Below are 115,343 nucleotides of genomic sequence, written 5' to 3' on the forward strand. Positions count from 1 at the left end.
TGATTTCACGAAAGGGATGCAAAAAGAAGTTGTCGATAAAATTGCCAAGGATAGTTCCAATAAATAAATTTTTTCACAAGTTATTTTGATTCAAGAAAGGATTGCGCAGTTATGATGACTTCTACGGAAACGATGTCAAGTACAGGCAAGGTAATCAAGAAAAAGAAATGGCTGCCTTGGATGTTCTTGGCACCACACTTAACGATTTTTACAATTTTTTTCTTACTACCTGTCATTTTTGGTTTGTATATTTCTTTAACAGACTGGGACTTATTCAACTCGCCGACATTTGTTGGCTTAGCTAATTATCAAGATCTTTTGTTTAATGAACAGTCTACTTTTTATGAACAATTGCGGATTGGGTTAAAAAATACATTTTTATTTGTTCTGTTTTCAGTGCCGAGCTGTATTATCGTTCCGTTGATTTTAGCAGCAGCATTAAATACGAAACCAAAATTAGCAAAACTATTTCAATCACTGTTTTATTTACCATCACTCTTTGCCATTTCTGCCGTAGTAATCATTTGGACGCTAATTTTTAATGTCAACTATGGTCCAATCAACACGATTTTACAATCTGACATTCCTTGGACTGGGACACAGCCCTATGCCTGGATTGCGTTAGTGGTTGTAACAGTTTGGTGGACAATTGGTGGAAATATGATTATCTATCAAGCAGCATTAAATGGCATTTCAAAAGATTTTTACGAGGCAGCCGATATTGATGGCGCTACGACGTTACAAAAATTTTTTAAAATTACTTTGCCAGCAATCAGAGGACAGATTTTATATACCGTAGTAATGACAACGATTGCACAGTTTAATGTTTACGGACAACCGCTAATGTTGACAGGTGGTGGACCAAACAACTCAACGCGAGTCTTATTGATGTATATCCAACAAAATGCGTTTGGTTCAGGACAATCAATTGCCGGAATGGCATCTGCGATGGCAGTCATTTTAGGTCTCTGTATCATGGTCGTTTCTGCGATTCAATTTAAGTTTTTACGAAAAGAGTAGGGGGAGACAAGATGAAGAAAAAGTCAATGTCTAAACTAATGGCATTTTGCTTTTTGCTTGTGATGGGAATTGTTTGGATGATTCCATTACTGTATGGTGTGTTGACATCATTTAAATCTGAGATGGAGCTGATGACAGCGGGGTTTAAGTTATTACCAATTGAATGGGTCTTAACGAACTACACAGAACTTTTAGTGAATAATTCAAGTACACCGTTAGTTAAATGGTTCTTTAATTCGTTATTCATCTCTGTTTCTCATACTCTTTTGGTGTTAGTTGTCGTCTCATTTTCGGCGTTTGCTTATAGCCGTTTAAGTTTTAGAGGTAAAAATGGACTCTTTTCCTTTTTGCTAGCAACGATGATGTTTCCGAGTGTAGTGAATTTGATTCCACTTTATAAAATCGTTGATATTTTAGGTTGGGTCAATACGCCATTGGCAATGATTGTCCCAGGAGCAGCTGGTGTATTCAACATTTTCTTAGTTAAGCAGTTTATGGATAATATTCCAAAAGACTTTGATGAAGCCGCACAGATTGATGGTGCGAGCGAATGGACGATTTTCCGTAGAATTATTTTACCTTTGATTAAACCAGTGTTATTAGTAGTAGCGTTATTTGCCTTTACGGGTTCTTGGAATGATTTCTTGTGGCCATCCATCGTATTTAATGATATTGAAAAAATGCCGATCACTTCAGGGTTACAACTTTTACAAGGCATGTACCAAGCGCAACCAACCTTGTTGATGGCGGGCGCTTTGGTGGCGATTATTCCGACTTTTATTTTGTACCTATTTGCTCAAAAATATTTTTTACAGTCGATGTCTTTATCTGCTGGTGTGAAAGGATAAGAGAAAATGGAACGAAAAAGAGAACGACAATTGATTCGAATGATGGGAATCTGGCAAATCCTTGATGGGGTAGTAACAATCGGAATTTATGGCTTGTACCAGCAACAAATCTTTTCTGGTATGGTCGAAAGTCATTTAGCACAATTGAAGGCAATTGATGCATTATTTGGGAATGTTTTCTTATTTGTCTGTACGTTTGGCACGTTATTGATTGGTTTAGGATTAGCAAATTTAGTCATTAGCCAACGATATGTAAAAGACAATCAGGTGAATATAAAAATAGGTGTGTACTTATTAGTTCAAGGCTTATTCTCTTATTTGATTCTGGACATCATTAGTTTGGCGTTAGGAATGACAGCAGGAATTATTTTACTTGCTAGAAATAAGGGAATTAAATTGAACGTTCAAAAATCTTAGTTGGGAGTTAAAAATATGATGCGTGAAGAGTATCCTCGTCCGCAATTTGTCCGTGAACACTTTGTCAATTTGAACGGAGTCTGGTCATTTGCTTTTGATGATGAAAACATTGGAATAAAAGAAAGGTGGTATTGTACACCTGAAAAACTTGATCAAACAATTGAAGTACCATTTGTTTATCAATCAGAGTTAAGTGGGATCAACCAACGTCAAATTCATGATGTTGTCTGGTACCAGCGAACATTTTCTTGGGAAAAACGGGAACAAAAAAGATGTTTCTTACATTTTGGTGCAGTGGATTATCGAGCGGATATTTATGTTAACGGTTGTTATGTTGGAAATCATCTTGGTGGGCAAACGTCATTTTCATTTGATATTACTGACTTTTTAATAACAGGAGAACAAAGTTTAGTTGTCCGTGCTTGGGACCCGCACGACGATGAAACGATTCCAAGAGGAAAACAATTTTGGGAAGCAGAGTCAAGAGGCATTTGGTATACGAATAGCACAGGGATCTGGCAAACCGTTTGGTTGGAAGAGGTGTCAGAAGAACATCTCGAAAAGATCGAATTAACACCAGACATTGACCAAGGAAATGTCTGTCTTGCGCTCACCGTACCAGCTGCGGCTGTTGGCCGAACGTTGCGCTATCAAATTTCGTTTAAAGATATCGTAATTTGTGAAGATCAGCTAACCATTTTTTCAACTTTCACCAAACGTTGGATTGATATTTATAATCAAAAAATTTTCCGTACCAACTTTCATGACCATGGGTGGACTTGGTCGCCTGAAAACCCAAATCTGTTTGATATTCGTTTTGAATTAGTTGATGGGAAAGAAGTGTTGGATCAAGTAACTAGTTATTTTGGGATGCGTAAAATTCATGTTGAAAACGGAATGATTTTCTTAAATAATCAACCCTATTATCAAAAGTTAGTATTAGACCAAGGCTATTGGCCTACGGGATTACTGACAGCTCCCGATGATAAAGCATTGATCAAGGATATTGAGTTAGCGAAGGAAATGGGATTTAACGGTTGTCGAAAACATCAGAAAGTGGAAGACCCACGATTTTTATATTGGGCAGACCAGCTAGGTTTTCTCGTTTGGGGAGAATGTGCATCCGCGCCTATTTATACGTCAGACGCGGCTTCTAGGCTGACCAAAGAATGGGTCGAGATTATTGAACGTGATTATAATCATCCGTCCATCGTAACGTGGGTTCCGCTAAATGAAAGCTGGGGGATTCCGGAAATCCATTTGAATACGCAACAACAAAGTTTTTCTAAAAGCATCTACAACTTTTTGCATGCGTTAGATACAACTCGTTTGGTTATTTCTAACGATGGTTGGGAAATGACTGAAACAGATATTTGCGCGATTCACAATTATAATCATGGTGAGGAAACTGAAACTGAAAAATACAATCATTTTAAACGAAGTTTAGCAAGCGTTGATGGATTGATCAACCATCCACCAGGGAAATGGGCAATTTTTGCTCAAGGATTTACCTATCAGAATCAACCGATTTTGTTGACTGAATTTGGGGGTATCGGCTATCAGGTGCAAGGTCAAAAAGGATGGGGTTATACTTCCGTAAATGACGGCACACAATTTCTTGCGGATTATAGTCGGATTATGCGAGCAGTTTATGAATCTAAAGCATTATGGGGTTATTGTTATACGCAGTTAACAGATGTAGAACAAGAAATTAATGGCTTGCTTACTTATGATCGACAAGCAAAAGTTTCTTTAAAGAAAATTAAGGAAATTAACGATCAATATCATCCAGAACGCATTTCTATTAAAAATCAATGGAGAAACGAGGCAGAATATGAATAACCTTCGACGAGAACACCCACGCCCACAATTCATTCGAAAAAATTGGACTTTGCTTGACGGAACTTGGGCATTTCAATTTGATGATGACAATCAAGGAATCCAACACCAATGGTACAAAGGAATTCCCAATACCGTTCCGATTACTGTACCTTTCACTTATGAAACAGAATTGAGTGGTATCAATGATCCTGCCCATCATTCTGTTGTATGGTATGAGAAGACAATTGATTTAGAGGAGCAAAAAAAGTACACCTTATTATTTGAAGGCGTTGATTATTTTAGCCAAATCTGGTTGAATGGCAAACAAATTGGCTCACATCAGGGAGCTTACGAACGTTTCGAATTTGATTTAACGGAAGCGCTACCCGGTAAAAATCATTTGGTGATTCGTGTAGAAGATTCGCTTGCGGAGGACCAACCACGAGGAAAGCAGCGATGGTTAACGGATAATTTTGGTTGCTGGTATGTTCAAACAACGGGGATTTGGAAATCGGTTTGGTTGGAAGAACAGCAGTCAGAAATCCGATTGGCGTCAGTTAAAATGACGCCAGATTTAGCCAACGATCAGATTGTTTTTGAGCCACTTGTTAAAGAAGGGGCGACTTATCCAAAAAGAAGTTATTTATTTGAAGCGGAAGTCTCATTTGCTGAACAATTAATTAGTTCACATCGAGGATTACTAACTCATTCACTCACCCCAATTTCATTGCAAACAAAAGTCAAAGAGGACGGTTGCTGGGGAACGAAAGTCTGGTCGCCAGAAACGCCGCATTTATATGATGTCACTTTCCGTCTTTTCACTGAAGAAGGTGACTTATTAGATGAAGTATCCAGTTATTTCGGCATGCGTGATATTTCTATCAAGAAGGGACAAGTTTTATTGAACCATCATCAACTCTATCAGCGATTGATTTTGGATCAGGGTTATTGGAAAGAATCAGGAATCACACCGCCTTCGCTTGAAGCGCTGGAAGTAGATCTTGATCGGATTATAGAAATGGGTTACAACGGGTTAAGAAAACATCAAAAGATCGAAGATGAACGGTTTTTATATCTATGTGATGAAAAAGGTTTGTTGGTATGGTCTGAGATGGCATCAACTTATTTGTTTAACGATCAAGCAATGGAACGTTTTGTTGATGAGTGGCAAGCAATTATCCGCCAAAATTACAATCATCCATCAATCATTACTTGGGTACCATTTAATGAATCTTGGGGAATCAAAGGAATTGAACACGATCAACGACAACAACACTTCACTGAAAGTATCTACTATTTAACGAAATCTTTTGATAAACAACGACCAGTAATTACAAATGATGGTTGGGTCCATACCATTTCTGATATTTTGACATTACATGATTATGAAGAATATGGTGAACGTTTCACAGCACGGTATGAAAATAAGAAAGATTTTGTAACTAATGAACATCAGTTTAATCAAGATTTTTATGCTTTCGCTGATGGGTATCAGTACCAAAATCAACCAATCATTATTTCTGAATTTGGTGGGATTGCTTTCACAACAGAAAAGGCAGAAGACTGGGGTTATGGGAATCAAGTGAGGAATGAGGAACAATTTATGACACGTTTTGATGCCATCCATCAAGCGATTCAGGAGTTACCATTTATTACGGGGTACTGTTATACACAATTGACAGATGTTGAGCAAGAGGTAAACGGACTGTTAACTACGGATCGAAAACCAAAAGTTGATTTAGCTAAAGTGAAAGAAATCAATACAAGAAGAGTGAAGTAAGTCAAAAATAATTGCGAATTAAAGTTGGGTTTAGTCACGGATGAAAGTGATGCCCAACTTTTTTATTGTTTAAAAGTTTGTGCACAAATGTGCAAGCGTATTCATTGTTTTGTATAGAAACTTATGGGAGAATAACTTGGGAAAAAAGGAGGGTCTAAAATGAAAGATGCGATCTATCTATCTCAAGCATTGAAAGAGAAGCAATTCAGCCAACAAGAGTTTCTTGAAGAAACAGCGAAAAAAGCAAAAAAACTGAATCCCGAATTAAATGCTTTTGTGACATTTGCTACTACTGATTTGCCTCAAAAAAAGACTGATTCATTATTAGCGGGAGTTCCTTTTCCGTTGAAGATGCTAGGGCAAGAGAAAAAAGGTTGGTTGGCGACATCTGGTTCTGTTTTGTTCCAAGATCATCATGCTTCGATGAATTCAAACTATGTTCGACAAATTGAATCGCTTGGCTTGTTGCCGTTTGGACAAACGAATTCACCCGAATTCGGCTTTAAAAACATCACAGATCCTGTACTTCATGGTCCAGCAAGAAATCCATGGAATGTTGCTCATTCACCCGGTGGTTCAAGTGGTGGCGCAGCAGCGGCTGTAGCAGCCGGCATTGTGCCTATGGCGGGAGCAAGTGACGGTGGTGGTTCTGTTCGAATTCCGGCTTCCTTTTGTGGTCTGATTGGGCTAAAACCTTCAAGAGGAACGATGCCTGTGGGACCTTATGCATGGCGTGGTTGGCAAGGAGCAGCAATTGATTTTGGGTTAACGATTTCTATGCGGGATACGGAAGCATTATTTTATGGTTTACGTGGGACTGCTTCAGGTGCGCCTTATCAAGCATCACCAGCAGAATGGCAAACACATCCAGAGAAAAAAACGTTGCGTGTAGCGGTTTGTTCTGCCTCACCGATTGGTTCAACAATTAGTGAAGAAGCAAAACAAGCGATAAAACATGCGGTAGATTTTTTAGTTGAGCAAGGACATGACGTAGTAGAAGTTACTTATCCATTGGATGGTCGTCACTTGATTAATTCTTATTATCAAATGAATGCTGCTGAAACGGCAGCGATGATTACTTCGATTGAGGGAAGTCTTAAACGGTCGGTCAGACAAGAAGAATTAGAACCGATTTCATGGACGTTACTAGAATATGGGAAAAAAATCGCTGCTGCTACTTATATTGAATCCTTGCATGTTTGGGATCGTGCAGCGGTAACAATGGAAGAATTATTCCAAGAGTATGATCTGTTTCTTTCACCAACGACTGCGTTCTCAGCTCCAGAAATAGCAAAAGATTTACAAAGTGATCTGATTCGCGAGAAGATGAGTCAAGTTTCTGAACTGTCGGAAAAACAAGCATTTGATGTTGTTACGGAAATGTTTGAGGAAAGTTTGCAGATTACTCCTTATACTCAGTTAGCCAATCTAACTGGACAACCAGGTATCAGTTTGCCAACACATCTAACTGCTGAAGGGTTGCCATTAGGAATTCAGTTTATGGCGGCTAGAGGTCGCGAAGATCTTTTATTTACTATAGGAAAGTTATTTGAAGAAAATCAAAAATTTTATTTACCGAAAAATGTTCAATAGTGTGTGATTCGTAGGAGGAAAAAATGAAAAAGTCAGTTTTTGCAATTATTTTAGTCAGTGGTTTATTCGCCTTAGCAGCTTGCGGCCAAGGAAGTTCTAAAACGTCAGAAGATAATAGTTTAAAGCAAGTGGAAGATAAGAAAGAAATGGTTGTTGCGACTTCAGGAACACTGTTCCCAGCATCTTATTATAACGATGATAATCAATTAGTTGGTTATGATGTTGACGTAGCAAAAGAAGTAGCGAAGCGTTTGGGTGTTGATATCTCGTTTAAAGAGTACAATGTTGATGGCCAAATTACTGCTGTATCTAAGCAAGCAGTTGACTTTGCAGCAAATGATTTTGGGATTACAAAAGAACGGGAGAAAAAATTCTCTTTATCTGATCCAATCAAATATTCTTTTGACAGTATGATCGTGCGTCAAAAAGATGATTCTGGGATTGCTTCTTTAGAAGATTTGAAAGGAAAGAAAGCTGCCGGTGAACCTAACACAAGTTATATGAAATTAGCAGAAAAATATGGTGCAGAATTAGTTACTTATGATAACGCGACGAATGATCAATATCTAACAGATGTTGCTAATGGACGAACAGATGTGATCTTAAATGATTATTACTTACAAAAGATGTCTGTAGCTGCGTTACCAGATATTCCAGTTAAAATTTTGGAAAACGTTTATTTCAATGCAAATAGTAGTGGCTTTTTGTTTAAAAAAGGGCATGATGCTTTAGAAGGAAAAGTGAACGAAACACTTAAGCAAATGAAAGAAGACGGGACATTGAAAACAATTTCTGAAGGTTATTTCCAAACCGATGTTTCAGTGAAACCAAAAGAAGAAATTGCTGAGACGGTGAGTGAATAATGTATTTTCCCGCAATTGATTTTCTTCTAATGTGGCAGTCTATCCCCTTTGTTTTACAAGGGCTGACTTATACGTTAGGAATCGGGGTCCTTTCTTTCTTATTAGGCAATGTTATTGGGATTTTATTAACAATACTCGGGTTAGTTCGCTGGCGACCTATTCGTTGGTTCGTCCGGTTTTATCTCTCTTTTTTTCGGGGAGTTCCTGCATTAGTATTACTTTTTTTACTGTATTTTGGCTTACCGTATCAACTGAGTGCCGTGACAGCATCGATTATTTGTTTTACGATTACAAGTAGTGCTTTTCTCGGTGAGATTTATCGTGGATCGTTAGCTGGTGTGCCTCAAGGACAATGGGATGCTGGCTTGGCTGGTGGTTTTTCTTTTTTGGGTGTTTTGCGTTATATTGTGTTGCCGCAAGCTTTTCGCATCTCGATTCCTGCACTAAGTAACGTAGCGATGGATTTGGTGAAAGGGACTTCTTTGGCAGCAACGATTACCGTTCCAGAAATTTTTCAAAAAGCAAAAATCATTGGTGGGCGGACATTTGACTATTTTTCGTTGTATATTTTAGTCGCTTTGGTTTATTGGCTGATTTGTATTGGAATTGAGAAAGTCCAACAACTATTAGAAAAGCATTATGCCAATCGTTTGATCCAATGAACATGAATAAATAATAACTGAAGTTGGGATAGAAAATGATCCTAGCTTCTTTTTTTATAAAAAATTGCTATTTCATTCTTCCTGTTAGATAATTTTCTTGAGAAGAAGTTATTTTTCGCACAATCTTCCTGCAAGAATGAGAAAAAAAGAGTCTTTTTCGAATAAGTTTTTGTCATGATGTGTTTCGTGCTACAATTTTTGTGCAAATAATTGAATGAACTGGGGGATAAACGTGAAGAAAAGAGGATTTACTTTGTTAGGGCTTGGCTTGCTTTTCGCAATTGGTATACAGACAGGACATGCGCAGACAGAAGAAGTAGCAACAACTAGTACAGGTAGCATTCCAATGTATCGCCTTTTCAATAAATATAGTGGTGAGCATTTATACACACGTAGTACGGGGGAAAGAGATAATTTGAAACGTGTTGGTTGGAATTACGAAGGTGTGGCATGGGAAGCCCCAACCAGTGGATCGCCCGTATATCGTTTATACAATCGCTATAATGGTGAACATTTTTATACGATCGATGCAGGAGAAAGAGATAAGATTTCCCATACTGGCTGGACCTATGAAGGGATCGCTTTTTATTCTTACAGTGGTGCTAATGGTGTACCAGTTACACGTTTATATAGTAAAAAAGTGAATTGGCATCATTATACGCTAGACAACAATGAAAAAAATATCATCAGCAAACAAGGGTGGAAAATCGAAGGTGTTGGCTGGTATGCAATGCCGAATAGCGCCCAAACCCCAAGCGAAGAAAAACTATTGAATGTGCCTGTTGTTTGGCAAGGAAATACGATGTTGTGTGAAGGTGCGTCATTACTACAAGGGTTACGTTATAAAGGAGTTACGAATCAAGACTTATTGACTTTCGTTAACTCGATGCCACGTGCAAATGATAATAATCCATATCATGGATATTCTGGTGAATGGCGTCATAATGTTTCTGGTACTTATCAAGGAATGATGGCTGATCCGGTCGTCCAATGGGCGAAAAAAGTAGGTGGAAATACAGCAAATATTTCCGGAAAAGGAACGGCTGGAATTAAGAATGAGATTCGTAAAGGAAATCCAGTTGTTACTTGGATCACGTATAATTATGCTTCGCCGCAATTCAAACAAATGCCTTGGGGACGCGCCGTTTGGAATGGACATGTGGTATTAGTCGATGGGTTCAAAAATGGTGCATATCATGTTGTCGATCCTGTCTTTGGTGCAAAATGGATTAATGCGAGTACTTATGAGAATGCGTTTAATGTAACTGGTATGGCAGTAGCAGTTCGTTAATCAAATATGTTGAGAAAAGTTCGTTGGAGTGTGGCACTAGCTGTTGCACTCCTTTTTTGATTTACTGTTAAGTAGAGAAATAACTAGCCTTTTTGATTATCGTTGTGTAAAATAAACAAGATGATTAGGCGAAAATACGTTCGTGTCGGAGGCGAGAAGATGAAAACATCCTTAACAATTGATATGGAGGAGTCACTTTACTACTATTGTCTTGAACAAGGTGGGATTGTGGTAGAAGAGGTGACGATGCCAGAAGAACAAGGAATTGTGGATACGTTATGTTGTCTAACAAAAACTGATGGAACGCGTGAATGGCGTTGTTATGAATTAAAAGTAACAAAAGCAGACTTTCGTTCAGCGGCGAAGCTCTCATTTGTTGGACACTATAATTATTTTGTGTTGCCTCAGGAACTCTACGAAATTGTTCAGTCAGAGATTCCGGCTGAAATTGGTGTTTTTGTTTACCGACCTTATGTCTCGGCAGAAGAAATGCCTGCACCAGGAACGTTTGCAATTGCCAAAAAAGCAACAAAAAAAGAACTGTCAGTACCGGAAACAGCATTGACCAACCGTTTTATGGCTTCACTATTTAGAGAAGTTCGAAAAGCGAAACAAATGGAACGAGGGGTTAGATATTTTCCGACTGAACAATTATATAAAGAATTAAAAAGACGTTCAGATGAACAAAGTCCATTTTCGACTGAACGTTATTATGAACGTTTCATGGAAGATTTAAATAATCAAGCGGTAGAAGAATTACAAGAAGAGGTTCTTGCCTTGCAACAAGATTATGAATACCTACGCCACCAACAACAAATTCGACGTTTACCAACTGAGCCATTGGAGTGATCTTATGTATTATCCTTATTTACGTGGAAAACAATTTGATTTGTTAGCCTTAAAAGAAGCGATTAATCGTAATGTTTTATCAACTAAAGTTCAGCCAATCATTGAACCAGTACGAGATTCTGCGACACTAAAAAATGTTGTTGAACTTTTCCAGAAGAAAAAACAACCGTTAATCGTGATTGATAATCCACAGGTAGGTCAATTTAAATTATTTCAAGAACATCTACACCCGTGGACTGAAACGCAGAAGAGTTCCATTCGGCATGGGCTGATTTTGACACCACAAAATTTCCAAGAGATTGTGAACAATCCTCCTGAATGGCTGATTTTTGATGGACAGTACTATTTAAGAGAATCAGCAAGCTGGAAAAAATTGGCAAATAATGAAACAAAATTCGTTATTCCTGATAAGAGTCGCTTGCGAATTTGGCTACCAGAAAATAAAATCATTTTACGGGATTCGTTTCAAACAAAAAAATATGTCGAAAACTATGCTGAAAAGCCAGATGATTTTTTTAGTGACGATTACTTATTTCATCAAGAAGACGGCTATGTTGGTTTTGCTGATTTTACGATTGAAGGTAGTCGTTATTTTGATAAAGGGTATCCTAGTCGTGCGTTAGGCATTCATTTAACCTACGTTGATGCTTACGGGAATATCCGGGTGAAACATTTCATTTCTGATAGTAATGAGTCTGCAAAAGATCAAGCAGTCAAATTCTTCGAAGCAGCGACAAAAATGAAAAATTGGGTTTGGCGCAATCAAAACCAACTGCTGATTACTTCAGGAATGATCGAGCTTTTGTTATTAGAAAAAAAGCAAAAATTTCCGGGCTTAGGGGTATTAAAAAAATGGTCCTTACTGCATCACTTAGAGCTAATGAGTCAGTTGGTGGAGCATCCAACAAACTGGCTGAAAGAAGTGACACAGACCAATCGCTTACAAGAACTAGACCAATAAAAGGGAACCTACAGGAGGCAATGAAGATGTACCTTAGAAAAACAAGACCTGAAGACATCGAAAAAGTGATGGAAATCATTCAGGCGGCAACGCAATTTTTAGCAACACAAGGATTGCCACAATGGCAAAATGGGCAAGGCCCAACCAAAGAAATCATTTTAATGGATAGTGAAAAAGAGGAAAGCTTTGTTTTGATTGATGAGGAACAGATCGTTGGCACAGCAGCTTTAGTTTCAGGTGTTGATCCTGTTTATACAGCGATTGATGGTTCGTGGGAAGAAGTCACATCAAGTTATTTATCGATTCATCGAGTTGCAATTGATCCAACAGTTCGAGGAAAAGGCTTGGGGAAAAATTTACTGAAACATTTAGTAACAATTGCGGCAATCCAAGGAGTCAAAGATATCCGAATTGACACGTATCCGACCAATGAACCAATGAAAAAAACAATTTTAGCAGCAGGCTTCAATTATCGAGGAATGATTGAATTTCCATTTGAACATGGGGAAAGACTGGCTTATCAGTTGGTGATTTAGTAGGAAATCATTGGTGAATAAAAGTAAATCGTATTTTCTCCTTTGAATACAAGCAAAAAGAAATCAGATTGTGTGTCTGATTTCTTTTTGTTTAGCAAATAACCAAAGTATAATTGGAAACATTTATCTTGAAGTGTTTTCCTGTAAAACTTTTACGAGTTGCCGCTGGGCTGACTCGAAAGTTGTGTCATTTGAAATAATTGCAAGGGTGGGAATACTGGTTAGGCGCTGTAGTTCTTCTTGGTCACGTTCAAAAAGCGCTAGTCGTTTTGAACGCTCAGCTTGAGAATCCCCTCGATCTTCTAAACGTTTTTGCAAAGTTTCTTTTGAAATCGAGATGAAGATGGGGCGAATGCGCTCTCCAAAAATTTCATGAAGTCGCCAAAAACCAGAAGCTGTTAGTACAGCGTAACAATCAGCTTTTTTTAGTCGATTTTCGATTTCTAGTTTACTAGAGCCATAGTAATTTCCTGCGTATTCGTCCCATTCAGCAAATGCACCATCTGAAATCATTTCTTGAAATCTTTTTTTAGAGATAAAGTAGTAATCTTTTTCGTTCTGTTCACTAGGACGCTTTGAGCGACTAGTGTGTGTGATGATTTTTTGATCTGGACGAAAAACGGAAGCAGCTAACGAAGTTTTCCCTGAACCTGATGGACCAATAATTACATAACAATGGGTCATAGTGTACCTCCTTATTAGTTAATAATATAACCCAATGACGCTTAAAATGAAAAGAAGAGACTGGGGAAAGTTTTCTCTCAGTCTCTTTCTTTTTAGTTAATCTAATTGCATGATGAGCTAAACAGAATGGTTTTAACCTCTTGTGTTTGGCTAATTTAAACTAATAAACCTGTAACGATAGCGCTAAGGAAGCTGACTAAGGTTGCAGTCAGCAAGATTTTCAAGCCATGTTTTGCGACCAAATTTCCTTTTTCTTCATTCAATCCTTTCATTGCACCAGAAATAATTCCGATAGAAGAGAAGTTTGCAAATGAAACTAAGAAAACAGATAAGATGGCTGTCGTTCTTTCTGTGAAATGGAAGTTTCCAGTTGAAAGTTCAGTCATCGCGACAAACTCATTGGTAACTAATTTGGTTGCCATGATACTCCCAGCATCAACTGCTTCATTCCAAGGAATACCACTGATAAAAGCAAGTGGGGCAAAGATGTATCCAAGGATTTCTTGGAAAGTAATGCCAAATAATCCGTTGAAGATAGCATTGATCATTGCAATCAATGCAACAAAACCAATCAGCATCGCTGCAACAGTCACTGCAACATGAAATCCATCTAAAATATATTCACCAAGCATTTGGAAAAATGTTTGATTTTTGTCTTCTTCAATAATCAACTCGTCTTCTTTTTGATCGAGTTCATAAGGATTGACGATCGAAGCCATAATGAAACCACCAAGTAAATTTAAAACAAGTGCAGTAATCACATATTTAGAATCAATCAACGCCATATAAGAACCGACGATTGACATTGAAACTGTTGACATCGCGGAAACGCTCATTGTGAACAAACGTTTTTCAGACAGAAAAGGTAGTTCTTTTTTAATGGAAATAAACACTTCTGATTGTCCTAAAATAGCAGAGGCAACCCCGTTATATGATTCCAATTTCCCCATACCATTGATTTTGCTTAAACCAAGACCAACTGCTTTCATAAATAAAGGCAAGATTTTGATATAACGTAAAATCCCAATAATTGCTGAAATAAAGACGATTGGCATCAAAACATTTAAGAAGAAAGGGAAGCTTCCTTTATTTGCGACACCAGCAAAAACAAAGTTGACGCCTTCGCCTGCAAAGGCTAGTAAATGGTCGAACAATTTAGCTGAAACAGAAACAACTGCATGACCTGCAGAGGTTCGCAAAAGCACAAAACCAAAAACTAATTGAAGCACAAACATAACAAGTAGTGGCTTCCATTTGATTGCTTTTTTATTACTGCTAATGAAAAAAGCAACTGCTAAAACTAGTATTAAACCGATAATTCCTAACAAATAACTCAAAAAATCACTCCTAACAAAATTCCGTCTAATTTTACCTGTTTTCATAACGAAATACTAACCTTTCAATTAAACTTTCATTGTTTTTTTAGAGTGAAGCGGATACAACATAAAAACCATTTGATTCTAAAAAAAAGTTTTAAAATGATGAGTGTTTTCGAGCATAAAAAAACCATATCGAACAAGAAAGTTCAATATGGTTTTGACAAGTTTCGTTCAAAACTTGATTATTGATAATACAGGTTTTCAGATGGATAAACTGGAGCACAGGTTAAATCGATTCCTAGTTGCTTCAATGTTTGTTCATCATTTTTATTCATCATAACAGTTGAATGCGCTTGGGCACCATCTAATTCACCGAGTTTTTCATAAGCAACTTGGGCAATTGGATTCGTTACTGCGCTAATGGATAAAGCAATCAAGACTTCGTTGATCGTTAATTTATCAATTGAAGAATGCAAAGCTTGTGATTTCATTCCTTGGATTGTTTCTAAAATCAATGGTGAAAGTAAAGGAATATCATCAGCGATATGAGCAAGATGCTTCACGGCATTCAAAATGACAGCTGAGGAAGCATCCATCAATTGACCCGTACGTCCAGTAATAATGACATTGTCTGGAAGTTCAATTGCAATGACAGCAGTTGGATCTTTTGAAGGGTTTTGAATTGTCTTAGCATAATCATGAGCTGGAGTAACTACTTTACGGTCTTCAGGTCGTAAACCAACTTCTTCCATGATTAATTTGATGCGGTTGACTGCTTCTTCGTCAATTTGCCCTTTTTTAAAGTCACATTTTGTTTGGAAATAGCGACGAATGATTTCTTGTTTAGATGCTTCTTGAACAACTTCATCATCCGTGATACCAAAACCAACACGATTCACACCCATATCAGTAGGTGACAAGTAAACAGATTCTTTACCTGTGATTTTTTCAATAATACGTTTGATGACAGGGAAGGTTTCAACATCACGATTATAGTTTACGGCTACTTTATTGTAAGCATCGAAATGGAAGGAATCGATCATATTGACATCTTTTAAGTCAACAGTCGCAGCTTCATAAGCAATGTTCAACGGATGTTTTAGCGGTACATTCCAAACTGGGAAAGTTTCAAATTTTGAATAACCAGCGGCATGTCCTTGTTGACTTTCATGATAAAGTTGGTTCAAACAAGTCGCTAATTTTCCGCTACCGGGACCAGGTGCTGTTACAACAACGATTGGTTTTGTCGTTTCAATATAAGCATTCTTGCCAAATCCATCTTCAGAAACAATCTTATCCACGTTAACAGGGTAATCTTCAATTTCTGAATGCGTGTAGACTTTAATGTCACGACGTTCAAGTTTATTGATGAAAACTTTCGTTGCTGGTTGACCATTGTAGCGAGTGATAACGACACTGTTGATCATTAGACCATAGCCACGTAGCTCGTCAATCAAACGTAAGATATCCATATCATAAGTGATTCCGTAATCGCCACGGATTTTATTACGTTCAATGTCGCCAGCATAGACACAAATCAAAATTTCTGCTTGATCTTTCAATTTTTGTAGCAATTTGATTTTAGCATCCTCTTCAAAACCAGGTAATACACGTTTTGCATGCTTGTCGTCAACTAATTTCCCACCAAATTCTAAATATAATTTGTCATAGTGATTTACTCGTTCCAAAATATAAGTAGATTGTTCTTCGATATATTTTTCTGAGTCAAAACCGATTTTTTTCACTAGATTCCCTCCTTAAGTACTAAAGCATTTTTTCATTTTTTGACGGATTCGTCAACCTTCGTGAGAAAATTCGAAGAAAAGAATGTTGTTTGTTTTGATTATGTAGTGATTTCCACTAAAAGCAATCGGTTATTACAAAAAATAATAAATGTTTCACTCAATTTTTCGATTCTATCTTGTCTATGCAGCTATTCATTGGTATGATATTTTTGATAAGGAAGGTGTCCTATGAAAAAAAGACAAAAGAAGAAAAACGCTTATAAGAATTATATCCGTTCGATTTTTACTGGTTATGAAAAAATGCTGGAAAATCCTGAATTAGGTGAGCTTAGACTTTCATACTTAAATGAAGAAACCTTACTAACTCGCGATGAACAACAACGCATTCATTTCACGACCCGCGAACTGCCTAACAAATAAAACAATCCTTGATTGATGAAAGCAGAATAGGAAGAGTTGTTGCAAGTGTGCATTTCTCTTACTCTGTTTAGAGCTGTGACATGGGTCTCTTGACTTTTGTCACAGTTTTTTTGTTTTTTTACGTTTTTGCTAAATGAATGAGTGATTCGTTTCTGTCGTGCCCCATTTTGTAACAATTTTTTGAAGAAAATGGTACTATTAAGTTATCAAATGAATGCAAGGAGGTAAAAATATGAAAGATTCTATTACAGAAGAACACCATGAACCTGAAACGGTAGATATGGATAAACATACTGATGAGTCATCTTTTGATGATATTAAACAAAAAGCAAGTACAAACTTATCTCAATTGCTGGGAGATCTACAAGCATTTGAACAAGCAGTACGTGAAGAAAACATTCCTGAAATTTATCGACTATATAATAGTCATTTAAATGATGAGCTAAAACGAAGCTCAAATGAGAACCATGAAATTGACCAATTACTTATGCGAAAAATCCAAGATCGATTCTTACAACAATTTCCTTTTATGGAACTGGTAGATGAAATGTCACCTACTTTAAGTTATTACAAAATTGGGACGTACTATCATGAGCGCCCAACGATTGCGATTGATGCCAGTTTGCCGGAAATTTTTGTTTTACCACAAATTGATGCCGAGTGGGAGCAATACTCACAAGGGGAAGTGGTAGATTACAGCCATGAATTAAATGAGTTAGATGCAAAAGTAATTACTGCGCAAACGGAAATTGAACGTCTTGATGAAGAAATCGGAACATATAACAAAAAAATTGCTGCTTTAGAAGAGTCAAAGGGGTTCTTAAACCGAAAAAAAATTGATGAAGAAATTGAAGCATTGGCAAAAGAAAAACAAGTTTATGAAAATGAAAAGCTAGGTTGGTTACCTTATATTGATGAACCAGCTAAAATTCAAAAACAAAAAGAAGCCATGATGCGACAAGCAAAAGCAGATCAACTAAAAGCGGCAATCGTTCAAAAAGAACAACGCCAAATTGCGCGTTACTTTGGTGGAAGGGAAAACTTTGGACCAGCTATCCATCAGTTTTTAATGAGCTATCTTGGTAGTGAAAACCCGGAAGCGGCAATCCTTGATGAAGGAGGTTTGGAAGAATGAGCGAGTACGAAAAAGAGGAAGCAGAAAAGGTAGTTGAACCTTCAGAAATCGAGAACGAAGAAACAACAGTTGTTCCTATGGAAGAAGTAGTAACAGATGAAACAACCGCTGAACTTTTGACAGAATCAGATGATGATGTGGAATTAGAAAGTGCAACTGAAGGAACAAAGATTCATGAAAAAGAAAAAATCGTTCCTCAAATGACAGCTGATACAACGCTTGCAAAAAAAGAACAAGAGTTAGCTGATAACCAGTCTTACCTGAGTGGAAAAGAACAAGACCACCAAGAAATCGTTCAAATGATTCATGAGGCTGAAACACAGCTTGCTGATTTAAGAATGCGTAAAGCTTTTATTGAATCTGGCTTTTCTGAGTTGCTGGGTGCGTATCAGCAATATATTTTAGCCGGTGAACCAATTTCGCCGATTGCTAAGACGAGCTTGGTTGAGTACTTTGCCTATGAATTGTTAAAACCTTTAAATGATATTGGGCTAGAATTGTCAGGAACGACCTATGATACTTGGGAAACACGTCATTTTTCAATTAATTACGCGTTGGATGATTCAGCAAACTTGATTTTCTCTTTTGCGTTGCCAACGATTGATGAACGTTATCAGGTGGATGCAATCAACCTTTTAAAAATTTCTCCAGAAACAATGACAATCGACGTGAAGGATGACCAAGTTTTAGCGCTTATTCGTTATTGGTCAGTTGAACGTGTTTTTTCAGTTGGACAAATGACGATTTTTAATCACAAATTGAATCAGTTATTGGAGCATGCTCGACAACTTGGCTTTACTGTCAACGAAACACTTTTAGATAATACAAAAGTTTTACGTTTGAATTTGCAAAGTGAATTCGAATTAACGGAACAAGTTCTAGATGATATCTTTATCGTTGCGATGAATCATCCGCAATACGATATGGAAAAACTGGGTGAAGATGCTTATGAAGTCTTGCTTGATAAGGGACAATCACTGACGGTATCTAAAGAAGGGGAGCAGACAGCGTTGTTTGTTTCTTCTGGTGAATACCATCGTTCAGTTATTGATTTCTTTATCAACTATGAATTTCTAATCCCGTTGATGGTACGAAAAGTTTGAACACTTGAACTGTAGGTTAATAATCGAACTGGCACAAACCGCAAATGCGCGGCTTGTGCCAGTTTCAAGTGTTGATTTTTAAGAGTGAAGAGGAGAAAAAATGAGTACCAGAAAACTTGCACAGCTGAGTATGCTCAGCGCTGCTTGTGTAGCAGGTAGAGTTGCTTTTCAATTTATTCCTAATTTTCAACCTATGACGGCAATTTTGTTATTTGTCGTTTTTTACTTGGGAATGATTGATGGGCTGATTGTTATGAGTCTGTCGTTAGTAATTAGCAGTTTTTATTTTGGTATGGGCCCGTGGGTGATTGGCCAATGGCTTAGCTATGGAGGAATCTTCTTGTTGTTTACTTTATGTAGACACTCGAGTTATTTCAGAACAAGTTATTGGTTGAAAGGTATTTTCTTTTTTTTAGCGGGTTTTATTTATGGAGGCCTAATGGCGATTTATGATACGGTGTTGTATCAGTTGCCACAGCCGTTGGTTTATTATATACAAGGGATTTTGTTTGATTTGTCGCATGCTATAGGAAATTTACTTTTTTATTTGATTTTCTTTCCTATTATCCAGCGATTAGTAAAACAATTTGGAGGAAAAAATGAAAAAGATTATTTATAGTTTGTTTGTAGTTATCATAGGGTTAGGAATTTTAAGTGGGTGTAGCAGTAACGTAGAAAAAACAGCTGATAGTCAATTAAGCTCCAGTGTGCAACAGCAAGAAGCAACAATCGTTCTTCAAGAAGATGGAAAAGATTTTGCTAATCAGAAGGTTACTTTTGAAACAGGAGAAAATCTTTTAGAAGTTTTGCAAAAAACTTTTAAAGTCGAGGAAGAAAAAGGGTTTATTACTGAAATCGAAGGGCGTAAACAGAATCAGGAAAAACAAAAGTATTGGTTGTTTACGATTGATGGTGAATCTGCCACTAAAGGTGCTGCTGAAATCGAACTAAAATCGGGACAAAAGATTGTCTTTAATTTAGCCAAAATTTAAGACTGGATCCAAAAAAATTGAATCCATAGAAAAGAGGAACAACAGTGGAAAATTTAAAGAAAAGTGGCATGTTTTCTGTCTTAGCAGCATTAGGTGCCAATATTTTAGTTGCAGTTAGCAAATTTATTGGTTATGCGATTAGTGGAAGTGCCGCTATGTTGAATGAAAGTATCCATAGTATCGTGGATTGTAGTAACCAAGTGCTACTATTATTTGGGAATAAACGTGCGGCAGCTGGTCAAAGTGACCTTCACCAGTTTGGCGAAGGTCGAGCAAAATATTTTTTTAGTACGATCGTTGCCATGATGCTCTTTTTTGGTGGGGGCGCGTTAGGAGTCATGGAGGCCTTTGAAAAATTGTTTCATCCTGCGCATGAAGTAGAAAATCCAATGATTATTTTAGCTATTTTGTTATTTGGGATTATTATTGAAGGAAGTTCTTTGCGGATTGCATTTAAAGAAATCAAAGAACTGAATACAGAAAATTTATCATTGTTAGCCTTTTTACGTGAAAGTCGCCATAGTGAGATTTTGATTATTTTCACAGAAGACTTTTGTGCAGTAATTGGTTTGGTGTTGGCTATGGCTGGAACAATTTTAACCATGGTGACTGGCATCGCTGCTTTTGATGCAATTAGTGGTCTATTAATTGGTTTCTTATTGATGGGTGCCGCTATTTTCCTTGCGAAAGAATTTTACAGCCTGATTATTGGTGAGAGTGTGACTGCGCATGACTTAGTGTTGATTAAAAAAGCATTTGATCGACCAGAAATAGAACGATTGATTGATATTAAAACAGTTCACATGGGGCCAACCGAAATTATGGTTGCTGCGAAAGTGGATATTCTGGATATCAAGGAAGAATTTGCTTATGCAATTGTCAATGATATTGAACGAATGATTCGGAAAAGTTTACCAGATAAAAAGATTTACATTTATATTGAAACGGATAAGTATGACCCGAATTACCATCGCGAATAAGCAAGGATGAGAAAAAATCATAAATTGAAGCTGAAATGAGAAAAATTTAATATTGTTTTTAGATAAAACGGCTACAATTTATTGAAATTATGTTACAATGAGTCCGCTGTTTATTTGTTGTAATCAAAGGAGACATTTTAATGAGTAGAAAGAAAACTGCGCCATGGCTTCAGTCTTTTCATGCAGTGATGCCGCTTTGTTTTAGCTATATCCCGGTTGGATTAGCCTGTGGTGTTCTGTTACAGAAGGTTGGATTTGATCCATTATTGACCGGTCTATTATCAATTTTGGTTTTTTCCGGCGGTGCGCAATTCTTAGTTGCCTCAATGTTAGCAACACACGCATCATTTGCAACAACCATCTTGATGGTATTTTTCTTAGAATTACGTTATACACTATTGGGCTCAAGTCTTTCAGTATTTATGAAGAAAGAAAGCCGTCCATTTTTAGCTGTCTTTTCGCAATCACTAAATGATGAAAACTATGCAGTTAATTACTTGAAATATTCTACAGATCCAACTTGGAACAAACAAAAAGCCCTGTACGTCAATTGGTTTTCTATGGCTGCTTGGGCAGGAAGCAACGTGATTGGAAATGTTTTTGGTTCAGTGATTCGAGTAGATGCTGACTTAGTTCATTTCGCGTTAACGGCAATGTTTATTTTTATGTTTATTATGCAGATGAAGAATGGTTTGCTGATTCTGACTGGTATTTTTTCGGGTGTCTTAGGGGTTGCATTTATGGTTTTGTTCCAAAATACATTTGGCTTAATCTTAGCGACTGTCATTGCTTCTTTTGCTGGATTGCTTTTAGAAAAAGCTTTCCAAAAAGAAAAAGAGAAAAAGTTACGACATCGTGCGGAGCAAGTGAACGAGCCGTTGTTTAACTTCCCAGATCAGGAGGTCCAAAACCATGAGTAAAAGTTATTTAATTTTACTAGTTGCTTGTTTATTTCTAGCAGCTTACATTCCCAGAGTAGTACCAATGCTTTACTTTACACAAAGAAAAGTTCCTGCGTGGTTTAGTGATTGGATGAAGTACGTTCCAGTAGCATTATTTTCTGCATTAGCATTCAAAGATGTTTTTATCACACACGAACATTTAGATTTTGCTTGGAATATCAAAATTTTGGCTATGGTCTTAGTTGCAGGTGTAGCATATAAGACACGTTCTATGGCGTTATCTGTAGTGACTGGTTTAGCAGCTGTTTTTTTATTATCAATGATTTAAATAACGAAGGTAAGGGGTGGGACATCAATGTGTCGAAGCCCTTTTTTTGTTGCCCAAAGGGGAGGAGTGTATGCCTAGCAATTGTTTCATCAATCGTAACATCTGAAACTATGTGCCATTTTTTTGTACTAAAGCGCAGAAAAAAACTGTAAAAATCAGATTGACAGCGCTTACTGAAAATGGTAACTTTGTTTTAGGATAGTTATTATTCAGTTAAGCTAAACCTGAACGACATTTATTTGTGGTGTCGTTTGGGTCTTTTTTTATGCGTTGGTGAGGCTGAAAGAGATGGGGGGAGACAATTGAAAATTCTGAGGATTTTGAATAACAACGTCGTGGTTGCCTTGAATGATGAAGGAAAAGAAATCGTTTTAATGGGTAATGGATTGGGATTTCAAAAAAAGCCGGGCTTTAAGGTTGATTCAGATAGTATTGAAAAGGTGTTTGAGATAAAAAATCAAAGTGAGTCATTACGAGTAGAACAAATGCTTTCGGAAATTCCCGAAGAGGTCATCATGGTTGCTTTTGATATCTTGAATTATGCAAAGAAAAAGTTGGACAAAGAATTTAATGAAACAAGCTTTATTTCTTTTGCGGATCATTTATACACGGCGATCCAACGCGAGGGCAAAGGAATCCAAATGAAGAATTTTCTATTGTGGGACATCAAGCACTTCTTCCCGGAAGAATTAGCAATTGCGCGAAGAGGTATCCAGTTTATCAATGAAAAAATGGGTATCGAGCTATCCGATGACGAATCTGGTTTCTTAACGTTACACATCGTAAATGCCGAGTTGGATATCACGAATGAGTCAGCCGTCAGCCTTACACAAATGATTGAAGAAATTCTAACGGTTATCAAATATACATTGAAGATCAACTTTGCTGAAAACGACATTTACTTTCAGCGCTTCATTACCCATCTACGATTTTTTGCGGAGAGAGTTTTGAATGCGCAAAGAAAAGAAGCAGCAGACGAACTAGTTGAAAACGAACTGTTTATCCTTGTCAGTAAAAAGTATCCTGAAGCCTTTGAGGCGACTAAGAAAGTGGTTGAATTATTAGCCACTCGTTGGAGCTATCAAGTTTCTAGAGATGAGCAGGTGTATATTACGATTCACATTGCAAGAATCATCGAAAAAACGAAATAAGAGAGTTTCTCTTAAAATAAAAATGAAAGGAGTAAAACTAGCTTACCCAGCAAAAGGAATTGGATCGTTACATTTAGTTGGCGAGACCTCTGGATTAAAAAATATACTTAATTTTGGAGGAAAAAATCATGGGAAAATATGAACAACTAGCACAAGACATTGTCAAAGAAGTTGGTGGAAAAGAAAACGTCAATTCGTTAACGAACTGTATTACGCGTTTACGCTTTAAGTTAAAGGACGAAAGTAAAGCAAATACAGATGTGTTGAAAAACATGGATGGCGTTGTAACGGTTATGCAATCAGGTGGCCAATACCAAGTAGTGATTGGCAATCATGTACCTGATGTACGTAAAGATGTGGATGCAGTGTTAGGTTTATTGGAGGAAAAAACAGATTCAGGACCAAAAGGAAACTTATTCGATCAATTTGTAGACATTATTTCAAGTATTTTCCAACCAATTCTAGCGCCATTATCTGCAGCCGGTATGTTAAAAGGGGTTGCTGCAATCTTGTCGTTTGCTTTAGGACCAGAGTTCGCTGCGACGCCAACTTATGCTGTAGTTAATGCGATGGGTGACGGCCTGTTCTTACTATTACCGATTTTTATTGGTTTTACAGCCATGAAACGTTTTGGGGGATCCCCGTTTTTAGGAATGATGATTGCAGCAAGTATGGTGTACACCGGATTTATTGATGGTTCATTGACAAGTCAATTTGCTGAAAGTGGTGGTTTGAATTTCTTTGGTATCCCATTTTCACTTCCAGCAGCTGGTTATGGTTCAAGTGTGATGCCGATTATTGCATCAACCGCTTTTGCAGCATTTCTTGAAAAACAACTACGAAAAGTCATTCCTGATGTTGTTAAGCTATTTTTAGTTCCATTTTTCACTGCATTGATTACTGTTCCATTGATGTTTATCGTTATTGGTCCAATCATGAATGCGGCTTCGGAAGCGTTGGGAAGTGGTTTGATTGCGATTCAAACATTTAACCCAATTATTTTTGGTGCGATTTTAGGTTTTACTTGGCAAGTTTTAGTAATGTTTGGTCTTCATTGGGCACTAATCCCATTTGCAATCATTGCTTTATCTCAAGGACAACCAACAGCGTTATTGACGCCAAGTGGTAGTGTTTCTTTCGCTCAAACAGGAGCAGTTTTAGCTGTCATGTTAAAAACACAAAATGCCAAATTAAAAGAATTGTCTGTTCCAGCATTTATTTCGGGAATATTTGGTGTAACAGAGCCGGCAATCTATGGGATTACTTTACCTAAAAAGAAACCATTCTGGGCCTCTTGTGTCGTTGGTGCATTTACAGGTGGAACAGCTATGGCTTTAGGCTTACAAGCGTATCAAATGGGTGGATTAGGAATTTTCCGGTACACAGGTGCTATTTCTCCTGATGGCGATATTAAATTTGCGATTTATAGCATGATCTTAGATGCAGTGGCATTAGTTGCTGGCTTTGGTTTAGCTTGGGTGATTGGTTTTAAAGATGATGAGCCAACCATCGCGATGAGTAAAGAAGAAGCAAAAGGGTCATTTACAGTACAAAAGAAAAAAGTAGCGAAACAAGAAATCTTTTCACCAATTACTGGGAATATTTTGCCGTTGAGTCAAGCAAAAGATGCTGCTTTTGCGGAAGGAATTATGGGCAAAGGCGTGGTGATTGAGCCGACTGTTGGTGAAGTTGTCGCACCTTTTGATGGAACAATCATGACTTTATTCCCAACAAATCATGCAATTGGCATCATTTCTGATGATGGCATGGAATTATTGATTCACATTGGCATTGATACGATTCAATTAGAAGGAAAACACTTTGAAGTTTTTGTAAAGCAAGGCGACACAGTAAAAAAAGGAGATAAGTTGGTTCGTTTTGATATTCAGGCGATTGAAGAAGAAGGCTATAGCACACAAGTCCCAATCATTGTGACGAATACGCCTGATTACGCGGATATTATTGTGACTGATGAAAATGAAGTGCAGCAAGGAACCTTGGTTTCTACCGCTATTCTTGCTAATTAAATCAAAAATGAAGGAGAAAGATCAATGAGTTTTCCAAAGAATTTTTTATGGGGTGGCGCGACAGCTGCCAATCAATGTGAAGGTGCTTGGAATGTTGCTGGTAAAGGAGATTCAATCAGTGATCATAATCGAGCAGGTAGTCGAACAGCAGGGACACGGCGAACATTCGACTTAGTAATCGATGAAGAGAAGTACTATTATCCAAGCCATACAGGGATTGATCACTATCACCGCTATCAAGAAGATATCGCCCTGTTTGCAGAAATGGGTTTTAAAGTATATCGTTTGTCGATTGCCTGGTCACGGATTTTTCCAAATGGTGATGAAGAAACACCTAATGAAGCAGGATTACAATTTTATGATGATTTATTTGATGAATTACACAAGTATGGGATTGAACCTTTAGTGACGATCTCTCATTTTGAATTACCGTTTCAATTAGGCAAACGCTACGATGGTTTTTTAGATCAGCGAACAATTGCATTTTATGAACGTTACGCAACGACTTTATTTGAACGCTATCAAGATAAGGTGAAGTATTGGCTGACATTTAATGAAATCAATTTTGGAACATTAGAGCATGGCAAGCAAATCAATGGTTTGTTTAATCGTGAGTATACAGAAACGGAACAATATCAAGCATTGCATAATGTCTTTCTAGCATCTGCCAGAGCAGTAGTTGCGGGGCATAAAATCAATCCAGAGTTCAAAATTGGTTGCATGTTGGCCTACATTACGATGTATCCTAAGACCTGTCGCCCAGAAGATGTGCTGAGAACACAACAGTTGAATGATCGTTTGAATTATTTCTGTGGTGATGTCCAAGTTAAAGGTACGTATCCGTATTATATGAAACGCTATTTTGAAAAAAATGATATTCAATTGGAAATAACTGAAGAAGATCAAGCATTGTTAAAAGAAGGCACTGTTGATTACTATACATTTAGTTATTATATGAGTACTTGTATTGCCGCTAACCTTGAGGACCGTGAAGATACTACGGGTGGAAACTTATTTGGTGGTGTGGCGAATGAATACTTGAAAGCCAGCGATTGGGGTTGGCAAGTTGATCCAGTTGGTTTGCGGTATACCTTAAATCAAATTTATTCTCGTTACGAAGTTCCTTTGATGGTAGTAGAAAATGGCTTGGGTGCATTCGATCAAGTAGAAGAGGATGGCACAATCAAAGATGACTATCGCATCGACTACTTTAGACAACATATCGTTGAAATGGACAAAGCAATTGACGACGGAGTAGATTTGATTGGCTATACACCTTGGGGCTGCATTGATTTGATCAGTGCAGGAACAGGTGAGATGAGTAAACGTTACGGTTTTATTTACGTTGATCGTGATGACGAAGGGCATGGTACGTTAAACCGCAGTCGTAAGAAATCATTTTATTGGTATCAAAAAGTGATTGAAACGAATGGTGAAAACTTATCTTAAAATAAAAATAACTTTCTTAAAAGAGGTTGGGTCAAAAACAATCAGCTCTGAGAAATAAGCAAGAGTATCCGGAAATAACTCACCTATTTTTGTTTTTGGAAGGGGTTAGTGTGCTTCCAAGAAAATAACTTTTGAAAACGCTATGTATTTTAAAAAAGTCTGGAGCATAATCATTTCGATTAATGTTCCAGACTTTTTTTGAAATAAACGAATCAAATGATTGGTACAAAGAGTGTTAGATAAATTCATTTTGAACAACGGTTCTCAGCCGGAATTTTGACAAGTGGAGAAAGTGTTAAGGTTCCTTTAACAAACTTGATTGTAGCTGGATGAATGATAGTATTTAACTCAGCAAACGAATGAAAGAAAGCTGATTTCGATAGATTCAACCTGAATGATTAAAATGTTATAAAAAAGAGACAACCGACCACTGGTTGTCTCCAAAGAATATTGAACTAGACAAGCAGTCTGTTTTCCGCCAACTGACTTGTCTAAATAACGAATGAAATTCGTTATGAGAAAAGTATAGCATAATAGTTGAAACAGTCTAGTTAGAAAATTACTTATTGAAAGGTTGATTGGCATTTGTGGAATCTGTGTGCTGAGTCAGGCTGATGAAATGAAAAAGCAATGCTGGGATTACTTGTTCTTGTTTTTTTGCTATAATGTAAAAGATGTTTAGAACCTAATATATAGTTGAGGAAGATTTGATGAATAAAAAATTGATGCAAGGAACATTTTGGTTAACGTTTGCCAATTTGTTGTGTAAGGTTTTAGGTGTTGTGTACTTAATTCCTTGGTTAATGATGATGGGTGATAATCAAGATGGGATGTTGGCTACAACTCTCTACAATGTCGGTTATTTGCCTTATGGATTATTCTTAATGCTTGGAACAGTTGGCTTTCCTAACGCAATCGCGAAAAAAGTTGCCATTGCAACGAAAGAAGGAGATGCACAAGAAAGTCGAGTGATTTTTCGCAGTACGATTAATATCATGTTTGCCATTGGGATTGCCTCGGCTGTTTTGATGTATTTATTTGCGCCAGCGCTGGCAGGAATCAGTCCAATTGCCAATGTGAATAATGGGATTTTAGCGATTCGTAGTTTATGTCCTTCATTGGTCGCTATTCCGGTATTAAGTGCAATGCGTGGATATTTTCAAGGGAAGAATGACTTGCGCCCTTATGGAACTTCATTGATTATCGAACAAGCAATTCGAGTTCTGGTTATTTTAGCTGGGACATATTATTTGCGTGTCCTAACGAATGGAACGATTTTAGAAGCAGTTTTAGTCAGTACCGTCGCGTCGTTTTTCGGTGGTTTAGCTGCGATTTTCCATATGTATGTAGTGGGACGGCAGAAAGATTACTTTAGATTGAAAGATTTCTTGATATCTACCCGTTATTTCAAAAAAGACAATCGTCGTGCTTCAAGCGCTATTATACGTGAAACACTTCCGTTTATCTTTGTTGGTTCAGTTATTACGATTGTACAAATGATCGACCAAGTAACGATGAAGCCGTTATTACATTTTTTCCGTCCAGCTCTCGCAGATCAACAGTTAGAGTTTTTATTTAGTCGAGCGTCAGTGAATCCGAACAAGTTGACCTTGATTTTGATTTCAATGGTTGGTACCGTAGCAATCAGTAGTTTGCCATTATTAAGCACTTTGAAAAAAGAAAACCGAAAACAAATTGAAAAAACGGTTGGAGATAGTTTTTCAATCGCGATTTTGATTTTATTGCCATCACTTGCAGGGATGTCTTTATTAGCAGGACCATTGTACACACTGTTCTTTGGTTATGATCCTGAGAGTGTGGGGTATTTCCAATTAGCGTTACTAGCTTCGCTATTCTTTTCATTATTTACAATTTTATCAACGATGTTACAGTCATTGAATCACCATTTGTTTGCTATCCGGCTAACGGTACAAGCAATTGTCTTAAAAGTTCTTTTCCAAGTCATTTTCTTAGCTTTATTTGGTGGCTATGGGATGAGTTTGTCAAATGGATTGGCATTTGGGTATGTGTTTATCCGTGGTTATTGGTACATGTGTCACGAGTATCAAATAGCACCATTATACAGAATCAAAGACTTCTTCCTTAAAACAGTTCGTTCGACAGCACTAATGTTACTTGTATGTATGATAGTGTTCTTTTTATTGCAGACGCAACTCTCATTAGAAAGCAAGACGAACGCTGTGATCTATTGTGTGTTGATTACAGGAGTCGGAGGTGTGACTTTTCTTTTCGCTCAGTTTGGTAAAAGTGGTATCCACTCACTATTGCATCGCCGGAACGCCTGAGGAAAGAGTTGCTTATTATTCTTAACTATACGCTGTCACAAAAAGCGATTTTTGTGACAGTCTTTTTTGATAGAAACGGATTTTAGATTTATCTACAAGCAAAATTATGCTATAGTTATAAGGTCTGGAAAAATTCTTTGAAACGAGGAAATAGATAAATGAAACTTGCAGTTGTTACTGATAGTACGGCTTATTTGCCGGAACGTATCAAGAACCATCCCGACTTATATGTAATTCCGATCCCAGTTATTTTAGATGGGAAGATTTATAATGAAGGTATCGATATTGAAGCTGATGAATATTATGGTCTTCTAAAAAACAGTAAAGATTTCCCTACGACATCTCAGCCGGTTGTGGGAGAAGTTTTGGCATTATATGACGAATTAAAGGCGAAAGGGTATGACACGATAATCAGTATCCACCTTTCTTCTGGCATTTCGGGTTTTGTTAATACATTGTTTGCAATGAAAGAAGATGTGAAGGGGTTAACGGTGATTCCATACGATTCGAAAATTACAAGCATGCCCATGGGACACATGGTCGAGGCTGCCTTGGATTTAAATGATCAAGGAACATCACTTGAAGAGATCCTTTCACATATTGATCATATTCGCGATAATACTTACGCTTATTTGATAGTTGATGACTTGAACAATCTAGTGCGCGGAGGTCGTTTAACAAATGGTGCAGCGTTGATTGGTGGGTTGTTAAAAATTAAACCGATCTTAACTTTTACGGATGGAAAAATCGTTTTGTTTGAAAAGATTCGTTCAAGCAAAAAAGCATTCGCCCGTGCAGAAGATATTATTGGCCAACGAAAAACTGAAATTGCAGGACCAGTTAAGTTGTATGTGATCCATGCGAATAACTTAGATGTTGCAATCAGTGAAAAAGAAAAATTACAAAAGAAATACCCCGATGCAGAAATTGAGATTGGTCACTTTGGCCCGGTAATTGGAACGCATCTTGGAGAAAAAGCAGTAGGACTTGCTATTTCAGCGCAATAATTCTTATTTTATTTATTTTGCCAGCAAACAAATTTGTTTGCTGGCTTTTTTTTGTCTATAGGCTTATAATCGTATTGGTCGTTAGTAATTTACTACGCTAGTAATTTAGTAAATTACTAACATAAATATTAAAGGAGTGTTTCTTATGGAAATCCCAACAAATTTAAAACACAAACCTGTTCTTGTCGTTGAAGATTATGATAAAGTTGATGGCCGTAATGCACTAGATACAGATGCAAAAGGCTTGTCTCTTGGTTTAGCACAATGGAATGATCGTGGAAAAGTCGATATTTCTGGAAAAGTTTGGCGTCATACAGGGGAAAAATGGTCACGTCAATCAGAAGAATTACCAATTACTCGCATTTTAGATTTAGCAATTTTAGCAGCTCAAGGAAGTTTGTATTTCCAAGATGCGTATCGTTATAAAAAATTCTATGATCCTGAAAACCCAGTGGTCGATATCATTGGTTTGCAGGGAAACCGAATGACTGTTGAAGTCGATACAAAAAATCCTAAGATTGATGAGGATATTATTCTTTACTATGATACATTACAAAAAGATGGTGAACTCATTGGTGAACGATTCCGCATCTTAAAACGTTTGCTAGAAGAATTAGGTTATTAAACTCGTCGAATCGTTAAAGGAGGTTGCATAATGGGAGAGTTCTCGCTTACGCAAGACCGAGTATTTTCACGCCTAGAAAAACAGATGATTTGGCAAAAACCAAAAAGTCACCGAACAAGTGTGGAAGAAATTCGAATTGCAACAGAAATCAATGAAAACTGGCTCGATCCTGAGATGAAAATCATGAATATCTTATTGGAAGGGGATGCCGGATCTGGGAAAACACAATTAGCTAAGGCGTTATCTGCTGATTTGCAATTACCTTATACAAAGGTGACGTGTTTTGCAGATATGGATAAATCAGATGTGTTTGGTGCGTTATTACCAGTAGTGGAATCTGTCGATGCGGATAGTCAAGAATTGTTGGAAGCCATCTCTCAAACCGAGAGTTTTGATGCTGTTTTACGTTTAGTCCAATCACATTACCAATTAGATGTACTTTCAGCACGAGAAAAACTAGCTGAATTTGTACAACAAATTGAAGCAAAATCTGAAACAACACCTATTCATTATAAATATTACCCTTCAGAAATCGTCCGTGCGATGGAAAAAGGCTATTTACTTGAAATTCAAGAGCCAACAGTGATTCGAGATGCGTCTGTCTTAGTCGCGCTAAACTCAGCCTTGGAACCAAATGGTATGTTGAACTTACCCACTGGTATCGTCCGTCGCCATCCTGACTGCGTAGTTGTGATTACGACGAACCGAAACTATCAAGGAAATCGACCACTGAATGAATCGTTGCGTGACCGAATGCAGCATGCAGAAAAAATGGATTTACCTAGTCTCGAAGTAATGGTCGAACGTGCTGTTGGGAAAACAGGAATTCAAGAATCACCTATTTTATTCAAAATGGCAGAAATTATTCGATTATTAGACGAAACAGCCAAAGCAAACGCGATCAAAGGTGTCGCAGGAATGCGTTCTTATTTTTACTGGGCGAATACGATGAAGCAAGGACAAGATTTATTACAATCTATCTACCCAAAAGTCTTATATAAACTGACAACGGATCCAGATGAACTAAAGATTTTGCTTCAAGCTTTAGAGGATACGGGGTTATTAATTGAATTGAGAGAGTTGCTTCGAGCAAAAAAGTGGGGCGAAGCTACTGATGCACCAACAGTCCGTGGACGAAAAATCAGCGGATTAGAAGCAGAAGAGCGCCAGATTGAAGAGCTTGCTCCAGAAGAATTGACTTTAGCAGAACAAGAACTATCTACACTTGAAAAAGTAGAAGAAATGGCTGATAAAGAAACTCCAGAAGAGACAAACGAATCTGAAAACCTAGATAACATTCAAGAGGAACGAAGCAATGACGTCGAAGGAAAACATCAGACAGAAAAAAGTGCGGAAGATGAGTCTGTTGAAATGTCTGCCGCTGACATGGACGCCCATGACAAAGAAATGAAAAAAGAGTTGAACAAAGAAGCGCGCCAAATCATGAAAGGCACGATGCATGAAAAAGAAGGATTGATCGTTCACCGACCGAAGTATCAAATAAACAGCGATGAAGCACGAGCAATCAGAGCCCAAGTCTTTCCAGTCGTCGATTCATTAAGTCGACAAGTATTAGAACTTTTAGATAACGAAGAAAGCACAAGTTATCAAAAAGGTAAGTACGAAGGGCAACGCTTTAATGCTAGTCGCATTGCATATGGTGATTTGCGTAATTTTGACAAAAAAAATCCGCCACATGAACAACCGTCTCTAGCCGTTGCTATTCGATTAGATGAATCAGGTTCGATGATTCGCGAAGATCGAATAGAAGCAGCAAAAAAAGCCGCGATTGCGATTGCGGAATTTGCTAAACGTGTCAATATCCCACTGATGATCAATGGTGATACAGCAGATGTTTCCGTGCGTGAAAAGACATCGATTTTTTCTTATAAAGAATTTGCTGATACTTTTCAATGGTTGGATGAGAAATTGGTGACAATGAAACCACGCCAAAATAACCGCGACGGAGCTGTTTTAAGAGTGGTTGCTGATAAGTTGAACCAACAAACGGCAACTACCAAGTTATTGTTGAATATTAGTGATGGACAGCCAAAAGCTCTTCCAGATTATACTGGAAAAAAAGCAAAGGAAGACATTCAAGAAGTCATCAAAGAATATGATCGACAAGGAATTATTTTCATTGCTGCGGCGATTGGCCAAGATAAAGAAGAAATTAAAGAAATTTACGGTGAAAGTCGTTTCCTTGATATTACAGATCTCCAAGAATTTCCTAAACAAATGATCCAGTTGATTGCTCGTTATCTATAGGAAGTTATCAATAGTTACTAAAACACTCAAAGCAATGAACGTATGTTTTTTGCTTTGAGTGTTTCTTTGAGTGTTTTTAATTCTTTTTTGTTAACGGTAACAAAGACTTATAGGAAGCAATTTCGTTTATAATTGGTGAAAAGGTAAAGGAGGACATCCGCATGACAAAAAATGTGCAATGGTGGCAACAAGAAGTAGGCTATCAAATCTATCCCGCGAGTTTTAAAGACAGCAATCAAGATGGGATTGGTGATATTAATGGAATTCGTGAAAAATTAAGTTATTTAAAAGAGTTAGGGATTGGCTTCATTTGGATCAATCCTATTTATTCTTCTCCATTTGTTGATAATGGTTATGACATCAGTGACTATCAAGAAATCTTAGCAAAATTTGGAACAATGGCAGAATTTGATTTGCTGTTGGCTGAAGCACATCAAATGGGAATCAGAGTCATTATGGACTTGGTCATCAATCATACATCCGATCAACATAAATGGTTTATTGAATCAAAAAAATCGGTAGATAATCCTTTCCGTGATTATTATTTATGGGCAGATAGCACATCAGAGTTAGCTCCAAATGAATGGCAGTCCATTTTTGGCGGTTCAGCCTGGACACATGATGAGGAGAGCGGACAATCTTATTTACACGTTTTTGCCAAGGAACAACCTGATTTGAATTGGGAAAATCCGAAAGTGAGAGAAGAACTATTTACCATGATTCGCTGGTGGCTAGAAAAAGGAATTGATGGCTTTCGATTAGATGCCATTTCACATATCAAAAAAGCAGACTATGCTGTTCCAGCAACAGCTAATCCATTTTCACCATTTCAAAATGTAACCGGAATCGGGGAGTATTTGACCGAACTAAAAACAATTTTTAACGAGTATGACATCATGACTGTTGGTGAAGCAAGTGGTGTATCTGCAACGGAAGGCCCACAATGGGTTGGTGAATCTGGGTATTTTGATATGATTTTTGAGTTCGATCATATTTCTTTGTGGAACCATGAAGAACAAGGTGCGCTGGATGTTGTCAAACTGAAACAAGCATTAAGTCAGTGGCAGAACTCTTTAGCAGGAAAAGGATGGAATGCACTTTATATGGAAAACCATGACGTACCTCGAAGCGTTTCTGCGTTTGGCAATGACCAGAATTATTGGTTGGAGTCTGCAAAAGCGTTAGGAATGATGTATTTTTTCTTACAAGGGACACCATTTATCTATCAAGGACAAGAAATTGGAATGACCAACATGGCTTTCGAATCAATCGAACAAGTAGATGCACTTGATTCAAGAAAACTTTATCAACGATTGCTTCAAGAAGGGCGCACACCGGAAGAATCATTGGCAATCATTCGTAGCACGACAAGAGATAATAGCCGGACACCAATGCAATGGACGGATGAAAAATTTGCTGGTTTCTCTTCACATGATCCTTGGTTAGTTGTTAATCCAAATAAGGAAGTTATCAACGTCGAAGCGCAAGAAAAAGAACCAAATTCACTTTTATCTTTTTATAAACAAATGATTCAATTACGAAAACAGCATACTGCATTGATTACAGGTGAATTCAAAGAATATTTACCTGAACACAAGCAGTTATTTATTTACGAACGTATAGAATCTAGTGAACAATTCCTGATTATGGTAAACTTAACGATGGAAAAGACAACTTTTGATCTAACAACTGAAAAATTAGCGGAAGACTGGTCACTGGTATTAACCAATTATTTAGATGAGCCCCAATTTGGTCTTGTTGGTGAATTTGCACCTTATGAGGCCAGAATGTATCAACGAAAGGTTCTCTAGTACACATCTGAAAAAGTGTAAGAAGAAAAGGAGCCGAAAAAAGGAAGCTGGGGAAAAAACCAGCTTCCTTTTTCTGAATAAATGGTGTTCCCAAAGCAGCTTTTTCGGTAATAAGTCCTCTTTTTATAAACAGATGGAAAGCGATTGTTAGAAAAGGTTTCTTATTACTTGAAGCTAATCACTACTTAACGTTCATTAGTATTGTATTGCGCACGTGGCCCGCCAATGTATTTAGGACGAGATCGTAGCGCAGTGACATGAGCCCCACCTAAAGTATTTGAACGGGGACGGACAGGAACTTGAACATGCTTGACGTGCATGCCAATAGACGTATCACCGATATCGATTCCCGCTTGTGCAACAATGTGTTCGACCTCGACTGGATCAGCAAATTGCTCGAAGGCGGCAACAGAACAAGCACCACCCGCATGTAAAGCTGGAACAACTGTTACAATTTCAAAATTTTTCTTTTCTGCCACGTCACGTTCCACGACAAGTGCCCGATTTAAGTGTTCACAGCCTTGGACAGCTAGCGAGATTTCCTTAGGGTCAAGGATTTCTTTTAATGTTTGGACAATCCATTGACCAACTTCAGCACTAGAGTTTTTTCCGATATGTCCACCGACAACTTCACTGGTACTACATCCTAATAAAAATAAATCACCTGCTCTTAGGTTTGCTTCATTCAAGATATCAGTAACCATTTCCGTTAATTCTTTTGCCAACATTTCTTTTGTTAATTCCATTTTATTCATCCTTCTTTCGCTATGATTAGCGTTGTTTTCCTAATTGAAATCGTTTCAAGCCAGAAACTAATGGGTAGGTGAGAGCAATTCCGAATAGATTCTGAATCATATTTCCTGGAATTGACGCGACTCCCGCTGGCCAGCCATATAAGAACCAACCGGCTAACAAATAGCCAATAATCATGACTACACTACCAGTTAATAATCCAAGAAACCAGCGAAGCGTTGTTTGTCGACCAATCAAACCCACTGTCAATCCTTGTAACCCATGAATGAGCAGAGAAAAAATCGCCCATTGTGGATAACCTGAAATCAAATCAATCAATAAACCACTGGAACCACCAACTACTAAGCCACCAATCGGCCCAAATAACGAAGCTGCTGTATAGATGCCAACTTCACACAAGGTAATAAAACCATTTGTGGCTGGAACGGGGATAAGAATCGTCAGAGAAAGCGCAACAGTTAGCGCAATCAACATAGCATAAGTGGTTATTTGTCTAATGTTCATTCCTCGTTATTCCTCCTTTAATTTTCCTCCGGACCAAACACTTCCGGAGCCATCATTCATCAAGATGCCGTGTTCAATACAATGATAAACATAATCTTTACTAGTCGCAATTGCGTCAGGTAAGGAGTTTCCTTGGCATAAATTTGCTAAAATAGCAGAAGAAAACGTACAACCCGCACCATTCACAGTTGACTTTGTTAATTTTTTACGAGTAAATAGTTGTTCTTTTTCGCCGTCAAAAAATAAATCGATAGCAAAGTCACCATGAATGCCTTGACCACCTTTAATCACAAGTTGTTTTGCTCCGAGAGCGTGGATGATTTGAGCTGCGTGGCGAAGATCATCTAGTGAGCGCAACTTATCTTGGTTTGCTAGCAAAGCCGCTTCTTTTAAATTTGGGGTAATCACAGTTGCTAAAGGAAAAAGTTCAGAAATCATTTTATCCATATAACGTTTATTTTCAGTCGTTTTGGTTTCTTTAAACGCAAGGACAGGATCTAGGACAACTGGAAGTTCTGAATTTTGTATCAAAAAATCACGTACAATCGTGATGGCTTCTTCTGAGTGAAGTAAGCCAAGCTTGATTCCATCAAGGCTCGTCATTTTTGTTAGTGAAGCTAATTGTTGTTTCAGTAGTCTCGGTGATAGATTTTCTAATTGGAATGCGCCTTGCTCATCCAAAAAGCCTACACAGGTTAAAACACTTAAGCCAAAAAGCTGGTAGTTTTCAAAAGTTTTTAAATCGGATTGAATTCCGCCACCTGCGAAAGGGTCAGACCCGCCAATTGTTAATACTCTTTTCATCTTGTTTTCCTCCATGAAAGCAAGTATAGCGAAAGTAAAATAAAATGAAAACAGCCAATTGGCAGATTTGAAACTCAGCCAATTTTGTAAAAACGGGGGAATAAAAAATACTTTTGACAACGAAGAGAACATCGTTATCAAAAGTATCAGTTTGTTTAAAAAATTTTTATTGATTTTTTAATTCTTGTTCGATTTGCAGACGTTGGACTTTCATTGTTGCAGTCCGTGGAATATCTTCAAATGCGCGAATAATTGGCGTATTCAAGCGTGGTAGTTCATGAACTTGTCTCCAATAAGTGTCCCAATCCATTTCTTTTCCAGGTGCTAAAGCAATGATTGGCTGTGGTGAATCATTTTTATCACGTACGATTACGACTTCAGCAAGGAAATCAAGAGAGTCAAGTAAGTAATCCTCGATTGCTAATGTACTATTGATTGTTTCGATCAAGTCAACTTGACGATCTTTTAAGAAAAGGTGCCCATCTGCATTCATTACACCGTAATCACCACTGTCCCACCAGTCGCCATAAACATTTTCTTGGAAACGTGCATCTTCTTTGTAGTAAGTCAATGCGCGGCCTTTTGATAAGAATTGGATATGACCATCTGTGCCAATAGGTAAGAGATTCCCCTGGTCGTCTGCGATTCGAGCCTTAGTCAAGTCACCAAGACCAACGCCCATATCACGAGCATCGTTTGTTTTTAGTGACTCCAATGTATGTGCTTTGAGAATCATTGGACCACATTCGCTTTGACCATAAACTTGTAAAAAGATAGCATCCTTGGTGTTAGATGTGTCAAGAAAAGTTGCCATCGTTTGATTATTAATTGCATCAAAAGTCGAGTGGTAGTAACGAATTCCAGCAAAAGCTTCTGGTGCCTCCTTTGCAACGAAACTCCATTGAACAAAGTTATTTGGATGCGTTTCTAGTGCAATTGGTGGATTTTCAGTTAGCATTTTAACCACATGGTCTCCCTGTGCATTAGCTAATGGCATCATTGGGAAACCCATAGCCATTAAAGAAGAAATTCCGATATTGAAACGAGAGTGGACGGGAGAAATGTGGAAAGCAACTAGTTCTTTTGCTGCAATTTTTGTAAAAATCGTTTTTTGCCATTTTGTTCGCCAGCCCATAGAGTTTGCTGAATGACAAATCAATTTTGGAATGCCTGTTGTTCCCGAAGTATGTGTCATGTAGGCAATTTGATCTTTTGGTAGTTCTTGTTGAGAAACTGGCGTTGCCGATTGGTTCAATAATTCTTTCACTGATAATTGCTTTTCTTTTGAACCATTTGAAATCCCTGCTACGCGTTCAGCAGTAACTTCGTCAAATAAGATAAAGGGATCTTCTAATCGCTCAACGAAAACTTCCATTGTCGCTGTAGGTAAGTGATAAGAAGTCATCACAGGTACAGCACCAAGATAAGAAGCAGCAACTGCCATTAAATAAGTATCGAATGCTGAACTTTTATATAGCATGATTTTGTCGCCCAGCCCAACACCCATTGCTGCTAACTGATAGGCACGTGTTAAGACGGTTTCATAGCTTTCTTTGTAAGTGCTTTTAAATCCAAGCTCAGGAAAAGCAACTAAAGGTTCGTCAATAATAATTGGAATATCTGGTGTTCTTTTTGCTGCCTCTTCGTAATTAGTAAATAAATTAAGTGGGGAATATTCGATTGTTTCCATAGGTCACACTCCATCAAATTTTTGTTAAAAGTGTTACAAATTCCGCTATAATCGTAGCACAAACGCTTTGAAAATAACAGATTATTTTGTGAATAAAAGAGCAAAGCGTTTCCTTTCTAAAAGATAATCAAAGTGAAAAAAGCTTTATTGCTGGTTGATTTCTAGACAATTTAGCTAAAATCGGTATGTTAGCTAAATTGGCGGTAGGAAAATACCAGCATTTTTTGATAGACTTCTTGAAAATTATGTTGATGAAGGTAGCGATTGCCACATAAATAGTTAACTGCGTCGAGATCATCCAAATATTGTTCAGTATAATAACGAAAAGTTTTTCGACACAACTCTGGTGAAAGATTTTGATAAACAGTTACTTTACTTAAAATTTGCCGAATCGTTCGAGGAGAAATCTGCTGGTCATGTGATGATTGAAAGACAAATTCTTCCGCAGCTAATTCATTTAGTGTGAGATACGCTGTCAGCAAACTGAATGCTTCATTGGGAAGTGGTACTTGATTCAACCGGTTTTCTTTTCGATGTAATTGGATCAGCTGTTTTTCTAGCAGGAGATCTTTCCTCTTTAATTCAACAATTTCATGAATTTTGAGTCCACAATAAAGCAATAGTGCAAGGATTGCGAGATTGCGTGGTCGGTTTTTCTTCTCAAAACTAGCTTCTCGGCTTGTGTCAAATCCTGCAGATGGTATGAATAGTGTTTCAAAATCAAGTAATAAATCCGCAGAGAGATAACGTGGTGCGGCTGAAGTGGTCTCTGGGGTGCTGGTCCCTAACAACGAAATTTCTTCTTTTAGTTTGCCATTTTGAAACAAAAACTTCAAAAAATGGTTGAGCGCGTATTGTTTCCGAGAAACACCATGATAATTATTTTTAAATGTCTGTTCGATAGGCTGTTCAGCGGCTGTCTGAAAAGAGCGTGTATGACGATATATACTAGCTAGAAAGTTCAGGTAATCTTGTTTCTCTAATTGTAAGATAAATTTATCATCCATTTCTTGATTTGGATAAGCTTCTTTTAGAAAATCGGTAAATAAATGGAAATCTTTCGCATATTCATAACGGCTACTTAAAGATAAGTGTCCCCGGTTTTCAAGCAAGAACTGTTCAAAAATTGGCGGCAACAATTGTAATCTTTGTTTCAATTTTTCTTGTACTTGTTTTCTAGTTTTACTATCCATAATTGTTCTCCTTTCAGCTTTGGATAAAGCAATCCTAAACGCAGATGAGTTATTAACGAGATCAGGCAAAACGATAGCTGATTCTTTCTCTTATCCTAAAACAAAAGTCAGGAATAGGAAAGTATTAGTACAGGAAAAACAATTCTGACTAAAATATCTAAATAAAAAATTCCGATAGAGATCAAATCAATTGATTTGATCTCTATCGGAACTCTTTTATTTTAGGGGTAATTCAACAGTGAAGATGACACCTTGTGGTTCATAATCCCTTACAGAAATTTTCCCTTTATGCTGCTCGACAATTTGCTTGGCAATTGCCAAACCCAGCCCATAGCCACCAGTTTCTTTTGAACGAGAACGATCTTCACGATAAAAACGTTCAAAGATTCGCGCTTTTTCTTCAGGGGAAATATTTGGTCCAGTATTCTTAACTTCAATTTGCCATTCTTTGTTAGTTATTTGTGATTCAATCAAGATAGAATCACTTTGGCTAGTGTATTTCAAAGCATTATCAAGTAGGATAACTAATACTTGATGGATTTTCTTTTCATCAATGAAGACAGTAGCTGTGGTCTTATTCGCAATCAAGAAATGTTTTCCATCCATTTCGGCCATTTCTTGAAATGGCTTAACTAATTGAGCGATGAACGGCTGGATATTTACAGCTGTTTTTGATAAAAGCCGTTGATTCGAATCATTTCGCGCAATCGTTAATAAATCTGTCGTCAGTCCAGTAAGTCGCCGAGTTTCTGCTAAAGCTTGAGCAATACTTTCTGATTCTTCGATAACAGTGTGATTTGGTTTTGTAAATAAATGTTCTAAGCTATTTTGGATAATAGACAAAGGTGTTCGGAATTCATGAGAAGCATTTTCGACAAATTCCTTTTGCTGTTTCCACGAAGCTAGAATAGGGCGCATACTTAAGTTAGATAGATAATAACTAATACCAATTGAAATCAGCCAGAAGACGATCATACAAATAATCATAACAGTTTGAAAGGTAGCTAGAGAATCTTTAATCTGATTTGTATTTGCTAATACTTGAATATAAGCAATTTCGCTCTGATTGGACTCAGCTTTACGTGTAATTGAACGAAAAGCCAAAGAATGATCGTTCTCTGATTCAGATAAATCGATACTTTGAATAACATCTAGATTTTTGGTATTCAATTTCAATCCTTGAATTTGATTTAAACGGCCACCAATAGCAGCTTTATTTAAAATCTCGCCAGAAGCAGACCACAAAATCACTTGGGTATTAAAACGATTGTTATCCGGATCACTTAAGGGTTGTCCGCCAGGAAAATTTTCTAAAAAGGGGTTTCCTTGTTCATAACGAGAAATTTCTAACTGAACGGCTCGCGAATTTGCATCAATTTGAGTTAGACTTAAATCAGTTTCTCTGTAGGCAGATTGGTTCAACAGTTGAAGCGTGATAAAGCCTAATAAAATAAAAATACTAGCAAAAGCAGTAACATTAGTTAAAAAGAAACGGATTTTTTGCTTGTTAGGAAATCTGTCTTTTATTTTTTTCATTTTGTTACACTTCCTGTAAAATGTAGCCAACGTTTCGGAGTGTTTTGATGTCTTTCGCAAGAGTCGTTTCACGCAGGTGTTTTCGTAAATTACTCATATAAACTTCAACGACTGTTAATGTCGTATCGGAATCAAATCCCCAAATCCGATCGAAAATCTGTTCCTTTGTTAAAATAATACCTTTGTTTTGCAAAAAGTAAGTTAAGAGTTCAAATTCTTTTCCTTGAATTGGTAAAATTTCGCCTTTAAAAGAGACCTCATTACGATTTAAATCACAAGTTACACCTTTGTATTCAAGTGAATGCTCATTAAAAAGTCCCAAAGAACGTTTCAATAACGCTTTGACACGCATAATCAACTCTTCACGATAAAATGGCTTAGTTAAATAGTCATCAGCGCCTTTTTCAAACCCTTCGATTTTATCTTCTAAACCATCTTTTGCTGTTAAAATCAAGACAGGCGTCTGGATATTTGCTTTTCTTGCTTGGGCTAAAACTTCGTATCCGTTCATTTCGGGCATCATCAGATCAAGAATAACTAAGTCATAAATACCACTTTCTAATTCAAAGAGCCCTTCACTACCATTGTAAACTTGGACGACTTCTCCAAGATCGTTAATAATCTCTTTGATGTTGTCAGATAAAACTTTTTCATCCTCAACAATGAGTAACTTTATCATTGATTCACCTCATTTTTCATTCTAATTAATTTTAACATAGTTAACCTAAAGTTAGCTTAAAGCAATTTTGTGTGTCTAATTGAGGAATTACCGACTGCAATTATTAATAATAAGTAAAAAAAAGCGTTCTTTCAGTGAAAATAAATGTAATGTTTCTGAAAATAGTTTTATAGTGTTGAAAAAGAGAGGGGATAGCTATGTTAAAGAAAAAAACAGTCTTTTTGGTGACTCGTACGCAATCACTTGGAAAACATATTACCAAACAGCTTTATCGGAACGTTCGGACAAGTGATTTGAAAAATAAGTTGAAATTTGTTTATGTAGAACTAGCCAAAAATCAAGACATGATTCATGCACTTCAAGGAGACATCGTTTTAGTCGATTATTTTTTGAATAGAGATGTACCCAAGATTGCTTCTAACTTATCACCAGATGTGTGCATTGAGTTATTGAATATCGGAAGTACTAGTACGCATTCGCCAATCATGCTCGAACGGCAACTTGAGCCTTTGCTACAGTTAAACCCTTTGGAAATTCGCGTGCATAATAATCAAGATTTCTCTTTGCTTGAATACGTGTTGCCAGCGGCAGATATCGGACTAAATCGGCTATAATGTAGAAAACAACGAGGGGACGTTTGTATGAAAGCACAACTATGTGATGCACTAGTCGTAATTGATTTACAAAACGGTGTTTGTCACGATAAAACTGAAATTTTTGGATTAGAATTGCTAACAAAACAAGTAAATGAACGTATACTTTTATATAAAGAACAACAAAAGCAAATCATCTTTATTCAACATTCCGATAAAGAACTAATTTCAGGGACAACGGCTTGGAAAATCATTCCCGAAATTATTCAACCAAATGAAGCGCGTTATGTAGAAAAAACGCATGCGGATCCTTTTTTCGAAACAGCGCTACAAAATATGCTGATGGAGTTAAATATTCAGACGCTGGAAATTTGTGGGGCACAAACAGAATATTGCATTGATACGTCAATCAAAGTTGCGCACCACCTAGGCTATCAAGTAAGGATGCTGCATTCTTTAACAACGACTTACGACAACGCATTTATGAGTGCGCAAGACACAATTGCATTTTATGAAAAAATTTGGGATCAAAGATTTGTTGAATTTATGGTCTAAATGGATAAATCTTCATTTTTATGAAACTACGAACGTATTTTTGCCTTTCCTTATCAGACTCTTGATGAGGTAAGGCTTTTTTTGGTTGTCAGATTCAAGAATTTGTTTCATAATAGGTAAGTCGAAAATAGCTTGAATAACGGAGGGAAAGCTATGAAAACAGTCATTTTAGCTGAAAAGCCATCACAAGCAAAAGCTTATGCTGAAGCCTTTCAACAACGAAAAAAACGGGATGGTTATTATGAAATCAAAGATCCGTTATTTACAGGTGAAGTAACAATTACTTATGGATTTGGCCATTTAGTAGATATGGTTCCACCGGGAGCATATGATCAACGTTGGGCGAGATGGTCCTTAGAAAATTTACCTATTTTCCCTGAGACTTTTCAATATGAAGTTCCTACGGATAAGAGAGCGCAGTTTGCAATTGTCAAAAGAGAGCTGCAGTCTGCAAATACCATTATTGTTGCTACTGATGGGGATCGAGAAGGAGAAGCGATTGCCTGGTCGATTATTCGTCAAGCAAAAGCATTTTCCAAAGAAAAAAAATATCTTCGTTTATGGATTAATTCTTTAGAAAAAGAAGCAATCTATGATGGCTTTAAAGATTTAAGACCAGGTGAGTACTATTACCCGAAGTATAAAGAGGCAAAAGCAAGACAAAATGCTGATTGGCTAATCGGAATGAATGGCAGTCCTTTATACAGTTTGTTGCTTCAAAATAAAGGAATTGATGGTAGCTTTTCACTAGGAAGAGTTCAGACACCTACTTTATATATGATTTTTAAACTACAAGAAGAAATCAATCATTTCAAAAAGGAACCTTATTTCGAAGGTGAGGGAGAAATTCGACATCAAAATGGGCGATTCATCGGAAAAATGGAACCCAAAAAAACTTTCAAGACACCAGAAGCATTAACAGAAGAATTGCAAAAGTTAGGTGCGCATTTGGGTGTTCAAGAAGGGCGAATCAACAAGGTAGAAAAAAAAGAAAAGCAAATACGTAGTCCACGATTATTTTCGCTATCTAGTTTGCAATCGAAAATGAATCAGTTGATGAGAGCTAGTGCAAAATCAACTTTAGAAGCGGTTCAAGGGTTATATGAAAGTAAATTTTTAAGCTATCCCAGAACGGATTCGCCATATATCACTGATAATGAACATCGCTATCTAGTTCAGCGATTAGAAAAATATAAAGGATTTCTTGGTATTGATACGATTGAAACACCAGAACTCTTTCCAAAAAAACGTTACGTTGATGCTAGTAAAGTACAGGAACATCATGCAATTATTCCTACCAAAACGATCCCGACCAAAGAACGTTTTGCTAAACTTTCGCGTCTCCAACAAGCGGTCTATTTGCAGGTGCTACAAACGACGCTCGCAATGTTTGCAAGTAACTACATTTATGAAGAAACAACTATTTTGACAGCTGTAAATCAGTTGAGACTAAAAAGTATTGGCAAAATACCTATCCAACAAGGTTGGCAAGCGATCTTAAATACTGGAAAGAAAAAGAAAAAAGACCTGCAAAAATTGCCGATAATTCAAGAAGGTGATCTTGTTGAAGTCGAATTGAAGCGTCTCGAAAAAGAAACACAACCTCCCAAACCTTACAATGAAGGGACGCTGATTACAGCTATGAAAACAGCGGGGAAAACATTAGATGATAACGAAGCACAAGAAATATTGAAAGAAGTGGAAGGGATTGGAACTGAAGCAACACGTGCAAATATTATCGAAAATTTGAAGCAGCGTCACTATATCGAAGTAAAGAAAAATGAACTATTTGTTACTTCAAAAGGTATCACTTTATGTAAAGCTGTCGCAAGTGAACCACTATTGACCAGTGCCGAAATGACTGCGCGTTGGGAAGGGTATTTACGAAAAATTGGAGAGAACCAAGGAACTCCTGAAGTATTTTTGGAAAATATCAAAAAATTTATTTTACATTTGCTAGATTCAGTTCCGCAACAAATCCAACAAGTTGATTTATCAAAGGAAGTTAGCGGTACACGTCAAATTAAGGCGATGGAGAAGAAGAACGATCAATTGGGTCGCTGTCCAAAGTGTCAAAAAGGGGTTGTGATGTTGTATCCTAAGATTGCAAGTTGTCTCAACGCAGAATGTGACTTCAAATTATGGCCAATAGTCGCTAAAAAGAAACTGACTAAGACGAACCTACGTGAGCTTTTATCGAAAAGAAAGACCAGCAAGGTAATCAAAGGATTTACTGGTAAAAAAGGAAAGTTCGATGCAGTTTTAGTATTAAAAGCGGATCTAACAATTGGCTTCGAATTCCCATGGATGGACAAAGCAAATTCAGAAAAAGAGTCACAATCAGAGTAAAGACATTTATTCCGAAAAGTGAGAACTTTAACACTTAGAAAACAAAAATAAAAATATTTATAAAATAATAAAGATAAGAGGTACCGTTTTTGCGAAAAATTCATTCATTACTAAATTATTCAATGGGGGTAATTGTTTTAATTGCGCTATATCAAGCATTTATCAAGTATCCAACTTATGGGACGAAATTACTAGCTGTTACTTCGGAAAAGCAAACAGCTTATTCACCAACATTGATTTTATCGACAGTAACAGCGTTAGCAAAAAGTGCTTTGTACTTTTTTCATAAAACAACAAGCATGCTGAAACGAAAAAAACAAAGAAAACAACTATTCTTAGTTCTAGGAGCTGCCGGAGTGATCTATTTCTTGCCTGTAATCAAAGAGATTTTTCACCAGGTGACAGCAGCTTTCTAAAGAATGTTTGAAACTCTCTTTTTAGATTAAGAAGTTTTAACATTACAATGCTTAATTATATATTATTGTCAGTAGCCTAAAAAGCCATCAAAAGAGGAATTGTATCCCAAGATTCCTCTTTTGATGGCTTAATTAGTCTGAATCAATCAAGACACAGATAATAAAATAAATCCACTTTATATGTCTAAAACCAGTTTTTTTGATTATTTTCTATATTCTAATTGGTAATTTTGTAGCTGTATAAATGATTCCATTAATCCACCAAGCACGCCAAAAACCTGTGAATTCGCAAATCTTATGTTTATCCTACGAACAAATGACAATATTGACTACGAATTTTCGGAATTTGGGTACATTTTTTCAGAAATTAAGTAGTTTCAAGCTAAATCTAAAACATTTTTACCAAGACAAGTATACGTCAGAATTTTAAACACAAATTTTACTGTATTTTACGTATATAAAACAAAAACGAATGATTTTCGTCAAATAATGCTTAATTTAGGAACAAAGGGAGGGTTGGTACAGCGATTTAAATTTTAAATTTATTTTAGTTTACATAATATATATTATACAAAGTAGATTACAAGAATGAGATTCACTCTTTTAATCAAATAATTGCTGTTTTATATTAATTTTAGCTAATTATTACTGAATACAACATTTAAAAATTATTTTGCATGAATTTTGTATGTTGCTTTTATCTTTACTCAACATAAATACTATAAAAAATGATTTATCTTTATGTATTGTGATCAATACAATTATTGTAACTTTTTTAATCGAAAAACTACTGATTATGTTTAAACGTTTTTGGGATTTCAACCTTAACTATTTGATTATTTAGTGAAATTTGCAGATTGATTTTTTTAATCGCTTTATTTCTTAACTTATAGATGATTTTTATTTTTTAGTTCTCTTTGTGTTCTTTCGCTATATTTTAAGTGAAACACAGATTGTCTTTCATACTATTTTCAGAAAAATAAGATTATAATACTTGCTGGAGGTTATGTATATGGAAGAAAAGAAAAATTTTATTTCGTGGCCCGTGTTGGCATTAATGTCTTTTGTTACGGTTATTGGGTTTGATGATATTATTTATAATTTTGCTAATCAAGGCATGGGTGTTATTACTTCATGGGTTATTTTGTTAATACTATACGTTGTTCCCTATTCATTGATGGTTGGTCAGCTGGGGTCTGTCTTTAATCATGAAGGTGGTGGTTTGAGTTCGTGGGTTCGTGGTACAAGTGGTGATAAACTTGGCTACTTTACGGCATGGACTTATTGGGCTGCTTCTATCCCCTATGTTGTTGACACCGCTAATGCAGTGGTAGTTGGTTTTGGTTGGTTGATTAATGGAAATGATTCGATGGAAGACACAATGTCTAATTCGTTATTTGCTTTACTGACATTTGTTATTTTCTTGGCATTTATTTTCTTGCAACGTCATTTCAAGAAGTCTTTAGAAGTTCTAAGCACAATTGGCGGTGGTGCAATGTTTGTGATGACAATCTTATTCGTTATTATGACCTTTACTTCTCTATTTATGCCAAATGGACACATTGAAACACAACCAATGAATTTCAAAACAATTTTGCCAAAATTTGATCTGCATTACTTAACAACGATTGGGTTACTGATTTATGCAATTAATGGAGCAGAATTAGTTGCGCCTTTCGTTACTCGAATGCGTAAACCGAAGAGAGAATTTCCTAAAGCAATGATTATGTTAACTGTTATGACTATTTTCTTAACTGTTTTTGGTTCTTTTTCTTTAGGTGTATTCTTCGATGCGCACCATTTACCGAATAATCTAAAGATGAATGGTTCTTATTATGCTTTTCAACGTCTAGGTGAGTTTTTTCATATGGGGAATAGCTTGATGTATATCTTTGCGGTGACACAAATTATTTATATGTGTGCGCTGCTTGCAGTTTTACTTGATGCTATGACAAGAATGCTTATCTCAGATACAGGTAAAGAATTCATGCCTAAAAAATTAACAAAATTAAATGAAGATGGTCTACCAATTAATGGATATATTCTAACAACTGCGTTAAGTGCTTTTATTCTATTGTTGGGTGTTTTCTTGCCAGAAATGAATGATATTTTTAACTGGTTATTGAACTTGAATGGGATTATTTCTCCAGGTGTGACTTGTTGGATTTTCTTTGCGTTTATCAAAATCCGTTTAAATAGTCAAAAATACCAATCAGAGTACGTGTTTATCAAAAACGACCGATTTGCTGTTGCCGTTGGTGTCTGGTGTTTTGCTGTAACAATAATTGCAACGCTTTTTGGTGTCTTACCACAGGATGCCGCTTTTGGTTCATCACTTTTTTGGCATGAATTAATCATCAATATTGTTGGAATTGTTGTTTTGATTGGTTTAGGGTTCGTTATGCCCTATCTAGCAAAACGCGAAAGGAATCAAATTTAATAGTGTAAACATAAATAAAAAAAGACAAGGCACTAGCGTTTAGTGCCTTGTCTTTAGAATAAAGAGACGGGTAGAAAACTAGAAATCCAGTCGTTATCAACACATTTTCCAATTAAAAAAAGCCTAAAATCAACGTTCTGAGAAACGAATTTTAGGCTTTTTTTCTATTTAAGTGAGGCTACGTTTGCCTCAGCCTATTTTTGTTTATTTAGAATGTTTGTTTTTTGATGTCAATTCTTCAAATTTTTCTTTGACATCTTCTATGACTTCTTCAACTACTTCTTCAAGTTTGTTTGGTTCTTCTTTTGTGTCATCTTCAACCGCATTTGATCCAGATAATGCGACTGTTTTTTCTTCTCCAGAGTTAGTTCCAGATAATGCTTCTTGTTTGTTTTGTGTTTCGCCAGAATTAGTGCCAGCCAAAGCTACTTCATCATCTGTTTTTGGTGCCATTGATCCTCTTAGTCGTTTTCCTTTTTCACCATCGTAATTAGTCATAGTTTTGTCCCTCCAGAAAATTATCATGTTCTCTTATTTATCTTACCTAAGAATAAATAGACTGTCAAAAAGGATCTCTTTAATTTAAATTTTTGAATATAAATGTTATTCTTTCTCTTCGTTTTCTTGAATAGAACGAATGCCATTTTCTAAAATCTGCATTTGTAAAATGGTTTCTTCATCTTTAATGAGTTTTTCTGCACCATTGATTAATGTTTCATAAATACCGTCATATACACGGCCATAATCACCTATCTCTGAAGTCACCTTTTCTTCACGATAGATGTTTTTATCATCCATGTAAGTTAAAACACCAAAATGTTCCGGTAAATCTATTCCAAAATCAGCGTTATCTGGCATATAAAACATTTTCAAATGTTCTTCTTGACGATCTTTCGTTTGTTTGATAAACATGCCTTTTTTTCCATAAACAACAAAGCTAGGACGTTCTTTGATTCTAAAGTAACTTGATTTTATTGAGATTTTCATTGTTCCATAGAAAAAATCTAAATCAAAATAATCATTCATCCGACCTTTTCCTAATAATTGGCGAACATCATAATGAATGTCGTCTGGTTCACCAAAGTAAGAAAGAACTTGGTCTACTGTGTGACACGCATGTCCGTAAAGATAGCTGTTTGCTATAGAAAACGTAGTGGTGCTTTCAGGGATTTCTGGTCGAAAATAATCGTAATGCATCTCGATTTCTAAAATATCTCCTAGTTTGCCACTTTCAATTACCTTTTGTACAGTTAAAAAATCTGAATCAAAACGTCTATTTTGATAGCATTGGATAAACAATCCTTGTTCTTTAGCTAGAGAAAAGAGTTCTTTTGCCTCTTTAGAAGTTTCTGCAAAAGGTTTTTCAACTAAAACATTTTTGCCGTGTCTTAGTGCAAGTTTGGCATATTCATAATGAAATTGACTTGGTGTCGTGATAACGACTAATTGAATCTCAGGGTCGTTCCATAAATCAGCTAGTTTTGTAGTGTACTCGATATCATCAAAAGTTTCCCAGGCTGGTTCACTTGGTGAGTAAATTTTTTTTATTCTTATTTTGTCTGATAATTTTCTAGAAAAAGGTAAATGATAACGATTTGTACTCTTTCCATTTCCCAGATAAGCAATTGTTAACATAAATAAACCTCCTATATAGTTGATACGCCAAGTATACTGAATCCTGTGTTCAAAGTCTTAACGTACACGTATTTTGGTAAAAATGTTCTGAATTTCACTGGAAATTAACCGTTTTTTGAAAAAAAGTACCAATTTTTAGGAATTAGTAGCCAACCTTGTCATTTGTTAGTAAGATGATAAAGACGTTAGGAGGTTGAAAGCGTGTTGATTGAAGATAAATTAGCCGAACAAGAAACATTTACTACTACAGAGAAGCGGATTGCAGATTATATCCGATTACATTTTGAAGAAGCCGTCTATTTAACGATTGAGGAACTGGCAAAAGCTACATATACTTCTCACTCAGCTATTATTCGTTTATGTAAAAAAATGGGTTATACAGGCTTTAAAGAATTTCGCTTTGAATTAGGACGTGAAGTTCATCAACTAGTAGCCCAGTTTAATCATGTGATTGATCCAAATTTTCCATTTTCACATGAAGATAATGCTCAAACGATTGCTAAGAAAATGGCAGACCTTACTGTTCAGACAATAAAAAAAGCGCAACTACAAATTGAAGGACAAGAATTAGATACGATAGCAACGACGTTAAATAAAGCAAACCGAATGTTTTTATTCGCAAAAGGAGATTCCCAGATTACTGCAAGGAAGTTTCAAAATAAGTTAGTTAAGCTTAATAAATTTTTGATTCTTGCTGAAGAGTATAGTGATTCTTCATGGAATGCTGCTAATCTGATGAAAAATGATTGTGCGATCTTTATTAGCTATAGTGGTCGTATTCACCATTATGAACGGATATTGGCTTACTTGAACTATGTGGGTACCCCTTCTTTGCTAATTACAGGAAACGAACATTCTGAAATGGCAAAGAAAGCGACAATGAGTTTAGTTATTTCTCAAGATGAATATGACTTTGCAAAAGTCGCTACTTTCTCTTCTCAGATTGCTTTTGATTATGTGCTAAATACCCTTTATTCAGTCATGTATGCACAGAACTTTCAAGAAAATCTACTTAATCTTAAAGACAAGCAAGAACTTTTGCAAAAAGGGCTTTTGAAAGAATATCATAACTAAAAAAGGGAAGAGCTCCACCTCTTCCCTTTCACCACATTATTATTTTACAGTATCTAGAACAGCTTGTAATTCAGATACAGAGCGATTAAATGACTCTTGTTCTTCGTCTGTGATAGCTAATTCGATTATTTCACGGACACCATTTTCATCTACTACAGAAGGTACCCCAGTAAAGATGTCCTTTTGACTATATTGATTTGATAAATAAGCTGAAACTGGTAGCACGGCTTGCTCATTATTCAAGACGGCTTTTACAATCCGAGTAGTACTCATTCCGATACCATAGTATGTTGCTTTTTTTCGGTCAATGATTTCGTAGGCTGCATTTTTAACCTTTTCAGCAATTATTGTTAGCTCACCTTTTGTTAGGCGAGAATCACTTTCTACTAGTTCGAGAATCGGTTTGCCACCTACTGTTGTGTGAGACCAGACAGCAACTTCAGAGTCACCATGTTCACCCATAACATAGCCGTGAACACTTCTTGGGTCGACTTGTAATTTCAATGCGATTTCTTTTCTTAGTCTAGTAGTATCTAAAGTTGTTCCTGTACCAATCACACGATTATTTGGTAATCCAGATGTCTGCCAAGCAATATAAGTGAGAATATCTACGGGATTTGAAGCAATCACAAGGATACCATCAAATCCAGCATTCATAATTTGTACAACTATTTCGCGCATGATAGTCGCGTTTGTTTTAACAAGGTCTAGGCGAGTTTGACCAGGTTTTTGATTGATCCCTGCTGTGATGACTACTAGATTAGCATCTGCGCATTCAGTATAGTCACCAGATTTAACAGCAATATTTTCTTCGCCCCAAGCCATACCATCTAGCAAGTCAAGTGCTTCTCCTTCTGCTTTTTCGTGATTAACATCAATTAAAACTAATTCATTTGTAATCCCTTGATTAATCATCGCATAGGCAATACTTGTTCCAACGAATCCTGTACCTACAATTGCGACTTTTCTACTTGTTTTCATCATATATAATCATCTCTTTCTAGTAGTTTTCTTTTCATGAAAAGTATAAATGATTATTTTTCATTTATAAAGATGATATTTATAATAGTTTTTATTATGAAATATTATAGAAAAGTAATGAGAATGAATGACTTTATTTTGTTGCTAGCTGATCATTCCAGAGCATTGTTTGTTGCACTTTTAGTGGTTCTTTAATCATTTGTAATACTTCCTCTTCCGTTAATGCATCTGGGAAGTCGCACCAGATGGCAAAATATGTTCCAGGTACTTTAGTTAGTTGCTCCTCTGTAATCTGTTGATTACCAGAAAAAATCGTTGGCTTCCACTCTTTTTTTATTTTATCTCCAGTAGGATAACGATAGCCCGCTCCTTCACCAAGTACAAAATAAAAATAGTTATCATTGAAATTTAACACTTGATGCCCTTCTTCAAAAAAGGTTTGAACATCTGCCATTTGTGCATTGTAATTTGTCCAATAAGTGATTTGAATTGATTTCTTCAGGCCGCTTTCCGCTTTCTGATTCTTTTTGTAAACTCCATCATTCCAGATACGTGCAGTTTTACCAGTTGATTCAACTAGAGTTGCTAGGTCATTGATATAATCAATAAATAGATCATAGGTTCTATCAGGATTCTGATAAATTTCCTCTGCTTTTTTCGCTAATTGAGGATAGCGATCTAATTCATCAAAACTAATATATTCGTCTGCTCCTAAATGAAAATAATGTGAATCATGGAATAGTTCTAAATATTCTTTGATAATTTCTTTGATTTTATTCACTGCCAGTTGATTTGTGATATCTATTGCACGGTTTGAAGGGAAAACATCTGAGTCTTCTCCTAAACGTTCCATCTGCCATTCTGGATAAATACTAAGTAGTCGTTTCAAGTGACCAGGACTATCAAATTCTGGAATGATTTCGATTCCCAGTTGCTTAGCATAAGCGATTAATTCTTTGATTTCTATTTTTGATAAGTAGTGCGACGAAGTTAACGCTGGAACAGTTTCGCATTCAATTCGGAAACCTTCGTTGTCCGAAAAATGAAGCTGTAACGCATTCATTTTTAGTGATGCCATGTAATCAAGTAGATCTTTTAAAAAATTTGGTGAATAAAATTTGCGACCAATATCAATTGATAAACCTCGTTCTGTGGAAATTGGTAAGGAATCTGTTAGTTTTGTCATTTTGTCTGCACCTCTACTTTATATATTTAGATCTCTTTAGTAGTATGACATAACTCTTTTGTATGTAAACCCTTTCTTTTTTAGATGTTAGTAAGGAATTGATAAGAAAGTACCTAATGTTACTTTTAACGGTTTTCTTTTTAAGTTTGTTCATTCTATAATGAGTTTGTTACGTACTATAATTTTCTGGGAGGTTGTATGATTGTCTTTTTACCAACGATTTTTGGCAAATGAAAAAATTCGTAGGTTGACTGTTCTACTTTCAGTTATCTTACTACTTTTCTTATCTAAAGCAATGATTACTACGGTCTTGCTCACCTTTATCTTTACCTATTTAATGATTCATCTTGTTCAGATTATTCAGCGTTTTGTTAAGATACCAACTGCAGCACTAACAGTAGTTATTTATTCGATAGTGGTTTACATGATTTATCTGGCACTAACGAAGTATATCCCTATCTTGATTCATCAGACTTTTGATATGGTTGGTTCAGTTATTCACTTTTATGAACAGCAACCTAAAGATGATAATCCACTACTAACCTATGTTCATAATTATATTGAACGCAATGATTTTTTTGAACAAGTGCAAAATAGTGCATCTATTGCTATTGGCTATCTACAAGATCTTGGAAAATTAGCTGTAGCGTTTGCCATGTCCTTTATTTTGAGTTTCTTTTTCATGATTGAGAAGAAAAAAACAGTGCTTTTTTCTCGACTCTTTTTGAAAAGTGAGTTTGCTTGGTTCTTTCAAGATATTTATTATTTCGCAGATAAATTTGTTAACACGTTTGGCTTAGTTTTGGAGGCACAATTTGTGATTGCTGTTTTGAACACCGTGATTACGACAATTGCCTTAGCTGCATTTGGATTCACTCAATTACCTAGTTTAGCGATCATGATTTTTATTTTGAGCCTGATTCCAGTAGCGGGTGTTATTATCTCTTGCATTCCATTGTCATTTATTGCTTACTCGCAAGGAGGAATCAGAGATGTTGTTTATATTTTAATCACGATTTTGATTGTCCACTTGATCGAGTCTTATGTATTGAATCCTAAATTGATGTCTAGCAAAACAGAATTACCGATTTTTTATACTTTTATCGTACTATTAGTCAGTGAGCGTTTGTTTGGTGTTTGGGGACTAATCGTGGGTATTCCGATTTTCACTTTCTTTTTAGACATTTTAAAAGTAAAAGAAATTCCTCTACATCTAAAAAAAGAGCAACAAGAAGTAATTAAAAAAGAGTAAAAAATAACGTCGAAGTCCTGTAGTGACCCCGAAAAGTTAGACTTTTTATAGAGTGGATTCATCCGCTCTATTTTTTATGCCGTTTTTTGATTTCATCCAGAACAATCAAAAGTCATGTTCCACCATTTATTTGGCACTTTGGTAACGGAGATACTTAGTAAGATAAGGGGTTATCTTATTCTCGTTTTCTAATAGATATATGGAATGAAAATGGTGGTTGCTTTTGTATCTAATATATAAAAAAACTCTTTTTGTTCTGATAAGCGGTTGATAGCAACTTATTCGAACGAAAAGAGTTTATATCTCTAAATTTTTTATCTCCAAATATAGGTCATCATCTTTTTGTCTTCAATATTGTGAAGAAACTTCCTGATTTAGACGTCTTCGCTATTTGATAAGATTATTCCCAGTCCATTTCTCCAGTCACAACTTTAGCACTCATTTCTAAACTTCCATCTGGCAAATTTGGATAAGCTTTTTTCATTTTTTCGATAATCTCTGCGCTTGCTTGACTATCTTTTTCTACTTCAATAAATTTTTGAATATAGTCTTTGGTAAATTCAATATTTTTGGCTGAAAAATCATTTCCTTGTTCAAAATGCCCTGGAATAACTACTTTAGGCTGCAAAGAAGTTAGTTCATCAAGGTCTGTAATCCATTGTTCTTGGGCTTCAATCGTTTTTGTATCTGCCATAAATAAATGGCTACCTGTAGAAACAAGAATCCCACCTAAAAGTAAGTCATCTTCTTTATTGTAAAGTGTTTGTTCCTTTCTATCGCTGCCAAAAATTGAGAATTCTGTTCCCTCTAAGCTAATTGAATCTTTCACTTCTTCGGGAATAATGATTTCGTCGGGTGTATTTTCTTTTAGCGTATCCGACCATACAGAAAGCTTCGCCTTGTAAGTTTCTTTGATTCTTTCAATGTTAGAAGCTGTAGCTAAAAGTTTAGCGTTTGGAAATTTCTTTTTGATTTGGCTTGCTCCAAAATAATAATCTGGATCACTATAAGAAATATAAATTGTCTGAATATCAATGTTCTTGTCTTTAGCTACTTTTAAAATCTTTTCTGCGTCTGTTTTTGAAAACTGAGTATCTACTAATAAGCCTTTACCGTTTTTTTCAATAATTGTTGCAGTAGCCCCAAACACTTCATCTGGATTCATAGTGTAATATGTGATATTGTGCCCGTTCGTTTCTGTATACATCTTTGTGTCCTCCTTTGTCATTGTTGTGGCGTTACTTGAATTATTTTTTGTGTTTTCCTCTTTATTTTGAGATGAACAAGCAGCTAACAAAACCGTGCCCATACTAATTGCTAATAAAAATAAACCAATTTTTTTCATACGATACCCCTTTCTAGATAATACTTCCTGCCTGTATATTTGTAAATTACAGGTAAATAATATATAATAAAAGTATAGATGTCAAACAAAAAGAAAAGGTGATCGAATGAAGTATTCAGTGCGACTTAGTGATGCTATACATATCTTAGCTTATATTCAAATTTTTCAAGGAACTGATTTATCCAGTGAAGCAATTGCCAAAAGTGTGCAAACAAATCCGGTAACTGTTAGAAAAATCATGGGTGATTTGAGAAAAGCAAACCTAATTAAAACAGAATCAGGAAAGGCTGCCCCCTCTTTAGTAATGCCACCGGAAGAAATTTCATTAGCTACTATCTATAAAGCGGTCGAAAAAGACCCAGCAATTTTTCATTCAGATAAAAATACTGCCCCAAATTGCTTAGTTGGTGGAAATATTCAAAAAGTATTGGATCAGAAATATATTTTTTTACAACAATCAGTCGAAAACGAAATGAAAACTATTTTTTTATCAGAAATTATTGAAGGAATTCTTCAAGAAAGCACGAATGGTTAATTACAATCAAAAAAGCGTAAGCAGGCTCCTTCCAAGAGTAGTCTGACTCACGCTTTTTATTGATTAATGTGTTCTTTTCTTTTTGATCTTTCTAAAAATGAAAAGACTAAGTAACACGGCTAAAATTATTCCACCTATCCAAATAAATAATTTGTTTCGATTGTGGTTGATAGTTTCTTTGATTTCTTTCTCCGCTTCTGGCTTATATGGGATTCTGTGGCCCCGAACGAGCAAACGATGTGTATTGACCATATAAGGGGTACATGTCATCAAGGTAATAAGGTCTTCTCCACCTTGAATCAGTAAGTCTTGAGTGTCTGTAGGTTCAATCGTTTTTATTTGGTCAACTTCATAAGCTAGTCGTTCATTGTTGATGTCAATATAGAAAACATCTGTCTTTTTTAGTTTAGGTAAGTCCGTAAATAGTTTAGCTTCTGGTAATCCTCGATGAGTTGACAAGACGCTGTGAGTACTTGGACCACCAGAAGGGATACTTGTACCTTCAAGCAAGGAAACACCGTTTTGTAAAAACAATTCGTTTGTCTGATCAAAAATGGGTAAACTAACTTTGATTTTTGGAATAGTTAAAGTTGCAATTGTATGCTGTTTTAAATAAGATTGTTCTTTTTTGATTTTCTTTTGCTGTTCATTACTTACCGCATCATTAAATGCTGCTACTCCAGGATTATTTCCATCTTTTGCTAACTCCGCATTCTGTTTATCTTGTTTCTCTTTCAGTTTGGCAACTGCTTCTTCATTTTCGTTATTGGCCTTTTGTTGGTAATACTGAACTAATTGTTGATCGAAATAACTATTAACGGCATCACTAACAAATGGATAGGAAAATAAACCAATACCAAGAAATAGAACAATTATCATGAAGATATCTGTTTTTTTTCTGTCCTTTTTTTGTTTTTTCATCTCACTCACCTCACCTGTTTGTAAAATCATCGAAAAATTGCTAGAAAAAGGCTGTAACAAAAATCAATTTTGACTTTTGTTACAGCCTCACCTTACCTACCACTCGTGCCAAATTTATTACAGCTACATCTTATTATTCTGATTTTCGTTTTTTAAAATAATAACCAGCAGATAGGACAGCTGTTAGTCCAGCAGCTAGGAAAACAGTAATCCCCATACCACCGGTAATCGGTAACTTACCTTTTGTCTTATTCACTACAACGAGTTCAACTTTTCCATTATCTGCGACAAAGTTTGTTGGTGTATTTGGTAAAACATAACCATCAGGAGCTTTTATTTCCACCAATTGATAAACGATATCAGCACCAAGTTCATCTGTTTTAGCAATACCGAAAACTTCAATTACGCCTTGGTCATTTGATTGAAAAACTGTTGCATCTCCTTGTGTAGCAACCCAACTAACTTTTCCGTCTGTCATTTTTAAGAAGGCCTCACCGCGCTTAACTACAAATTCTGCTCCAGCAAGTGTTTGTTTTGTATCCGCATCTTTTTTGACAAATTTCTTACCAAAAGTCTTTACTTCTTCCTGGGCTGTTTTTGGAATAAAATTATTGTCAAACTTGATTTGGTTGTCGATTGCTGTTGCTAGTGGAGCGCCTGGTTTGATTTTCATTTGAACTTCAAAAGTTAATATTTTACCTGCATGGTTTGCTAACTCAGCTGGTGTGAAGCTAACAATAAATGGGTTAGCTGTAATGTCAGCAATAGTTGCGGTCACATCTCCAGTGGCTGCGCCATCAATTTTGATGCTTGAAAGAATTTCATCTGCTGTAGAAACAAGTTCCAGTGATGAATGATACGTATCAACTAAATCGAATTTCGTAAATTGCGCTACATCTTTAGGAATTTGTTGTGTGATTGTAAAGGTGACGATTTGATCTACATCTACATCTACATCATCTGCTTCTTTTTTAGGTTCAGGAACTTTGTAGTTGTATGCAGATGCATTTCCTTTATCAGTTAATAGCACTTGGAATTCGTTGTAATGTGAGTATTTGATCGCCATTGAACCATCACTTGCATTACGAGTTGCAAAGGCTGTAACAACTGGATTATTCAAATAGTGATAAATTTCTGCTCCTGTTTTAAGTTGACTTGTTGCAACCGGTGTGTCTACTTCATAAAATTCATAAATACCGCCATCAGCTAAAATCAAATCTTCAACAGTAACTTGGCCAGATGCATCCGAGAAAAGAATTGTTGCTGCATCAACTGTTCCGTCAAATTTGCCTGTGCTTGCTTGGTAATACATTCCTGATGTTTGATCTTTTAGAATGAACCCAGCGTCTTTTAATGCGACTGGATTTGCTTGATTTCCCTCAGCATCTAGTCCTACACCATATTTTTTGAATGTTAGGTCTGAGGTCTTGTATTCATTTTTTGGATAAAGATGAACAACCGGACGATTGTTTCCACCTTCATCAGTTACGGGTAATCCGACCACGAATGGCACTGATTTCTCAGCAATCGCACCAGCGGGAGTAGTCGTTTCTTTAAATAGATAAACAGCATTTCGTCCATCTGATTGTGTTGGTAAGGCGAGTGAAGAAATACCGCTTGAGTCAGTTAGTGCAAATTCATGAGATGCTAACCCAGTAGTATCTGCTGCAATTGCAGCATCGGTAGCTTCAGTCACTCGTTCTTCATGTGTACCACTTGCGCCATCATAAGCAGCCCAGTAAATGCTCGTTACATCATATGCTGTAAAACCTGCACCACTTAATGGTGTCGAGTTTGGCCAAGTCATCTCATCACCAGTATTTTGAATTGACTCGGGTAGCGTATCAAAAGCAAGTTTGTGTAGTGTAACAGTTTGCTCTGTTTCAGTGTCGCCTTCTTCAACGGCATAAACAGCACTTCCCAACCCTAAAAACAACGGTAACATTAGTAAAAGTGAAAGAACCCAGGTAAATACTTTCTTTTGCTTATTCATTTTTCTCACTCCCATTCTTTTTTTTCACTCCATGATTGTGTTGCTTGACCAACAAATAACCTGCACTTGCTATCATGAGTAAACCAGCTGCTAATAGATAATTATTGAATTGATCTGCCGTTTTAGGTAAATCTTTTCCAAATTTGCTTGGTGTAGCAATTGAAGCCGTTGGAACAACGGGCGTAGCTGGTATACCTTTTTTGACTGTTTCCTGTTGATTTACAATTTTTAAAGTTTGGTTTTCTTGTTGTGTAAACGTTCCTTTTGCAACAACAAATGGCACTTTTTCTTTATTTAGAAGGTAACCTTCTGGGGACTTGATTTCTAATAGTTGGTAGTTGCCATAACGTAATCCATTGATCCAAAACAAACCGTTTGTGTCAGAGACTAATTTCACTAGATTTTCATAAGAAGTTGGTACTTTCGTTGCATCAATCCAGATGTTTTTTCCATCTGCACGTGCTAAATATTCTCCTTTATCATTTAGTACGACAAACTCTGCACCCGTTAATTTTTTTGATTCATCTGTTGCATCAACTTTTACAAAGTATTTCCCTCCTGTTTCGACGGTTGTCGTTACTTCAATTTTTTTCTCACCATCAACTATTAGTGAGATTCGATTCAAGAAATCAGACTGATTTAAATTATTTTCTTGGATCAACATTTGATAAGAAAAAGTGATTTTTTCACCAACATGGTCTGCTAAAACCTTTGGATCAAATGCGACAGTGAATCCGCGCTCTGAAATCGAAGTGAATGTATAAAACGGACGCGTTTCAGGTTGACTAAGCGAAATTGAGACTGTTTCTTCGGCAGTTGCTTTTTGAATTAGCATCAAAGAGTCATCCGGTATATCAGTCACAACAAAGCTTTCGTAATTAGCAATATCTGATGGAACGGTCAGTGTTGACTGATAGTCGATTGGTTCACCAAATTCAAAGTCGATTTTCTCACCATTGATTTTTTTCGTTAGTGTTGGTGGAATTGTTCTGGTTGCTCGACTTTTTGGGAAAATTCGAATGGTTTGTAATTCATTCCCATTATTATCAAATACTGGTAAAACAACTAACATGGGGCGAGTGATAGAATTGACAGTTGGTGGATGATTCGTTTCTTTGATGAAGAAAACACTATCCTTATCCCCTTTTTTAGCAGGAAGTTCAAAGGAAGCAATCCCCTTTTCATTTCCCTGTGTTTGGGTAACACCAACGTATTTGGTCAATGCTTCAACATCCGCCGTTTGCATGTGTCTAAGAAATGCTGCTCGAAATTCTTCAATTGGTTGATTTTCAAAATCTGAGGCTGCTAATTGTTCATAATACATATCTGTTACTTCATAAACAGTAAATTCAACATCATTTAAACCTTCAAAGTTCTGGAGTCCAATCGGTTCTTCAAAAGGATTTGTTTCACCATCATTGTGTTGTTCATCAATATCTGCTTCATGGTCAAACAACAGTTTGTGAATGTGTAACGTGATTGTTGAAGAAGCCTCAGTTTCTGCATGAACTTCGGTTGAATTAATTTGCGCCATCATGAAGACAGAGAGAAGTGAAACTAGGACAATGCTTAATCGGGAAAGTAGTTGTTTCATCATGCTCTACCCCCTCTTCTTCTTAAATAAATGTAAAAACTCAACATCAACGTGCTACCGAGTGCTAAATACGGAATAATTGTCATTCCACCAGTTTCTGGAAGTGGCTGTTTTGCATGGTTTGTCACTTCTAATTGGATGATATTACCTGATACAGTGAGAACGTCTGTCTGTTCTTCTCCATCAATAGTCACTTTTCCTGTATCACTAATAACAATCACAACTGGTTGAGTTAAGCCGATAAAACCACTTGGGGTAAAGGTTTCTTCTAGGCTGTATTCTCCTGGTCGTAAGCCAGTAAAGATAAATGTGGAACTATCTGTTTGTTTAATCGTTTCACTATAGTTATCTGGTCCAGTAAGCGTGAACTCTGCACCATTTAGCAATCGACCATCTTGATCTTTTTTCTCTAGTTCTAAAGTAAAGTCTTTTAAGCGGTTAGTCAGTGTCAAACCGGTAATAATAAAGCGTTTTTGAGTTTCATCAAAAGTAGCGGGTTCTGAGTAGAGAAGTGTTTCATCCTTATCAAAAATTTGAATCACTTTATCTGAACCAATAACTACTTTCCAAGGTCCCTGATTGTTTTCATATCCAAGTGGTACATTCGTTTCTTTCAAGAGATACTCACCTGGTTGTAACCCTTGGCTAAATTGGACAACTCCATGTAAATCTGAAGTTGCTTCAATTGGTTCTAATAGATTTTCACCTTCCAATGTGAAAGTTGCACCTAGAAGTGGTGTTCCAGTTTCATTTGTTTTCTTAAATTCAAGTAAAAATGGAACGAGTTGGTTACTGATTTGATTGTTTTCAGGGAATCCAGTGACGCTTAAACTTAAATCAGATTCTTGTTTTACCAAAATCGTAAATTCTTCAATTTCTTGATATCCCTCAGGTGCAGCTAATTCACGAATGATATACTCACCAATCGGATATGCTGGAAATTGAACTAACCCGGAATCATTAGAAGTTGCCTCAGCAAGAAGAACAGTTGGCGCAGACTTCTGATAAATACCAAATTTTGCCCCCGCAAGTGGTGTTTCATGATCCTCACCGACTTTGATAAAACTGATTCCTTTTTTCAGCAAAGTATTTGTAACGGTTAATGTTTGATTTGTTTCTTTTGTAGTTGATGCTGGTGCGTATGTCGGTGCGCTGTACCCAGTGACGTGATTTGCTTCGCCGACTTTTTCGATGATACGGTATTCGATAAGTTGACCATTTCGAAGTGCGACCACATCAGTGAATATTCCTTCTGTCGACGTAGCTCCTTTTGGTACCGATAAGTGTTGGTTTGGGACATCTACCCAGTTACCATCTTGATTTTTTTCTTGTAATTGTAAGGTGATGTCTTCACGTAAATTCCATTGATTAGATTCATCTTCCCAGATTTTTTTCGCCTGGATATCAAATGTGGTTACTGGAACTTTTACAGATGGAATTGCGAAATGAAGATAATCTGGCGTTGTTGTTCGATTATTTGTTACATAGGTTGTCTTATTCGCCGGATAAAACAGGCCATCGCGATAGGCTTCTTTTACTTCAACCAGGTATTCGATTCGATAACCTTCTCGTCCAGTCTCTGTCTTTCCTAGATTCATATTTGATAAGTTGATCGTACTTCCATTGATGGCAACTTGGACTTGTTGTGCAAATGACGGATAACTACCACTTGTAGATGGAATAACAGTCAACCCATTATCAACTTTCAAGGCAAAAGAACTTACATCACCAATCAAATTGACATAGTCACTCATTGGATCTGTAACCGTTGCTTGTTGGAGCGTAGCTGAGAAAGTAGTACTCAATGTTTTTAAAACCTGAATCAGCTGTTCACGATTATTTGCGGTGAAATAACCATTTTTCCCAATGGCTGTTAAGACACTTTCAGCAGTCTCACCTGTAGCAAAACCAATTGAGTATTTTATGATATTTTGATTTGCTGGATGCGTAGCTCTTTGATTAACATAATCAACTGTTGGTGTAACATGTCCAGTTGACGATGTTCCGTTTCCGTTGTAGTAATTCGTATTGTTCATTCGTGCATAGTAGCGTTCAGAATTGCCTAGATTTGTTTGATTCAAACTGAGTAGGTTATTTGTCAGATTCAAATAATTTTGATTTGGTGAAAAAGTAGGTTCACCATCAGTTAAAACGATTAGGACTTTTGCTGCTTCACTCCTAGTTCCATAACTTGGATTTGTTAGCATTGCATAACCTGCATCAAGACCAAGGTAAGTTGGTGTACCAGAAGTATCAGGTGTCGCAGTATAGATTGTGTGACTGGTAATTGCTGATGGACTTGTTGTGAAACCACTAGAACCAAATTTCCCAATCTCTCCATATGGAACATCGACTGAATTATTGTTGATTTGCATACGTGTAGAACCAAATGCTGCTAGTCCTAAACGAATATTTCCATCATTGCCGGGTCCAAGCAAATCATTTGCAAATGTAGTCACTGCGTCTTGTAAGGCGACCCAACGAGTCATCCCTTCAGGAACAGTTTCTTGAACCATTGAGCTCGACTTATCTAATACTAAAGAGATATCAATCGGTTGATTTGTTTCCAGTGCATCCCCAATTACATCTAATTGGACTTTAAATTGATTTGGGTTACTAGTTGGAATAACAATTTTTTTAATTGCTCCATCACCATAATCATGATAACCATTAGTAAAGTTCAGCGGATTGCTATCAATGATATTATTTATTGATGAAGTCCCCTCTGTTTTCTCTGTACTAAAATCATAGTTCTTGATAAATGTGGAAGAGTCATTGGTCGTGTAATTATTTGTCGAGTGTTCTGGATACGTTCCTAACGCATCATTAACGTAATTAAATGGATCGACATTGACCGGATTTCCTGCTAAAGGTGTCATAGCAAATGGTGCTGCAGTAATCAATGGAAGTGCCTTTTCATCAGAAGGTTGAGCAGCTTCAGTATCTGCTGTTTGCTCTTTTTCTGAAGTTTTATCTTCCTCAGATTCCTTCGCTTGTTCTGAGCCATCCGTGCCTAACGTATTTTCTTGAACAGTTGTATCATTTTCTTTCTTAATTTCTTCCTGTTCATCAGTAGATTCATTCGTTTGTTGACCATTTATAGAGGGATCAATGCTTGATTGGAACTCAATTGCTTGAGCTGTTTCTTCTAAAATCTTTCCTTGCTCATCTAATAATTTTATTTGAATTTGGATAGCTGATTGTTCAATAGCTGTTTGAAATTCGATTGTATTCATTTCGGCATCATGAACTTCTTCAATCCAGCCATTTTCAATTTCTATAAAATCTGTTTGCGTTACTTGTTTAATTGGCTGATCTTCAGCGGTAACTTTTAGTTGTAAGGTTGTTTGCTTTTCTTCACTTACTTGTTTATGATATCTCAAGGTCCAGTTCTTGGTACCTTCTGAGCCATCTTCTGTGGCAATTGAATCTTTCCCCTCAAGTTTCAACTGTTGACTGGTTGCAATTTCTCGAAATTCGGTGGTCTCTTCTGCATGAATTAAACTAGAAATCCCTAACAACTGACTAAAAATACTTAGCAACAAAACACCAATCCATAAGAAGCTAACTAGTTTTACTTTACGATTCATTCCGACTCCCCTCCCTCCAAATTCACAAACATGAAAAATGTTCCCTCTACAATTTGAAGTTTAGCAACGGAATTATGTTATAGCAAAAGTTAACAATATGCGGTTTAAAGGGGATGGTCGTTTTTTTGTATGTTATTTTTTCAAAAATGTAACACATTTTGTTTTTTGATTTATAAAATATTCACAAACTATGATAATGGTGTGATGTAATGATGATCGCATAACACATAGTTAGTATGAGTTATATTTTGATAAGGTAAAAATTTATGGATTAAAAGTGCGTAATATTTCTGTAAATCCTTCATTTGTATTAAAATATAATTAATATTTAAAATGTTTTTTGTTATAAAAAACGATATAGTTTAATTTTTTTGTCAGAAAGTTGATGGATTATGTAAGAAATCTGGTCAAAAATAAAGAAGGAGAGAGTTCATTATGTTTGAATTTGTGGTTCTTAATGATTATGACAGGCGAAAGTTAGCAGTTTTTCAGATCCTTAATTCACAGAATGCTTCTTGTTCCATTTCCTATTTAGCTAAAGAATTCAAACTATCTTTTCCAGCCACTCAATCGTTGATCCAGTCATTTGATCGTGACATGATTACGCTCTTTGATAAGAGTGTTTGGGATGAGAGCGGACGAGTTAATTGGCACACTAAAGGCTATAATTACAATATATATTTACAGTTTTTGATTAAGTGTTCTCTACCCTATCAATTTTTACTTTCTATATTGACAAGACCAGAACAAACGATTGAAGATTTTTTAGAAGAAAACTATATCAGTCGCTCGACTGCAATCAGAGCATTACAAACGACTAAAGTGTGCTTAGATGATTTGAATGTAAAACTTAACTTTTCTAAAATGAAAATTTTTGGAGAAGAAAGCAACATTCAACTGCTTTTTTTTTATGTGATTTGGTTAGGCTCCACTGGAGATGATGTGCTCACAAACGAAGAACTTGATTTACCGTATTATAATGAAAAAGAACTTTTAAAAGACTTTGATTTTTTTAACTTTTCTCATGTTCATCCAAAAGCAATCCGATTAATGTTAACGATTATGAAAATTCGAAGTTTACAAGGGTATGAATTGGATGAATTTGAAGGAAATGAATTGATTTATTTTGACGCTAATCCCGTTTTACAACAATATTTTTCTCAGTTTATTAAGGATCCCTATCAGATTATTTATCACATTAATTTTTTGAAATATGTATTTGTTTTTTCGTTCTACTATGCATCACCGGTTGATTCTCGCTTAACTATTTTAGTTGATTTTTATCAAAATTTAGAAAAGAGAGAACAGCAATTTCACAGGTTTTTGATAGAATTTAATTCATTTTATTCAAAAAAAATCTTACCTGAAAATCTGACTGAAGAAGAAGAACTGCTTATCCGTGCAAATCTATTTTCTACGCTATTTTCTCACTATACTAATGGGGGAAAACTACCCAAATTCTATGGGTTTGATGGCGTTTCTAGTCATTCAGAAACACCGGGGTATCAAAAGTTAATAGAGATTTTAGGTCATTATTTTGAGCAATATTTTCAAAAAACGTCCTTTTTTATTTTTAAAGATCGTAAAAAAGAATTACTTGAAGATTTAAGTTTTATCCTCTATCCTTACTTCCAGAAAAAAATCAAAGATAGACGAGTGAAAGTTGCAATTATTCCTATGATTAATCAAAAAATATTACAGAATATTGTTTTGTTTTTATCACAATTGCAATTTGTTGACTATGAACTATCAGTAACTGACCATTCAGAAATCGATTTGTTTATCACTAGCTTTTCAGAAATTTTGCCGAGTACGACGAAACCATGCTTTATCGTCGAATTAACAGATGAATCAAATTATTTAAGTGAGTTGTTTAATTGGTTGTGGGATATGTATTTAAACAATCTAGCACCAGAAATGTAATATTAAGCAGCTGGACTAAGCAGAAAACTATCTGTCTTTGAAACAAGTAGAAATGTAAAACTGTTTTAGAGACAGATAGTTTTGTTTGCAGTTTTTTTAAAAAATTGATGCGAGGAATTAATTTCTTGATTTCGTTGATAATTTTGCCTGGTCAATCACCCACATGACAGTTTCACTATGTTTTAATTGTTTTTGCATGGCAAAAAAATCTTTACTTTGAATCATCTGATCAAACATTGCAAATTCTTGATACATTCTATGTGCGTGACTATTCGCAGAAATAGTTTCTAAGAGTTGATTTTTTTGATAGATACCAAAGGAAGTTAGAACATTGGCAGGACTGTCAACTACAATCGACCTATTTTCACCTTGAATAACTGAGCGAACGGGTGCATCAGAATTCTTAGCCGCGATACAAACTGCTTGATATTCCTTATATTGCAACACTAAAATGCCAGAAGTATCAACCTCTTTTTCCATATGTGGAAAATAATAGACTTCTAATGGTTTTCCTAATAGTCCTACAACAAAGTGGACATTGTAAATGTTAAGATCCATCAATGCTCCTCCACCTTTTTGAGCATCGAAAGCAGGCGCAATCTCTCCGTTTTTAAACGCATCATATCGTGAAGAATATTGAGAATAGTTGCATTCGATTAGCTTTATCTCTCCTAAGGAAGACAGTTGTTTCTTGATTTCCAAATAATTCTCCAGGTATTGGTTTGTAATTGCTTCAAGCAAAAATTTTTGTTTGCTTTCCGCTAAGTGTTTTAATTCTAAAAATTGTTGATAATCAGTAGTAAATGGTTTTTCACAAATGACATTTTTCCCAGCTAACAATGCTTTTTTTGTAAAAGAAAAATGTAAGTGATTGGGGACAGCAACATAAACAGTATCAAACGTATCTTCCCTTAAACATTGTTCATAGTCAGTAAAACAGTTTTTGATTCCATATTTTTTTTGTAGTTCTTCTAATGTCTCTTTACTTCTTTTTGTTCCGACGATTGCTTCTAATTCGATTTGAGGTAAGTCTTTTGTAATTGTTAAAAAGTCTTGTACAATTTTGCCAGAGCCAATTATCGCTAACTTCATATTGTTCACCCTTTTAATTGAAATTTCATTTTCATAGATTGTTGTGGCCTCATTGAACCATGAAAATGATTCTTTGATAAGCGAACGACTGAAAATTGGCAGTTTGTACCAGAAAAAAGCCTGTTTATCGCAAAAAACTGAAACTTTTTACCAAAAAAGAAACTACCTATAGACACGAAGAACATGTTGTTCTAAGCTCTAAAGGTAGTTGATTCAACGAAATACCAGATGATAGTCCTGGGGATCACAGCCTTCGATATATTGATAAAGCAACAGCTCCATCAAGGCAATCATCGAGATATGCGAAGTAAGATTTAGTTGATTAAGGTACAATTCATCTGTAAATAAGTAGAGATTGATATCGCTTGTGTTTTGCATCAGGTTATTGTCGGCACCGGTGATTGATACAATCAAGGGATGTGACTGCTCTTTCAACTTTCGAATCAAGGTAATTAACTCATTGTCCTCACCACGATAACTAAAAACGAAAACCAAATCTTTTGATTCAGCTTGTTGTAAAGCAATTGTTCTTGTTTGTTGATCTTCTGGAAAGATGACAAAAAATCCAGCTGTAGTATAGAGATATTTGATATAGCCCATAATTTCTTTGCTCATTCCTTTGGCGAATAAAAAGATTTTTGGTTTTTCCTGCATGGCCAAAACAATTTTTTTGATTTTATCACTATCCATTACACGAACGGACTCAATTAAATTTTTTAAGTATTCTTCCCGATAATCTCTTTGAGAAACCACAAATGGACTTTGTTGAGGAACATCATTTTTTGTTAATAAAGTGTATTTGATAACTGTTGAAAATTCACTATAACCACTAAAACCTATTTTTCTAACGAAACGCAAAAAAGTCGTGGTTGAAACAAAGCATTCTTCAGAAACTTCTCTAATACTTTTATTTTTGATGACATTCAAGTTTGAGATAACATAATCAAACAAAACCCGTTCATTTTTTGTCAGTTCTGCTAGATGGGAATTAACAATTTCATAGAAATCCATAATCATCCTACTTTCTATGTTTTGGTAGTGCCTGAGCAATACAGTGGATATTTCCTCCACCTAAAAGAATCTCTCGTGCAGGAACTCCGATGACCTCATATCCAGGATACAAGTCTTTCAGTATTTTATGTGCTTTTTGGTCATTAGGGTCGTCAAATACAGGATAGATTACGCCTTGATTTGCCGTATAATAACTAACATAACTAGCTGTTAATCGATCTCCAGGAAAGCGTGGAAGCATACCATTTACTGGGTCTACTCCTTGACTTTCTTCTTCAGTAATGTACATTGCTTGCGGTAAAGGCATTTTATGAATTTGTAGTCCCCGTCCCTGGGCATCTGTTACTTTTGATAAGTACATATAAGCTTCTCGTACAATTTCATACATTGGGTCTTCTGGATCATCGCACCAATTAAGGACGAGTTCACCGGGGCGAACGATATTCAACAAATTATCAATATCACCATTTGTTTCATCTAAAAAGAAGCCATGTGGAAGCCAGATGATTTTTTGAGCTCCGCAATACTCCAAAAGGATTTCTTCGATTTGTGTTTTAGTAAATTGCGGATTCCTTCCTTCAGATAGGAGACATTCTTCCGTAGTAAAAATTGTTCCTTCCCCATCGCTGTGAATGGAGCAACCTTCTAGTACGAAATTTGCTAAGGAATAATAGTCTAATCGTTGCCAATTACAAATTTTTTCTGCCAATAAATCATCTTGATCCCAAGGGAAAAACAGCCCGTCTAACAATCCGCCCCACGCATTGAATCGAAAGTCTACAGCACGAAGATTTTCTGACGTGTCCATGACGTAGACTGGACCTGTATCCTTGATCCATGCATCATCTGAACTCATTTCTAAAACACGGATGTTTTCGTTAAGTAAATGACGAGCATTTTTGTATTGTCTTTTTGATACAAGCATTGTCACTGGTTCGAATTTCGCAATAGTTTGTGCAACTTCTGCATAAGTAAGTTGAGCTGGCTTTGCACCATTTCGCCAATTATCAGTTCTCTCCGGCCAAATCATAAAACATTCCTCATGAGGAACTGTTTCTGCTGGCAAGCGAAAACCATCTTGCTTCGGGGTACTGTGTTCGATTTTCATTTGGACAACTCCTCTTCTCCTATTAGTATAGCAAAAAACGAGGATTCGAAACAAACCTGTTTGCGAATCCTCCGTCCTCTCCTTTTAACTTGTTAAATCATTTCATTGTATCTTTTAGTGGCTACTAGGTATCTGTTGAGTGATACAGTGAATATTTCCTCCGCCTAAAAGGATTTCTCGTGCAGGAACCCCGCTAATTACACGATCTGGATATAATTTTGCTAAAAGTTTTTCTGCCTCATGATCCATAGGGTCACCAAATAATGGAAAGACGATTCCGCCATTAGCCGTATAATAATTAACATAACTAGCAGCTAAACGGTCGCCCTCTTCTCTTGGCAAGGTACCTGCTACAGCGTCTACACCTAAGCTTTCTTCTTTAGTAATCGTAACAGGATTTGGTACATACATTTTATGAACGACCAACTTCCGCCCTTTGGCATCTGTTTCGTTTTCTAAAATATTCAAGCATTCTTGAGAAATTTCATACTGCGGATCAGCTATGTCGTCTGTCCAAGCAAGAACCACTTCACCTGGCTTAACAAAATTAGCAATATTGTCAACGTGACCATTCGTTTCATCTAGATAGATTCCACGTTTCAGCCAAATAATTTTTTCAACGGCTAACTGTTCTTTTAAAACATGTTCAATTTGTTCCTTAGATAATTGAGGATTCCGTCCGTTTGAAAGTAGACACTCTTCCGTTGTTAATAAGGTACCCTCTCCATCGACGTGGATTGAGCCGCCTTCTAAAACAAAACTATCTAACCGATAACGATCTTTACGTTCGATTTCACAAATTTTTTGAGCGACTTGATCGTCTTTATCCCATGGGAAATAAAGACCATCTTCCAATCCGCCCCACGCATTGAATGACCAATCGACACCGCGGACTTCACCACTACTACTTTTAACAAATGTTGGGCCACAGTCACGTACCCATGCATCATCATTAGCGATTTCAACTACTCTGATTTCTTCCGGTAGTAAATGACGTGCATTATTATATTGGTCAGGATTTGCTCCCACGGTTACTGGTTCGAAGGCAGCAATTGCTTTGGCTACTTCAACAAATGTTTGTTGTGCTGGCTTTCCACCATTGCGCCAATTATCTGATCGTTGGGGCCATAAAATATAAACGCCCTCATGGTTTTCAAATTCGCCAGGCATCCAAAAGCCATCTTGTTTTGGGGTACTATCAATTGTTTTCATGAGAATGAACTCCTTTTTCTAACGTTTTTCCTGCGTGTTTTATCATTATTTCACCAATCAATGCTACAAGAATTGTACCTATCAATACCGGAATTTTTCCGGAAATTTCTTCTGGACTATTATCAAGTGGTACGACTGAGAAAATTAAAGTTAAGACCAGTAAAGTAAATGGAACATAAGTCAGAATTCGAAGAAACCATGTTGGTCCAGGAACTTTGAATGGTCGAGGTGTATCGGGATCTGTTTTGCGTAGTTTTAAAAATGCTGGGAACATCATGATATATGATAACAATAATGCAACGACATTTAATGAAAAGAATGCCCAAAAAATATTTTCGTTGGGGATCATTGGTGCGGCGACAACAAGCAATGTTGCAATGATTCCGTTAAGTAAAGAAGCACCAACGGGCATTTCATTTTTGGAATTTACACGTGCAAAAATCGCAGGCATATCGTTATTCTTTGCTGCGTATAAAGCAACATAATTCACACCTAAAGACCATGAAATCAAATTGGCAGCTAAAGTATACATAAATAATAAGCCAATAATCACTACAAACGGATTCAAGCCACCGACTAATAAGATAAAGCTGTCGATTAAGCCGCCTGATGCAGATAATTCATCGGCAGGAACCGCTGCGCCCATACCAAATGCCGCAAATAGATAAAAGAATGCAATAAGTATTCCACCATAGATAATTGATTGCGGAATTTGCTTTTTCGGATTATCCATGTCGCTTGCCATAGTAGTTACCACTTCGAATCCCAAAAAGTTAAATAGAATAACTGAAAGAAAGCTAAGGCTCTTAATATCCATTTTTGGAAGTAAAGCTGCTCCTGAAAAATCGTTTGCTACACCTTTCGTTACCGCATGATAGATACCCAGAACACCTAAACAAATCATGATGGCAACTTTCGCAAAAGCGGCAAGATTCAAAATCCATTTACTGTCACTCACAGGATAACAACTAATAAAAGTAACGACCCAAATGAAGAGCAACTGGATTCCAATAGTTACAAATAAATGAAGCTGAATTTGAAAAATTTGTGATAGGACTTCTTGGAACAAAACGGCTAAGCTTGCCATCCAAATAGGAAAGTTGATCCAATAAAACCAGGCAACTCTTCCACCCCAACGTCGACCAAAAGCTTTCTTTACCCAATCATAAATTCCGCCGTCGCCTTCATAAGTTGTACCTAACTCTGCAGAAATTAATCCATAAGGTAAGAAGAATAAAATCAGTAGTAACCCCCACCAAAAAAATTGTGAGGAGCCAATTGCTGCGGCGGGGGCAGCAGATTCTACTACCAGGATAACCACAACTGCCATTAATACAGCGTCAAATAATCGGAACTTCTTTTTTTCCATTATCCTTGCTCCTTTCTAGCCTTAGTTTTTGCGTTCGTATTGTTTTGTTTGACGTAATAAACGTTCAAATTCACTATTGTATGTTGTGACTACTGCTTCACTCGCATAGTTTAAGTAAGGATTTAAGAAGTAAACTAGCAAAGCCCGCATCGCTGTTAATCTGTTTTCGGCTTCGTCCAGTACCACTGAGTAAGGTGCATCTAATACTTCATCAGTTACTTCTTCTCCACGGGTAGCGGGTAGACAATGCATAAATTTAGCATGTGAGGCCGCTTTTTTCATTAAGTCTGCATTGACTTGATATTTTGGATAAAATACGTTCATCCGTTCTTCTTCAGATAGTTCCGCTTCATACAAACCATACCAAACATCTGTATAAACAAAGTCTGCATCTTTCATAGCAAGATCAGCGTCTTCAGTAATTAACACGCTTCCGCCAGATACTTGTGCATTTGCTTCGCCAATAGCCAATGTTTCTGGTTTTATTTGGAATCCTTTTGGGCCAAATTGAACAAAGTCCATCCCCATTTTTGTAGCAATAAACATTAACGAAACGCAAACTTGTGTCGCATCACCGACAAAAACGACTTTACAGTCACTTAATTTTTTGCCGGCTGGTAGCTGTTCTGTCATGGTGATGATGTCACCTAGTTCTTGAGTCGGGTGATTATAGTCGCTCATTCCGTTTATTACAGGAATCGTTGCTGTTTTAGCTAATTCAACTACTGAGTCATGACGTTCTACCCGAGCCATCAAAATATCTACTAAGCGAGATAAGACGCGGGAAGTATCGCCCAGACTTTCGTGTCCACCTAATTGGATTTGTCCAGGCGCTAGGTATTGTGCGTGCCCACCTAGTTGCGTCATAGCTGTTTCAAAAGATACACGGGTACGTGTAGAAGATTGCTCAAAAATCATTCCTAACGTTTTGTTTTTCAACAAAGGAGGATAGTAGCCATTAGTAATTGATTCTTTCAATTTCAATCCCAATTCAATCAAGTAATCTACTTCTTCTTTTGAAAAATCATTTGTATCGATAAAATCACGTTTTTGCATTTTACATTCTCCTTCAATTATCTATTTTTTGTCGTTTATACTCGAGTAATCCTTTTGACACTTTGAGCATACTTGTTTTTTTAATAAGTTGTAAGGGCTTTTCTAGTTTAAGAAAGGAATAGAAAACAAAAAGAACATGTTACATTTTGCGTAACATGTTACATGCTTTTTTTATAAAATAGACTAACGAGCTACTAGTTGCATAACATACTTTTAAGTGGTTTTCTGCTATAATAAAACAGATATTGATGGTGGAGTTGGAGGAATGAACATGATTGATAGCTTGCAAAATCAAGCATACCAGGAAATTAGAAAACGAATTATTTTTTCAGATTTAGAACCAGGACGCAAAATATCTGAAAAAAGTTTAGAAGACTTACTTAACATTGGCCGCACCCCTATTCGTGAATCTTTGATACAATTGCGTCAACAAGAACTTGTTTATACGATTCCTCAAAGTGGTACCTATATTTCAAAAATTGATTTGGCTTCTGCGCAAAATGCACGCTTTGTACGTGAGCAACTTGAACAGCAAATCATGGTTGAGTGTTGTACAAAATTAACTCCTGAAACACAACAACGATTACAAGAAATATTAAACTTACAACAAAAAACAATTGAAAAACAAGATGCACGTGGATTTTTTCATGCGGATAATTTATTTCATGAAACGTGTTTTGACATTGCTGAGCGCAAAGAAGTTTGGAATTGGTTAGATAACCATAATACGCATTTAGAACGATTTCGTTGGCTACGGGTGACGATTTCTGGGTTACCTTGGGAAAACATCACAAACCAGCATCAGCAATTATTTGACGCACTAGTTGCTAAAAATCCTGAAGAAGTTCGCTTTTTAACGATTTTACATTTGCATATGATGTTGAACGAGCAAGAGTCAGTTGTGGAAAGATATCCAGAATATTTTGCTTGAATTTTTATTGAATCAGCTTGTTTTATTTGTTTTCTTAGCTATCCAATCTTTAAGTCGACCGTTGTCAATTACTTAAATTAATATCTTTTTATTAATCTCAATCAGGAGGGAAAAAGATGCCTAAACATCGAATTTACACAACTAGTTTTGCCAGTGTCTACCCCCACTACGTCACAAAAGCGACGAAGAAACAGCGAACAAAAGCAGAAGTGGATCAAATTATCTTATGGTTAACAGGTTACACACAAGATGAATTAGAGAACCAATTGGCTAAAGAAGCAACTTTTGAAACTTTTTTTGAAGAAGCACCATTGTTGAATCCCAAACGTTCACTGATTACTGGCGTGATTTGTGGCATTCGCGTGGAAGAAATGGAAGATTCCTTAATGAAAGAAATTCGCTATCTCGATAAGTTGGTCGATGAATTAGCTAAAGGTAAAAAAATGGAAAAGATTTTGAGAAGTGAGTCTGGAAAATAAAGATAGGAGTTAAAGCCCCCAAGTTGTATTGAGCTTTTACAACTTGGGGGCTTTTAAGTTAATTATTTAGCGAAATCCATTCGTTCCTCCGACTAGAAGTATAAATACCTAAAACAATTTTTAGTGATTGAAGTGCATCAATTCCGGCGAGACTTGCTATATGGTCGTCCGTTTGTCCATTGATTTCCTTGATAAAGGCAGCAATAACTGCCTGATGTCCACGCCCCCAATACCTTTTTGAAGCATAAGTTAAATGTTGTGGCAGATCTTCTAAGATTACTTGTTGGTTAAACTTCAATTGTTCTGTTGTTAGTTCAATCTGTCCTTTTTCACATTCAAAGGTAAGTTTTGGTGATGGGTTACCTGTATAGTTATTCGTTGCTTGGATCACGAATGGTGTGCCGTCATGGTATAGGGCAATCGCCATCGCTGTATCTTCAACTTCGATTATTTGCTCTAAACAAGCAGTCATGATTTTCCCTTTGATTTTCTCGGGTGTGCCAACTAACCAAGTAACAGCATCAATCATGTGGATCGCTTGATTGATCAGCACACCTCCCCCTTCTCGTTGCCACGTTCCTTTCCAATCTGATTGATAGTAGCTCGGAGTTCTTTCCCAAGCCAGTTCGCATTTGATACCAGTAACTTTACCGTATTTGTTGTCTGCTAGCTGTTTTTTGAGTAGTAAATAAGTTGGATTCAGTCGATTTTGATAGCAAACATGGTAAAGTGTGGATTGTTTTTCTATGATAGAAATCAATTCTTCAGTTGCTTGGAGTGTTGTTGCCATTGGCTTTTCACAAAGAACATGTTTTTGTGCGTTCAGTGCAGCGATACTCATTGTCTGATGTAAATCATGAGGGGTACAAATGATTACCAATTCGACCTCTGTCATTGCTAGTAGTCGATTGAAATCTTGATGAAAAATACAAGAGAATTGTTCTGCAAAAGTGAGACCAATTGTCTGATTTATATCACAGCAAGCGACTAGCTGGGCGTCCTCCAATGTTTGAACTACTTTAGCATGTGTTTGGGCAATTGCACCACAGCCTATTATTCCGACACCAACCATTTTGTTTTTCCTTCTTTCTAATACGTTTTTTTTGTGTCTAAAATTACTTCTGCTCGTTGTTTTTCAGTTGATGTCTCAATTTTTTTAGTTAATTCTTCTAAAAATAAATGTTCGTTGATTGGTAATGGAACCCATTCTTGAAGCCATGAAGAAAGATGGATGGCGTTTGAAATACTAAGGCCTTTGATTCCCTCTTCCGCAGGAGAAACCAGTTCTTCCTGAAATAAGATGTGATTGATGAAATTTTGAGTGATTTTTTTATGACCAGATTCATTATCAAAAGTGACAGGAATCTTAATAGACCAAACTTCTGGTTCACCAAAGCCTCCTGTATAGGTTTGATTCCAAGTGGTTTCATCAATTCGAGTTTGCCAAAATTTTAATTGCTGATCTTCAATGACAATTTTTCCTTTGGAACCCACGATTTCAAAACGATTTGTTCCGGGAGTTTCAGTCGTCTTTGTAACAAAAACACCAGTAGCTCCATTTTGATACTCCACATAGGCGGTAACTTCTGTTTCGACTTCGACATTTCGGCGTTTTCCATTATAAGTAAATGCGCAAATCCGCTGAGGCATACCGCAAATCCACTGCCATAAATCAAGCTGATGTGGGTCTTGATTCAGTAAAACACCACCACCTTCTCCTTTCCAAGTAGCACGCCAATTGCTAGAGTCGTAATAGCTTTGCGAACGATACCAATCAGTGATAATCCAATTTGTCCGGCGAAGCTCACCGATTTCACCTGAATCAACGAGCTCTTTCGCTTTTTGATAAAGTGGATTCATTCGTTGATTGTACATCAGTGCGAGTGTTAGTTCTGGATGTTTTTTGGCTTCTGTTAACATTTCTTGTACTTTTTTTGTATAGACACCCACAGGCTTTTCAATTAAGACATGTTTACCCGCTTTTAGGGCTTCAATGGCTAAAATTGGATGGTCATAATGCGGCGTAGCAATAATCACTGCATCAATTTCAGAAGATGAAAATACATTGGTAGCATGTGTAAAGTATAGATAACTTTCCCCAAGTTTTTCACGAATTTTAGCTAACTTCTCTGGCTGGTTATCGCAAAGACCAGTTAATACGACATTTTTTAGCTCATTAGCTAATAAATTATTTACATGTGCAGTTCCAATATTTCCCACACCAATAATCGCAATTCGAATTGGTTTCATCATTGCCACCTCACATCAAGTTTTGTTAGTAGTTTTTTTAATGACTCTGACGCAAGAATGAACATTCTTGCGTTGTCAGCTTTTTTTGTTAATTGTTGATTGGTTGGTTCTAAACGTTCAAAACCCTCAAAGAAAGTCAGGTGTGGTTCAAGCGAAACAAAACCGTTGTAGCCATTGGAAGTTAAATCGTTTAGAATTTCTTCAAGTTTTCCGTCTCCAAAACCAGCTGGCCTGACTTCGTGGTCACTGAACCGAGCGTCCTTAATGTGGAGGTAAGCGATTGAGGGCTTCAGTAATTCGTATGCATCGGGAAAAGCTTCAACGTCGCATTGAACAAAATTTGCTGGGTCAAAGACAGCCTTGACTTGCGGATTATTTAACTCATTGAGCAAATAGGCACATCGTTCGGGGGTATCACCAAAGATTTCTTTTTCATTCTCATGAAGCAATGTGATTTCAGGATATGCTTTCGCAATGGCTACAAAGGCTTTCCACCGAGTAACAACTTCTTCTTGATAATCATCTGGATTTTCTGCAGGATCAATAAAGAAACTGAACATGCGGACATACGGACTCTGAAAAATGTTGGCTAGGTGTAGCACATGTTTAAAAAGTTCTAAGTGTTCAGAAAACGGGTCATTGATATTTATTTTCCCAATAGGTGAACCAATACTGGATACGGTGATTCCTGCTGTATCTAATTGTTGTTTATAGCGGTGAGCCTCTTCAAAGGTTAACTCACTGACATTTTTTCCATCAAGTGTTCGTAACTCGATGTGTTTGATTTTTTGTTCGATTAACCCAGCAATTTGTTGTTGCATACTGGGATTAATTTCATCTGCAAATGCGCTAATTGTCACGGTCATTTTTGTCTTCCTTTCTTTTTTAACCTTTCACACCACCAGCAGTTGAACCACCGATGAAGTGTTTTTGAGCAGAGAAATAAACAACTAATGAAGGAATCAAACCAATGATCGACATGGCAATTGTTCGATTCCAGCTGAAATCTGCTGAAGTAGTGTCCATCGCCATCCTTAAGGCAATCGATACTGGGTATTTTTCTACAGAAGAGATGTAAATCAATGGGCCTTGAAAGTCGGTAAAGGTCCAGATAAATTGAAACAAAGCTGCAGTAATCAATGATGGTTTGAGAATGGGTACAAGGATTCTTGTTAAAATTGTGAAAGAATTACAGCCATCAATCGTTGCAGCTTCGTCTAGTTCTTTTGGTACTGTGCGGAAAAATTGAACCAGCATGTAAACGAAAAACGTATCGCAGGCAAAAGCTGAATTCGTAATCAAAGGTAGATACGTATCAAGCAAATTTACATTTCGCCAAAAAATATACATTGGAATTCGAGTAACGATTCCAGGCAAAAATAAAGTAGCAATCATTATTGGAAATAAAATTTTCTTGAAAGGAAAATCAAAGCGAGCAAAGCCATAAGCTGCTAAGGTACAGGAAATCAAAGTCAAGAGAACTTTAGGGATAACAATCAGAAAAGAATTCAAGAAATAAGTAGCAAACGTGTACTGACTCGATGTTTGCCAACCTTCAATGTAAGGCGTAAAATCAAACGTTTTTGGCATAAACCAAATGGATTGAAAAATTTCACTATTTGTCTTAAAGGAAGCACCAAATAACCATAGAATTGGGTACAACATGATGAGCGCTCCTGCAATCAAAATAAGATATTTGATCAACGAAACTAATCGTTTTTTTCGTTTTACTTGTCGATTCATTTTTTCTGTTTCAGTTTTATGCTGCAATGTTTGCTGCATGGTTAGCCCCTCCCATCGGCATAAAAGACCCAATTTTTAGAAGTCTTAAATAAAATTGCGGTAAAGATCATAATCATCACAAATAATACCCACGACAACGCACTTGAATAGCCCATGTTAAAAATCTTGAAGGCATTGTCATAAATATACATAGGTAATAAGTACGTGCTACGCATTGGTCCCCCACCCGTGATTAAAAATGGGCCATCAAATTCTTGGAACGCTTGAACCAATTGTAAAATTAAATTAAAAAAAATAATCGGTGTCAATTGTGGCAAAGTAACAGAGAAAAATTGTCGAAATTTTGATGCACCATCGATTGCTGCAGCTTCATACAAATCTTGAGGCATCTCAGTCAACGCATTTAAGAAAATCACCATAGCTGAACCAAACTGCCAAACACGTAGCAACACAATGGTCAACATGGCACCTGTCCCACTAGAAAACCAAGCAACATTAGCAAGCCCGATACTGTTTAACACCATGTTGACTAATCCATCATTTTTAAATAGGAACTGCCACAACACAGCAATCGCGACATTTGCACCTAAAATCGAAGGGATATAATAAGCTGTTCTGAAAAAGCCAATTCCCTTTAGCTTAGCATTCATTACATAGGCTACGAAAAGTGCAAAAATCAGCTTAAAAGGAACAGTTAGGAAAACGAATTTGATGGTTGCTTTGACTGACGACCAAAAAATGGGATCATCAGTAAACATTTTGATGTAATTGTCAAAGCCAATAAACTTCGGCTCGGTTAGCATCGAATAGTCTGTGAAGCTGTAAAAGAGTGACATGGCAAAGGGATAAACAACAAAAAAGAGAATCCCAATCATCCAAGGTGTTAAATATAAAAGACCAATGTATTTTTTTTTGATCATTTTTTTCCTCCTATAAAAGTTAAGAAATCAGATGCCATGATTTGCTATGCGTTAAAGCATAGCTGGCTTAATTCACGGAGTCTTCCTCTTCCTTGAATGCTTGGTAAAATTCTTTTGCAGCCTGCTTAGTGTCGATTTTTCCATAATCTAATCGAGTAATGATATCTAAAGTTGCATCATTTAGCTTAGCTGTGTCCCAACGATACATAGTGGATAGATTCGTATCGACCTTCTTCTCACCTTCCACTAAAATTTCTGTCGCTAATGGCGTAATCAGTTCACTTTCTTCTAAAGCTTGTTTACCGCTCTCGCTATCAGGTACGCCGTTTTCTAATTTTTGAATTTTATTTGCTTCTGAATCATTCATTAAATAATTGATTAGCTTTGCAGCAGCTTTTTGGTGCTTGCTAGAGGTTGGAATAGAATAAACCATCGATGGCTTCGTCCAGACTCCTGTTGATTTTTCATTACTCATTGAAGGATAGCCTGCTAACGCTAATTCAAATCCTTGTTCTTCCAACTGACTCTTAATGGTATTTACGTTGGCAATAAATTCAAAGAGTGTTACCCACTTTCCTTCAAGTAACGCTGGTGCTGGTGCGCCCTCAATTGTTCCTGCATTGTCTACATCTTTTTTAGAAGGAATGATTCTTTGCTCAACGAGTTGATGATAAAAATTGACAAGTGTGAGGAAATCTTTTTCTGTGTAGTTCAACTTGCCATTCTCATCTGAAATTGGTAATCCAGTTTGTTGCGCAACAATTTGAAAGAAGACAATGGGAGAACCATACTTAGCGCCAAAGAAATTTGAGGCTGGATAATAGTCATCAGGTAATTTTTCCCGCATAGCAATTAAATCTTCCCAAGACTGGGGTGCCTCGATATTGAACTTATCTGTAACTGTTTTGTTGTATAACAAAGGACGATAGTTGGTTGATAATGGTAATCCTAACAAATGGTCATCATATTTTAGTGAAATCAAGGACTCTTCAGAAAAGTTGGTAGAAATTGCTAACTCTTTTGAGAGAGTCTCTAAATCAACAAGTTGGTTTTTGTATTGATTTAGCCACATTGAATCCAAACGAATGACGTCTGGTGCTGTGCCACCAGATAGTTGTGTTGTCATTTTTTCTTGATAACCTCCGTACCCACTAAACTCTGCCTTGACTTTGATTGTGGGATTTTCTTTTTCAAAAGCTGTGATGGCTTCTTGCATGACTTTATTCCGCGCATCACCACCCCACCAGCTGATTCGAATTTCTTCGGTTTTGGCTGAACTTTCCGAGCTTTTGCCACAGGCGGCCAAGCTAAAACTTAAAATGGCGATCCCCGCAAATTTGATGACTTTTTTATAGTACACTTTGGACACTCTCCTTTTGAGTTGGTTTCCTATCGATAGTATTAAGCGCTTACAAGTAGAAATGTTAGCTTGAACCATGGGTATCGTCAATAAGTTTAGCAAGGTTCGAGCCACTTTCAACTGAGAAGTTAACGAGTGTATTTTATTTTCTATAGGCTCTGTTAACCCAATAGTTAACAATTCGATTAGGCAATTGTATTCTCTAGCGGAGATATAGTTTACTTACATACATAACTAAATTATTTATGAAAGGAACCATTAAGATGGAATTATATTTAGACCAACATTCTTTACCAACTTATAAAGCATTAGCATCAGAAACGCGGTTAGCGATTTTGCAATTGCTAGCAGAAAGAGGTTTGACTGTTACCGAACTTGCGAAGGAACTCAATTTAAGTAAGGCAATCATCTCAAGACATGTTCGTCTATTAGAAGATTGTCGCCTGATTCGACTGAATGATTCTTGGTTCAATGATGACGAACAACACAAGCGCTTATTTTCGTTGGCACTTGATCGAGTGGAAATCGTCTTTCCGCAAAAAGTTTTTTTACCTTTTAAAAAAGTAAGCGTTGAAACTCGGCTAGGCTTATTCTCTGATTTTTTGGTCGTGCCGACTTGTGGACTCGCGGATACGGAAACGATTATTGGTCTGTTAGATGAGCCACAGTCCTTTGTTGACGAACACCGATCAGAAGCTGTCCTTTTATGGTTTTCTCGTGGGTATGTAGAATATATCATTCCTAATAAAGCACCAGCTGGTTCGACGTTGCAGTTATTGGAACTCTCATTTGAAATCTCTTCAGAATTTCCAGAATCAAATAATAATTGGCCAAGTGATATTAGCTTTTATATTAATGGAATCAAGCTAGGCACTTGGACCTGTCCTGGAAACTTTTCAGATGTCAGGGGAAAATTAACGCCTGATTGGTGGAAGAATCATTTTAGCCAATACGGCCTTTTAAAGCACTTGCGCATCACTAATTCTGATACTGGAATTGATGGAGTCAAAATTTCTGAGGTTCGATTAGCTGATCTGGGTATCGAAGATCAATCATTTTATCGGTTTAAAATTGCTGTAGACGAAGGGGCAGTCAATCAAGGAGGCGTTACTTTATTTGGAGATACCTTTGGCAATCATGAACAAAATATCCGAACAACCATTTATTACAGTGAAGAATAAAAAAACTGAAACCAGTAAATGGTTTCAGTTGACTGATGAAGGATAAATACTCAATTCTTTCGCTGGAAATTTTTATGTGGATGTTTTTTGTAATAAAAAGTTGCACGGATGCTTGCACCTAACAAAAAGGCTCCGCAAACAAATAAAAAGTGAAAAAATTCAGGGAATTGAAAAAAGGAATCAATTTTATTGACTGAGTATCCAGAAAGAAATGAAATCAGAAAAATATAACGCATTTTATCATTACGTCCCCACTCATCTAGCCAATAATAAAATTTTTTCATGAAATCCTCCGCTCTGTTTTTTTATTTTTTAAAAGACTCAAGTCAATTCTTTAATTAGTCACTTTCTGTGTTTATTCAGATGCAATCCAGTCGTCAAAAAAAGTTTTTTTATATTTTTTAAAGACCGTTGAATCTAAATGGCTTTTGTTTTCGATTACTGAAAAACGGACATCATTAGAATTGGTAAAGTGACGGTCGAAAAAGGCAGATTGATCAGCGTTATCTAAAAAGAGTGGCTTGTTTCCATGTGTGGCTGCAGTGGCTTTTTTTGGACGTTCCTGGTTGACAATCATGGAATTCCTCCTAATTTTGCAAGTTCCCTTGCTTTTGTTTTGGGAATCTTTTCAGTTTACATTCTAATGAATCAATGTATTATCGTCAACTAATAGCTGAAAGAATAAACAAGCTCACGCATAAATGATTTTATTTAGCGCGAGCTTGTTTTGGCGTAATTTCGTTAGCTAATTTTATTACTTACGGGCTTTTTTTCGTTGGTGCCGTCTGTAAAAGAGAATCAAAAACAAACTAATCAGAAGTAATGCACTTAACAGAATACCCCATAATAAAAATTGGTGTCGCTGAGTTACTTTTTTGATTCCTTTTGAAACTTCTTCTGGTGTGTAAGGCACACGATGACCTCTTACTAATAAGCGATGACTATTAATCATGTAAGGTGTACAAGTTAATAACGTCACCAAGTCTTTTCCTTCTTCAATATGCAGATATTGCGTATCGGTGGGTTCGACCGTTTTGATTTGATCTACTTGGTAAGCAAGAGTCTTACCGTTTACTTCTAAATAAAATTCATCCCCTTCAGTTAATTCAGGCAAGTCGGTGAATAGCTTTGCTTGTGGCAAACCTCGATGTCCAGAGATTACTGCATGGGTGCTAGCCCCACCAGTAGGATAAGATGTACCTTCTAGTAAGGAACTCCCCTTTTCTAGTAATAATGAATTCGTCTTATCAAAAATAGGTAGACGAACATTGATTTTTGGAATCGTCAGAACACCAATCGTATGACTTTCGAAATAAGTTTTGTCGGGTTTTTTCTCCGCCTTTTTTGGTTCAGAAAAAGGATCTAGTCCGGGATTTCCCCCTTCTTTAGCCAGTTGCTGATTTTTCTTTTCCATTTTTGCTTGTAACTTCGCCATGGCATCTGCATTTTCTTGATTGGCTTTTGTTTGATAATGAGAAATGATTTGCTGATCGAGATAGTTGTTCAAGGCATCACTGACAAAAGGATAAGTCAAAGCACCTATGCCAATGAACAATAAAAGAATCATTATGCTATCAATCACTCGTCGTCTGTTTTTTCGTTTCATGGATTCCTCCTTGGATGAAGATCAATAAATAAAAGAGCCTAGGACAACACAATGTCTCAGGCTCTTTTATTGTTTTGGTAGATAGAATCCTTTGATTATTTTGTTAATCGAAAGGCTTGCTTCACTTTTTAGCGGAAGTTCAGCTTCTATACATTTTCTTTGCGACGTTTAGCAAAGTATAGCCCTACAACAACAAGTAATAAAGCACCTGTACCGATGTACAAGTAGATTCCTTTACCACCAGTTGAAGGTAAAGTTCCTTTGTGTTTGTTTGGAACTTTTTCTGGAGCAACTAAGTTTTCAGTTGTTCCGTATGAGTGTTCATCAACTTCAAATTCAATCCGATTTGTTAATAGAACGTAGTCGTTAGGAGCAACTGTTTCTTCCAAGTAATACGTTCCATAGTCTAACCCTGTTACGTCTACTAATCCATCTGCTGATGTTGTGAAAGTAGTTGCCTCTTCTTTGTTTTTCACCCAAGTAACAGCTTTTGTTGCCTCATCAATTTTCAAGTAATTAGCTGTATCGCTGTCTTCGTCACGTACGACAAATGAAGCGCCTGCTAAAGCTTGTGTTGATGAAACATCACCATCTACTTTGATAAATCTTTTCCCACCAGTAACAACTTCAACAGTTGGTGGTGTTTTATCATCTGTGTGTCCATTGTCTACGTTGGCTTCGTTTTTAAATCCTTTGGTTGGATCTGCTTTTTCATTTAAGTGCATGTAGTAAACAAATTTCAAAGTACCACCTGGTGTTAATGAAGGAATAAATGCAGGATCAACTGCTACAGTGAACCCATTTTCTTGTTCTGTCACTTGATAATTTGCGGGTGCAATTACTGTATCACCATCATAAAGTGCGTAGGCATTGTCACCTGAAGCAATGTTATCAAACGTTAAAGCTTCGTCATGTGTATCAATTAGATTGAATTTAACATATTTGTTTGCATCGCCTTCTTTATCTGCAATACCTAAAGGAATATTGACAGAAATTTCGTATTGGATTTTTTCACCGATTGCAACGTCTTTTCCATCTAAGTTAGGTGTTGTTTTTTCTACTTTTGATGTGTCATTTTTAATTGTTTTTTCTACAGCTGTTTGATTATCAGCTTCAATTGTAAAATCTGTTTTCGTTTGGCTTTCAATCAATTCCGCATTATCTGGTGCTTTAACTTCTTCTAATACATAAGAACCGACTTCAAGATTTTTGATTGTTAATTCACCAGTCGCAGCATCAGTTTCTGTAAAATCGTTTTCGCCAATTGCATAATTTTTTCCGGTGATGAAGTGTTTCGCTTGGCTTTTATCGGTTGTCCAAGTGTAAAGACCATCTTTCACACCTTGGATATATTTTACGACGCTTGGAGTTCCTTCTGTTTTTGAGATAACAAATTCTGCACCATTTAAAGATTCATTTTCAGCAGTACCAACTTTTTTGACGTGTAATGCACCATCGTTGGCTACGATATTTTTTGGATATAAATGAATGGTTGTTAATTCTTCTGTTCCGTATTTGTAAGAACCATCTGCTTGTTTGATTAGTTCATAAACAGGAAAAGCAACGACCATATTGGCTGCAGCAGTTACGCCATCTTTTGCTTCTTCTTTGATGGTATAAACTGCATCTTTACTTTGTTGTTTCTTTGGCAAATCCAAGCTAACGTTTCCGTTCGCATCGGTTGTTCCTTGTGCAATAGGTGTGCCAGTTGTTAAGCCTTGAACTGCTTGCTTAGCAGCATCGACTGTTGCGCCTGCTTCACGTTGAGCATAGAATTCTGCTGTTACATCATAGATACTAAACGTTACACCAGCTAATCCTTGGTACTGGTCAAACTCACTCATTTCTTTCCCGCTATTTTGAATCAATGGGTCAGGAAAATCAGTCATCTTCTTTTTGTGCAAGATTACTTTTGCTGTGTCATCATTTTCTGCTGCAAAAGCTGGAACTGTACCTACTAGGCCTGTAAAAAGTGGTAAGGTCAGTAACAATGTGCTTAATAAATACCAAACTTTCTTAAACTGTTTCATTTTTTTGCTCCTCGTTTTTGATAAATTATCCAACCAATGACTAAGCCAATTAATAATGTTCCAAGTAGTCCCCACCAAATGGTTTGTTGGTCATTTGTTTTTGGTAATAGCCCTGAATGTTTTATCTTTTTATTGACGACTTTTAAAGGCTCTGTCGCTTGCCCATTTGATACATAAGAATGTTCTGTAATCGTAAATGGAACTGATTCTTGACTTAAGACATAGTTATCAGGTGCTTTGATTTCTTCTAAGAAATAGTGTCCATCTCTTAAGCCTTTGACTGCAAAATTTCCAGAACGATCAGATAGAAACTGTTTTGCTGCTTGTTTATCTTTGTTCCAAGTGTAGCCACTAGCTGATTCATGTAAGTAGTTACCTGTTTTGTCTTTTACGATAAAGACTGCTCCAGCCAGTTTTTCTGTTTGATTTTCGCTTGAGACTTTAACAAATCGTTTACCACCTGTTCGTACAGCAGTTTTCTTTGTGATGGAGTGTTTATCACTGTCTAAACGACCTTCATTGAGAATAGCTGTATCAGGTTTTGCATCTTTTTCTAATGTCATCTGGTAAGAAATCACTAGTTGTTTCTTCACAAATTTTTGGAGTTCTTGAATTGAAAAATCTAACGTAAATCCATGGGCGTGCGTCTTCGTCGTATAGCCGCTGGTTAACTCTTGTCCATCCACAGATACCTTCAATGTGTTCGGTAAAAGCGTTAGTACTGGATCAGCAGTATCTGAAATACGAAACTGGTGATAATCTAAGATGTTTGCCGGAATAGTTGTCTTCAATTGGTAGTGAACAGCATCACCCACAGTAAATCCATTTTCTCCCTCTAACACCGTTTTTTCTAGTGGTGGTAATTCATACGCATTTTCTTCGTTTTTAGGGTAAAGGTGGATTATCGACAAATCCGTGCCATTACTATCTTGTACTGGTAAAATCACGACCAGATTACTTGCTTTTTCTTTGACGACTTCTGGTGCATGAACTTCAATGAATAAATAAGCTTTATCACGTTGCTTTTCGTCTTTAGTTGGCAAAGTAAAAGATAAGATCCCATCTTCACCGTTTACATGACTTGTTGTTCCTTCAGCGACCAGCTTTCCCGCTGAAGCGCCTGTTTGTGCTAATTTAGTTTGAGCCGATTGAACAGAATCTCCCCCACTGCGTAACTGATAAAAGGAATCGGTTACGTCAAATACTTGATAGTCCACATCATTGAGCCCACGATAATTTTGTAATAAGGTACCTTCTTCACCAGAATTTTCTTGTTCTGTAGGCAACTGACCTTCAGGAAATAGTAATTTGTGTAAAGTAATCTGAACGTTTGCTTGCGTATTTTCTGCCAATGCTTGTTGTGAAAAGCCGAAAAATACAAGCACGAACACACACAGTTTTAATAATCGCGCGTTTTTCATTCGTTACACCTCTCCTTCTGTTCGTTGCTTGATGAATAGATAACCACCGACTGTTGCTAAACTAATTGCAGCGATCAAGTAGAGCCAAACACGACCAATTCCACCAGTTTCTGGTAGAGGAATTTTTGCTTGGTTCGTTACATCTAAACTGATTTGATTGTTTTGTTCACCAGTGACGAGCACATCGTCGATTTCTTTTCCGTCAATAGTTACTGTCCCATCTTCGTTAATCACAAGTTTAATGGGTTCTTTGAGTCCTTGATATCCTTCAGGTGTAAATGTTTCTGTCAAAGTATATTCACCAGGCTGTAAGTTTTCAAAGAGGAAGGTATCTGTTTCTTCGCCATCTTTTGGTAATTCAATATCTGTATCTGGACCAGTTAAGCGGAATTTTGCACCTTTTAACGCTGTCTGATTATCTGCTTTCTTGTGCACCGTCAAATCAAAAGCTTTTAGATGATTCTCGTGAGTCACTGTCCACTCCGTTGCATCCTGATCGATGTTCTTACCATCGTAATGAATCTGGCCATATTTATCGACTTCGAATTCATAATTTCCAGCAAGCGTATCGTAGCCGAGTGGGCCAGTTGTTTCGACCAAGCGATAAGTCCCAGACTGATTGATTACAAAATGGGCAATTCCAGATTGATTTGTTTTTTCGGTACCCACTTTTTGATAAGTCCCTTGTTCGTCTTTTCTTTGCAATTCAAATGTTGCGTCTGCTAGATTAACTTGTTTACCGTTTTGCAACGTGTACTTTCTGATATTGATTGGTAATTCGGAAAACTGATTTTCAATTTCTAGCGTAATTACTTGATTGCTCGTAGTTACTTCTTTTCCATCAATCTTGACTGTCCCTTGATTCGTAACTTCGATGTTCCAAGTTGTTTTTTCGCCTAGTTCATGGCCTGCCGGAGCTTGAAGCTCTGTCAGTGTATATTTTTTCCCTTTTTGTAAGCGAACCTCTTTAGGCAATGAGTAACTGCCATCTTGGTTGTCAATTAGCGTTGTTTTGACGCCATCACCAGTTAACTCAAAAATTGCTCCTTCGAGATTTTTTTCACCAGTTGAAGAATTCTTAATCACTTTCAAGTCTAATGGTTTAAACTTTTTCGTGTTTTTCCAAGTTGTTTCATCTACTTTTTCTTGGTCATAACCCGGGACTGCCACTTCATTAGTCATCTGATAGCTGAAATTTTTCCCTTGATTGTTGTATTGAGGAAGACTAAGGGTTTCATCATAAGAATCATCAGCTGTTTTTGATAACTGTGTGATATCGGTTCTTTCCCATGTGTTACTAGTGTCATTTTCAGGTTTAGAAATCTTGATGTAACCAGTCTGCCAATTTGCTGAATTTGTCACTTGTTGACGTGTGACTTCATAGGTAACACTTTCTGGTCGGCTACTTGTATCTTGATCAAATTCTTCCCAAATCTTTTTGAAATTCAATTTGACCCCAGGAGCTTTACCAGAAGGAACACCAAAATCTGCAAGTTCACTTGACGTTGCCATTGGTTGAAAAGTTGTTCGTCCATTCATTTGATACCAAAAATCTGGTTTGAATGAGTCTGATTCCGTTTGAAGTCTAATTTGATAATGAATTTGGATTTCTTGCTGTTTTCCTAAATAAATACCATTACTTTTTACCGTTGTTCCGTCCATTGTAATGCTTGGCATAGATGGGACTTGAACTGAGCCAACACTTTTAATACTTAAAGTATCTGGTTCATAAATAAAAGGTTCAGCAATTGGATCAGTGACATTTCCGTTCACAACGGTTCCGGCAATTTGCACGGCTTTCTTTGCCAAATAATCCGAGATGTCTGGTGCATAGTCAGCAGATTCATAATATAAATCGCCATTTTCGTCTTCAGAAACCATTTGCCGCATTTTATTTTCAACTTCTTGTTTCGATAAACCAGCAGTTGAATCACTTTGCAATTGAATACCTAATCCATGAATCTCAATTCCGCGTTGTTTTAGCGCTAGGGCTTCACCAATCGTTGCGATAAAGGTACTGTTGATTCGACGATTCGTATTGTTCTGGTCCCGCGCATTGTAACTGTTTGAAATGTAGGAAGTATTTCCGGGTTTGTCTTGACTCGTAGTAAACTGCGTACCGTAATAACTACCGTCAGCTTCGGTTTGAACACGGCTAACATGATATGAAAATGTTGGTACACCATCCGTTAGTAGAACGATGACTTTTTTGTGTCCATTTGGTGTTGCTAACATGTTACCGGCATCACGTAATGCTTTTTGTGTAAAAGTACCACCAGTTGTACTACTTGGCGTAATATTTTTGATTGGGTTTTTCACAGAGTCAAATGAGCCCATCGGAACTGTTCCGTTTTTGTAGCCATCACTTGAATAACCTACGTAACCCATATTGATACTGTCAGTAATTCCGCTATCAGCTAATGTATCAACAAAACGGTTTACGCCTTTTTGAACCTCTCCGATTCGGTTGTTATCGTTCATACTTCCTGACCAGTCAACGACTAAGACTAAATCTAAAGGTGTGATCTCTTTTTGAACATTTCCACGAACATTTAAGTAGACATCAAATAGTCCGGGCGTCGAAGTTTCTTTTGCGTATTTGCGAATGGCATAATCTGCTTGGTCGCCAGTACCACCATATTCGATATACGAGTTCGTTTTATTTAGCGGATCACCATTCCAAGAAGTTTGCCCATCCCATTCGGTGCTACTTCCCTGTTTATTTCCTTGATGGTTGATGACTTGCTGATTACCAGTTGGTTGCCAACTAGCTGTTGGATAAGTGCCTGAATTGTCGGTCGTGTACTGTGGATTAATCGACTCATGTTCTTTTCGGGAAAGATCGGCTGCTGTGGCCATTTTTGCTTCGGCGAAAGGCCGAACAATTTCTTCTGACGTTGGCTCGACATCACTTTCTTCTGCTATAGTGTTATCTGTCGTGCTGTCAGTCTCCGTTTCTTTTGGAGTCGTCTCACTCGTAGTTTCGTCAGGCATAAAAGATACTTCAAATTCATTTTTTTCGTACAATAACTTAGGTGTTTGGGTTACATCTAAGGAGTGAGAATCAACAGCTAACGAAAGTTGAACTTGCTGATTTATTCCACTGGCAATTGTTAAACTGAGAATATGATCTTCTACTTGATAAGAGTAGCCATCTTTTTGAAGTTCTTTTGTATCAATCAAGCGAGCGTTCGTCAACTTGATTTCTTTTTTTAGTGCAGCATCTGTCTGATTGATAAGATTCAGATCCACATTTAAAGAGGTCTGATCTTTTTCATCTGTTGTTATCTGTGCTGACGTGATATCAACGGTATCAACAGCTTCTGCTTTCACAGTGATTGGCATTAAATAAGATGAAACAAGTAATAGCACAGCGCCAATAACCCCAAGTTTCTTCAATAATTTAATTTCTATTCTCTCCTTTCCTTTGTGGGTCAATAATTCAATTAGAATAGCTAATGGCACAATTTTTCATTATTCTAATCTAATAATTATTATACGAAGAAGCCGGTAATTAAATCACACCAGTTTTTAAACCGAGCGGTTTCATTTATGAGATTGCTTCATTCTTTCGATGGTTGTTTCATTAAAGTAAAGGGTTGGGGAGGAAAAAATATGATTAGGCTATTGGAAGATAATTATCGGAAAATGGAAGAAATTATTAGAATATTATCCATTTCTGATAAATGGATGACTAAAAAAGAACTTGCAAAATATATTGGAAGCTCTGAGTCAACGTTTATTCGTTATATTGAAGAAATCAAACAGCGTTGGGGATCAGTATTCACGATTCAAACTTCCCATAAACTTGGCTATCGCTTGGAAAGGTTCAACGTCTCAGTTTATCTACAAATGTTAACGGATATGGCACAAACCTCAACAAATACCCAACTATTGAACGAATTCATTCAAAATCCAGGCAATACGATTGAATATTATTGTGACACGATCTGTATCAGCCGCTCCTCCTTTGCTCGAAAATTGAAACAGTGTAATCAAGTATTGGAGAAATATTCACTGAAAATTGTTGTTGACCAGGGCTATCAACTAACAAGTACAGAAGGTGAATTATCATTACGAATTTTCGTTACCTTTTTCTTTTTGATCTACTACGGTCACTACGCACTACCTTACCAACTAGACAAAAAGGAAGTGAAGCAATTGATGCGTCGTAACCACTGTCAATTAAATATTGTCAGTGGTGATAATAGTTACGAGCATACTTTTTTTATTATGTATTTCATGGTTAGCTTGGAGCGAGAGCAACAGGGATTTCCACTCTATTCCGAGAGACAATCTCCTGAAAATATGAAAATCAAACACGAAGATTATGTCTTTTTAAGTCAGTATTTGATTGGCTTAGATGTTGAAACGTATCAAGAGGTACTCTACCATTTTCAAAAAGGACCTTTCCAACAGTATTCTTATGAGGAAAAAAAGGATATCAGTGAAAAAATCCGTACCAATCTAAAATTCAATTCTTTTTCACAAACTGAGCAACTCACAGAAGATGCAGTCGATTTTATCGTGCATCTCTTGACTTGTCTTTATTTATTCTCTCGACTAATTCCGTTTGATACAACGGAATTAACACAACGAGCAACTTTGTTCACAAGACATATTCACTTTACTCAACTCCATTTATATGCAAGACTTCAAGCAGAACTGCACTTCTTTTCCGCTCTATTAGAAACCAATTTACTAAACCATTCTTCTTCCTATATTTTTTGGCTGTTGAATGGCTATCCAGGCATCAATCAAAGCATTGTAGCATCTAAAAAGATTTTAGTTGTCAGTGATATGGGAATCAATCATAGCCAGTACATTGGTAATTATGTTCATGCGACACTTTCTTTACACAAAATCCGTTCAGATATGTTAGCTATCACAGATGAAGAAGTCGTTGACTATGATTTAAACGCATTTGATCTGATTATCACCAATCAACCTATCCCACAGACTGATGTTTTAAGCGTCTTGATTAATGACGCTATTTTATTTTCAAATGAAAGTGAATTGTTAGACCTGTTGGATTTTTGATTACTGCGTTATTTCTAAAATAAGTTATCTTGCATTTTTAGTGGTGAATGCTAATCGGTTTTCTTGGCAAACTAGCAGTTTATGTTATAGAATGAAAGAAAAGGAGGTTTTCGTATGATTGAGGGATTAAAAAGAAACTTTAAAACTTATGCTTTAGTCAGAGCTATTATTTATATCGTTTTAGGCGTATTGATCGTTATTAATCCAAGAGCTGTTTTTAATCTGATTGGTTATCTGATTACTGCTTATTTCTGTTTGTTAGGTATTTTCAATTTATTTGAAGATTATAAACGTAAAAAACAAGTCGGAAGCTGGGGCTTTGGTCTGTTTAGCGGAATCATCTTTCTGATTTTGGCATTGGTCGTGTTGTTTTTTGCACCAGCAATTGCTTCGATTTTACCGATTTTGTTAGGCTTAGCAATTATTTGTAACGGCATTTTCCAATTGATTATGGGATTGAATATGAAATCGACACCATGGCTTATCTACAGTGTGCTGTTATTGATTGGCGGAATCGTTTTGTTGTTCAACCCATTTGCTAGTTTGTTAGTTTTATTCCAAATCTTTGGGGTAATACTCATTGTCATGGGCGTGTCAGAAGCAATCAGCTTTTTCAAATTAAAAAAAATGACGATCAACTAAGCTAAGTGTTAATTGTATCAAGAGAAATGGTTCGCCTGATTTTTGTGTAGCAGGTGTGCTGTTTCTTTTTTATTCAAATGAAAGGAAATGATCAAATGGAATTTATTGGAACCTTGTGTCTAATTTTGATTGCGACAACGCTTGGTTCACATCTTTCACGTCGTATTGGGATTCCCGCTGTGATCGGGCAGTTGTTAGTCGGCGTGATTTTAGGACAAGCAGGTTTAAATTGGGTGCATCCCAACATTTTAGTACATGATTTTTCTGAAATCGGTGTGATTTTATTAATGTTTCTTGCGGGTTTGGAAAGCGATCTATCTTTACTCAAAAAATATTTTAAGCCCGGTATGTTCGTTGCTTTGTTAGGAATTCTATTTCCAGTAGTATTTGGTTGGCTCACAGGTGAAGCTTTTCATGTGCCGCTAAATGAAGCACTGTTTTTTGGAATTATCCTTGCAGCAACTTCAGTAAGTATTTCAGTTGAGGTATTGAAGGAATTAAATGTGGTCAATACTAAAGAAGGCTCAACCATCCTTGGAGCTTCTGTAGTAGATGATATTTTAGTTGTCTTAGTGCTAAGTTTGAGTCTTTCGTTCTTGACTGGTGACACAGCTAACCAAACATCTCTTCCACTGATTTTATTGGAACAAGTGATTTATTTCGTATTTATTTTCTTGTTGGTTAAATGGATTGCTCCTCTATTGATGTCTTTCGCAGAAAAAATTTATGCAAATTCTGCTGTGATCATTGTTTCCCTAGTCATCTGTTTGGGGATGTCTTTTGTCGCAGATCTAGTTGGTCTTAGTTCAGTAATCGGAGCATTTTTTGCAGGAATTGCTGTTAGTCAGACAAAAGTCAAACAGGAAGTTTATCGAAATGTAGAGGCTTTAGGTTATTCCGTCTTTATTCCTGTTTTCTTTGTCAGTGTAGGACTAGAAGTAGATTTCGCCAATTTCGGAAGTCAACTTTTCTTCATTCTTGCCTTTACGATTGTTGCAATCTTGACGAAACTGATCGGTGGTTATTTCGGCGCAAAAGTTGCTGGATTTTCTGGAAATAGTTCCTTGATGGTTGGTGCGGGAATGATTTCACGTGGCGAAATGGCTCTGATTATTCTACAAATTGGACAACAAAGTAAGTTGATTGAAGCACGGTATTATTCACCATTAGTAATCATCATTTTACTAACGACTTTAGTTTCTCCATTGATTTTAAAACATTTTACGAGAAAGATTTATACGGTTAAAGCAAATTGAGATCAAAATAAAAAAGGTAAAACAAAACGATAGTCCGTTTTGTTTTACCTTTTTCTTTCCTATTTACTAACAAATTTAATTAACGATTTGTTCATTGACGTACTCAGCATATAAGTTGTGGGAATGAATCAACTCGCTGTGAGTTCCATGTCCAGTAACTGTTCCTTTTTCAATGAAGTAAATTTGATCCGCATCGACAATTGTTGATAAACGATGGGCAATGACTAAGGTTGTTCGTCCTTTCATCAAATGATCTAATGCACGTTGGACTTTTTCTTCTGATTGTGAATCCAAACTTGCAGTTGCTTCATCTAACATCAAAATTTGTGGATTTCGTAAAAACGCACGGGCAATCGCAATTCGTTGTTTTTGGCCACCTGATAATTTCACACCACGTTCCCCGATTTCAGTCTCCAATTGTTCAGGGAAATCACGAACAAACTGATCGGCATACGCTAAACTTAAGCCGTGCCAAAGTTCGTCATCAGTCAAAGTTCTACCCAAACCATATTGTAAATTATCTCGAATACTTCCAGCGAAAACAGCACTATCTTGTGACACGTAGCCAATTTGTGAACGCCATTCGCTCAAATTAAACGATTGAATGTCTTGATTGCCAACTGTAATTTTACCAGCTGTTGGTTGGTAAAATCGTTCAAGTAAAGAGAAAATCGTTGACTTCCCGCCACCACTTGGTCCAGCAAAAGCGACCACTGTATTGGGTTTTGCATAGAACGAAATATCCTTTAGAATTGGATGATTTTCTTCATAGCTGAAAGAAATATTTTCTGCTTGAATCGTTTTTCCTGCAACATCGACAGCTACTTCACCGTTCTTTTCAACCGTTGTTTCCAAAATTTGTTGGATACGTTCCGTTGCCCCCATTGCTTTTTGCGCTTGAGAGAAAAACATCGCAAAGCTTGTCACGGGCGTGATGATATTAAACAGATACAAAAGGAAGGCAACTAATTCGCCACTTGTTAACGTACCTGCTTGAACGCGTACGGCACCATAGCCAAGGATTCCAACAAACAATCCAAGCATTGCTGTCATCATGATTGGTTGTAAAACAGCTTCTATTTTGGCATCTTTGACACCTAAAACAAAAATCTTTTCGATAAACGTACGACCACTATTTTTTTCTGCTTCCTCGCCATTACTTGATTTGATCAAACGAATCTCAGCAAGTTTTTCTGTAGCATCGGCATTAAAATCAGCTGTCGCACCTTGTAGTTGACGACCAATCTTAGACATCATCTTACCAATTGGGATCATGATAATCATGACGACTGGTATTGCAACAAACATCAGCGTCGCCATCTTCCAATCCATAATGATCAAAATAATAACTGAGCCAACTAGTTGGATTGCACCAGTGATAAAGTTTGGAAATTGAGTCGTCACTAAATCTTTGATCACCGTTGTGTCATTTACTAAACGAGAACTGCTCTCACCTGATTTATGTTCATCATAATAACCTACAGGTAAATGAAGTAAATGTGCCCATAACTTTTCTCTTAGGGATTTAACAGAATGTTCACCAACATAACGAAGTAAAAAACCACCAATCGTTCCAAAACCAAGATAAACGGCAAATGCAACAAGTAGCACTGCGACCATTTTCCCGTCAATTTTTGATAATTCACTGGTATCAACCAGACCCTTTGTTAACTGTGGGACGACCAAACTTGCTCCACTTGTGACTAGACTGAGTAAGATCCCAAATAAAAACAAACCTTTCTTGGAGCTTACACTGTTAATCAATTTCATAAAATCTTTGAATTTAAATGTTCCAGTAGATGCTGGTAGTTCTTCAGCAAATCTTGCGGGTTGTCCGCCGCTGCCTCGTGCCATGTTCTTTTCCTCCTAATACCTAAAAACTTGTTCTAAAATTTTTAATCGTTAAAAATCTTCCCACTCATCATCATTGTTTCTTTGCGAATCATCTTTGTTGAATGGATGCTGTCTTTCATTTGGACCGCCTCTCCAAAACTCACGTCGAAAATCACGACCAAATCGATTTGGGAAATCTTGTGAAAAGTCTGGACGACCACCACGTTCACCAAATGGCGATTTTCGCATCATTCGTTTCATTTCGCGACGCATTTTTCGTAAATCTTCAGGTGGTAAGTTTTGCCAGTCTCCACCGTATTCTTCAAATAAAGCTTCCCGCATTTCTTGCATTGCTTGGAAACGATCTAATGGATCAATAAACTTTTCTGATTGACGATGAAATTCACCGCTCCATCCACTAGAGATTTTTTCTAATAAGTCGCTAAACGTTGTCTGCTCCTCTTCAGTTAAACCAGCAAAAAAGATTTCGCTTTGGTTTTCTTGTTTGAAGGATGCATTCTTTTCCGCTTTTGTTCTTCCTTGTTCCGTTAGATAAACGCGCTTGGTTCGTTTATCATTTTCATCTTCCTCACGGGTAACATCCCCACTTTTTTCCATTTTTTTCATTAGTTCTGCTAACGAGCTTGGTCGTAAATCTAAAACTTCAGCAAGGTAGCTTTGGACTAATCCATCCTCTAGTCGTAAAATTGCCAAAACTCGTTGTTGCCCAGTAAATTTTTGCTTTTTTTGACTCATAAAAGCATTGCTTGCTTCACTAATAAAACGTAGTTGCTTCATCAAACGTTCAGATAATTCACTCATCTTCAAAATTCCTTTCTTTTAGTTCGGTACCGAACTTTATTTCGTTAGTTATTATAGTTCGGCACCGAACTATTTGTCAACTACTTTTTATAAATTATTTTTTTGAGAGCTTTTGATGTCTTCAGTTGTACCAATTAACTACCCTAGAACAATAAAAAAGTAGGTATGACAAGACTTTTGTCATACCTACTTTTTCTGGATAGATGGTGTTCACCAAGCAACTTCTTGCTATCTTGTCGTAGTTAAACGCTTTGTACCACAACCTTTATCCACGGTGTTCCCAAGTCAGCTCCTTCGGCAATAATTCCTTCTTTCATAAAAACATGAGGAACTGTTTTTAGAAAGAAATTCTTATTGCTTGAAGCTAAACACCTTGTGCCACAACCTTATCCACGGTGTTCCCCAAACAACTCCTCGAAATAACTCATACCTGTCCAAAAATATGAAAAACTATTTTTGTCAGTTATTCATTATTTTTTCGGAGTTAAACGTTTTGCGCCACAACCTTTATTGATAAGTTTCATTTAGATAGTTTACTAATTCTGGTGCTCGTTGTGTTGCAGAGTCCCCTTCTTTTTTATCCTCTAGCATACTAATCATGAGATAGCCTTGGTTAGTTGGATTTGTAGCAAATAAGAAACTATTTTCTTGCCCTTTTTCATCTTGTTTTTCCTTGATTTCTGCTGTACCTGTTTTTGCTGCTAAAGGAATTCCTAAGCTAGCGAGTGAATGTGCTGTCCCATTAGGATCAGTCACAACAGCTTCCAAGTCTGGCAAGATTGTTTGAACAGCGGAGTCACTAACCACACTGTCTTTCGTTTTCGTTTTTGCATCTAAAACTAATTTAGGATAGATAAGATTTCCATTGTTAGCAAAAACGGAATACATCGTTGCTTGCTGGATAGGTGTAATCAATAATTCTCCTTGACCATAACCAGTATCTGCTAATAAAATTTCTGATTTGAAGCTATCTTCATTAGAAATCTGTGCAGGATTCATACTGATTGGTAGGTCTAAATCTTCACCAAAAATAAACTTATCTAAGCCCGCTCGGAAAGCTTTTTCTCCCATTTTCAATGTTTGTTGTGCCATATAAATATTATCAGAGTAAACCAACGCATTTCGTAAATTAACTTGTGCCACATCGCTTACCCGCGTCACTTCATACGACCCCCAAGAAGAATCTTTTTGCCATTTTAATCCATCAATGTTTAAGCTCTCTTCAGGATTTAGTGTGCCATTGTCCAAACCAATTGCGGCAGTAATCATTTTAAATGTCGAACCCGGCGCATAACCAGTAGCAAAACGGCTGATAAATGGTTGGTTTTTGTCATCGGCATACACTTGGTAGTCCTTTTCAGAGATACCATTGGTCATTTTATTCGGATCATAACTTGGTGAACTTGCTAAAACGAGTAGATCGCCTGTTTTTGGTGTGGTAGCTACAGTCGAGCCAGCTTCTCCACCTAATTCATCGTAGGCAGTCTTTTGAGCCTTTGCATCAATCGTTAATTTAATTGATTTGCCATTCTTCACTTCTTGTTCTTGAAGTACGTTTTTTTCATTCCCATTTTCATCTGTGATAACTAACTTCCCACCGTTGGTTCCCCGTAATTCTTTATCGTAAGCCATTTCCAAACCAGAGCGTCCAATTTTTCCTACACTACTTAATTTTGGATTCTTTTCGATATCTTCGGCAGTAATGTCACCTACATAACCAATTAACTGTGCGGCAGCTTCACTTAATGGATAATATCGTCCAGTTACTTCTTGAATAGTTGCACCCGCAGGTAATTCTGGTGTTTCCCCATCAATGATTTTGAGTGGAACGAAGTAATCTGGTTGAACCCAACTTTGTGAGATAGCTTGGTTGATTGCATCTTCTGTTAGTTGTGTCCTCTCAGCAAGAGTTTTGATATTTGCCTCTTTTTCTGCACCTTCGCCTAACTTACTTGGAACAACACCGAGTTGCTTCAACTGGCCATTGGTTGCTAATCCTTCCCCGTTTCGATCCAGGATTTCACCACGCGTTGCCTCTTGTGTGTTCAAGCTGACTTTGTCCCCATTTTCCATAGTAGGGAAAACCAAATTAGGTTGCCAATTGATTTTGGGGCCTGTTTTTTCGCGAGTCAGTGTCCCTTCAAAAGTCAGATTTTTTAGCTCACCCAAAGCAGTGCTCATTTTAGCTGTGTAAGAAAAAGTATAGGTATCTTTTTTCTTTTTTTCGACAGTTAAATCTGACACGGTATATCCTTTTATATCAACAGCATCATAGATATTCTGGTACTTCTCCAAAATGTCTTGAGTCGTCCATTTCGATTTTTTTGTAGCTGTTGTTAAAAAGGTCGTTGCTTTTTGATAATCGCCTTTATCAAGTGCCTTTACAAATTGTTTAATCGTTGTTTTCGCTTCATCGACAGTTTTGTTTTCTTGATCATGTTGATAATAGAAAAATCCCCCACCAGCTATTGCAATGAGTGCTACAGCGCCTAAAATATATGGGACAGAGCTTTTTGTTTTTTTCTGTTCGCTTCTTTTCATCTGTATCCTCCCAATTTTTGCTTCAACCATCGTTGGTCGTTAAAAACACTTCTATTATATCTAACTATCATCTAGGTTGCTATCTTAAATTTTTTTTAAATTTGTTATTTTTTTGTTTTATGTACTACGTCTTTTCTAATAAATAAAAACCAACAAGACAAGAATCACCATTGTCTTGTTGGTTCTTTTAAGTTAAAAAATTAAATATCATCGAAATCAAAATCATCTAAGTTGATTTCATCTAGTTCTTCTTCCCTAGTCTTAACCTCTTCACGAAGATACTGGACATCCATTACTTTGATAAATGGATAATAGATTGCCATCCCCAAAACAAATAAAAGTCCTTGTAACACAGCACCTTGCCATCCACTCACTAAAAAGCCGGAAATGATTGGTGGTGTTGTCCATGGTAACTGAATTCCATTTGTGTAAGGAACCAATCCGATATTCATTGAAAAATACGCAATAATGATATTGATTGTTGGAACTAAAGCAAAAGGAACCAACAAAATAGGATTCAAAACAATCGGTAACCCAAAAATAACTGGTTCGTTAATTCCAAAAATACCCGGAATTAACGATAATTGTGAAAGCTTTTTGATTCGTTGACTTTTACAGAATAGAACCATTACCACAATTAACGACAAGGTTGAACCTGCACCACCAAAAGTCGCGAACATATCTTGAAATTGACCGGTAATGATGTTCGGAATTTCATGTCCGTCTTTGAATGCTTGCAGATTTTCGACGGATAAAGCTCGAAGAACTGGATTGAACACAGCACCAACGACACTGCTTCCGTTGATTCCAAAAAACCAAAAGAAATGCAAGAAAAGATATGCGATAATCATAGCGCCTAACGTATTTCCTAAGCTTAATAACGGCGTTTGTAAGAAGGTGAAGATAACATCTTGCAGATTGCCATAAGAAGTCAAGGAAACAAGCCAATTTACTAAAAACATCATTGTTACTACTACAAAACTTGGAATAAGTGCTTCAAATGATTTGACTACAGTAGGTGGAACACCATCCGGCATCTTGATCGTCCAACCTTTACGTACCATTGCAACGAATAAACGAGTAGAGATCAACGCAACAATCATTCCAAGAAACAACCCACTAGACCCCATCCACTTCAAAGGCAAGCTAGTTACTTCATAAACAGTCGTGCTTCCTTCTGGTGTAAATAATGTCTGATACGGAGTTAAAATAAAGAAGGAAACCAGTGCGATAATCCCAGACTGCATTGCATCAACATGAAATTGTTTCCCTAAACTGTACGCAATTCCGACTACGGCCAAAATGGTCATGACATCGAAACTCGCACTAGCAGGTACAGACATCATTGCCTCCCAGTTGTCACCAAGCAAGGCAGACATCCATTCATTCCACTGAGGAAGAGGAAAATTAGCAATTAAAAGAAAAACTGAGCCGACGATCAATAGTGGTGTTGACAATAGGAATCCATCACGAATAGCAACTAAATATTTATTTTCACCGATGACTTTGGCTAAAGGAGTTAGTACTTTTTCCAGCCAATTCAAAAATTTTTGCATGGTCGACCTCCACGTTATTGTTTATTTTTCTTGATTAATTTAAGTGCTTCTTTTAACGCACCTTCACCGTCCATCATGCCATAGATTTCTGGAGAGATTGCAGCAACCGGAATATTTTGTGGTGAAAACTGCGTCCGAACTTTTTCGAGCAAGAAGCGCACTTGAGGCCCCAATAAAATGGCAATCGGTTTTTCCTGCTCAACAACTTCTTGTGCTCTAGCAACTGGAAAGGCAGTAATTTCTAATGGCATCTGGTGTGCTTGAACGACTTCCATCATTTTATTGACCATAATACTTGTAGACATACCTGCATCACAAAACAAATAAATTTTTTTCTTCATATAATTCACTCCTTAAATGTTTTTTTATTTTTAATCAATTGGTGCTTTGATTCTTTTCTCGTAGGCTTCTAACCATTCTTGCGTGATTGGTTCAATCAACGTCGTCTTATTTTTCCCTGGATTAGCAAGAAAAATTTGTGGTGCTTGTGTTTGTGTACCGACACTAAAGGTGAATTCAACATTGGTTGCCACGCCCCACTCTCCTGCCTTATTCATTGCAATGAGTGAGAATGCGCCAGCTTTCCCATAGCGCTCTTTAAGTTTTGTTTCAAAAGAATAAACTGCTTGATCACAAGCTTCTTGTGGACTAGCTCCGCTGCCCATTAGTCGAACAATCTCGTAAGATAAACAGCCCTTCATCAAATCTTCGCCTAGCCCAGTTGCAGCTGCTCCACCAATCGTACTATCGACATAAAAGCCTGAACCAGAAAGTGGTGAATCACCGACACGTCCAGGCTTTTTCATAAACAAACCTGAGCTGGAAGTTCCTGCTGCCATCGACCCATAGGTATCTAAGGTGATAGCACCAACCGTATCATGACCATCATAAGGATCCAACTGTTTTTCTTGGATTTCTTTTAATCGCTTTTCCCAAATTTTATGGGCACGAGGTGTTAACATATTTTTTCGTTCAAAATCATGCAGCATCGAATATTGTGTTGCACCAGTTCCAACTAAAAAACTGTTAAATTTTTCTTCACTTAAACTTCTAGCCACTGAAATAGGATTTTTAACATCCGTAATTCCAGCAACTGCGCCAATTTTAAAAGAGTCGCCATCCATAAAAGCGGCATCCATTTCTAAAATGCCTTGAGCATTTGGCAATCCACCATAACCCACTGATTTATAATACGGATAGTCCTCCACAGTTTTAATCAGTGCTTCTACAGCATCTCCAGCTCGTTCATTTTTTTCTAAAAGTCGTAGTGCTTCAACGACACCATCATGTGCCATTCGCCAAGTAGCAATTGCACCTTGCATTCTATTCACCCTTTCTATTCCATTTTAATTAATGCGCTTTCACAAAAATATTATAATTAGTATATACTGTTTTGTATATACTGAAAGAATTAAAAAGTTGTCTTTCTCATAAAAAAACAATCAAGCTCTCATTTCTGTAAAAAGGTTGTGCACAAAACGCTTAGCTCCGACAAGATAGTGAGCAAACACTCAAAATAGCTTTTCATATTTTGAGCTGGATGCAAACTATATGGAGGAGTTGCTTCTTGAACGCCGTGGATAAAGGTTGTGGCACAAAGTGGTTAGCTTCAAGTAATAAGGAACCTTTTCTTAAAAATAGCTTCCCATATTTTTAAGAAAAGAGGACTTATTACCGAAGAAGCTACTTTGGGAACACCATGGATAGAGGTTGCGATGTAAAACGTTCAGCTCCAAACAAGATGGCAAGCTGTCGCTCAAAGCCGTAGCTTATATTTGGAGATGGCTGAAAGCTATGTGGAAAAGTTACTTCTTGAGTACCGTTTATTCGAAAAAGTCGGAAAAAATGAAAAATCTAGTCCCTCTTAGCATGTTTTCAATTTTAAAACCGCCTAAAATCAACGCTTTTAAAAACGGATTTTAGGCGGTCTATCTATTTGGGAAAATTTTTATCCTAGATCTTTTTTGGGTTCTTATTCAGTCAAAGCAATGATTGCTCTCATATAAATTTCCAAATTCAGCAGTAAGTCACGTTCATCCATGTACTCATCTTGATTATGTGCGATCCCTTTTTGCCCTGGAAATGAAGGACCAAATGCGACAATGTTTGGCATAAACCGAGCATAAGTTGCACCGGTAGTCGTTACGGGTGAACCATCTTCTTTCGTTACCTCTTCATAAACTGCACTCAACTTTTGGACAAGTGGATTTTCTTTAGGAAACGAACTACTTTTGATTCGACGAACAATTTCCATCTCGCTATTTTTTGGTAACTGTCTAAGAAGCGTTTCGGTTACTTCTTCTTCAGTTACGGAAACAGGATAACGGATGGCAATAGATAAGGACAAACCGGTTTCTGTTTTCAACAATTCATAGGGGGTCAAAATCAGTTTTCCACTGTCTTCGTCTTCAAAATTCAAAGCTAATCCTTCCCCGTTGTGTTGATTCGCGAGCGAATCTACTATCCAAGAAAAATAGTCCTGTAATTCTCCCGTTAATAATTGGTTGGTCTTGATTTTTTCAGCTAATAAGGTAATGGCATTTTCGCCTAACTCAGGTGCATTAGAGGGGGCTCGTTTCCCAGTTACCATGATTTCTTCCTGATTGACTGTGACAGCTAATTGGTCAGGAACATGATCTTTTGCTTGATCGCCATTAATATTACTGAGTTGATTTAATTCTTGCGTATCAAAAGCAGTCAAAATTTGATAGTTGACAATTCCACGCTCTCCGTACACGACGGGATATTTGCAATCAGGCGTAAAACCGAATATCGGTGGCTTTTCTTGGCTCAAATACATCGGAATGTCAGAACTACCACTTTCTTCATCTGTTCCAAAAAGGATTCGAATCGTTTTTTTAGGGACGAATCCAGCTTCTTTTAATAACTTCATACCATACAGACACGCCATAATAGGACCTTTGTTATCTAAGATTCCACGTGCATAAAAACGTCCAGCCTTTTTTGTTAACTGATAGGGTGGAAATGACCAGCCTGTACCTTCGGGGACAACATCCAAATGTCCAACAATTCCAATATACTCAGAATCTTTTCCCCATTGTGCGTACCCAACTGCATCTTGCACACTAGAAGTTTCAAATCCATAGCTTTTAGACAAAGAAAGGGCTTTTTCAAGTACCTCTTTTGGCCCTCGACCAAATGGCGCTGCTTTTTCGGGTGTCCCTTTCACACTTTTGATCTTTATTACTTCATTCAAATCTTGATAAAACTGTTCTTTGTTCTCTTCGATTAACTGGTGAATGTTCATAGTGACCTCCTATTGGCTGTAACGAGTTAGTGTATTTTTAAATGTATAACGGTCAGCTCGATAATATGAAATGTCATAAAAAATAGGTTCTGCATCAATGGCATACGTGACAGACTGCACTCTTAATAAAGGATTGCCTAAGGAAACATCTAATAAATCTGCCATCTCCTCCTCAACTAAAATCGCTTCGACTTCTTGATGAGAATAGGCGATTTCAACTTGTTTTTCCAATAGTTCAAACAACGAACCATTAAAATCCTCAATCGTAAAACCTGCAATAAAGTTTTCTGCTAAGTAGATTTTCTCAACGGTCATTGGCTCACCATCAAGTAAACGTCTTCGAATTAATTCGTAAATGGCTGTGTCCGGATTCAGCTGTAGTGCGCTACGAATTTTTTCATTGTCTGTGAGTAATCTTCGAAAAGAAATAACTTCTGTTTTACTCGTCTTACCATATGCTTTAGCTGCTTCAGTAAACCCTTGGAGACCTGCGCGCCCACTTTGAATCTTCTGTTGAGACATCACATAACTGCCTTTTCCTGGTCGTTTTACTAACACGTTTTTTTGAATTAACAGATCAATTGCTTTTCGAATTGTTAAACGACTGCATTGAAACTCTTTTGCTAAATCATATTCTGAAGGTAATTTTTGCGAACTGACATAGGTTCCTTCTTCAATTCGCTGTTCAATTTTTGAAGCGACTTGCGTAAATTTATTTCTAGTTTCTTTTTCCACCATAAAAATAGTCTGAGCTCCTTTAAATTTGGCTGATTTTTTACAAAAAAAGATATAGTATATACTTCACGGTATATACTATATCTTATGGACAAGAATTTCAATTATTTTGAGAGCGTTTTTTTCGAAGAGCTATTTTAGTCATCAACTTCGGTTTCTAAAATCTCACCTGTCTGAGCATTCATTTTAACAGTTGTTTCTTGTTGGTTGTTTTCAACAGTAACTTCCCAGAAAGTAATACCAAGATCCTTATCTAAATCCCAATCCGTTGCTGTTCCGCCGCCAACTTGCTGGACAGCAATCTCAGCAGCCTTTTCTATACTCAATAAATTTTGGATGTCAATTTTATCTTCTCTTCGTTTTACACCATTTTGCTCATCTCTATCAAGTTGTTCTTCTCGCTCTTTCTCCACCTTTTTCGTGACACCATCTACCCTGATTTCAAATTCAGTTGTGTCATTGACTCCTTCAATCTTGTAATAATAAGCACCAAATGAGGTATCTAATTCAAGAGAAGTGATATCACTATCAGGATAAGTAGCTTGATAGGTTTTGATTGCTTCTTCAACTGAGACGCGTAAGTCACCTTCAACTGATTTTCCTGCCACGGAAGAAGCAGTAGTTGAACTGTGATTGTCTTTCATTGCTTGTGTTTGGCTCGTCTGTGTGTTCGATTGATTTTGGCTTTGATCCTGCTTCTCATTGCTTTGACACCCTGCCAATAGTCCAAGTGTGCCGATAGCAATGCTCAAATAAGCAATTTTTTTCATTTTTTTAACTCCTTTTCGTCTATGTTCAATTAAAAATAGGAAGTTGACAACTGAGTGGGGTCATTCACCCACCAACTTCTTCAAGCTGTCTAAATTTATTATAACGGAAAATCGGGCAAAGGTCAGAAATTTTCAAATAAACGCTTGACTTAGAGTGCACTCAAGCCTGTATGATTTATTTAGAGACTAAAAGTAAACGCTACAAATAGCAAAATCTTACGTAAAGAAGGAATGAAAATGACAAAAAAATTATACCTTATGCGACACGGAGAAACGTTATTCAACCAACTAAAAAGAATTCAAGGTTGGAGCGATTCACCACTAACAGAAAAAGGTATTGCGCAAGCAAAAATAGCTGGTAATTATTTTTCTGCCAATCAAATCACCCTAGATCACGCTTATGCTTCTACTTCAGAAAGAGCCTGTGATACGTTGGAACAAGTCACTACGCTTCCTTATCAGCGAGTAAAAGGGTTAAAAGAATGGAATTTTGGTGTCTTTGAAGGTGAAAGCGAGTCGCTCAACCCTCCTCATGCACCGGGAGAAACTTCATATGGTGATTTTTTTGTACCTTTTGGTGGAGAAAGTAGTCAAGAGTTACAGGAGAGAATGGTCAATACATTGACAGAAATTATGGAAAGACCTGACCATCAAGAAGTGTTAGCCGTTAGCCACGGCGGCTCTTTGTATCTGTTTCTTCAAAAATGGCTGTCTTTCCCTGAAGTAAAAAAAGTCCAATTTTCAAATTGTTGTATTCTTGTCTTTTCTTATTCAGATAAGGAATTTCAATTTTTAGAGGCAATCAACCATGATTTTAGTGAGTTATAAAATTAAAAAAGCTAGACTGTGACTAGACTGTGAAAGAAGCATTTAACTTCAAGAAATAGAAATTACCAGGAATTGCTTTCTAAGTTTTGAACAACTTTCGCTTATTGGTGAAGAGACCATTTTAGGAACACAGTAAAAAAGAGGCTAGGATGAAATATCCCAGCCTCTTTGCTTTCTTATTTTTGATTCAATTGATTAAATAATCCACCAATCGTTTGATCCTTTAGCTCGATTGCTTGACCATCCAGAGTTGCTTCCACAACATGATAGTAATCTTGTAAAGGTGGGACCTCTAAATATTGATCATGCAGGAAAGCTGCTGGTTCAGCATATTCTTTCGTCATTTCATTGGCATCTGCCGCAGTTTTGTAAGTAATTTTTAACATCATAAACCCCTCTAATCTGTATAATTGATTCTTCTCTTTTCTCACTCGACATTAATCAGGGCGAACCAAGGTAAAGATATCTCCTATTTTAGCATAATTATTGCCAGCTAAACGGCTGACAGGCTTTAATTTCTCAATTAAGATGCGCCCGTCATCATAGATGGATTCATCCACTTGATAGTGCTTGATTTTTAATAAAAGCAAGTCCGCAGTAATTTGCTCATTTTCTTTGATTTCAATGTGTTGGTAGAGTTCTGTTTCAAAACGAATTTTCGATTCTCTGAGAACAGGTACTTTAACTATCTGAGCGTCCTCCGTCGAAAAAGTCGTTCGTGTTAATTCGCTCTCTTCTCTTGGCAATGTTGCCGCAGTTTGGTTTCCATCAGCAACGTTATCTTCATCTAAAATATGGATAACAGCTTCTTTTGTGGTTAAAAGATTGGCAGCTGTATCTTTCAATTCGTGCATTTTACGTTGAATTGCTAGCGAAATGATTGGCGGGTTCGAGCTAACAATCGAAAAATAGCTGAACGGCGCAATATTCACAATTCCATTTTCAGAACGAGTAGTTACTAACGCTACTGGTCTGGGAACGATTGAGCCAATCAATAATTTATAATTTTCTCTTTCAGTTAAATCTGAAGGTGATTTTTGGATCATTTTTTTCTCCTTCTATAACGTATTCAATTTGGGAAGTCTTTTTAAAATTGCTGACTTTTGTGGTAAAAATTTATCTGGTAACATAAATTTCTCACCAAGTGTTTCTAAAGGTTCGTCAACAGTAAATCCAGGCGTCCCCGTTGCTAATTCCAACCAAACATTCCCATGTTCTTGCAAATAGATGGATTGGAAATATTTACGATTTTTGATTTTTGTCACAACGTATTTGTCTTCTTGTAATCTCGCTTTCCAATCTGGTAACGAATCATCTTCAACCAAGAATGCGACATGGTGAACTGTTCCTGGCCCGAATCTACCAGGAGTTAAAGTTTCTTTAGGAACAATCAATTGTTGCTCCTCTTCCTCACCGAAAACAAGATGGTAGCCGAAAGCTGAGTTACGTACCAAAGTCATACCCAATCCTTCCGTTAATAGCTGAACCGTTGCTTGGGGATCTGCAGAAAGCAATACGCCGCCATATAAACTAAGAATCGCCGGGGTCTCCGAGGTTTTCTGATTTTCAACTAAAGCAATCGTCAATCCATCTGGATCAGCGAATTCAATTGTTGGTTTTCCAAATAAATCCGTTTGTTGCGTAGTAATTGAAAATTCTTCTAAACGACTAAGCCAATAACGCGTACTTCCTAACGGTATTTGAAAAGCCATCGTTCCAACTTGCCCACTTCCAACTCTGCCTTTCGTTTCATATTTCCAAGAAAAGAAAGTGATGATGGTACCGACCTCTGCATCATGATTCCCAAAATAAAGATGATAACTATCTGGATCATCAAAATTAACAGTTTGTTTCACTAATCGTAACCCTAAAATGTCACGATAAAAATGAAGTGTTTGATCTAAATCAGCAACGGTTGCAGAAAAATGATGAATTTTATTTAATGGACGCATACTATTCTCCTTTGTTAACGTTTTGTATCAAAAGGTTTAATCGCGCTTTCGATTGATGCACGTTGATTTTCTAAAAATGGTGGTAATGATAAGATTTCGCCTAACGTTTCGTAAGGTTCGTCCTCCATAAATCCTGGTTCGTCCGTTGCAAATTCAACTAAAATATGTCCCAATCGAACATAAAGTGATTCAAAATAGTAGCGGTTGACATAACCTGAATTTGGTAATCCAAGATCGTCAAAAATCTTTTGCCAAACTTCTAAAGAACTACGATCAGCTAAACGGAATGCAACATGATGAACTTCACCAAAGCCCTGTTGCCCCTGAGGACTAGTTGTATCTTCTACTAAAATAACTTGTGCCCCATTTCCACCTTCACCGATTTCCAACAAATGACGGTTACCGTCAACAGCGATTTCTTTAAAGGTTAAAACATTTTCGAAAAGTGCACGAAAATCATCAAAGTAAGAAATTGTGATTTCCACAGGACCTAAACCGTAAATAGCAAACTCAGTTGGAACTGGTCCATTTTTCCAAGGTGTACCTGGACGAACACCTACGTTCGTTTCATCGGAAATCAATTGGTAAGCTTGCTCATCTTCATCCCAAAAACGTAAAATCTTCTTACCGAAAAGTTCAGAAATTTCTTCATGTTTCACAGCAAATTCATCAAAACGGCGCAGATAATATTCTAGTGCTGCATCAGTGGGAACACGAAAACCAATTCTTGAAATTGAATTGGTGCCCTTTTCACCTTTTGGATTATTAGGGAAGTCGAAAAATGTCATGGTTGTTCCGGGTGTACCATAATCATCAGCATAATACGTGTGGTATGTTTGGATATCATCTTGGTTTACTGTTTTTTTCACCAGACGCATACCCAAAATATCTGTAAAGAACTGATAATTTTTCTTAATGTCACTTGTCATGGCAGTTACGTGGTGAATTCCTAAGGGTTTATCTTGTATATTCATTTCAATTTCCTCGTTTCTTCATAGTTATATTTATTATCAGTTATCTTTTACTTTTTTTAATAGTTTTTCTAGTTGCAATAGTTCATCTAATTCAAAATCAGCGAAACATCGACCAATTGTTGCTGCGTGTTGCGGAAAAATTTCAGCCATTAGTTGACAACCCGGATCGGTAATCGCAACATACGTTTCACGACGATCTGCCTGATTCGTTTTGCGCTCGGCTAAACCTTTTGCTACCAGCTTATCAATCACGTAGGTGGTACTGCTACTAGCAATCAAAATTCTCTCTTGGATGGTTTGAGGTGTTTGCTTGCCTTTATGGTAAAGAAACTCAAGTACAGAAAATTCGGTGATATTCAAACCATAATTTTTAACGTCTTTTTTCACCACAGCTTCCAGTTTTCCACTTACGCGCAATAAACCAATGAACGCATTTAAAGCCTGAGTTGTTTGTTCCATTTTCCCACCTCCATCTACTTAAAAATAAATATCTCTAATTCGAGATAATAATAGCGGGAATGAATTTAAATTGCAATTTATTTGTCTTAAAGTTAAACACAACTAGAATTTTAGAAAAGAAAAAAGCTACCTCCCATTGTGAAAGGTAACTTTTTAACTTACTACTCTTTAACTTTGATGAATAAAAGAATTGTTGCACTTGTCATTCCTAACAGGATGCACATTCGATAAAAATCACTAGGAATCGCTACGCCAATGAATAAAATTACTATACTGACAACGATTGCTTTCATTCGTGTTTTCTCAACTCCTGCTTTTAAACGCTTAGGATCGATTGCTGGTCCTTTGAATCCGATAATCACTGTCAAAAGTGCTGCAGCGCCTAAAAAAGCAAGTCTACCAATGGTAATATCAAAAAAGATGGCACCAAATGGCACAATCACTAATAAAAAAATACTTTGGATTGTACATAACCAACTCTTGCTAGCGTGATAGCCATAAGAATTTCGGCGAATGACGAAAAACGTCACGTGGGTAACAATCACAGCTGAAACAATTTGCAAGAATGCTGCAACAGCATAAATAAAGACAAGTTTAATTAATTCAACAAGTAATGTCGAAAGACCATACTCGATTTTTGCAGTTTCAAGTTCAGAAAGGTTTAAATTTGAGCCAAGCTTTTGACTTAAGTTCTTTGCTATTTTCTCCTCTAGTGAAACATATTCATTTGTCATATTTTCATCTCCCCTAAACTTGATTATATAAGGAGTTGAAAGTGAGAGAAAGCAAACTCATAAGTGTTAGTTATTTCAGCAAAAGTGTTAAGTTTATTTTTGATTAAAACGATCAACTAGTTTTTTCAAGTGACGAGTAGACACTAGGCACTCCTCGTCATTGACCATTGTGATTACGCGTTCCTTTTTGTCAATCCGACTGATATTGTTGACATTCACTACATAAGATTGGTGACAGCGATAAAACGATTGACTGAATTTCTCCACATCTTTGATTTTTCCAGTATATTCGACCATTCTGTTATCCAAATGAATAATCAGCTTATGCGGTGTTTGGCTCGATTCGAAAAATAAAATCTCGTCTACGAATAATTTAATGTCCAGCACACCACTTTTGATTCGAATCTGTTCACGACTAGGAAGCTCTGTGTTCATATAACGTTGCATCGCAGTGTCAATGCAGCTAATCACTTTTTTCTGTAATTCTTCAAAGTCGTCTTTTACTAAGTAATCCATAGCTTCTACTTTGTAAACAAAAGTTAAATAAGCCATATCACTATAAGAAGTTATAAAGACAATTTTAGCAGTCGGATCATACTCGCGGATTTTTGCACCTAACATGATTCCATTCATTTCGGCATTGAGGTCAATGTCTAAAAAATAGAGTCCTTCTGTTCGTTCCTTACGAATAAAGTTCAAAACATCATTAGGATCAGGAGTCTCCATGGCAAATTCTATATCATAATCCATCATCATTAGATAGTTTTTTACAATTTTGGTAATTCGATTTCTATGAACTGTTTCATCATCACAAACAAAGATTTTCAACACAGCTATCGCCCCACTTCATCTCTCATTTTTACCGCTTTATTATTAAGCGAAACGCCCAAACTTTTAGCGCTTGGGTAAATTATTGTATCATAGTTTTGTTTTATTTTGTGAAATACTTCTCAAGTAATTCAATAGGTCTATCTTCATAGTAAACGCTATTCTGAAAAAGGCAACCCATCACAAAAAAGGCTTACCGAATACCAATCAAAAGCTCATAAAAAAAGACATAACACTGTCGTCTGACAATGCTATGTCGATAAAACAACTACGATTAAAAGCATTCACCTTATTGGCAAAAGCTCTTAAAGGTAATTATTTTTCCATTTCATTTTTTAACGCTTCTGGCATTTTTGGTTCGTAAGTAGCTAATAAACAAATACTAGTTGTAGAAACTAGTTCATAGGCAACCAACGCAACAGCTGATACCATGCTTAACATTTGAATCTTAACATTTGAAAATTTTTTCATGTCTTCTCCACCCCTAATTCAATAGTAAAATAATAGCGTGTTTTGCTACTACTCTATAAAAATTATAATAAGAAAAGTGATATAGACCTTAAACAATCAAAAGTGCGCCTTTTTTAAGAAAAAGTGCGCACTTTTGATTCGCTTAATTCAATTTGTCAAAAATCGTAATGATTTGAATAAATTGATTGTTGTCAATTTTTGTTTCTAAATACACATTTGGTTGGGCTTGGACCAATTCGTCTAAGTTTGTTAAACCAATTCCACGATTCTGAGATTTAGTTGAAAAATTCGCTTGTTTTAAAACATGTAGTTTAGGAATTTTCTCCCGACAGCGATTACTAATGATAAACAAACACGCCTGATTATGAATGGTTACGGTTAATTCGATTTCGGGATTGTCAACATTTTGTGATTCTTCAATCGCATTATCTAAAATAATCCCCAGCATTCGAACTAGAATCAGCGATGGAACTGAAATTTTGTCAATTGTTTTTGGCACATGGATATTAACGCGAATTCCTTGTTCATATGCACTATACAGTTTACTGATGATAATACTTTTGATTTCTCTAATTTCTAAATGACTAACGGATGCCATTTTCAAGATTTCTTGATCAAAGATTGTCCCAGTTCCTTTGATACTGGAGTAAAAATAGTTTTTCAGACCAGTTACATCATCATTTTCGATGTAATCTTCTAAAGAAATCAGAATGTTTTTATAATCATGTTTAAATTTTCTGAGTTCTGAATAGTTTTTCTCGATTTGTTCACTGTAATCAATCAAATAATTCATTCGGTTTCTTTGCTCTTTTGCTTCGTATTCCGCCTGTTTGACGAAGATGATTGAAAAACAAATCAAGGCAGATAACATTCCGTATAGAACAATAAAAAATGCATTTGCGTGTCCAAAATATTCATTTAGTGAGGGATAGCGATCAATTACGATTAGAGCAAAGTACATCATAAATGTCAATGTGACGATGGTTGTACTAACTTTCAAGATTAAGTCATTACCGAAATATTTTTTGATAATAATTTTTTTGAATATCCAAGCGAACAAAAAGTAGATAAGTGTGTTAATTGCTAAACGAAGAACTTGATTTACTTGATTATCATAATCAAGTCCCGCCATGTACAAACCAGTAGCGAATAAATTATCAGCAAAGATATACAATAAAATCGACAAGGATGACGAAAAGAAAGACCAGTAATAACCACGTCGAAAGTACAATAGAATACCACACATGTAGAGCCATAACATTCCGGTTGAAACCACATCTAATTTCATATACGTTAGCACATAGACTATCATGATTCCAACACAAAACAATAGATATTTTTTATTTGTTAATTCATCGTTGAAATAGCCTAGGACAAATAACATGCTTGCTAACTGTCCAACGATCATAGCCAAAATGATGAAACTAGGTATTCCCAAAATATTCTCCCCCTATTTCCCTAACTACAACCGTTTTGTTTACATTTCTTTTGATTATAGCTAACTATTTTGAGCCATATCTATTATATCAAAAAAACGCAAGTTATTATAAAAAAAGCACAATTAATTATGGATCGCTCAGAAATGTAAATATTACCATAAATAATACGCTGTAATGTCTTGCTTTTTTTAGTAGATATAGAAAAATATTCGACCCAAATAAAGACACAAAAAAACCGCCTCAGACGAGACGGTTAACAGTCAATGTAATAATTAAGCTTTTACAATGTTAGTTGCTTGAGGTCCACGTTGACCTTCTTCGATATCAAAAGTCACAGATTGACCTTCTTCTAAAGTTTTGAAACCTTCACCTTGGATAGCTGAGAAATGTGCAAATAAGTCATTTCCATCTTCACCAGTGATAAATCCAAAACCTTTGTCTGCGTTAAACCATTTTACTGTACCGTTATTCATATTATAGTTCCTCCTAATTACGTATCAAGTACGCTTTTTGTTGCAATTAATTGTTGATAAGCAAAAGGAGTTTTGTATAATGTGCCATACAGCTCAAATTACGTTTCAAAATAAATTACTTGTTTACTATACCATGGGCACTGGCTGAAAGCAACCTTTTTGCTAATAAGTTTATTTTTCTTTGGAATTAATCTTTGATTCTAAATGTTTTAGGTGCTTTTTTATAAATAATCACGAAACCAATCCCGACATAGAGTAAGCAAGCCACCGACACGATGATTGCATAAAAGAATCCTGATACTTTTAATTGTAGATTCCCATACGCTATCCAATAAAAAAGTATGGCAATGATTTTATACAGCGGACTGACCACTTCCATCTCACTAGTGAATGGTTGAATCAAGTAATAGATAAATAATTCATGAAATGAAAATAAGGCAGATAATGCCAGTAATAATAAGGCTAAAACACCAAAAAATGTCCAAGATAAAAAGAACCCATTAAGCACCGATAAAAGAAGATAGACACTAAAAATTCCGATTGATAATAAACCATTGTAGAAAAAAGTCTGCTTGAAACGGTAATTGAATCCATGAATGATTGTTCCTGCTTCACGATAAAATGGATAATAGAGCATCGCTACATCACAGTTAACAAAGACCATTTGAACGACTTTCTTTCGAAAACTCATGACATACATGATAAAAAATAGCAGACTTAAGGTTCTTGTCATCTCTTTTTCAGTCAAAGCTTCTCTAACATCAAAGAAACTAAGAATAACAACAACAATTAATGCAGCGATTATCGTATACACACGTAATCGAAAAGCACGGTTCAGTATTTTACGATACCGACTAAATAATAAAGCATTCAGATATTGGTTACCATCTAAATGAGCGAATCGTTCCTCCTGGTTCATCACTAATTTTTTCTGCATGGCTAATCCATCACTAAGATAACTTTTACCAGAAGCAAGTTCTTGACTGGCAACATTCGACAAAGTAGTCATCTCACTCCAATAAAAGACATAGTCCAGTTCCCTTTTAAAGTGGAGTAAAGCATACCAACTGAAGATGAGAAAAACGATGGATAGCGTGATTCCAACCCAAGAAAGGAAAAATGCTAGCACAGCTACTGCTAATTTTTCCCAGACAAGAATCACCGTGCTACTAATAACAACAATAGTCACTACACTACCAAAAATCACCCGTTGGCGCTTTGATAAGTGCCAAGTGAAAATAATTCTACCTAAATAAAGATAAAAACAGCGAGAACCAACATACGTTAAAAAAATAAAACAAGTTACTTTAATCGGTTCACCAGTAGCAAAACCATAAATGATGGCAGCAGGAAGATATCTTAGGCCATGGATAAAGCTGTCAGTTAGTTTATATCCACGGATGATCCTCTGCTTAGGACGTTGAAAATGTTCAATAAAGTCAACAATTCTCTTCTCTCCAGAGATAACGAACCCATCATAAAAATTAAACAAAACAGCCACTACCATGAACCACAAAAA

102 protein-coding genes (2 of these 102 running past the window's edge) are annotated in these 115,343 nt (G+C 36.6%); 45 read left to right on the forward strand and 57 right to left on the reverse strand.

Translation table 11 applies throughout. The features are described 5' to 3' along the window. The 13 genes from AB3I20_RS00770 to AB3I20_RS00830 form a co-directional block, all read left to right on the forward strand. Positions 1 to 67: the 3' portion of an extracellular solute-binding protein gene (locus tag AB3I20_RS00770; RefSeq protein ID WP_067482130.1), read on the forward strand. Its footprint begins 1,196 nt before the window's first position; only the last 67 of its 1,263 coding nucleotides appear in the window; its start codon lies off the left edge, out of view; its stop codon occupies positions 65 to 67. A gap of 65 nt (positions 68 to 132) precedes the next feature. Further along, positions 133 to 1,020, forward strand: a complete 888-nt coding sequence (locus tag AB3I20_RS00775; protein WP_067482441.1) for a carbohydrate ABC transporter permease — start codon at positions 133 to 135, stop codon at positions 1,018 to 1,020. A gap of 11 nt (positions 1,021 to 1,031) precedes the next feature. After that, positions 1,032 to 1,868, forward strand: coding sequence for a carbohydrate ABC transporter permease (locus tag AB3I20_RS00780; RefSeq protein ID WP_067482128.1), 837 nt, complete (start codon positions 1,032 to 1,034; stop codon positions 1,866 to 1,868). A gap of 6 nt (positions 1,869 to 1,874) precedes the next feature. Then, positions 1,875 to 2,285: a hypothetical protein gene (locus AB3I20_RS00785; RefSeq protein WP_067482126.1), complete on the forward strand. Its 411-nt coding sequence runs from the start codon at positions 1,875 to 1,877 to the stop codon at positions 2,283 to 2,285. Between the two features lie 15 nt (positions 2,286 to 2,300). Continuing rightward, a complete protein-coding gene (locus AB3I20_RS00790; protein ID WP_075491131.1) occupies positions 2,301 to 4,127 on the forward strand; it encodes a glycoside hydrolase family 2 in 1,827 nt (608 codons plus the stop codon). Next, positions 4,120 to 5,886 (forward strand): glycoside hydrolase family 2, encoded by a 1,767-nt coding sequence (locus tag AB3I20_RS00795; RefSeq protein ID WP_071868399.1) that lies wholly within the window; start codon positions 4,120 to 4,122, stop codon positions 5,884 to 5,886. The genes AB3I20_RS00790 and AB3I20_RS00795 overlap by 8 nt, the downstream gene beginning before the upstream one ends. Positions 5,887 to 6,045: 159 nt before the next feature. Next, positions 6,046 to 7,479, forward strand: coding sequence for an amidase (locus tag AB3I20_RS00800; protein WP_368026818.1), 1,434 nt, complete (start codon positions 6,046 to 6,048; stop codon positions 7,477 to 7,479). Between the two features lie 23 nt (positions 7,480 to 7,502). Continuing rightward, positions 7,503 to 8,342: a transporter substrate-binding domain-containing protein gene (locus AB3I20_RS00805; protein ID WP_271027220.1), complete on the forward strand. Its 840-nt coding sequence runs from the start codon at positions 7,503 to 7,505 to the stop codon at positions 8,340 to 8,342. Then, on the forward strand, positions 8,342 to 9,004 hold the full coding sequence (locus tag AB3I20_RS00810; protein ID WP_075491139.1) for an amino acid ABC transporter permease: 663 nt from the start codon (positions 8,342 to 8,344) through the stop codon (positions 9,002 to 9,004). Before AB3I20_RS00805 ends, AB3I20_RS00810 begins: the two co-directional genes overlap by 1 nt. A gap of 280 nt (positions 9,005 to 9,284) precedes the next feature. Beyond that, entirely contained in the window at positions 9,285 to 10,295 is a 1,011-nt protein-coding gene (locus AB3I20_RS00815) for a C39 family peptidase (protein WP_368026898.1), read from the forward strand. A gap of 159 nt (positions 10,296 to 10,454) precedes the next feature. Continuing rightward, positions 10,455 to 11,144: a hypothetical protein gene (locus tag AB3I20_RS00820; protein ID WP_270345429.1), complete on the forward strand. Its 690-nt coding sequence runs from the start codon at positions 10,455 to 10,457 to the stop codon at positions 11,142 to 11,144. Between the two features lie 4 nt (positions 11,145 to 11,148). Next, positions 11,149 to 12,105, forward strand: a complete 957-nt coding sequence (locus AB3I20_RS00825) for a sce7725 family protein (protein WP_368026819.1) — start codon at positions 11,149 to 11,151, stop codon at positions 12,103 to 12,105. Between the two features lie 26 nt (positions 12,106 to 12,131). Next, positions 12,132 to 12,641, forward strand: a complete 510-nt coding sequence (locus tag AB3I20_RS00830) for a GNAT family N-acetyltransferase (RefSeq protein WP_067482110.1) — start codon at positions 12,132 to 12,134, stop codon at positions 12,639 to 12,641. A gap of 123 nt (positions 12,642 to 12,764) precedes the next feature. On the opposite strand, the gene AB3I20_RS00835 is transcribed toward AB3I20_RS00830, so the two are convergent. The 3 genes from AB3I20_RS00835 to AB3I20_RS00845 form a co-directional block, all read right to left on the reverse strand. Beyond that, on the reverse strand, positions 12,765 to 13,325 hold the full coding sequence (locus AB3I20_RS00835; protein ID WP_075491144.1) for a guanylate kinase: 561 nt from the start codon (positions 13,323 to 13,325) through the stop codon (positions 12,765 to 12,767). Positions 13,326 to 13,480: 155 nt separating this feature from the next. Beyond that, positions 13,481 to 14,662, reverse strand: coding sequence for a NupC/NupG family nucleoside CNT transporter (locus tag AB3I20_RS00840; protein WP_067482105.1), 1,182 nt, complete (start codon positions 14,660 to 14,662; stop codon positions 13,481 to 13,483). 224 nt (positions 14,663 to 14,886) lie between these two features. After that, positions 14,887 to 16,389 carry a DUF1846 domain-containing protein gene (locus AB3I20_RS00845; protein ID WP_067482103.1) on the reverse strand — a complete coding sequence of 501 codons (1,503 nt, stop codon included), beginning with the start codon at positions 16,387 to 16,389 and terminating at the stop codon, positions 14,887 to 14,889. Between the two features lie 228 nt (positions 16,390 to 16,617). Here AB3I20_RS00845 and AB3I20_RS00850 point away from each other — a divergent pair, with 228 nt between their 5' ends. The 16 genes from AB3I20_RS00850 to AB3I20_RS00925 all read left to right on the forward strand — a co-directional run bounded on the left by AB3I20_RS00850 (position 16,618) and on the right by AB3I20_RS00925 (position 34,893). Next, a complete protein-coding gene (locus AB3I20_RS00850; RefSeq protein ID WP_067482101.1) occupies positions 16,618 to 16,809 on the forward strand; it encodes a hypothetical protein in 192 nt (63 codons plus the stop codon). 232 nt (positions 16,810 to 17,041) lie between these two features. Beyond that, positions 17,042 to 17,944: a viral A-type inclusion protein gene (locus AB3I20_RS00855; RefSeq protein ID WP_270659976.1), complete on the forward strand. Its 903-nt coding sequence runs from the start codon at positions 17,042 to 17,044 to the stop codon at positions 17,942 to 17,944. Then, positions 17,941 to 19,047 (forward strand): hypothetical protein, encoded by a 1,107-nt coding sequence (locus AB3I20_RS00860; protein ID WP_368026820.1) that lies wholly within the window; start codon positions 17,941 to 17,943, stop codon positions 19,045 to 19,047. The genes AB3I20_RS00855 and AB3I20_RS00860 overlap by 4 nt, the downstream gene beginning before the upstream one ends. Positions 19,048 to 19,147: 100 nt before the next feature. Beyond that, entirely contained in the window at positions 19,148 to 19,666 is a 519-nt protein-coding gene (locus AB3I20_RS00865) for a hypothetical protein (protein WP_368026821.1), read from the forward strand. Next, entirely contained in the window at positions 19,647 to 20,039 is a 393-nt protein-coding gene (locus AB3I20_RS00870) for a DUF4430 domain-containing protein (RefSeq protein ID WP_067482094.1), read from the forward strand. The genes AB3I20_RS00865 and AB3I20_RS00870 overlap by 20 nt, the downstream gene beginning before the upstream one ends. A gap of 44 nt (positions 20,040 to 20,083) precedes the next feature. Then, complete coding sequence (locus AB3I20_RS00875) at positions 20,084 to 21,019, forward strand: cation diffusion facilitator family transporter (protein ID WP_067482092.1); 936 nt, start codon at positions 20,084 to 20,086, stop codon at positions 21,017 to 21,019. Between the two features lie 140 nt (positions 21,020 to 21,159). After that, positions 21,160 to 21,939, forward strand: a complete 780-nt coding sequence (locus AB3I20_RS00880) for an AzlC family ABC transporter permease (RefSeq protein WP_067482090.1) — start codon at positions 21,160 to 21,162, stop codon at positions 21,937 to 21,939. Then, positions 21,932 to 22,249 carry an AzlD domain-containing protein gene (locus tag AB3I20_RS00885; protein WP_067482089.1) on the forward strand — a complete coding sequence of 106 codons (318 nt, stop codon included), beginning with the start codon at positions 21,932 to 21,934 and terminating at the stop codon, positions 22,247 to 22,249. The genes AB3I20_RS00880 and AB3I20_RS00885 overlap by 8 nt, the downstream gene beginning before the upstream one ends. A 302-nt stretch (positions 22,250 to 22,551) precedes the next feature. Next, positions 22,552 to 23,400, forward strand: a complete 849-nt coding sequence (licT, locus tag AB3I20_RS00890) for a BglG family transcription antiterminator LicT (RefSeq protein ID WP_067482087.1) — start codon at positions 22,552 to 22,554, stop codon at positions 23,398 to 23,400. Positions 23,401 to 23,528: 128 nt separating this feature from the next. Next, on the forward strand, positions 23,529 to 25,427 hold the full coding sequence (locus AB3I20_RS00895) for a beta-glucoside-specific PTS transporter subunit IIABC (protein ID WP_067482085.1): 1,899 nt from the start codon (positions 23,529 to 23,531) through the stop codon (positions 25,425 to 25,427). A gap of 24 nt (positions 25,428 to 25,451) precedes the next feature. Next, positions 25,452 to 26,876, forward strand: coding sequence for a glycoside hydrolase family 1 protein (locus AB3I20_RS00900; protein WP_086270927.1), 1,425 nt, complete (start codon positions 25,452 to 25,454; stop codon positions 26,874 to 26,876). Positions 26,877 to 27,586: 710 nt separating this feature from the next. Continuing rightward, positions 27,587 to 29,182 carry an oligosaccharide flippase family protein gene (locus tag AB3I20_RS00905; protein WP_368026822.1) on the forward strand — a complete coding sequence of 532 codons (1,596 nt, stop codon included), beginning with the start codon at positions 27,587 to 27,589 and terminating at the stop codon, positions 29,180 to 29,182. Between the two features lie 158 nt (positions 29,183 to 29,340). Then, positions 29,341 to 30,189 carry a DegV family protein gene (locus AB3I20_RS00910; protein WP_368026823.1) on the forward strand — a complete coding sequence of 283 codons (849 nt, stop codon included), beginning with the start codon at positions 29,341 to 29,343 and terminating at the stop codon, positions 30,187 to 30,189. A 145-nt stretch (positions 30,190 to 30,334) separates the two neighbouring features. Further along, the gene (locus AB3I20_RS00915; RefSeq protein ID WP_067482078.1) at positions 30,335 to 30,814 is read left to right on the forward strand and encodes a DUF6530 family protein; all 480 of its coding nucleotides are present in this window, start codon (positions 30,335 to 30,337) and stop codon (positions 30,812 to 30,814) included. Between the two features lie 30 nt (positions 30,815 to 30,844). After that, positions 30,845 to 33,082: an AAA family ATPase gene (locus tag AB3I20_RS00920; RefSeq protein WP_368026824.1), complete on the forward strand. Its 2,238-nt coding sequence runs from the start codon at positions 30,845 to 30,847 to the stop codon at positions 33,080 to 33,082. A gap of 161 nt (positions 33,083 to 33,243) precedes the next feature. After that, a complete protein-coding gene (locus tag AB3I20_RS00925; protein WP_368026825.1) occupies positions 33,244 to 34,893 on the forward strand; it encodes an alpha-glucosidase in 1,650 nt (549 codons plus the stop codon). A gap of 185 nt (positions 34,894 to 35,078) precedes the next feature. Here the strand turns inward: AB3I20_RS00925 and AB3I20_RS00930 are convergent, their stop codons facing one another. From AB3I20_RS00930 to AB3I20_RS00960, 7 genes are all read right to left on the reverse strand, one after another. Further along, entirely contained in the window at positions 35,079 to 35,639 is a 561-nt protein-coding gene (locus tag AB3I20_RS00930; RefSeq protein WP_368026826.1) for a TIGR01440 family protein, read from the reverse strand. Between the two features lie 25 nt (positions 35,640 to 35,664). Then, positions 35,665 to 36,150, reverse strand: coding sequence for an ECF transporter S component (locus AB3I20_RS00935; protein WP_067482070.1), 486 nt, complete (start codon positions 36,148 to 36,150; stop codon positions 35,665 to 35,667). A 6-nt stretch (positions 36,151 to 36,156) separates the two neighbouring features. Beyond that, the gene (locus AB3I20_RS00940) at positions 36,157 to 36,954 is read right to left on the reverse strand and encodes a bifunctional hydroxymethylpyrimidine kinase/phosphomethylpyrimidine kinase (protein ID WP_368026827.1); all 798 of its coding nucleotides are present in this window, start codon (positions 36,952 to 36,954) and stop codon (positions 36,157 to 36,159) included. A 166-nt stretch (positions 36,955 to 37,120) separates the two neighbouring features. Beyond that, positions 37,121 to 38,644: an AMP-binding protein gene (locus tag AB3I20_RS00945; protein WP_368026828.1), complete on the reverse strand. Its 1,524-nt coding sequence runs from the start codon at positions 38,642 to 38,644 to the stop codon at positions 37,121 to 37,123. A gap of 188 nt (positions 38,645 to 38,832) precedes the next feature. Continuing rightward, on the reverse strand, positions 38,833 to 39,837 hold the full coding sequence (locus tag AB3I20_RS00950; RefSeq protein WP_368026829.1) for a tyrosine-type recombinase/integrase: 1,005 nt from the start codon (positions 39,835 to 39,837) through the stop codon (positions 38,833 to 38,835). 216 nt (positions 39,838 to 40,053) lie between these two features. Then, positions 40,054 to 41,373, reverse strand: coding sequence for a sensor histidine kinase (locus AB3I20_RS00955; protein ID WP_368026830.1), 1,320 nt, complete (start codon positions 41,371 to 41,373; stop codon positions 40,054 to 40,056). A 4-nt stretch (positions 41,374 to 41,377) separates the two neighbouring features. Further along, on the reverse strand, positions 41,378 to 42,052 hold the full coding sequence (locus tag AB3I20_RS00960; RefSeq protein WP_075491162.1) for a response regulator transcription factor: 675 nt from the start codon (positions 42,050 to 42,052) through the stop codon (positions 41,378 to 41,380). A 197-nt stretch (positions 42,053 to 42,249) separates the two neighbouring features. Between AB3I20_RS00960 and AB3I20_RS00965 the strand changes: the two genes are divergently transcribed. From AB3I20_RS00965 to AB3I20_RS00985, 5 genes are all read left to right on the forward strand, one after another. Further along, on the forward strand, positions 42,250 to 42,666 hold the full coding sequence (locus AB3I20_RS00965; protein WP_075491164.1) for a hypothetical protein: 417 nt from the start codon (positions 42,250 to 42,252) through the stop codon (positions 42,664 to 42,666). Positions 42,667 to 42,693: 27 nt separating this feature from the next. After that, positions 42,694 to 43,200: a cysteine hydrolase family protein gene (locus tag AB3I20_RS00970; protein WP_368026831.1), complete on the forward strand. Its 507-nt coding sequence runs from the start codon at positions 42,694 to 42,696 to the stop codon at positions 43,198 to 43,200. Positions 43,201 to 43,353: 153 nt separating this feature from the next. Next, entirely contained in the window at positions 43,354 to 45,549 is a 2,196-nt protein-coding gene (topB, locus tag AB3I20_RS00975; protein ID WP_368026832.1) for a DNA topoisomerase III, read from the forward strand. Positions 45,550 to 45,671: 122 nt separating this feature from the next. After that, the gene (locus tag AB3I20_RS00980; protein ID WP_218658262.1) at positions 45,672 to 45,965 is read left to right on the forward strand and encodes a hypothetical protein; all 294 of its coding nucleotides are present in this window, start codon (positions 45,672 to 45,674) and stop codon (positions 45,963 to 45,965) included. A gap of 1,012 nt (positions 45,966 to 46,977) precedes the next feature. After that, on the forward strand, positions 46,978 to 48,405 hold the full coding sequence (locus tag AB3I20_RS00985; protein ID WP_071868385.1) for an amino acid permease: 1,428 nt from the start codon (positions 46,978 to 46,980) through the stop codon (positions 48,403 to 48,405). A gap of 204 nt (positions 48,406 to 48,609) precedes the next feature. Here AB3I20_RS00985 and AB3I20_RS00990 read toward each other — a convergent pair whose 3' ends face one another. Both AB3I20_RS00990 and AB3I20_RS00995 read right to left on the reverse strand, forming a co-directional pair. Further along, positions 48,610 to 48,903: an rRNA processing protein gene (locus AB3I20_RS00990; protein ID WP_067482048.1), complete on the reverse strand. Its 294-nt coding sequence runs from the start codon at positions 48,901 to 48,903 to the stop codon at positions 48,610 to 48,612. 105 nt (positions 48,904 to 49,008) lie between these two features. After that, the gene (locus AB3I20_RS00995; RefSeq protein ID WP_368026833.1) at positions 49,009 to 50,040 is read right to left on the reverse strand and encodes a Gfo/Idh/MocA family oxidoreductase; all 1,032 of its coding nucleotides are present in this window, start codon (positions 50,038 to 50,040) and stop codon (positions 49,009 to 49,011) included. 201 nt (positions 50,041 to 50,241) lie between these two features. Here AB3I20_RS00995 and AB3I20_RS01000 point away from each other — a divergent pair, with 201 nt between their 5' ends. After that, a complete protein-coding gene (locus tag AB3I20_RS01000) occupies positions 50,242 to 51,114 on the forward strand; it encodes a MurR/RpiR family transcriptional regulator (protein WP_075491608.1) in 873 nt (290 codons plus the stop codon). A gap of 39 nt (positions 51,115 to 51,153) precedes the next feature. On the opposite strand, the gene AB3I20_RS01005 is transcribed toward AB3I20_RS01000, so the two are convergent. Further along, positions 51,154 to 52,098 (reverse strand): L-lactate dehydrogenase, encoded by a 945-nt coding sequence (locus AB3I20_RS01005; RefSeq protein WP_067482042.1) that lies wholly within the window; start codon positions 52,096 to 52,098, stop codon positions 51,154 to 51,156. A 130-nt stretch (positions 52,099 to 52,228) separates the two neighbouring features. After that, positions 52,229 to 53,281 carry a family 20 glycosylhydrolase gene (locus tag AB3I20_RS01010; RefSeq protein ID WP_368026834.1) on the reverse strand — a complete coding sequence of 351 codons (1,053 nt, stop codon included), beginning with the start codon at positions 53,279 to 53,281 and terminating at the stop codon, positions 52,229 to 52,231. Positions 53,282 to 53,483: 202 nt separating this feature from the next. On the opposite strand from AB3I20_RS01010, the gene AB3I20_RS01015 reads away from it, so the two are divergent. After that, the gene (locus AB3I20_RS01015; protein WP_067482039.1) at positions 53,484 to 54,533 is read left to right on the forward strand and encodes an AI-2E family transporter; all 1,050 of its coding nucleotides are present in this window, start codon (positions 53,484 to 53,486) and stop codon (positions 54,531 to 54,533) included. A 400-nt stretch (positions 54,534 to 54,933) separates the two neighbouring features. On the opposite strand, the gene AB3I20_RS01020 is transcribed toward AB3I20_RS01015, so the two are convergent. After that, the gene (locus AB3I20_RS01020; RefSeq protein ID WP_075491602.1) at positions 54,934 to 55,878 is read right to left on the reverse strand and encodes an MBL fold metallo-hydrolase; all 945 of its coding nucleotides are present in this window, start codon (positions 55,876 to 55,878) and stop codon (positions 54,934 to 54,936) included. 106 nt (positions 55,879 to 55,984) lie between these two features. On the opposite strand from AB3I20_RS01020, the gene AB3I20_RS01025 reads away from it, so the two are divergent. After that, positions 55,985 to 56,413 (forward strand): Rrf2 family transcriptional regulator, encoded by a 429-nt coding sequence (locus AB3I20_RS01025; RefSeq protein WP_071868378.1) that lies wholly within the window; start codon positions 55,985 to 55,987, stop codon positions 56,411 to 56,413. A gap of 63 nt (positions 56,414 to 56,476) precedes the next feature. Here AB3I20_RS01025 and AB3I20_RS01030 read toward each other — a convergent pair whose 3' ends face one another. The 4 genes from AB3I20_RS01030 to AB3I20_RS01045 all read right to left on the reverse strand — a co-directional run bounded on the left by AB3I20_RS01030 (position 56,477) and on the right by AB3I20_RS01045 (position 64,511). Then, positions 56,477 to 57,334 (reverse strand): class C sortase, encoded by an 858-nt coding sequence (locus AB3I20_RS01030; RefSeq protein ID WP_067482033.1) that lies wholly within the window; start codon positions 57,332 to 57,334, stop codon positions 56,477 to 56,479. A 133-nt stretch (positions 57,335 to 57,467) separates the two neighbouring features. Continuing rightward, complete coding sequence (locus AB3I20_RS01035) at positions 57,468 to 59,327, reverse strand: SpaH/EbpB family LPXTG-anchored major pilin (RefSeq protein ID WP_368026835.1); 1,860 nt, start codon at positions 59,325 to 59,327, stop codon at positions 57,468 to 57,470. Further along, positions 59,320 to 60,924: a SpaH/EbpB family LPXTG-anchored major pilin gene (locus AB3I20_RS01040; protein ID WP_095803645.1), complete on the reverse strand. Its 1,605-nt coding sequence runs from the start codon at positions 60,922 to 60,924 to the stop codon at positions 59,320 to 59,322. Before AB3I20_RS01040 ends, AB3I20_RS01035 begins: the two co-directional genes overlap by 8 nt. Then, a complete protein-coding gene (locus AB3I20_RS01045) occupies positions 60,921 to 64,511 on the reverse strand; it encodes a SpaA isopeptide-forming pilin-related protein (protein ID WP_368026836.1) in 3,591 nt (1,196 codons plus the stop codon). The genes AB3I20_RS01040 and AB3I20_RS01045 overlap by 4 nt, the downstream gene beginning before the upstream one ends. A gap of 435 nt (positions 64,512 to 64,946) precedes the next feature. On the opposite strand from AB3I20_RS01045, the gene AB3I20_RS01050 reads away from it, so the two are divergent. Next, positions 64,947 to 66,434: a helix-turn-helix domain-containing protein gene (locus AB3I20_RS01050; protein ID WP_071868374.1), complete on the forward strand. Its 1,488-nt coding sequence runs from the start codon at positions 64,947 to 64,949 to the stop codon at positions 66,432 to 66,434. Between the two features lie 117 nt (positions 66,435 to 66,551). On the opposite strand, the gene AB3I20_RS01055 is transcribed toward AB3I20_RS01050, so the two are convergent. The 6 genes from AB3I20_RS01055 to ptcA form a co-directional block, all read right to left on the reverse strand. After that, entirely contained in the window at positions 66,552 to 67,526 is a 975-nt protein-coding gene (locus AB3I20_RS01055; RefSeq protein WP_368026837.1) for a Gfo/Idh/MocA family protein, read from the reverse strand. Between the two features lie 213 nt (positions 67,527 to 67,739). Further along, entirely contained in the window at positions 67,740 to 68,537 is a 798-nt protein-coding gene (locus AB3I20_RS01060) for a MurR/RpiR family transcriptional regulator (protein ID WP_067482020.1), read from the reverse strand. Between the two features lie 7 nt (positions 68,538 to 68,544). Next, positions 68,545 to 69,645 (reverse strand): agmatine deiminase, encoded by a 1,101-nt coding sequence (gene aguA / locus AB3I20_RS01065; RefSeq protein ID WP_071868371.1) that lies wholly within the window; start codon positions 69,643 to 69,645, stop codon positions 68,545 to 68,547. Positions 69,646 to 69,759: 114 nt separating this feature from the next. Beyond that, positions 69,760 to 70,857: an agmatine deiminase gene (gene aguA, locus AB3I20_RS01070; protein ID WP_067482016.1), complete on the reverse strand. Its 1,098-nt coding sequence runs from the start codon at positions 70,855 to 70,857 to the stop codon at positions 69,760 to 69,762. Continuing rightward, positions 70,844 to 72,229 carry an APC family permease gene (locus tag AB3I20_RS01075; RefSeq protein ID WP_071868369.1) on the reverse strand — a complete coding sequence of 462 codons (1,386 nt, stop codon included), beginning with the start codon at positions 72,227 to 72,229 and terminating at the stop codon, positions 70,844 to 70,846. Before AB3I20_RS01075 ends, aguA (AB3I20_RS01070) begins: the two co-directional genes overlap by 14 nt. An 18-nt stretch (positions 72,230 to 72,247) precedes the next feature. Beyond that, a complete protein-coding gene (gene ptcA, locus AB3I20_RS01080; RefSeq protein ID WP_075491534.1) occupies positions 72,248 to 73,282 on the reverse strand; it encodes a putrescine carbamoyltransferase in 1,035 nt (344 codons plus the stop codon). Positions 73,283 to 73,553: 271 nt separating this feature from the next. Between ptcA and AB3I20_RS01085 the strand changes: the two genes are divergently transcribed. Together AB3I20_RS01085 and AB3I20_RS01090 are read left to right on the forward strand one after the other, a co-directional pair. Continuing rightward, positions 73,554 to 74,213, forward strand: coding sequence for a GntR family transcriptional regulator (locus AB3I20_RS01085; protein ID WP_270345455.1), 660 nt, complete (start codon positions 73,554 to 73,556; stop codon positions 74,211 to 74,213). 116 nt (positions 74,214 to 74,329) lie between these two features. Then, entirely contained in the window at positions 74,330 to 74,692 is a 363-nt protein-coding gene (locus AB3I20_RS01090; RefSeq protein WP_075491530.1) for a DUF2200 domain-containing protein, read from the forward strand. A 58-nt stretch (positions 74,693 to 74,750) separates the two neighbouring features. Here the strand turns inward: AB3I20_RS01090 and AB3I20_RS01095 are convergent, their stop codons facing one another. From AB3I20_RS01095 to AB3I20_RS01120, 6 genes are all read right to left on the reverse strand, one after another. Next, positions 74,751 to 75,764 (reverse strand): Gfo/Idh/MocA family protein, encoded by a 1,014-nt coding sequence (locus tag AB3I20_RS01095; RefSeq protein ID WP_368026838.1) that lies wholly within the window; start codon positions 75,762 to 75,764, stop codon positions 74,751 to 74,753. A 17-nt stretch (positions 75,765 to 75,781) separates the two neighbouring features. Next, positions 75,782 to 76,942, reverse strand: a complete 1,161-nt coding sequence (locus AB3I20_RS01100) for a Gfo/Idh/MocA family protein (protein ID WP_368026839.1) — start codon at positions 76,940 to 76,942, stop codon at positions 75,782 to 75,784. Further along, on the reverse strand, positions 76,942 to 77,808 hold the full coding sequence (locus AB3I20_RS01105) for a sugar phosphate isomerase/epimerase (RefSeq protein ID WP_075491528.1): 867 nt from the start codon (positions 77,806 to 77,808) through the stop codon (positions 76,942 to 76,944). Before AB3I20_RS01105 ends, AB3I20_RS01100 begins: the two co-directional genes overlap by 1 nt. A gap of 19 nt (positions 77,809 to 77,827) precedes the next feature. Beyond that, entirely contained in the window at positions 77,828 to 78,685 is an 858-nt protein-coding gene (locus AB3I20_RS01110) for a carbohydrate ABC transporter permease (RefSeq protein ID WP_348652167.1), read from the reverse strand. Positions 78,686 to 78,726: 41 nt separating this feature from the next. Beyond that, complete coding sequence (locus AB3I20_RS01115; protein WP_071868431.1) at positions 78,727 to 79,602, reverse strand: carbohydrate ABC transporter permease; 876 nt, start codon at positions 79,600 to 79,602, stop codon at positions 78,727 to 78,729. A gap of 70 nt (positions 79,603 to 79,672) precedes the next feature. Continuing rightward, the gene (locus tag AB3I20_RS01120) at positions 79,673 to 80,965 is read right to left on the reverse strand and encodes an ABC transporter substrate-binding protein (protein WP_368026840.1); all 1,293 of its coding nucleotides are present in this window, start codon (positions 80,963 to 80,965) and stop codon (positions 79,673 to 79,675) included. 263 nt (positions 80,966 to 81,228) lie between these two features. On the opposite strand from AB3I20_RS01120, the gene AB3I20_RS01125 reads away from it, so the two are divergent. Next, positions 81,229 to 82,146 (forward strand): ArsR/SmtB family transcription factor, encoded by a 918-nt coding sequence (locus AB3I20_RS01125; RefSeq protein ID WP_368026841.1) that lies wholly within the window; start codon positions 81,229 to 81,231, stop codon positions 82,144 to 82,146. Positions 82,147 to 82,196: 50 nt separating this feature from the next. On the opposite strand, the gene AB3I20_RS01130 is transcribed toward AB3I20_RS01125, so the two are convergent. From AB3I20_RS01130 to AB3I20_RS01155, 6 genes are all read right to left on the reverse strand, one after another. Then, a complete protein-coding gene (locus AB3I20_RS01130; RefSeq protein ID WP_067481995.1) occupies positions 82,197 to 82,430 on the reverse strand; it encodes a hypothetical protein in 234 nt (77 codons plus the stop codon). A 71-nt stretch (positions 82,431 to 82,501) separates the two neighbouring features. Further along, positions 82,502 to 82,723, reverse strand: a complete 222-nt coding sequence (locus AB3I20_RS01135) for a hypothetical protein (protein WP_095803637.1) — start codon at positions 82,721 to 82,723, stop codon at positions 82,502 to 82,504. Positions 82,724 to 82,900: 177 nt separating this feature from the next. Next, positions 82,901 to 83,752, reverse strand: a complete 852-nt coding sequence (locus AB3I20_RS01140) for a class C sortase (protein WP_368026842.1) — start codon at positions 83,750 to 83,752, stop codon at positions 82,901 to 82,903. Between the two features lie 146 nt (positions 83,753 to 83,898). After that, the gene (locus AB3I20_RS01145) at positions 83,899 to 85,782 is read right to left on the reverse strand and encodes a SpaH/EbpB family LPXTG-anchored major pilin (RefSeq protein WP_368026843.1); all 1,884 of its coding nucleotides are present in this window, start codon (positions 85,780 to 85,782) and stop codon (positions 83,899 to 83,901) included. Next, positions 85,779 to 87,203 carry a SpaH/EbpB family LPXTG-anchored major pilin gene (locus AB3I20_RS01150; protein WP_368026844.1) on the reverse strand — a complete coding sequence of 475 codons (1,425 nt, stop codon included), beginning with the start codon at positions 87,201 to 87,203 and terminating at the stop codon, positions 85,779 to 85,781. Before AB3I20_RS01150 ends, AB3I20_RS01145 begins: the two co-directional genes overlap by 4 nt. A gap of 3 nt (positions 87,204 to 87,206) precedes the next feature. Beyond that, the gene (locus tag AB3I20_RS01155) at positions 87,207 to 90,548 is read right to left on the reverse strand and encodes a SpaA isopeptide-forming pilin-related protein (RefSeq protein WP_368026899.1); all 3,342 of its coding nucleotides are present in this window, start codon (positions 90,546 to 90,548) and stop codon (positions 87,207 to 87,209) included. A gap of 270 nt (positions 90,549 to 90,818) precedes the next feature. On the opposite strand from AB3I20_RS01155, the gene AB3I20_RS01160 reads away from it, so the two are divergent. The 3 genes from AB3I20_RS01160 (at position 90,819) to AB3I20_RS01170 (ending at position 94,141) form a co-directional block, all read left to right on the forward strand. Next, positions 90,819 to 92,243: a helix-turn-helix domain-containing protein gene (locus tag AB3I20_RS01160; RefSeq protein ID WP_067481985.1), complete on the forward strand. Its 1,425-nt coding sequence runs from the start codon at positions 90,819 to 90,821 to the stop codon at positions 92,241 to 92,243. Positions 92,244 to 92,357: 114 nt separating this feature from the next. Next, the gene (locus tag AB3I20_RS01165; RefSeq protein WP_067481983.1) at positions 92,358 to 92,885 is read left to right on the forward strand and encodes an HdeD family acid-resistance protein; all 528 of its coding nucleotides are present in this window, start codon (positions 92,358 to 92,360) and stop codon (positions 92,883 to 92,885) included. A 95-nt stretch (positions 92,886 to 92,980) separates the two neighbouring features. Further along, on the forward strand, positions 92,981 to 94,141 hold the full coding sequence (locus AB3I20_RS01170) for a cation:proton antiporter (RefSeq protein ID WP_067481981.1): 1,161 nt from the start codon (positions 92,981 to 92,983) through the stop codon (positions 94,139 to 94,141). A 75-nt stretch (positions 94,142 to 94,216) separates the two neighbouring features. On the opposite strand, the gene AB3I20_RS01175 is transcribed toward AB3I20_RS01170, so the two are convergent. The 9 genes from AB3I20_RS01175 to AB3I20_RS01215 form a co-directional block, all read right to left on the reverse strand. Beyond that, complete coding sequence (locus AB3I20_RS01175; RefSeq protein WP_231885384.1) at positions 94,217 to 95,911, reverse strand: ABC transporter ATP-binding protein; 1,695 nt, start codon at positions 95,909 to 95,911, stop codon at positions 94,217 to 94,219. 132 nt (positions 95,912 to 96,043) lie between these two features. Further along, a complete protein-coding gene (locus AB3I20_RS01180; protein ID WP_067481977.1) occupies positions 96,044 to 96,796 on the reverse strand; it encodes a MarR family winged helix-turn-helix transcriptional regulator in 753 nt (250 codons plus the stop codon). A 507-nt stretch (positions 96,797 to 97,303) separates the two neighbouring features. Beyond that, the gene (locus tag AB3I20_RS01185; RefSeq protein WP_067481975.1) at positions 97,304 to 99,337 is read right to left on the reverse strand and encodes a penicillin-binding transpeptidase domain-containing protein; all 2,034 of its coding nucleotides are present in this window, start codon (positions 99,335 to 99,337) and stop codon (positions 97,304 to 97,306) included. A gap of 200 nt (positions 99,338 to 99,537) precedes the next feature. Further along, a complete protein-coding gene (celB, locus tag AB3I20_RS01190; RefSeq protein ID WP_067481973.1) occupies positions 99,538 to 100,893 on the reverse strand; it encodes a PTS cellobiose transporter subunit IIC in 1,356 nt (451 codons plus the stop codon). Between the two features lie 14 nt (positions 100,894 to 100,907). Further along, positions 100,908 to 101,234, reverse strand: a complete 327-nt coding sequence (locus AB3I20_RS01195; protein WP_067481971.1) for a PTS sugar transporter subunit IIB — start codon at positions 101,232 to 101,234, stop codon at positions 100,908 to 100,910. 30 nt (positions 101,235 to 101,264) lie between these two features. After that, positions 101,265 to 102,215 (reverse strand): N(4)-(beta-N-acetylglucosaminyl)-L-asparaginase, encoded by a 951-nt coding sequence (locus tag AB3I20_RS01200; RefSeq protein ID WP_067481969.1) that lies wholly within the window; start codon positions 102,213 to 102,215, stop codon positions 101,265 to 101,267. A 650-nt stretch (positions 102,216 to 102,865) separates the two neighbouring features. Beyond that, a complete protein-coding gene (locus AB3I20_RS01205; RefSeq protein ID WP_067481967.1) occupies positions 102,866 to 104,161 on the reverse strand; it encodes a M20 family metallopeptidase in 1,296 nt (431 codons plus the stop codon). Positions 104,162 to 104,170: 9 nt separating this feature from the next. After that, positions 104,171 to 104,899, reverse strand: a complete 729-nt coding sequence (locus AB3I20_RS01210; RefSeq protein WP_067481965.1) for a GntR family transcriptional regulator, LSA1692 subfamily — start codon at positions 104,897 to 104,899, stop codon at positions 104,171 to 104,173. 134 nt (positions 104,900 to 105,033) lie between these two features. Continuing rightward, complete coding sequence (locus tag AB3I20_RS01215; protein ID WP_067481963.1) at positions 105,034 to 105,666, reverse strand: PepSY domain-containing protein; 633 nt, start codon at positions 105,664 to 105,666, stop codon at positions 105,034 to 105,036. Positions 105,667 to 105,903: 237 nt separating this feature from the next. Between AB3I20_RS01215 and AB3I20_RS01220 the strand changes: the two genes are divergently transcribed. Further along, complete coding sequence (locus tag AB3I20_RS01220; protein WP_067481961.1) at positions 105,904 to 106,494, forward strand: histidine phosphatase family protein; 591 nt, start codon at positions 105,904 to 105,906, stop codon at positions 106,492 to 106,494. 176 nt (positions 106,495 to 106,670) lie between these two features. Here AB3I20_RS01220 and AB3I20_RS01225 read toward each other — a convergent pair whose 3' ends face one another. From AB3I20_RS01225 to AB3I20_RS01275, 11 genes are all read right to left on the reverse strand, one after another. Then, positions 106,671 to 106,880, reverse strand: coding sequence for a hypothetical protein (locus tag AB3I20_RS01225; protein WP_067481959.1), 210 nt, complete (start codon positions 106,878 to 106,880; stop codon positions 106,671 to 106,673). 51 nt (positions 106,881 to 106,931) lie between these two features. Then, positions 106,932 to 107,540 (reverse strand): flavin reductase family protein, encoded by a 609-nt coding sequence (locus AB3I20_RS01230; protein WP_067481957.1) that lies wholly within the window; start codon positions 107,538 to 107,540, stop codon positions 106,932 to 106,934. Positions 107,541 to 107,552: 12 nt separating this feature from the next. Next, positions 107,553 to 108,446: a VOC family protein gene (locus AB3I20_RS01235; protein WP_067481955.1), complete on the reverse strand. Its 894-nt coding sequence runs from the start codon at positions 108,444 to 108,446 to the stop codon at positions 107,553 to 107,555. A gap of 14 nt (positions 108,447 to 108,460) precedes the next feature. Further along, positions 108,461 to 109,420, reverse strand: a complete 960-nt coding sequence (locus AB3I20_RS01240) for a ring-cleaving dioxygenase (protein ID WP_067481953.1) — start codon at positions 109,418 to 109,420, stop codon at positions 108,461 to 108,463. Positions 109,421 to 109,456: 36 nt separating this feature from the next. Next, positions 109,457 to 109,879: a MarR family winged helix-turn-helix transcriptional regulator gene (locus AB3I20_RS01245; protein ID WP_067481951.1), complete on the reverse strand. Its 423-nt coding sequence runs from the start codon at positions 109,877 to 109,879 to the stop codon at positions 109,457 to 109,459. A gap of 161 nt (positions 109,880 to 110,040) precedes the next feature. Further along, positions 110,041 to 110,613: an accessory gene regulator B family protein gene (locus tag AB3I20_RS01250; RefSeq protein WP_067481949.1), complete on the reverse strand. Its 573-nt coding sequence runs from the start codon at positions 110,611 to 110,613 to the stop codon at positions 110,041 to 110,043. Between the two features lie 93 nt (positions 110,614 to 110,706). Further along, positions 110,707 to 111,444, reverse strand: a complete 738-nt coding sequence (locus AB3I20_RS01255) for a LytTR family DNA-binding domain-containing protein (protein WP_067481947.1) — start codon at positions 111,442 to 111,444, stop codon at positions 110,707 to 110,709. A 312-nt stretch (positions 111,445 to 111,756) separates the two neighbouring features. Next, positions 111,757 to 111,912: an AgrD family cyclic lactone autoinducer peptide gene (locus AB3I20_RS01260; protein ID WP_082294043.1), complete on the reverse strand. Its 156-nt coding sequence runs from the start codon at positions 111,910 to 111,912 to the stop codon at positions 111,757 to 111,759. A 142-nt stretch (positions 111,913 to 112,054) separates the two neighbouring features. Next, entirely contained in the window at positions 112,055 to 113,350 is a 1,296-nt protein-coding gene (locus AB3I20_RS01265) for a GHKL domain-containing protein (RefSeq protein ID WP_140444158.1), read from the reverse strand. Positions 113,351 to 113,623: 273 nt separating this feature from the next. Then, a complete protein-coding gene (locus AB3I20_RS01270; protein ID WP_067481945.1) occupies positions 113,624 to 113,824 on the reverse strand; it encodes a cold-shock protein in 201 nt (66 codons plus the stop codon). Positions 113,825 to 114,011: 187 nt separating this feature from the next. Continuing rightward, positions 114,012 to 115,343, reverse strand: the 3' portion of a protein-coding gene (locus AB3I20_RS01275) for a hypothetical protein (RefSeq protein ID WP_368026845.1). It continues 312 nt past the right edge of the window; 1,332 of the gene's 1,644 nt are visible here — the last part of the coding sequence; its start codon lies off the right edge, out of view; the stop codon is at positions 114,012 to 114,014.

Origin of the sequence: Enterococcus sp. C50, assembly GCF_040887505.1 — a bacterium.
Lineage (GTDB): Bacteria > Bacillota > Bacilli > Lactobacillales > Enterococcaceae > Enterococcus_B > Enterococcus_B thailandicus.

Coding starts and splice junctions, on each gene's coding strand:
- AB3I20_RS01260 (WP_082294043.1), bottom strand. CDS start 111,912: ATGAAAAAATTTTCAAATGTTAAGATTCAAATGTTAAGCATGGTATCA.
- AB3I20_RS00915 (WP_067482078.1), top strand. CDS start 30,335: ATGGAAATCCCAACAAATTTAAAACACAAACCTGTTCTTGTCGTTGAA.
- AB3I20_RS01040 (WP_095803645.1), bottom strand. CDS start 60,924: ATGATGAAACAACTACTTTCCCGATTAAGCATTGTCCTAGTTTCACTT.
- AB3I20_RS01110 (WP_348652167.1), bottom strand. CDS start 78,685: ATGAATCGACAAGTAAAACGAAAAAAACGATTAGTTTCGTTGATCAAA.
- AB3I20_RS01180 (WP_067481977.1), bottom strand. CDS start 96,796: ATGAGTGAATTATCTGAACGTTTGATGAAGCAACTACGTTTTATTAGT.
- AB3I20_RS01055 (WP_368026837.1), bottom strand. CDS start 67,526: ATGAAGTTAGCGATAATTGGCTCTGGCAAAATTGTACAAGACTTTTTA.
- AB3I20_RS01030 (WP_067482033.1), bottom strand. CDS start 57,334: ATGAAAAAACAAAAAAAGGACAGAAAAAAAACAGATATCTTCATGATA.
- AB3I20_RS00800 (WP_368026818.1), top strand. CDS start 6,046: ATGAAAGATGCGATCTATCTATCTCAAGCATTGAAAGAGAAGCAATTC.
- AB3I20_RS01200 (WP_067481969.1), bottom strand. CDS start 102,215: ATGCAAGGTGCAATTGCTACTTGGCGAATGGCACATGATGGTGTCGTT.
- AB3I20_RS00955 (WP_368026830.1), bottom strand. CDS start 41,373: ATGAAAAAAATAAAAGACAGATTTCCTAACAAGCAAAAAATCCGTTTC.
- AB3I20_RS01150 (WP_368026844.1), bottom strand. CDS start 87,203: ATGAAAAACGCGCGATTATTAAAACTGTGTGTGTTCGTGCTTGTATTT.
- AB3I20_RS00795 (WP_071868399.1), top strand. CDS start 4,120: ATGAATAACCTTCGACGAGAACACCCACGCCCACAATTCATTCGAAAA.
- AB3I20_RS01155 (WP_368026899.1), bottom strand. CDS start 90,548: ATGCCAATCACTGTGAAAGCAGAAGCTGTTGATACCGTTGATATCACG.
- AB3I20_RS01060 (WP_067482020.1), bottom strand. CDS start 68,537: ATGGATTTCTATGAAATTGTTAATTCCCATCTAGCAGAACTGACAAAA.
- AB3I20_RS00835 (WP_075491144.1), bottom strand. CDS start 13,325: ATGACCCATTGTTATGTAATTATTGGTCCATCAGGTTCAGGGAAAACT.
- AB3I20_RS00810 (WP_075491139.1), top strand. CDS start 8,342: ATGTATTTTCCCGCAATTGATTTTCTTCTAATGTGGCAGTCTATCCCC.
- AB3I20_RS00870 (WP_067482094.1), top strand. CDS start 19,647: ATGAAAAAGATTATTTATAGTTTGTTTGTAGTTATCATAGGGTTAGGA.
- AB3I20_RS01215 (WP_067481963.1), bottom strand. CDS start 105,666: ATGAAAAAAATTGCTTATTTGAGCATTGCTATCGGCACACTTGGACTA.
- AB3I20_RS00930 (WP_368026826.1), bottom strand. CDS start 35,639: ATGGAATTAACAAAAGAAATGTTGGCAAAAGAATTAACGGAAATGGTT.
- AB3I20_RS00865 (WP_368026821.1), top strand. CDS start 19,148: ATGAGTACCAGAAAACTTGCACAGCTGAGTATGCTCAGCGCTGCTTGT.
- AB3I20_RS01090 (WP_075491530.1), top strand. CDS start 74,330: ATGCCTAAACATCGAATTTACACAACTAGTTTTGCCAGTGTCTACCCC.
- AB3I20_RS01005 (WP_067482042.1), bottom strand. CDS start 52,098: ATGATGAAAACAAGTAGAAAAGTCGCAATTGTAGGTACAGGATTCGTT.
- AB3I20_RS01135 (WP_095803637.1), bottom strand. CDS start 82,723: ATGATTGTCAACCAGGAACGTCCAAAAAAAGCCACTGCAGCCACACAT.
- AB3I20_RS00850 (WP_067482101.1), top strand. CDS start 16,618: ATGAAAAAAAGACAAAAGAAGAAAAACGCTTATAAGAATTATATCCGT.
- AB3I20_RS01195 (WP_067481971.1), bottom strand. CDS start 101,234: ATGAAGAAAAAAATTTATTTGTTTTGTGATGCAGGTATGTCTACAAGT.
- AB3I20_RS00805 (WP_271027220.1), top strand. CDS start 7,503: ATGAAAAAGTCAGTTTTTGCAATTATTTTAGTCAGTGGTTTATTCGCC.
- AB3I20_RS00895 (WP_067482085.1), top strand. CDS start 23,529: ATGGGAAAATATGAACAACTAGCACAAGACATTGTCAAAGAAGTTGGT.
- AB3I20_RS00945 (WP_368026828.1), bottom strand. CDS start 38,644: ATGGAAACAATCGAATATTCCCCACTTAATTTATTTACTAATTACGAA.
- AB3I20_RS00790 (WP_075491131.1), top strand. CDS start 2,301: ATGATGCGTGAAGAGTATCCTCGTCCGCAATTTGTCCGTGAACACTTT.
- celB (WP_067481973.1), bottom strand. CDS start 100,893: ATGCAAAAATTTTTGAATTGGCTGGAAAAAGTACTAACTCCTTTAGCC.
- AB3I20_RS00950 (WP_368026829.1), bottom strand. CDS start 39,837: ATGGATAGTAAAACTAGAAAACAAGTACAAGAAAAATTGAAACAAAGA.
- AB3I20_RS01160 (WP_067481985.1), top strand. CDS start 90,819: ATGATTAGGCTATTGGAAGATAATTATCGGAAAATGGAAGAAATTATT.
- AB3I20_RS01045 (WP_368026836.1), bottom strand. CDS start 64,511: ATGAATCGTAAAGTAAAACTAGTTAGCTTCTTATGGATTGGTGTTTTG.
- AB3I20_RS00885 (WP_067482089.1), top strand. CDS start 21,932: ATGAGTAAAAGTTATTTAATTTTACTAGTTGCTTGTTTATTTCTAGCA.
- AB3I20_RS01230 (WP_067481957.1), bottom strand. CDS start 107,540: ATGATCCAAAAATCACCTTCAGATTTAACTGAAAGAGAAAATTATAAA.
- AB3I20_RS01085 (WP_270345455.1), top strand. CDS start 73,554: ATGATTGATAGCTTGCAAAATCAAGCATACCAGGAAATTAGAAAACGA.
- AB3I20_RS00935 (WP_067482070.1), bottom strand. CDS start 36,150: ATGAACATTAGACAAATAACCACTTATGCTATGTTGATTGCGCTAACT.
- AB3I20_RS01175 (WP_231885384.1), bottom strand. CDS start 95,911: ATGAAATTGATTAACAGTGTAAGCTCCAAGAAAGGTTTGTTTTTATTT.
- topB (WP_368026832.1), top strand. CDS start 43,354: ATGAAAACAGTCATTTTAGCTGAAAAGCCATCACAAGCAAAAGCTTAT.
- AB3I20_RS01220 (WP_067481961.1), top strand. CDS start 105,904: ATGACAAAAAAATTATACCTTATGCGACACGGAGAAACGTTATTCAAC.
- AB3I20_RS01050 (WP_071868374.1), top strand. CDS start 64,947: ATGTTTGAATTTGTGGTTCTTAATGATTATGACAGGCGAAAGTTAGCA.
- AB3I20_RS01145 (WP_368026843.1), bottom strand. CDS start 85,782: ATGAAACAGTTTAAGAAAGTTTGGTATTTATTAAGCACATTGTTACTG.
- AB3I20_RS00980 (WP_218658262.1), top strand. CDS start 45,672: ATGGGGGTAATTGTTTTAATTGCGCTATATCAAGCATTTATCAAGTAT.
- AB3I20_RS00900 (WP_086270927.1), top strand. CDS start 25,452: ATGAGTTTTCCAAAGAATTTTTTATGGGGTGGCGCGACAGCTGCCAAT.
- AB3I20_RS00910 (WP_368026823.1), top strand. CDS start 29,341: ATGAAACTTGCAGTTGTTACTGATAGTACGGCTTATTTGCCGGAACGT.
- AB3I20_RS00830 (WP_067482110.1), top strand. CDS start 12,132: ATGTACCTTAGAAAAACAAGACCTGAAGACATCGAAAAAGTGATGGAA.
- AB3I20_RS01225 (WP_067481959.1), bottom strand. CDS start 106,880: ATGTTAAAAATTACTTACAAAACTGCGGCAGATGCCAATGAAATGACG.
- AB3I20_RS00920 (WP_368026824.1), top strand. CDS start 30,845: ATGGGAGAGTTCTCGCTTACGCAAGACCGAGTATTTTCACGCCTAGAA.
- AB3I20_RS00960 (WP_075491162.1), bottom strand. CDS start 42,052: ATGATAAAGTTACTCATTGTTGAGGATGAAAAAGTTTTATCTGACAAC.
- aguA (WP_071868371.1), bottom strand. CDS start 69,645: ATGAAAATCGAACACAGTACCCCGAAGCAAGATGGTTTTCGCTTGCCA.
- AB3I20_RS01100 (WP_368026839.1), bottom strand. CDS start 76,942: ATGAAACCAATTCGAATTGCGATTATTGGTGTGGGAAATATTGGAACT.
- AB3I20_RS01095 (WP_368026838.1), bottom strand. CDS start 75,764: ATGGTTGGTGTCGGAATAATAGGCTGTGGTGCAATTGCCCAAACACAT.
- AB3I20_RS01020 (WP_075491602.1), bottom strand. CDS start 55,878: ATGAAAAAAATTGGTTTATTTTTATTAGCAATTAGTATGGGCACGGTT.
- AB3I20_RS00775 (WP_067482441.1), top strand. CDS start 133: ATGTCAAGTACAGGCAAGGTAATCAAGAAAAAGAAATGGCTGCCTTGG.
- AB3I20_RS01185 (WP_067481975.1), bottom strand. CDS start 99,337: ATGAAAAGAAGCGAACAGAAAAAAACAAAAAGCTCTGTCCCATATATT.
- AB3I20_RS00825 (WP_368026819.1), top strand. CDS start 11,149: ATGTATTATCCTTATTTACGTGGAAAACAATTTGATTTGTTAGCCTTA.
- AB3I20_RS00985 (WP_071868385.1), top strand. CDS start 46,978: ATGGAAGAAAAGAAAAATTTTATTTCGTGGCCCGTGTTGGCATTAATG.
- AB3I20_RS01270 (WP_067481945.1), bottom strand. CDS start 113,824: ATGAATAACGGTACAGTAAAATGGTTTAACGCAGACAAAGGTTTTGGA.
- AB3I20_RS00995 (WP_368026833.1), bottom strand. CDS start 50,040: ATGTTAACAATTGCTTATCTGGGAAATGGAAAGAGTACAAATCGTTAT.
- AB3I20_RS01245 (WP_067481951.1), bottom strand. CDS start 109,879: ATGGAACAAACAACTCAGGCTTTAAATGCGTTCATTGGTTTATTGCGC.
- AB3I20_RS00820 (WP_270345429.1), top strand. CDS start 10,455: ATGAAAACATCCTTAACAATTGATATGGAGGAGTCACTTTACTACTAT.
- ptcA (WP_075491534.1), bottom strand. CDS start 73,282: ATGCAAAAACGTGATTTTATCGATACAAATGATTTTTCAAAAGAAGAA.
- AB3I20_RS01125 (WP_368026841.1), top strand. CDS start 81,229: ATGGAATTATATTTAGACCAACATTCTTTACCAACTTATAAAGCATTA.
- AB3I20_RS01240 (WP_067481953.1), bottom strand. CDS start 109,420: ATGAATATACAAGATAAACCCTTAGGAATTCACCACGTAACTGCCATG.
- AB3I20_RS00905 (WP_368026822.1), top strand. CDS start 27,587: ATGAATAAAAAATTGATGCAAGGAACATTTTGGTTAACGTTTGCCAAT.
- AB3I20_RS00970 (WP_368026831.1), top strand. CDS start 42,694: ATGAAAGCACAACTATGTGATGCACTAGTCGTAATTGATTTACAAAAC.
- AB3I20_RS01035 (WP_368026835.1), bottom strand. CDS start 59,327: ATGAATAAGCAAAAGAAAGTATTTACCTGGGTTCTTTCACTTTTACTA.
- AB3I20_RS00940 (WP_368026827.1), bottom strand. CDS start 36,954: ATGAAAAGAGTATTAACAATTGGCGGGTCTGACCCTTTCGCAGGTGGC.
- AB3I20_RS00990 (WP_067482048.1), bottom strand. CDS start 48,903: ATGACTAATTACGATGGTGAAAAAGGAAAACGACTAAGAGGATCAATG.
- AB3I20_RS01170 (WP_067481981.1), top strand. CDS start 92,981: ATGGAATTTATTGGAACCTTGTGTCTAATTTTGATTGCGACAACGCTT.
- AB3I20_RS01140 (WP_368026842.1), bottom strand. CDS start 83,752: ATGAAACGAAAAAACAGACGACGAGTGATTGATAGCATAATGATTCTT.
- AB3I20_RS00965 (WP_075491164.1), top strand. CDS start 42,250: ATGTTAAAGAAAAAAACAGTCTTTTTGGTGACTCGTACGCAATCACTT.
- aguA (WP_067482016.1), bottom strand. CDS start 70,857: ATGAAAACAATTGATAGTACCCCAAAACAAGATGGCTTTTGGATGCCT.
- AB3I20_RS01010 (WP_368026834.1), bottom strand. CDS start 53,281: ATGACAAAACTAACAGATTCCTTACCAATTTCCACAGAACGAGGTTTA.
- AB3I20_RS01105 (WP_075491528.1), bottom strand. CDS start 77,808: ATGACCGTGACAATTAGCGCATTTGCAGATGAAATTAATCCCAGTATG.
- AB3I20_RS01205 (WP_067481967.1), bottom strand. CDS start 104,161: ATGAACATTCACCAGTTAATCGAAGAGAACAAAGAACAGTTTTATCAA.
- AB3I20_RS00785 (WP_067482126.1), top strand. CDS start 1,875: ATGGAACGAAAAAGAGAACGACAATTGATTCGAATGATGGGAATCTGG.
- AB3I20_RS00880 (WP_067482090.1), top strand. CDS start 21,160: ATGAGTAGAAAGAAAACTGCGCCATGGCTTCAGTCTTTTCATGCAGTG.
- AB3I20_RS01210 (WP_067481965.1), bottom strand. CDS start 104,899: ATGGTGGAAAAAGAAACTAGAAATAAATTTACGCAAGTCGCTTCAAAA.
- AB3I20_RS01250 (WP_067481949.1), bottom strand. CDS start 110,613: ATGACAAATGAATATGTTTCACTAGAGGAGAAAATAGCAAAGAACTTA.
- AB3I20_RS01130 (WP_067481995.1), bottom strand. CDS start 82,430: ATGAAAAAATTTTATTATTGGCTAGATGAGTGGGGACGTAATGATAAA.
- AB3I20_RS00860 (WP_368026820.1), top strand. CDS start 17,941: ATGAGCGAGTACGAAAAAGAGGAAGCAGAAAAGGTAGTTGAACCTTCA.
- AB3I20_RS00925 (WP_368026825.1), top strand. CDS start 33,244: ATGACAAAAAATGTGCAATGGTGGCAACAAGAAGTAGGCTATCAAATC.
- AB3I20_RS01025 (WP_071868378.1), top strand. CDS start 55,985: ATGAAGTATTCAGTGCGACTTAGTGATGCTATACATATCTTAGCTTAT.
- AB3I20_RS00780 (WP_067482128.1), top strand. CDS start 1,032: ATGAAGAAAAAGTCAATGTCTAAACTAATGGCATTTTGCTTTTTGCTT.
- AB3I20_RS01165 (WP_067481983.1), top strand. CDS start 92,358: ATGATTGAGGGATTAAAAAGAAACTTTAAAACTTATGCTTTAGTCAGA.
- AB3I20_RS00855 (WP_270659976.1), top strand. CDS start 17,042: ATGAAAGATTCTATTACAGAAGAACACCATGAACCTGAAACGGTAGAT.
- AB3I20_RS01235 (WP_067481955.1), bottom strand. CDS start 108,446: ATGCGTCCATTAAATAAAATTCATCATTTTTCTGCAACCGTTGCTGAT.